The following is a 115,343-nucleotide window of genomic DNA, read 5'->3' as shown; positions in this document are numbered from 1 at the left end:
AAGCTTTTGAGTCGATAGCCAAAATTATTGAACCTATCGGTTTTAAAGCTTTTGATAATTACTATCCTGTAAATTTTAAGAGAGGTGAAAGCCACAAATTAGATGATACAGCTTCACGCATGATTAATTTGCCTACTCTGTTAGGTGCTGCTTTAGAAGTTCTCGAAAAAGACGACTGCTATGATTTGACTCCCAAATATCTAGAAAGCTTTGAGGACAATGAGTTAAACAGCTTGCTCACTAAACACCTTGATATCAATTTAGATAATATTGCAAAAGGCAGAAAAGCCCTTAAATTGGTTTGTCAATTAAAAGAACTCAAGGCGATGATTCAGGCAAACCAGGAAGCTATGCGTCGGCTATATCCTAACGAAAGACTGTTGCTTGTTGTCTTTTACGAAGAACAATGTCAAACCGAAGTGAAACTGCTGCAAGCAATGATTCCAGTTCTGTGGGGTGGTGCGATCGAACTCATGGCTAATCGTTTGCCAGCAAACACTCACGGGCCGAGAGAGTCATTGCCCGGTGCAAATTTGAAAGCGAAAGAGCGATCGCAAAACCGCATAAAAGCCTGGGAGTCGATCGTCCAACAACTTGCTTTACGCAAACAGCGAACTTTTTGCCTGGTAATGGCACGGGAATGGTATCCAGACAAGAAACATGATGATTCGGTGAATAAACCCTCCTCCCGTCAAGCACTGGCTAAAATCGCTGGTTCTTGCGTGCAGTTTCTGCTACCGATTGAAAAAACTAAGGACAAAAATATTCTCAACCTCGATAATTTTTCCCATCGAGTGCAAGCGGCCCTAAAAGACTTACTTTGGGCTCATTCTGGCCGCATTGATGATGTCAAGGAAAAGGTTGACAAATGGCTAAAAGATACTCCTCAAGAAGCCAGACCAAAAGAAATTATTGGGATTACGATCGTCCGCAAACAGAAAGGTCGCGCTCGCGGCTCTATTGAGAAGACATTTTTACCAATTGCTATGCGTCTCAACGTGGAGACAGGCGAGTGCGAACTGTGCTGTGCTTATGATAGGAATAGTTTACAAATCAGTCCTTGGAGCAAGTTTTCTGATGCGATCGCCTTCATTTCCCAAATCTCCCCCGTGAAACTGGCTGACAAAGAAGATGTGCGTCGGAATCGTTTCATGGAATTTGTCAAGCAGATTATTTCCAATTCTGTAGAGGAGGGAAATCAACCATTAGTTACGATCGATTCTTCCAACTGCGTGAAACTTTGGTCTTGGCTTGCCGATTCTAAAATGAATGCAAATCAGATTAATTTTGAAACCCAGTCGGGAAGCCCCTTGCACGAACATATGGAGCAAGAATGGAAAGGCGCGCGGATAATTCGGATTCGCCAAGACCTCGCCCCTGGAATTATAGATAAAAAAGTCCGATATTTAACAGAAACTTCTCTGGAAGATACGCGGACAAAAAAAGAACTGACTTCAACCCTTGAAATTCCTTCAGCCTCTAGTGTAAAGGGATTATTTCGACTAAGTGCAACTAATCAAACGGGTTGTGTTGCTTATCTATCTGTAAGAAATGAAAAACCAGGTAAATTACGCGGTCAAAGTTGCTATCGCTCAACAAAAATTAACGTAGCTGCCAAGAAAGCTGAGGATTCTCAAGACAAACTTTTAAATAATGCTGATTTAAAAGTTGACGAAGCTGCAAATAAATCTGATGATTCCAAAGGCAAACTTTTAAATAAAGCTAAATTAAAAGTTGACAAAATCGCAAGAAAACCGCCGTTTTTGGGTCAGTGGACAACTCCCAATCCCCTTGAGATTGTTGTTACCTTGCGACAAGAAAATGACAAGCCCGATCGCCTTGCTGCACTGGTAGAATCTCTGCGCTATGGTTTCGGTCACTACAGCGACTGGTCGAGCTTACCGGCCACCCTGTTCTTCGAGCGTGTCGTGCGAGATTACATCAGCGAATTTGCAATTGAAGATGAAGAAAGGTCGGCGGAACCTGATAGGGAGGAATAATTCAGTCTAGGGGTTCTGTCCCGACTCGCTTGAGTTTTATGGCGTTGGAGTCGGTGATTAACGGGCTTAACTTCAGGCCAATCGCTTCTCATGTCAAAGGGGGAGAGAATTTTTGCGCCCTGGAGTGAAAGATGAAGAAAGCTGAGCAAATCTAAAATCTAAAATCTAAAATCTCAAATTCCCTGGGAGAGGCTGCACTGTATAATTAGTGAAGGCTGGATTTGCCGAAAATTGGTAAGTTTAGTAGGAATTTTTAAGCGGTAAGGGATCGATCGAACGAACGCAAATCACATGAATGAGGCTAAATCTATCAAAATTGCGGTGGTTGGGGATGTTCACGATCGCTGGGAAGCTGAAGACGGCGAGGCCCTGAAGCATCTGGGCGTTGATTTGGTGCTGTTTGTGGGGGATTTTGGCAATGAGTCGGTGGAGGTGGTGCGGGCGATCGCCCAATTGGACATTCCGAAAGCAGCGGTGTTTGGGAACCACGATGCTTGGTACACGGCGACAGAGTGGGGCCGCAGTCAGTGTCCTTACGATCGCACTCAAGAAAATTGGGTAAAACAGCAGTTAGATTTAATGGGAGAAGCTCACGTCGGTTACGGGAAACGGGATTTTCCCGAATTGGGCGTAACTGTGGTGGGAAGCCGCCCGTTTACTTGGGGGGGTTCGGAGTGGAAGTACGGGGATTTTTACTCGGAGTGGTTTGGGGTAGAAAGTTTTGAGGAGTCGGCGCGGCGCATTGCAGCGGCTGCGGCGGATGCCGATTGCGAAAATGTGATTTTTTTGGGTCACACGGGCCCGACGGGGTTAGGAGAGGCTCCTGAAGACCCCTGCGGGCGAGATTGGAAGCCACTGGGAGGGGATTGGGGCGACCCGGATTTTGCGGAGGCGATCGATCGAACTCGTACCACAGGAAAGCACATACCTCTGGTAACTTTTGGTCATATGCACCACAAACTGCGGCACACAAAGCACGAGTTGCGGAAGTCGCTGGAGGTGAGTGCAGAGGGTACGGTGTATTTGAATGCGGCCAGCGTACCGCGAATTGTGGAGAGAGAGTGCTCGAAATTGCGGAATTTCTCGATCGTCCTGCTGGAAAATGGAGCAGTGTCGGAAGTGTCCCTGGTATGGGTAGGCGAAGATTTCGCGGTAGAAAGAGAACAAATTCTTTATCGGCGCACTGAATCTGCAGCTATTTGTAGTTAGAGACATTTGCTGGTATGATAAAATTTATGCGCCGGGAGAGGTGGCAGAGTGGTCGAATGCGCCTGACTTGAAATCAGGTGAACCGCAAGGTTCCGTGGGTTCAAATCCCACCCTCTCCGTTTAACAATTCTCTTGTCCGTTAAGGGTTTCAGGTTGACTGCATAGCAAGAAAAACCATTTTCCGCTCAACTTTCGCGCCAATGGTTTTCTAATATGTCCAAAACCACCTCCATATCTGCCAAGTCCGCCCTCGACTTTTTACGCTGCGCTTTTAACTGATTGAGCAAGTCGGCCGGCTCTGGAAATTCTGCGACGGTCGGAGCCGAGTTTTTACTTTCTTCCCGATCGCGCTGCACTTCCTTGAGTTCTTGCTCCAGCATTTGCACCTTCAGTCCTAAGTCACCATTGCGCTCATGCAACTGGTTCAGTTCCTTATCCCATTCTGCAAGCTGCTTGTTGGCCGCTTTCAATTCCTGCCTGAGTGATTCATCTTTGCCATCACTCAGGCACTCAATTTTCCCAGCCGTTCCTCAATGGCGGCCATCCGCTCCATCACCGGGTCAAGGCGATCGGCTACAGCCTTGTCTACAGTGTCTACAATTTCTGTAGACACGACGCTATCATTACTTTGTGTAGACAAGTCTGTAGACACTGTAGACACTATAGGTGTAGACAAATTAGACAGCGCTGTAGACGTGCCTGAGACTTCCTTGAGAATGCGTTGTGCAGCTTGACTAAGCGACTCACTGTCTAGCTTCTGAGCTTCTATCCAGTTCAGAAAATGACCAGAAGCCCTGAATGATACGACTTGACTTTGACTCATTGTAGACACCTGTATACAGTATTTGTCTACACTAACTGATATCTGTCTACACTGTCAACATATTGTAGACAAAACTTGTAGACACGAAAATCCCCCAATTAAGGGGGATGGGATTCAGTCGTTAGTTGTCAGGCAGTGGGTAAGGATTCAGGTCACTGAACTCCTTGCTGGGCAAAGACTTTAGATATGGAGCTTGATACTAAATCAATCTCTATTCTCAATAAACCACGAAAAACTGTCACTTATCCTCGTTTATTGACAATTAACCACGAAAGACAAAAACCCTTAGTTTGCCCTAAAACCCTTGCCAGACAAGCGTTGGAGCCGCAAGTTTTTAGACCTGAATCCTTACCTTTAATCAAGAATACTATGCTAATATAGAGCAAGGAGGAAAACAGAATGTATGGATGCCAGCAAAATCTAATTAGTCCAGACAAAGAATTGAAAGCAGTCTTAGAATTCTTGTGTAGTGAAGCCTCAAAGTTAATTAATTGTGGAAATTATTATGCCAGACAACTATTCTTCAAAACTGGCAGGATACCGAGTAGAGCCAAGCTGCATAAAGTTTTAGAAACGGACAATCGAAACATTCATTATAAAGCTTTTTATTCAGATACCGCACAGCAGATACTGACTAGCGTTGCTGAATCTTTCCAATCCTATTTGGGCGGGCTTGCTGGAATCAAAGAAGGGACAGTGACGCAACATCCAAGACTTCCTGGATACAGACAAGGTGGATTAGCCCTTGTAACTTTTACAGGTAGATCAGTCAAATTAAAAGATGGAATGTTGCGATTTCCTTTAGGGAAGCAAGTTAAAGCTTGGTTTGGCATAGATGCGTTCTATCTGACGATGCCATCTAATAAGGAGCATTCTTCGATTCGAGAGTACAGGATTTTACCCAGAAACGGATGTTTTTATCTAGAATTGGTTTACCAAAAAGAAGCTGTTCAATCCGATGTCAACGTTGATTATGTATTGATGATCGACCACGGGATGGACAACTGGATAACTTGTGTCAGCAATATTGGAACTTCATTCATCGTAGACGGAAAGCATCTCAAGTCCATCAACCAAGGCTATAACAAACGAGTGGCAAGCTTGATGTCTGGAAAAGACAATGGATTCTGGTCGAAAAGACTGGAACGGCTGACCGAAAGCAGAAATAGAACAATGCGGGATGCAGTTAATAAAGCTGCTCGTAAGGTTATCGATCATTGTATATCATCCAAGATTGGTACAGTCATATTTGGATGGAACAAGCATCAGAAAGATTCGCTAAATCTGGGTACAAATACCAATCAAAAATTTGTTCAGATTCCCACGCGTAGGTTAAAAGATAGAATTGCTCAACTCGGCGAACAGTACGGAATTAAATTCGTCGAAACCGAAGAATCCTCTACTTCAAAAACTTCTTTTCTCGATGCTGACGAACTGCCTAAAATCGGCGAAAAATCCGAGTGGTGGAAAGCTTCGGGAACAAGAATTAAACGTGGATTATATCGGACAGCGAAGGGGTGGCTAATTAATGCAGATTGCAATGGTTGTGCAAATATTGGTCGTAAAGTAGCAACAATACTTGGACTCGATCTAAGTGGAGTTGGTAGAGGTGACTTTTCAGCACCTGTAAGACTTAAATTGTGGTCTTATGAATCCCCTCGCCTTTAGGCATGGGGAGATGTCAAGATAGGCGGGTGTACTTCATAAATGTGGAATCTCCTGTAAATGTAAATGGAAAGCAATAGCCATAGACCTCAAAAAATCAGGTCATCTTCTCAATCAGTGGCTGCATCAATCCTGTGGGATGAAACTGAAGATAAAAATACAATTTTTTGGGAAGAATGGCAGGCGCATCAAGATTATCTTTCCCATTGCTGTCTCAAGTGGATGAACTCAAACCCACTCGATGCCGAAGAAGTATTGAGTCAGGCAATGCTTAAAGCCTGGAATGAATGGCAAAACTATGGAATTCAAATTAAATGTCCTAAAGCTTGGTTAACTCAACTTCTCTATAACTTCTGCATAGATTTCCATCGAAAACGAAAACGAGAAACATTAATAATTGAAAACATAGACGAGATTAAACTGGAAGATTATCCCGCACTTTATTCTAACTTAGGATTTACTGAACCTAATCTTATAGACCTGGAATTGCCGGCATATATCTACCACAAAATTGACTCCTTGCCTCCCAGACTCCGCGATACTTTTGTCTTATACCACTACCAAAATAAATCTTATCAAGATATTGCCAAGCTCTTTCTATGCTCTGAAGAAAACGTCCGCAAATGCGTGACCAAAGCCGGACGTATTCTGCGAAGGCATTTAACCAAATATCTGGCCGGTGAAGATGATACTCCTCTAAATTCTTCCTCGCCCGCCTTAAAGTTGGTAATTCCTTTGCCAGAAAAGTCTCAACCCCAATGCAATTGGGAATCACTAATTCCCCCAAAAAGCCAGGATGAAGAAATTAGCTATCAAGTCACCGTACTATGTCTGGAAACTTTACCAAGAAATTGGGTCTAAAGCCCCGTCCTTATAGGACGGCTTTAATTACAGAGACTGTGAAGATTCGTTAAAGATACAGACTTGCAAATCAAAGTTTCTGTAATAGTGGTAGACTATTGAAATGATAGTATTAGAGTTTAAGTTGAAGGGCAAAGCGGAGCAGTATCGAATCATCGACAACATGATTCGGACGGCTCAATTTGTGCGAAACAAAACTCTTAGACATTGGATAGATAATCAAGGGATTAAGCTAGTAGACCTGTACAAACAATGCGCCGTTATGGCAAAAGAGTTTGAATGGGCAGGCAAGCTTAATTCGACGGCACGTCAGGCTTCCGCCGAACGTGCCATTTTTGCTATCCAGCGTTTCTTTGCTAACTGCAAAGCTAAGAAGCCAGGAAAAAAAGGATACCCGCAGTTCAAGAAACATACTCGCTCTGTTGAGTACAAGCAGTCCGGTTGGTCGCTTTCTAGTGACAAAAGATGCCTAACATTTAAAGATTGATTTGCTGCTGGGAGATTCAAGTTAATCGGTAGTCGGGATTTGCATTTTTATGCGCCTGATGAGATTAAACGAATTAGGATTGTGCGCCGTGCCGATGGCTACCACGCCCAATTCTGTATCAACGTGGAGCGGAAAGAGGAACTTGTTCCGACTGGTAAGGTTATTGGAATAGACGTGGGATTGAACCACTTTTATACTGATAGCGACGGCGAAACAGTTCCTAATCCTCGCTACCTCCGAAAGAGTGAAAAAGCTTTGAAGAGATTGCAGAAGCGAGTTTCTCGGAAAAAGAAAGGTTCCAAGAACCGGAAAAAGGCGATCAACAAGTTAGGAAGAAAACACCGGAAAGTCAGCAGGCAGCGTAAAGACTTCGCCATAAAGACGGCGTTGTGCGCGGTAAAATCTAACGATTTTGTAGCCTACGAAGACCTTCAGGTTCGGAATATGGTTAAAAACCACAAGCTCGCTAAATCAATCAGCGATGCAGCCTGGTCACTAACTTGATCATTATTTGGAATATTTCGGGAAAGTGTACAGCAAAACAGTCATTGCTGTTCCACCACAGTACACCTCTCAGAACTGTTCAAATTGCGGCAATCTAGTCAAGAAAACCCTGTCAACTCGAACCCATATTTGTGGTTGCGGTACGATATTGGATCGCGACCACAATGCTGCGTTGAACATTTTGGCGAAAGGGTTAAAGCAGGCAAAATTTAATTTAAATACGGCGGGGCACGCCGGAATTCACGCTGGGGGACAGACCGATCTCTACTCGCTGGTGGTGACATCAACAAGCAAATCGACTGGATGATCCAAGAATCCCCGCGCCTTCAAGGCCGGGGAGTGTCAACCCATCATTCCTACATCTCTACTACCCTTCCAGTCTGGAGATGAAAGTGCGTTGAGTCAGCCGTTGTTTATCCCGCATGTGGGGAAGTTGAGAAGATGTTGCAGCAGCCAAAAGGTAAGATGAGCAAGGGTTCTAGGGGTTGAGGGGAGATTTTTGGAGAGAAAATTTGCCTGTAACTCGAAAAATTCCCAAATTGGGGTGGGAAAACGTCTAACTAATAAATAAGCGTCAGATAAAACCGCTTAGAGTCCAGGCATTAGTTACATCTTTCTTAACAAAAAATGAGTACATCCCGCAAAATCCAGATCGCACTCGTGGCAAGTCTCCTGTGGTCATCTACATCAGTCAGCGGCTTTGCTGCTACCAACTCGATTACCTCTGAAAAGTTTCAGTCAGACACGGTAAAGCTTCCTGTGGAAAGTATTCCGTCTAGGCAGTTAAATTTAACACCAGATACTTATTTAATTGCTGGTCAGTTCAGGGATATGCTGAGTAAAGTACCTGGGGGATATGCCACGTTCAAATCATTTGACGAGATATGGAAGAATCCAGCAGACAGGAAGACAAGATTATTTGATTACTGCAACACTCAAAAAGTGTTATCAGTTAAGCTATGTTTTAGAATGCTAACAATTTGGGCAGACGATACAGGGGAATCTGCCAACCGTAAGGACTCCGAGGAGCTAGACAAGATATTTGATGAAGCCAGAAAAATGTAAAGGTAAAATAATCCATAATGCGTGAGAGTGAAATCTCTTTGACTTTGGGGACATTACCAACTTAGTGCTGCTCCATTTCAGTGTTCAAAAAATTGAAGAAAAAGCGATCTTGCCCACTCGACGAAGGGCGCGATCGCTTTTTTTCGGAGTGCGTAGGCAACGCCCGTTGTAGATATCGCTTTTCGTTTAAGCTGTTGTGCATTTAAATTGTATGTTGAGGGCGGGCTTTCCGGCCCAACCCCTACTCCCCACAAGAAGGAAAATTTATTGCCCCATGCAATTTAAATGCGTATTAGCTTACGAGAGAGCCATTGATTGACGCGATCGCATTGATTTTCCTTGCTAACAATTAATCTTTTATAGCTTGTTTAGTTTGAGTAACTAAGACATAATCGGATTAACGTAAATTATTTTATTTCCCCTTATCTATAGCCAGTCTAAATTATGTCTGGATACTTTGCCACATCATTGGTGCAGTTCTGCCAATCTTCTGGGCTAGAGATGAATGTTCACTTTTTCTTAGAAGAAAAGCCAATTAGACAAGATCAGAAATTGAACACTTTAAGTAAGTATGTTCAGAAATATCCCCAAGGATGGAAAAAAAGGTTAGAACTAGCTAATTTGCTTTACCAGATGGGAGACTGGCAACAAGCGGTTGTCGAATATCATCAAGTGATTGAGCGACAAGCGCAATTAATGGGTGTGCGGCTGCAACTAGGGAAACTATTGCAGCTAATGAAACGAGAAAAAGAGGCAATAGAAGTCTATGAAAAAGCCTTGTCGTGTTACGAAAACGAAGCGACTCAGCATCATATCAAGGGATTGATTGCAGTTTGTCGGGGTGAGAGTGACAAAGCAATTATTGCCTTTAATTTAGCAACTCATTTAGAACCTGAAAAAGTCGTTCACCGGCTCGCTTTGATACAGGTGTATCAGCAGATAGAAAATCATCTTGGCGTGATCAGTGCTGTGGAGCCAATTTTGGCAATCAACCCAGATGATGTTGTGGCGTTGATTTACAGCCAAGATGCGAATCTGGCGGTGGGGGATATGAGCGCCGCAACAGAGCTGTTGAGCGAGCTTATAGCTCTATTTCCGAATGATTTTAGGGTACTGCAACGACAAATTGAGCAACGTCTTCAGATGAGATTAGTTTCTGGTGAAGAGGGGAAACTGACGAAAAAGATGATTACCTCTTTACTGCTACAAACTCCTCATGGGGCTGAGGCTCACAATTCTCTGGGCTATTATCACATCTTCCGAGGCGATTGGCGGCAAGGTGTGGAGGTGTTAGCAGAGTTTACCGCCCAACACCCCAATCATCCTTATGGTTGGTATTACTATGGCAGGTGCTTATACGACACGGGAGACTATCAAAAAGCAGCACAGATGATGGCGAATGCTTATCAACTGTATCCCGATAATTGTGCAATTTATCAGGTCTTGTGTGAAATTTTACCGGCTGCCAAACGCTGGGAAGAATTGCGTTTTGTGGTAGAACAGATGCTGAAACGATTTCCTGAACGTTGGAGTGTTTGGGCGACTGCGGGGCGGGTGTTGGTGGAACACTTCAAAGAGATTGAACGAGGATGTAGTGTTTCTGAGCAGGGCACAAAACTTCAGCCGCAGTTAGTTGATGCTTGGTTTCGTCATGGGCGGGTGTTGGCTTTGGCTCTTAAACATCAAGAAGCGGTGGAGGCGTTGGAGAAAGGATGGAAGTTGTTACCAGCGGGAATTTCTCTGCAATTCGTACCGACGGCGCTGTGGCTGGCGGAGAGTTACCAGGTGCTGGGGGATGTTGGGGCTAGTCAGCGCTGGTGGAAAGTTGCCGGTGAGGGATGTCAGGAATTGAGAGCGTTTAACCCGGCTATGGCTGACTACTGGTTAGGGAGAGCCTTGGTGGGGTTGAAGGATCGGTTGGGGGCGATACAGGCTTATGAAAGTGCTTTGAGTCAGCAGTTGTTGTATCCAGCGCGTGGGGAGGTTGAGAAGAGTTTGCTGCGCTTGAAGGGTAAGAAGGGGAAGGGTTCTAGGGGTTGAGGGGGGATTTTTGGGGGAGAAAATTTCCTCGTAACTAGAAAAATGACTAAATTGGGATCGGGAAACGTCTAATAAATGAGGATGAACAGGAAAATTACCTTTAAATTCTGCCATCGATGCGCAGCAAGGGTTTCAAATTTCCAGTTGTCAACATACGCAGTAAACCTACGGAGCAAGAACTAATTATGTCTCGGATTATACAATGCAATACCGATGTATTAAGAATCAAGCCTAGCGAAGCTGTTAGCTGGTACGCTACTGCTCAAAGTGAGAAGTCGCATACAATCAAGCTGGAAGACGAGGATGGTCATGTATATATAGATACTGAAATCCAGAGTATAGATTTATCTAAGTCTGTGACTGGTTCTTTTATTACTCCTCCTAAATCCAATGGGAAGGTGCAAAAATATACCTTAACCTTTGGTAACTGTATTTCGTACATAACAGATAGCGCAAACCTTGATGATGATGAAGCAACCACTTTAGTATCAACATTCCAGTACGCATGCGAAGATTCTGCTACAGATCCAAATGATCCAAATTATGATTACAATGACCTATTCTTTGCGATAACTTTTTATACACGAAAAGGTTAAGAACTGAAAAGATCGATACCTGCGGCGGGTAAGGACAGTTTGATCGCACTTCTCTTATAGGGTGCGATCGCTCTCTTCGTAACGCACCTTCTCAATTGTCAGTGCAATGTCTACGATGCCGTAAGCTGGAGGGCGATCACAGAAGATGATGGGATTGAGTGAGATCGCAAAAGCGTAGCATCCCCCAGGTAAACCCAAGGGCGTAGCTGATAGGTTGGGCGGCGCGTGGGGAAGTCGAGAAAATTTTGCAGCAGCCCAAAAGCAATCTGGGAAAGGGTTAGAGGGGTTGAGTGTGGGTTTTGGGAGAGAAAATTTGCCTGTAACTCGAAAAATTCCCAAATTGCGGTGGGAAAACGTCTAAAAGATGTGGGAAGAAAAAACCACTAATCAACCTAAATTTCAACAAACGAGGTATTGTCGTATGAGCATTGTCAAAAAACTACCAGCAGTTTTAATGGCTGCTGTTGGCATCTCTTTTAGTTTCGCCAGTACAGCCTTAGCACAAAAAATTTTATTAGGAGAGAAGACTCTCGGTCTTCAAGAGGATGTCGATTTTAAGCCACAAAATAGGAGCAATATGACGATTTGCTTCCAGACAACTGATAACTTACCGGGTTCCCTAATATTGATTTATATGGCAAGTTCCAACTCAAGTGACATAAAAATGGAAAGATTAAAGGCTACCCCCACGGAACAATGTATATCCAGAAGCGTGTATATAATTCCGGCAAGAGTAAGCAATATAGGAAGGGATGATATACCTGGGTTTAGTCGATCTGTTCGTGTACGTGCGACGCAGGGATAAAGAATTACGTCAGGAAGCGCACATCTAAAGGCATAGGCTTGAAAAAGCAATGTATCATAGTATTTGCGATCGGGTCTGACCCGATCGCAAATACTATCCTAACTCGGTGTATCGCTAATGAACTTAAGAGACTGTTGGCGAATTCACATAGGGTTTCACCCCTCACCTCTAAAACCAGCACTCGCGGTGTTTCTCACATAGATGTAGTAGGTTGGGTAGAGCGTCAGCGAAACCCAACACATTATTTTAAAAGAGTTGGGTTTCGCTCGCGCTCTACCCAACCTACACTATCTACATTTTACCTATGAGGGGTATTACCCTTTTTTAATTCGCCAACAGTCTCTGAACTTAATTGAAGCTATTATTGCAGTTCCTGACCATCGACATCCAAGAGGTATTAAGTAGGTAGGCGCAAAGAAACCTCGCTAGGTAACGGAATGTAAATCTGCCAGAACCATTGCGATTGCTTCGTTTCACTTCGTTTCATGCAGCTATGACATACTTATTTATTTTCCTACTCATCTACTTAATTGCTAATTGCTGATGCCGATAAGATTGTTTTTCGGAGATGCCCAATGCCCCATGCCCCATGACTAATGACTATTGACTAATGACAGATTTTCTTCGGATTTTGTCAAAAAATTGCGAGCTTGCATAATCCCATAAAGGTTAACATCTGTTTCTAACAAACAAGCATGACCGCTGTTAGCAAGCAGCACCATTTCAGCATTGGGAATTACCTTGACTAAAAGCTTCGCTTCTGCTAAAGAAGGCAGCAGCCGATCGGCACCGCTAGCAATTACTAACGTCGGCTGTTTGATACCGCGCAACTGATTTTCGTCAACATTAAACGATCGCACTAACGCCAATCTCCACACAGACGTGTTTTGCGGTACTGCTTGCATCGCTTCTAGCAAAGCGCGGCGATCGTCGCGCCCAATCTTTCCTAATGATGCTAATATCGGCAATAAACCGATTACCGACAGCGGATAAAGGTTGGCCGGCAGCCACTGAGTCAGATACGAGCCCCACTGCACCCAAGGCTGCTGTCGAAACGAAGAAGCTGGATTGACTAAAATTAATCGATCGCACAATTGAGGAGCTTCTAACACAACTTTCATCGCTAAACAGCCCCCAAATGACTCGCCGCACAGATAAACCGGCCGCTTCGGCTTTCCGGCTTGCTTTTCTGCTTCAATTAAGGCAATTGTTTCGCTAACAAGTACCTCCCAACTAGCCATGTCGTCAGCCGGTATAGTTAAGCAACGAATGTCGAAATGATTGGCTAATTTAGGAATTTGGGAGCGCAGCAGCAAACCGCCCCCGTCCATACCGGGCAGAAATACAAATAAAGGGCGATCGGGTTTCGGGGGTTTGGGGGTTAGGAAACGAACCTTGTTGTTAGCATTTGCCATGATTCAAGTCAATCGATTTTAGATTTTAGATTTTAGATTTTAGATTGGAAAGCTGACACCAGCCAATAGTTAACAGTCAACAGTCAACAGTCAACAAACTTACAAACAACCTCGTTGGAGTAATTCGGCAATTTCCCCCTGACAGTGGTTGGTGAGTTCAGCAACAACTGCTTTGGCTTTTTTGCCTTGATATTGCTGCTGTCTCTCGACAGTAATCCAATAAGGCCGGCCGATTAAAACATTAACTCGCTGATAAATTATCACAGGATGCCACCCTGATCGATCGAACAGCGGTTCCGAAGGATCGAACAAACTCAACAACTTCAGCGGTACACCCGATCGTATTGACTGTTCCTCAAAGGAACTAATCGCCACCGGCAAAACTGCCAAATCCCGCACCGGCGCCCGCAAAGCCAAATGAGCAAATCCCCGCTGAAACTTCCCCACAGTATTCGGGCCAGTCAGCTTCACCATCGGTTCTGCACCCTCTGGAAACACCCCCACCATCTCCCCGCCTTGCAGTAGCGCTGTTGCTTGAGAGAAAAAATGCTGCTGTCGGTGTTCCGGTGCTTCCAAGGGGAAAGCGCCGAAAGTCGTGACCACTTCCCTCATCACCGGAACTTGACCCATGTAATGATGACAAGCAAAGCGGATCGATCGACCCAAAGCCGCCGTCAGCAGCACAGGATCTAAGAAACTGCGGTGATTGCTCACCACCAGAACCGGACTCTCTTGGGGAATCCGGTCTTCGCGGTACATAAACATCTGCGTTCCCAAACCAGCCAGGAAACAGCGCGAAATCAGCAATTTGCTCTCTGAAGACATGGGCGAAAAGACAGGTGCGACGCTATAAAGGTTGATTCCATTTCCACGCAGCTTAACATTTCTTTACCAAGTCGGGGCTCCCTCAAAAAGTAGACTTTCCCCTTGTGCCTTTGTTTCGTAAGCTGTTGGACATTTAAACTGTGAACTAAAATTTGATAAAGTTCTTGTGGGGAGTAGGGGTTGGGCTTATAGCCCGCACAAAAAATACGATTTAGATTCAGAACAGCTTAGTCCTGGACGCAGGGGTTGCCAGAAACCGGGTTTTTTGCGAAAAGACGCGTTACAGCCCGCCAAAACAGTAAAAAACCCGGTTTCTTTGTCGGAGTGCGTAAGTCTTGTTTCGGCCAAATTTCCCAGTCAGAAACAAAAATTCATAAAGTGTTGTTGCAAACTTCTATAAAAATGTTTAAAACAGCCCTAAAACCAGGTTGCGGCAGCTAAACTTAGAAATTTACAGTGGCCATTGACACACTGTCAAAGTATTTTTGGACAAGTCGTAATAGCAATCTCGCGAGGCATCAAATGAATAACATCCAAAACTATCGCCTTAAATGTACGCTCACCTTTGGCGACATTTACGGTCAAATCATTGTTTGGCTGATAGTCATCTTCCTAAGTCTAGCGTCGGCACTCGCCTTGTGGAGTAGCGCCCGCCAAATCTTCGCCTTGGCTACCGTCGGCTTGATTTTAGTGCTGTCTCTGCCCTTCTTGCTGTTTGCTTTCGTTACAACTCTGCTAAATAACATTGAAGTGCTTGCTGTAGAACCCGGTACGGAAACTCAACCTTCTGCAACGGGAAATCAGTCCAATCAGCAGCCTGTCGAAAGCGCCGGCTAGTCCAATGTGAAATTTTAACTTTTGATTTCCCATTCAAATCAAAAGTTAAAAAACTTCCTGCTCTTTTGGTGGGAAGTTTTTTTTTGCGTCACCATAAGTTGAGCAGAACACTCAAAATAATTCAAAAAGATGCTAGAACACGACGTAATCATTGTAGGCGGCGGTTTAGCAGGTTGCCGCGCCGCAGTAGAAATTGCCCGGACTGACCCCAGTTTAAAGGTAGCTGTCGTCGCTAAAACTCACCCGATTCGATCGCACTCCGTCGCAGCCCAAGGTGGGATGGCCTCCAGCCTCCAAAATGTCGATCCCGAAGACAGTTGGAAAGCCCACGCCTTCGACACAGTAAAAGGTTCCGACTATTTAGCCGACCAAGACGCGGTAGAAATCCTCACCCGCGAAGCGCCCGGTGTAGTCATAGATTTAGAACACATGGGAGTCCTCTTCTCCCGCCTCCCAGACGGCCGAATTGCCCAGCGCGCTTTCGGCGGACATTCCCACCGCCGCACCTGCTACGCCGCCGACAAAACCGGTCACGCCATCCTCCACGAATTAGTCAACAATCTGCGCCGCTGCGGAGTTCACATCTATCAGGAGTGGTATGTCACGCGCCTGATTTTGGAAGAAGGCCAAGCCAAGGGGGTAGTTATGTACCGCCTTCTAGACGGTCAAATTGAGGTCGTGCGCGCTAAGGCGGTGATGTTTGCTACGGGCGGTTACGGCCGAGTTTACAATACCACGTCGAACGATTATGCCTCGACGGGAGACGGTTTGGCGATGACTGCTATGGCGGGATTGCCGCTGGAAGATATGGAATTCGTGCAGTTTCACCCGACTGGTTTGTATCCGGTGGGAGTGTTGATTTCCGAGGCTGTGCGGGGCGAAGGCGCTTATTTGATTAATTCAGAGGGCGATCGATTTATGGCCAATTATGCCCCGTCGCGGATGGAATTAGCGCCCAGAGACATCACCTCGCGGTCAATTTCCATAGAAATTCGCGCCGGCCGAGGGATTAATGTTGATGGTAGTGCCGGCGGCCCCTTTATCTACCTCGATTTGCGGCACATGGGGCGCGAAAAAATTATGAGCAAAATTCCTTTTGCTTGGGAAGAAGCCCACCGTTTGTTAGGAATTGATGCCGTAAATCAGCCGATGCCCGTGCGCCCTACGGTTCACTATTCAATGGGGGGAATTCCTACTAATGTTAGCGGGCAAGTTCGCAGCAGTCCTGACAGTTTAGTAGACGGTTTCTTTGCCGCCGGCGAAGCAGCTTGCGTCTCGGTTCACGGCGCCAACCGTTTGGGCAGCAACTCGCTTTTAGAATGCGTCGTTTATGGCAAAGTTACTGGCGCAACCATAGCACAATTTGTACAAAATCGCAAGTTGCCTGCTGTAGACGAACAGCGTTATATTACGGAAGCAAAAGAGCAAATTCAGGCACTTGTAGAGCGTCCCGGAAAATACCGAATCAATCAAGTGCGGCAGCAGTATCAAGATACTATGACTGAGTATTGTGGTGTATTTCGTAGCGCCGAATTGATGCAGGAAGGTTTAAAGAAATTGGCGGATTTAGAGCGACAATATGAGGAGGTTTACTTAGACGATAAAGGCAAGTTGTGGAATACGGAAATTGTGGAAGCTTTGGAGTTGCGGAGTTTGATAATTGTTGGGAAAATGATTTTAACTTCTGCTTTGAACCGACAGGAAAGTCGGGGAGCTCATTCGCGGGAAGATTTTACTGAGCGCGATGATGGGAATTTCTTGAAGCATACGCTAGCCTATTATTCCCCTGCGGGGATTGATTTAGCTTATATGCCGGTGGCGATTACGATGTTTGAGCCGCAGGAGAGGAAGTATTAATTTCTGATTAGCCGTAACCCCCTAATTCAAGGGGGGTATTTTTTTTGATTACGCTAAAATAATGGCGTTTATAAAATATCAGCAAGGAATAAAAAGAGGGCCACTGACTCCAGCCATATTATCCAAATATCCCGTAGCTTGCACAAAAAACTACTATGTGTAATAATTAAAGGTTAAGGGTTAAATTTAATACTCCAGTTGTCAACTACCGATTTTCAGCATAACCCGCGCCGGAAAACTTGTAATCTGCTTTTAGAGGAAAAAATGAGTAAGTGGACAAGAACCTTTACTTTTAAAGGTAAAGAGTTATATTACAACCGGATAAAATTTAATAACCCGACAGAAAGAGCCGTAGAAATTTCCATTGCCTTTGACTTTATTGCTAATCTAAAGAATCCTCAGAAAATTCTTGAAATTGGCAACGTACTCTCCCACTACGAAAACTCATTGAGCGAAAATATTGGGATCAGATCGAGACGAATTGTAGATAAATTTGAAGTCGATCTAGGTGTAGAAAATCAAGATTTGATGAACTTGCCCTCAGCGGAAAAATATGACGCAATAGTATCAATTTCTAGTGTAGAGCACGTAGGGCAAAGAGACGATCCTTCAGGAGGCTATGGGGAACAGATAGAGAACCGCGATCTAGAAGGCCCCCTAAAGGCGATCGCTAAAATTTACGATCTACTGGCTATTGATGGAAAAGCCTTGATTACCGTTCCTTTTGGAAAACTTACAGATGCAGAATGGTATATTCAATTTAGCCAAGAATATTTAGATGTTTTAGGAAAAAAATATGGTATTCCGAAAGATGCTATATCCGCCAACTACTTAAAGCTGATAGATAGGGAAACGGTAGAGGAAAAGCACTATATGCTTTGGAAACAAGTAAATGCTTTAGAACTTAGGGATAGTGAATACGGATGGCCTTGGTCACAAGCTAATGCAATTGCCGTCATAGAACTTACCAAAGTCTCAAGCGAATTTAATCTCAACTTAAACCTAGAACCAACCGATTTGTATTACAATATGACTTACGAACAACGGAGAGAGTTTGAAAATTGCAAAGCCCAACTTCATCAGATTCAGAGAGAGTTGGCGCAGTCGCAGTCGCAACTCTATCAAACTCAGGCAGAGTTAGAACAATCCTTGACGGAACTAAATCAAAGTCAGAAAGAGTTAGAAGTAGTTCAAAGTCAAAGTTATCCTATTCAAGGAGAATTGGAACTGGCGCAGGCTCAACTATTTAAAACTCAGGAAGAGTGCGCTCAATTTCAGTCCCAACTATATCAAGCTCAGGAAGAGTTGGAAAAAGTCCATCCCCAACTACATCAAACTAGAAGTGAGTTGGAAATATCCGAGTCAAAACTGTACAAAACTCAGGGAGAGTTGGAATTAACCGAAGCTCAACTATATCAAACTCAGGAAGATCGCGATCGATTTGAGTCGCAAATGTATCAGGCTCAGGAAGATTGCGAATTAATACAAATTCAACTGCATCAAATTCAGGGAGAATTAGAACTCTTCCAAGCCCAATATCATCAAACTCAGCAAGAATTGGAACTATCCCAATCCGCACACTATCAAACTCAGCAAGAATTGGAACAGTCGCAGTCGCAACTCCACTCGACTCGGCAAGAATTGGAATTATCCCAAGCCGAACACCATCAAACTCGGACAAAATTGGAACAGTCACAGTCTCAACTGCACTCGACTCGGCAAGAATTGGAATTATCCCAAGCCGAACACTATCAAGCTCAGCAAGAATTGGAACAGTCGCAGTCGCAACTCCACTCGACTCGGCAAGAATTGAAATTATCCCAAGCCGAACACTATCGAACTCGGAAAGAATTGGAACAGTCGCAGTCGCAACTCTACTCGACTCGGAAAGAATTGGAACAGTCGCAGTCACAACTGCACAAAACGGCGGGGGAATTAGAGAGATGGCGTTTTCAGGAAAATGCCGTCAAAAATCCAGATGAAAATAATCCAGTGCAGTACGGAGTTCTAGTATGGGAAGCCTGGTATGCTTATCGCAACCACGATAGGGCTGGGATGTCTCATTCTCTACAGAAATCTTTGAATTTTACGCCTTTCTCACCGACAGAAACTATTGTGAACTGGTTGGAAAATTTTGGTCGCTTTTCCTTAGAAAAAGGCGAGTATCTCGATACGAACTCCCTGAGCAATTCCCCCGAATGGAAAGAATTGATGAGGCGTGTCCTTGCGGTTAAAACTAGGGTAGGGCGGATCTAGGCTCAGGTGACGGGAACACTAGGCTTAAGCGAGAGTCTAGTGTTTAAAATAGCCACCGGGAAGCTCAGCGCACACACCAATTCTCCTTGAGAGCATCGTCTGTTGGTAGCTCGGCCCTTAAAACTGTTCAGGAATAGCGTCGCCAAAGTGAAATCTGCTCCGGTTTGGGTGAAAAAAGTCCGTTCATCTTTTTTAACGCAAGTTTGTAGATGCGCCATCGCGAACATCACCTGGTATAGTTACAAAAATGGGGATTCTCCCGTGTTGTATACTGGCAAGCCCGTCAGAGTTGGAAATTACACCATTTAGTTCAAAGATGCTGACAAAGAACACAGAAAAATATCTTGATTTTGAAACTTGTAAAGAGGTACTTGCTAAGGTTCGAGAGCAGAACCGTAAGATAGTGCTCTGTCATGGGGTGTTTGACCTGCTTCACCCCGGTCACATTGCCCACTTGCAAGAAGCTAAAGCTTTGGGAGAGGTATTGGTAGTTTCAATTACTGCAGCTCATTACGTCAACCGAGGCCCTGGCAGACCAGTTTTTTCCGACGATTTGCGACTTTATTCGATTGCTTCTTTAGCTTGCGTAGACTACGTGCTATTGGCTCCTGTGGCTACAGCTTTAGATGTACTCGATCGAGTTCAGCCAAATTTTTACTGCAAAGGTCACGAATATGCTGACCACAGTCAAGATGTTACTAAAAATATTGACCGGGAAGCCGATCGAGTCAAAGCTTACGGCGGAGAAATTCGCTATACAGGCGAGATTGTTTTTAGCTCAACAAAGCTGCTCAATAACTATACCGATGTGTTGCCACCGCATATCAAAAGCTATGCTATCCAATTAAGCCAGCAATACCCTTTTGAGGCAATTCGCAAGGGCGTTGATGCGATGCAAAAGCTCAAAGTCTTAGTGTTGGGCGATGTCATTATTGATGAATTTGTTCACTGTACAGTGCAGGGTTTGACTTCAAAAGGCAGAGTTATTTCGACTCGCTTTTTGAAAAAAGAGCAGCATTTAGGAGGTTCTTTGGCTATTGCCCGCCACATTGCGAGTTTTGTAGACTCTGTAACTGTGGCTGGTGTTGTAGGGAATGAGCCAGACATTCACAGCTTAATTTTGAATAACATAAATGGCAGTATTAGGCTAGATTTACAATATGAAAATGGTGCCGCCACCGTTACCAAACGCCGTTACATTGAGCGGCAGGGAATGAGGGATAATTACACCAAGCTGTTTTCTATTAATGAGCTGCAAGAAGAAGGACCAGATCCCAATCAGCGGCAAAATTTATTAGATCGTTTGCGAAAAACGATTCGGGATTATGACATGGTGGTGGTTGCAGATTACGGACATGGCTTGCTGGATTCTGAACTCATGGATGTGGTTCAAAATGAAGCTCCTTTTTTGGCGCTGAACTGCCAAACAAATAGTGCAAATTACGGCTATAACTTAATTACTAAGTACCGTCGAGCTGATGTTTTTTGCTTGGATGAACAAGAACTGCGTTTAGCTTTTTCTAGCCGTTACGGAGACCACAATTATCTGCTTAAAGGTTTGTTCAAACATCTAGATGCTCAGCAAGGATGGCTCACTCTAGGTTCTGCGGGAGCGTTGGGAATCAATGCTAAAGGAGAAGAAGATTTGAGTCCAGCAATGACGTTGGCGGTCAAGGATACAATTGGGGCGGGCGATGCGTTTTTTGCTCTGGCTAGCTTGAGTGCGAAGTTGGAATTACCGATCGCAGTTGGTTCGCTGCTGGGGAATTTGGCTGGGGCGATTTCAGCGAATACTCTTGGCAATGCTGAACCAGTAGAAAAAGCTCGGTTGTTGAAATTTGCTACTACAGTGTTAAAGGTATAGAGATGCCATCTTTAAGCAAGCCTCAAGCAATTTTGTGCGATCGCGATGGCACTCTAATTCAAGATAGCCATTTCCTCAGCCACCCCGACCAAATTGAGTGGATTCCGGGAGTGCTCGAAGCGCTAAAATTCCTGAATACTCAGGACATCTCAGTATTGGTGCTGACTAATCAATCGGGAGTAGCTAGGGGTTATTTCCCAGTGGAGGCAGTGGAGGCAGTTAACGATCAAATGCGACGGGATGCTGAAGTGGCTTCAGGGGCGATCGCCGATTTTTATTACTGTCCCCATCACCCGAAAGGTCAAGTTATCCAGTATAGTTACGTTTGTGAGTGTCGCAAGCCGTCGCATGGGTTATTTCTCCAAGCGATCGCCGACCACTGTTTAGACCCGACGCGGTGCTGGGCGATCGGGGATAGACTCAGGGATTTAGAGCCTGGTTTGCAGTTAGGGATGAAAGCCTTTCTGGTTAAAACTGGCTATGGAATACAGGAACAGCAAGATTTGTCTAAATCTCCGTTTTACGCTCAAATAACGGTAATTTCGTCAATGGCAGAAATTAGTGATTTTATCCAAAAAAGGAAGAATTTTACGCTGTCAAAAATGTTAAATGTAACACCTTTAGTGGGATGATTAATATATTAGACATGGGTAAAAATAAAGTTTAGGGAAGGCAAGACGCCTACCCCATAACAGTTTTTATAGAGGTCTATTAACCCAAGTCAAAATAATTGAGAAATGTAGGGTGAATCAAATGCAACAAGTTTTAGTCACAGGTGGAGCCGGTTATGTGGGGGCTGTTCTAGTTCCTAAACTACTTCAAGCGGGATATCGAGTTAAGGTTGTTGATTTGTACATTTATGGAGCAGATGTTCTATCCGCAGTCAAAGACCATCCGGGGTTAGAAGAGATTAAGGGAGATATTCGCGATCGCCCACTGCTAGAAAAAATTCTACCCGGATGTGATGCTGTTATCCATTTAGCTTGTATTTCCAACGATCCCAGTTTTGAATTAGATCCCGCCCTCGGTAAGTCGATTAACTACGATGCTTTTGTTGACTTAGTAGATGTTGCCAAAGATAGCGGTGTCAAGCGGTTTATCTATGCTTCTTCTTCAAGCGTGTACGGCATTAAAGAAACCGAAAATGTTAACGAAGAACTCCCATTGCAACCGTTAACTGATTATTCCAAGTATAAAGCAATGTGCGAGGATGTGTTGCTGGCCAAGCGGGAACCGGGGTTTGTTACCTTAATTCTGCGGCCGGCGACGGTGTGCGGTTACTCACCCAGACTGAGGCTGGATTTAACAGTAAATATCCTCACTAACCACGCGGTTAATAATGGTAAGATTACCGTGTTTGGTGGCGAACAAAAGCGACCAAATATTCACATCGAGGATATGACAGACCTTTATATCAAGTCGCTCCAGTTGCCTGATGAGGCGATCGACGGCAAGATTTTCAATGCGGGTTATGAAAATCATACGGTGATGCAAATTGCTCAAATGGTGCGAAATGTGGTAGGTAAACAGGTAGAGATTGTCAGCACGCCGACCAATGACAACCGCTCTTATCACATTTCATCGGAGAAGATTAAGAAGGAACTTGGGTTTGTGCCACAGCATACGATTGAAGATGCTGTGCAGGATTTGGTGAAGGCGTTTAAGGCTAATTTGATTCCTAATCCGATGACAGATAGCCTTTATTACAATATTAAGACGATGCAAGGATTGAGTTTAAAATAAAGATGAATATTCCAGAGCTTGAAGCCACTGCCCGAAAAATTCGGGGCAAAATTGTAGAACTGTCCCACAAAGCTCGCACTGCCCATTTAGGTTCTTCCCTATCCTGTGCTGATATTCTAGTAGCAGCTTACTGGGGAAGTTTGAAAATAGATCCCAAGGATGCAGAAAATCCAGATCGCGATCGCTTTATTCTCAGTAAAGGACACGCAGCAACAACGCTTTACGCCACCCTCGCAGAAGCCGGATTTTTCCCGCAAGATTTACTCGATAGCTATGCCCAAGAGGGTAGCAACTTGCCAGAACACCCTAGCGTGAAATGCGTGCCTGGGGTAGAAGTAGCAACGGGTTCTCTGGGACACGGATTGTCCGTAGGCATAGGAATGGCACTGGCCAGTCGCATTCAGAAACGTTCTTACCGCGTTTTCGTCACCATGAGCGATGGCGAATGCAATGAAGGTTCTGTTTGGGAAGCAGCGATGTTTGCTCCTGCTCAAAAACTAGATAATTTAGTTGCCATCATTGATTACAATAAGTGGCAAGCTACGGGCCGCAGCAACGAAGTTATGGCTCTTCATCCTTTAAAACAAAAATGGGAAGCTTTCGGATGGAGTACCTATGAATTAGACGGTCACGACATGAAAGCATTGGTCGATACCTTGCGTAACGTGCCAGATGGTAGCGGGAAACCCGTTGCTATTGTTGCCCATACTGTGAAAGGAAAAGGCGTTTCTTTTATGGAAGATGACAACAATTGGCATTACCGCGTTCCCACTGCTGAAGAAGTTGAAAAAGCTAAAGTGGAACTCCAACTTGTATGAGAAATGAATTTGCGGCGGAACTGAGCGAAATCGCGGCGGAAGACGATCGGGTTGTCTTGTTATCTGGCGATATTGGCAATCGGCTTTTTGATAAATATAAAGCTCGCTTTCCCGAACGGTTTTATAACTGTGGAGTTGCCGAAGCGAACATGATGAGCGTGGCGGCTGGTATGGCAATGTGCGGACTTCGACCCATTACTTACACGATTACGCCGTTTACAACTACTCGCTGTTTTGAACAAATTAGGGTTGATGTTTGTTATCACAATGTTCCAGTGATTGTTGTGGGAGTTGGCGCGGGTTTGTCCTATGCCGGGAACGGGGCAACTCATCATTCTTGTGAAGATATTGCTTTACTGCGAATGCTGCCAAACATGACTGTGATCTGTGCGGGTGACGCTTGGGAAGTACGCGCGGCTATGCGAGCTTGTTTGCAACAGAATGGCCCAGCTTATATTCGCATGGGCAAGAAAGGTGAGCCGCTTGTTCATCAGGGGATGCCTGATTTTGAAATTGGCAAAGGAATCGTGATGCGGCCCGGAAGTGACGTTTGCTTGCTGAGTACCGGCAATATGCTGCCGAATGTGTTACAAGCCGCAGATGAGCTCTTCAAACAGGGAGTTTCCGCCCAAGTTGTAAGCTTCCACACGGTTAAGCCTTTAGATGAGGAATTGTTATCGCAGGCGTTCTCACAGTTTGGTGTGGTGGCAACTATTGAAGAACACAGTATCATGGGCGGACTCGGAGGGGCTGTGGCTGAGTGGTTGAGCGATCGCGACCATCAAAAAGCTCGCCTGCTGCGAATCGGTGTTGCTGACAAGTTCTTGCACGCAGCGGGAGAACAAGAGTATGCCCGCGAATATTTTGGCCTCACTCCAGAAGCGATCGCACACAAAACCTTCCAGATGTATCGGGCGATCGTGCCTCAGCAGGTGAAACCATAAAAACAAAGGATCGAAAGATATGGACTTCTTGGCAAAAATAGAAACAGACTTAAGTGCTGCTTTCATTCAAAATGGCTATATAATAGATTCCTGCGAAAATCTATCTGCCCTGGAGCGAATCCGAAACAAAACAGTAGATTTAGCAACTAATTTTTTGGGAGTGCCATATCCGACAGATCCTGGAGTATTTTTAGATGAAATTGCCTCTCTAGTACCAGTCAAAAAACTCAACTCTTTCCGCCTTCATATCATATCAGGTTTAATGGCAGAATCTTGGTTTCGGGAAGCATATTTCTCCTGCGCTCGTTCCCTCGTAGAAACCATTGTAGGCAACGAACTGGTGATGCAGCGCAATATAGGTTTAAGCATTCAACTTCCCGGCGACAACAGTTCTTTATTACCACTGCATTCTGATAGTTGGGGTTCGGAATGTTCGCCATTTGAAGTAGTATTGTGGATTCCCTTAGTAGATTGCTATCGCACAAAGAGTATGTTTATTTTACCACCTGATGTTGATGCTAAATGGCGGGAAAGAGTACAGGAATTTGCCGGGGCAGGAACAGAAAGTCTTTATCAGGCGATCGAGCCTGAACTTGAATGGTTAGAAGTTCCCTACGGTAAGGTACTTCTATTTACTCCTACGATCGTCCACGGCAATCGAATTAACCAAGAATCTACAACTAGATGGTCTATGAATATTCGATTTAAAGGTTTATTTACACCTTACTCTGATAAACGTCTGGGGGAATATTTCGCCCCGATCGCCGTGCGTGCCGCCTCTAAAATAGGGATGAAATTTACAATGCCTGGGGGGTTTGATGAGTGAAGAATTGAGTCAAAAATTAGGGTATCGCGGTTACATTACTAGCCGTCCAGTCAGGGGAGTGAATTACCCGCACCGCGTGCAAAACTTGGTGGTTCGCGACTACGCAACACGGCATAATTTAGATTATAAACTCAGTGCAACTGAATATGCGATGCCCGGATGTTATATGATGTTGTACGATGTTTTGGCAGAATTGCCACAACTAGAGGGTATTATACTATTTAGCCTGTTTATGTTGCCCCAGAAAACTAAGTCGCGATTGGAAATATACGATCGCATTTTAGATGCTGGATGCGAGTTACACGCAGGTTTGGAAGAAATGGTACTGCAAGATCGCAGCGATATCGAAAATTTTGAAACAATGATGCAGGTTGTTTTAACTTTACCTCATACACCAATGGGCGGTTATTATCAAAAGTCAGAAGACCCAAAACTAAACAACTTTTTTCAACAAGCTATGAGTGTGGAGTGAGTAATGTTAATTGGAGTTGATTTTGACAACACGATCGTCTGTTATGACGGCTTGTTCCACCGAGTGGCCCTCGAACAAGGCTTAATTCCCCCAGAAGTTCCTGTCAGTAAAGGTCAAGTGCGGGATTATTTGCGCCAGTGCGGGAAGGAAGATGCTTGGACTCAAATGCAGGGTTACGTTTATGGCGATCGCATGAAAGAAGCTGACCCGTTTCCGGGCGTACTGGAATTTTTTACCCGTTGCGTTCGGGATCGAGTCAATGTCTGCATTGTCAGCCACAAGACGCGCTACCCTTATCTGGGTCCCAAATACGATTTGCACGAAGCTGCACAGGGATGGTTGAAAAGTCAAGGGTTTTACGATCGCGATCGCATTGGTTTGTCCTTAGACCAAGTGTTCTTTGAATTTACTAAGCAGGAAAAGCTAGAACGGATTGCCAAGCAGCAGTGTACTCATTTTATTGATGACTTGCCGGAATTTTTGGGAGAGTCAGGGTTTCCGGTAGGAGTCCAACGCATCCTCTTTGACCCCCAAAATCACCATCTCACCGGACATCCCTTTCGTCACGCTTCCTCTTGGTCGGAAATAGAGGCTTTGATTTTATGATGACTGAAGTTGTTTCCCTGAGTTTAGAAGACCTTCAGCAAGCGGCCGGTGATTTAGTATCTGCCGCGGGGTGGGTTGGGGAGGTGGAACTTCATCCTCTGACAGGTGGCGGGAATAACCGAGTTTTCCGCGTGGATGCAAAGGGTTCAAGCTTTTTGTTGAAGGTTTATTTTCAACATCCAGGCGATCGCAGAGACCGCTTGGGTACTGAATTTGCATTTTCGCAGTTTGCTTGGGACAATGGGGTGCGGGCTTTACCTCAACCGTTGGCGTGCGATCGCCAAAAAGGTTTAGGTTTATATGAGTTTGTCCGCGGACGGCGACTAGAACCGCAGGAAGTTACTGCTGAAACGGTTGAGCAAGCACTTAATTTCTATCGGCAAATAAACTGTTATAAGCAACTGACTGAGGCTCAAAATCTACCCAAGGCATCGGAAACTTGTTTTACCCTTGAGGAACATCTGCAATGCGTGGAACGTCGTCTTGTCAGGTTGCAAACAGTCGAAGCATCTTCCGAGAGCGATCGCTCTGCTGTTGAATTTATCCACAACGAGTTGTTTGAATTGTGGAAACGAGTGCGATCGCGGGTAATCGAACAAGCGAATCAGTGGAGTCTACAGTTAGAAGCAGAAATCGCACTTTTAGATCGGTGTTTGTCTCCATCGGATTTTGGGTTTCACAACGCTATTTTGAGCGATTCCGGGCAATTGCGCTTTCTCGATTTTGAGTATGCAGGGTGGGACGATCCGGGTAAAATGGTTTCTGACTTTTTTTGCCAACCGGCGGTTCCTGTTTCTCTAGATTACTACTCCAAGTTTGTTGAAGCGGTTGTTTCTGAGTTGTCAGAACCCGAACAACACCGACAGCGGATGGCGATTTTATTGCCTGTTTATCGAGTCAAGTGGTGTTGTATTCTGCTTAATGACTTTTTGCCAGTCGGTAGCCAAAGGCGAAGTTTTGCTGGGCAAGTTGCCGATCGGGAAGTACACAAAGCTGTACAATTGCAAAAGGCGCGTCGCGCTCTCCAATACCTGAAGGAAAACAGGGAATTTTAAATGGCTTATATTGACTTCCTCTCAGCAGTTCACAAAAAAACTCAGCGCGATTATTTGGGGCGCGTGAATGAATTCCCGAAGGCTGAGGCGGCTAAGCTTGCTAAAAAATTTGATTATGATTATTGGGACGGCGATCGCAAAGTTGGCTACGGCGGTTATAAATATGATGGTCGCTGGCGGGCTGTTGCAGATGCGATCGCTCAACACTATAATTTAAAACCGGGCGATCGGATTTTAGATGTCGGGTGTGGCAAAGCGTTTTTACTGTACGACTTCACGCAAGCTGTACCGGGAGTCGAAGTAACCGGTATCGATATTTCCGAATACGGGATTGCTCACGCTAAGGAAGAAGTGCGCCCGTTTTTGAAAGCGTGCAGCGCGACAGAACTTCCGTTTGCAGACAACAGCTTTGATTTAGTGATTTCTATAAATACTTTACACAATTTGTATTGTTTTGAGCTAGACAGAGCTCTGCGGGAAATAGAGCGGGTCAGCAAGGGGAACAAATATATTGTGGTAGAGTCTTATAGGAACGAATCCGAAAAAGCTAATCTACTATATTGGCAGCTTACGTGCGAAAGTTTCTATACCCCCCAAGAGTGGGATTGGTGGTTTAAGCATTGCGGCTATAGTGGCGATCACTCTTTTATCTACTTTGAGTAGATTTGAAAATTACATTGTAAAACGGCAAAAATATAAATACAATTATAAGGGGGAGACATGAATCAACGTAAAATAGCTGTTTTGGGGAGCAATTCTTTTTCGGGAAGCGATTTCGTTGACTTACTTCTGGAAGACGACCAAAACGAAGTTATAGGTATAAGTCGTTCTCCAGAGAAAGGGCCACTTTTTCTCCCCTATCTGCGTCATACAAACCCTCGGTTTCAGTTTCATCAACTGGATTTTAACCGAGATATGGCAAAGATTTTGCAGGCGATTGACGATTTTTCACCGGAATATATTGTCAATTTTGCTGCTCAAAGTGAGGTGGCTCCTAGTTGGACAAATCCTGACCACTGGTTCCAAACGAATACAGTAGCATTGGCTCAACTAATTAATCACTTGAAAGACAAAAAATACCTGGGTCGCTATGTTCACATTTCTTCTCCAGAAGTGTATGGAACTTGTGAAGGGAATGTGCTAGAATCGGCGCCGATGAATCCTTCGACACCCTACGCCGCCTCTAAAGCTGCTGCGGATTTACTTTTATCCACTTACTATAAAAATTTTCAGTTTCCTTTGGTTACAGTTCGTGCTACCAATGTGTATGGAGCTTACCAGCAGCTATTCAAAATTATTCCGCGATCGGCAATTTACCTGAAGCTGGGTAAAACGATTCAGTTGCACGGCGGCGGGCACGCTGTCAAGTCTTATATCCATATTCGCGATGTTTCTAGGGGAGAATTAGCGGTGATGGAAAAAGGGCAGGTGGGGGAAATTTATCATGTGTCGCCCGATAGGGGGTATGCTGTGCGGGAAGTAGTGCAAACTATTTGCGAAGCGATGAACCGCTCGTTTGCTGAGTCAACGGAGACTGTTGCCGAACGATTAGGACAGGATGCTGCCTATGTGATAGATTCAACCAAGGCTCGTACTGAACTGGGATGGAAGTCAGAGATTTCTTTAAAGGATGGAATTGCGGGTGTGATAAAATGGGTGGACGAATTTTGGGATGAGATTGAAAAGCAGTCTTTAGAATATATTCATAAACCTTAGTATCAAATCACGGTACGATTAACAACGGTTCAGGAAAGCCGGAGACAAGCAATGACTGTAAGCTATTTTGACGCGGCAAACAAACTAAAGCAGGAAGGGAGATTGGAAGAGGCGATCGCGTCTTATCGCTCTGCTATTGAGGAAAACCCCAATTTTTATTGGTCTTACCCAAATTTGGGAGATGTTTTGCTTAAGGTTTCTCGATGGGAAGAAGCAGTCAATGCTTACAGTCGGGCGATCGAACTTAACCCGAGTTCGTCGGCTTGGATCTATTACAATCAAGGGGAAGCTCTAACTAAATTGGGGCGGTTGGATGAGGCGATCGTTTGTTATCAAAGGGCGATCGAGCTTGCTCCTGATGAAGTTGAGATTCAGTATAGTTTGGGAGAGGTGTTGAGGCAGAGAACTCAGCGAGATTTGGCTCTGGCGATCGGGATGTATCAGCGGGCGATCGAGTTAAATCCTGAGTCGGTGGCAGCTTATCAGAACTTACTGCAACTTCAACCTGATAACTGGGAAGTTTTGTGGAAGTTAGGTGAGGTTTTACTTAAAGTTGGGCAAAGAGAAGAAGCAATCGCCACATATCAGCGTGTGATTGAATTAAATCCAGGTGCGATCGTTGCTTACAAAAGTCTGGTGCAACTTCAACCGGATAATTGGGAACTGTGGTGGAAGTTAGGTGAGGTTTTACTTAAAGTTGGGCAAAGAGAAGAAGCAATCGCCACATATCAGCGTGTGATTGAATTAAATCCAGGTGCGATTGTTGCTTACAAAAGTCTGGTGCAACTTCAACCGGATAATTGGGAACTGTGGTGGAAGTTAGGAAATATTTTGGCGGAGCGGGAAGGGGAGCAAGAAGAAGCAATACTAGCCTACAAACAGAGCATTCAGCTAAATGCCGAAGCTCTACAAGCTTACCAAAGCTTGTTAAAAATTCAACCGGATAATTGGGAAGCTTGGTGGCAGTTAGGCAATCTCCATGCTAAGCAGGGACAACAGGAGTCTGCTAAATTTGCTTACCAGAATGTCCTTCAAATAAATCCCGAATTTGTACAGGTTTACCAAAGCTTTCTCGAACTTCAGCCGGATAATTGGGAAATGTGGTGGAAATTAGGAAATATTTTGGCGGAGCAAGCAGGACAGCAAGAAGAAGCAATACTAGCCTACAAACAGAGCATTCAGCTAAATGCCGAAGCTCTACAAGCTTACCAAAGCTTGTTAAAAATTCAACCGGATAATTGGGAAGCTTGGTGGCAGTTAGGCAATCTCCATGCTAAGCAGGGACAACAGGAGTCTGCTAAATTTGCTTACCAGAACGTCCTTAAAAGAAATCCCGAATTTGTACAGGTTTACCAAAGCTTTCTCGAGTTTCAGCCGGATAATTGGGAACTGTGGTGGAAGTTAGGAAATATTTTGGCTAAGAAGGAAGGACAGCAAGAAGAAGCAATACTAGCCTACCAGCAAGCGATCAAGTCAAACAATAATTCAGCGGAAGTCTACCAAAGCTTGCTACTACTTCAACCGGATAACTGGGAAAGTTGGTGGAATCTAGCAAACATTTTAAGCGAAAAAAAGCAATGGTTGGAAGCTATAGAGGCTTATCATCGCGTAATTATATTTAAGCCGGATTTTTATCAGTCTTACAAGCGTTTAGGGGAAATTTTGACAAAGCAGGGTCAAATTTTAGAGGCTATTCAAATTTACCAACAAGCAATAAGTATTAATCCTAGTTGGGCAGAGGTTTACTACAACTTGGGAAATCTCTTCATACAGCATGGAGAATCTGAGAAGGCAATTCAAAGTTACGAAAAAGCTTTAGAAATTAAACCCGATTGGGTGGAAGTGCTGTCTCACCTATCAGAGGAACTCCGACGTAAGGGATATCTGGATAAAGCAGTTAGTTGTTGTGAGCGGTTTGTTGAAATTAGCCCTAATTCTGAGGCGGCTTATTTTCAACTGGGTAATGCGTTATTAGTAAATGGAAAGCAAAATGAGGCATTCCGCAGTTATTATAAATCCAATAAAATTAAATTTTCTACAATTAAATCTCAAGGTAAAAAACCAGGTATCATGCTAATTACAGTACCTAAATCAGGGAGTGTTTACATTTACGTTTCTCTCAGTTCTGGGTTGGATATACGTTTCATTAGAGTGTCTTCTAGTACCTTTCCTGAAGATGTTATTAATACTGAGCATTTAGATGAATTAGGTTCAGGAATGACAATTTCTCACGAGCATTTTCCGGCGAGCGAAGTAAATTTGTTTTTTCTTAGTCAAACATTGGATCGATTAATAGTTAACGTTCGAGAACCGCGTCAAGCTTTGCTGTCATTCGTACACCACATGATAAGGTTAAAAGATTTGTATCCGAATTGGCTTTCAAGAACTCCATCTCTTTACTCAGAAGATTATTTTTCTTTATCAATGGCAGATCAAATAAGTTGGCAAATTGAAAAAGGTTTTATGCCTCAGTCAATAAAGTGGATAGAGGGATGGTTAGATGCTGAAGAAAATTCATCATTTTATCCAAAAATACTCTTTACAACCTATGAAGAGTTGGCAGCAAATCAAGATGCCTTTTTTGAAAAAATATTAAATTTTTATGAAATAGAAAGGTCAAATTTTAAATTTCCTAATCCACCCGAGTTCAAACCTGGAACTCATTACAGGAAGGGAAGTATAGATGAATGGCGACAAGTTTTTTCTCCTGAACAAACTGAGAAAGCTTTCCAAATGATTCCCAAGCGATTAATAGACAGATTTGGGTGGTCAGAAAGGTAACGGAAAATATCTTGTTATTTGAAGAAATTAAAGTAGGGTTTCAAATGAACAATAATCTATTACAAAAAGCTAACAAATTCAAACAAGAAGGCAAAATAGAAGAAGCTATCGATAGTTATCGCATAGCTATAGAGCATAACCCAAATTTTTATTGGAGCCATCACAACTTAGGGGAAGCTTTAGCATCTATGTGTCTTTGGGATGAAGCAGTAGCTTCCTATAAGAGGGCGATAGAACTTAACCCTAATTCTGCCCATTCTTACTACAAATTGGGCGAATGTTTAGCCCAAATAGGTCAAATGAAAGAAGTGATTGCTTCCTACAGTCGCGCCATTGAATTAAATCCAAATCTTTATGCTTTTTACAATAAGCTGGGAGAAACATTTCACCAGTTGGCAATTGAAACAACTCCCGAATATTTTCCGGAATGCTTATTGTTATATCAACAGCTAGAAGCTCTCTTACCTAAATCTTCTTACACTTATGTTTCTCTCACTCAAATTTATGCCATCAAGGATGAGGAATTTTTACAAGGAACAGGCAAACTCAACGACGAAGATTTCTTGGAAAAAGCCTATGACAGCTATCTGAGACGCGAACCAGATGAGGCTGGTAAAGCTCACTACTTACAGTCCTTACGCGAAGGTTTGACTCGTCAGGAAATTGTGACGGCATTCCGGCAATCACCGGAATTTACGTCATTGCTAGTCTTTTTAATCACCTCAGTTTACCTGCAAGAAGCGATCGCAGCCTACCGCCGTACAATTGAACTCAATCCCAGCTTTCAGCAAGCCCATAAGAGTTTGGGAGAAGCACTGACTCGGTGGGGGAAAGCACTGGCACAGCGAGGTCAGTTAGATGAAGCCATTGACAGCTATCAGCAAGCTGTTAGTATTTGCCATCACAATCTCGCAGAGGTTCATTACAACAAAGGAAGTGCCCTTTTACAACAAGGTCACTGGGATGAAGCTATTGAGAGTTACCAAGAGGCGATCGCGCTTCAACCTGACTGGGTAGATGCACACCTCGCTTTAGGAAATGCCTGGTTAAATCAGAAGCAGCTAGCAAAAGCAATTGACAGCTACAAAAGGGCGATCGAACTTCGACCTGAATCGGTAGAGGCACATAATAGCTTGGGAAATGCCTGGTCAAATCAAAATCAGCTAGCAGAAGCAATTGACAGCTACAAAAGGGCGATCGCGCTTCAACCGGAGGCTGCATACGCATACTTTGCCGTTGCACTAGCATTAGGCAAACAGGACAAGCTACAGGAAGCAATAGAAAACTACAAAAAAGCGATCGAACTTCAACCAAATTGGATATGGCCTTATTACCATTTGGGTACTGTACTAGACGAACTTAATCTTCAAGATGAAGCTATTGCTTGCTGGGAAAAGATGATCTCCCTTGACCCAAACAATCTAGATATATACCAATCTCTTGCGTTTCATTGTTATAAACAGGGGAAGCAAGATGAATGGATAAAGTGGATTAAAATATCTTCTCAGGTACAAACTGAGTTGGCTAAAAAAGAGCAATTAGATAAGTTGGGAATCCGGTTTTTAAAACACGACTGGACAACCGCGATAGGTCACACAGCTCTCCTAGATTACTATATTAAATTAGGCCTTCTTGGCTGGCGCTTGCCCCACCGCATAATTGTCTTGGCAACTCCACAACAACTCGCTAACTCTTCTTATTTTAACTACTGGCGCTCTCACATCGAAGTTGTTTCTGATAAAGACAAAATCAACAGTTTCTCTCATAAAGCTAGATTATTGGAAGATAAACCTACGGGCTTGACAATTCTCTCTAATGGAGAAATGCTTTCTTATGGGGAGATCGCCACAGCCGTACAAAAACAATGGGAAACAGAGGGTAAGCCTCCATTGCTTGCTCTGTCAGACTCAGACCATGAAGAGGGCTGGCATTGTTTAGAGTCATTAGGAGTTCCTAAAGGTGCTTGGTTTGTTAGCCTCCACGTCCGAACAGATGGTTTTCACGGCCACGAAACTTCATCTTTATTACAAGTCCGCAGTGCAAATATTGATACCTATTTACTAGCAATTGAGTCCATTGTAGCACAGGGGGGCTGGGTAATTCGCATGGGTGACTCAACTATGAAGCCATTACCACCTATGTCACAGGTAATTGACTATGTACACACCGATCAAAAAAGTGATAGGATGGATGTTTTTTTATGCGCTGCCTGTCGTTTCTTTATAGGTACAAGTTCAGGACTGAGTTTTGTTCCTCCAACCTTTGGAGTTCCCTGCGTTCTGACCAACTGGGCTCCAATGGGAGTTACTTCTTTCTACAGTCAAGATATTTTTATTCCCAAACTATACTGGTCTGAACTAGAGCAGCGATATCTGACTTTTAAGGAGTTTATGTCTGCTCCTGTGAGCGGTCTTTATCACATTGAAAAATTGAATCGCTTAGGTATTCATGCATTAGATAACACTCCTGATGAAATTAGACAAGTAGTTTTAGAAATATTGCAACGCTGCGATGGAGAGCTAACATATTCAGAAGAAGATGAGTTATTGCAGGAGCAATTTAGAAGAGTATCGAGGAATAGTACAAGCTATGGTAATAGCCGTATAGGTCGTGATTTTTTACAAAAATATGCTGATCTGTTGCCATCTAGAAATGATGGGAAAGATGACAGAAAATTCTCTAGGAATATTTTTATTTTCGACAAAGGCTTAGGGCAAGTAAACGAAAAAACTGAAGATTTTGCAGTTAAGGGACTTCCGGTAAGGTATAAACAAGTACCTACTATTGATGAAGCATCCTTGAATTTGGATAGTACAGAGAAGCTTAGTAAAGTTGCATCAGCACTGACTAGAAATCACCAGCAACCGATAGTAATTGATACAAAACTAGGGGAGGCAAATTACTACTTAGGAAATACACTGAAACAACAGGGGCGGCTATCTGAGGCAAAAGAGAGTTATCAAAAGGCGATTACTCTTCATCCAAACCTAGCAGAAGCATACTACGAATTGGGAAATATACTGGCAGAACAGGGGCAGCTTATTGAAGCACTTGAAAGGCATAAAACAGCCATTACTCTTAGCCCAGAATTAGTACGGACTGACTCTCAACTTCTAGAGCTAGTTTATAAATTACAGTATCAGGGCGAGGAACTTGCAGCAAAAGGAAAGTTTGAGGAAGGATTTAGTCAAGTGTACAGGGCGCTAGCCTTTCAAATGCAACTCGCTGAAGCCAAACAATTGACAAAACTAGGAATTCGATTTATCCAATTTGATTGGGCTGGAAGTATAGGTCATATAGCTTTAATAGATATATATTTAAAAATGGAAAAATTGGGATGGCGGCCTGCTACCCGTACAATTATGTTGGCTACTCCTCAGCAGGTGATTAATCCATGTTATCTAAGTTATTGGAACCGCTACATCACGCTCATCTCTGAGCCTTTAACAGTTGAAAGTCTATCCCCATTAGCAAGACAACTGCGAGAACACACCGGTTTTTATTGCTGCAAAGGGGAATGGATGTATCATGGTCAGGCAGGAGGATTAGTCCAAAAACAATGGGAACTCGAAAACCGTCCTCCTTTGCTCAGCTTATCTGCTTCCGACTATGAACGAGGATGGCACTGTTTACAAAAATTAGGCGTACCAAAAGATGCCTGGTTTGTGAGTTTGCACGTTAGAGAAATTAGAGAAAAGGGCTATGCCCCAACTCGCACAGCAGATATTAACGCATACTTGCCCGCAATCAACTCCATTGTAGAGCATGGTGGTTGGGTTATACGGATAGGCGATCCCAATATGCCACCTCTGCAACCAATGGAGAGAGTGATTGACTACGCTCACAGTGAGGTAAAAAGTGACTGGATGGATGTCTTTCTTTTATCCCAGAATCGTTTCTTTTTGGGAATGCCTTCTGGCCCCTATTTCGTTGCTTCGACTTTTGGGGTTAACTGTGTTCTGACTAATTGGAGCCAGCTAATTTTTAGACCTTGGTATGGTAAGAGTATCTTTATCCCGAAGTTGTTCTGGTACGAAGATGAAAAACGTTATCTAACCTTTGCAGAGGTAATTAGTCAGGTAGGATACATTGACCAGACCACCATTCTTAAGTCAATGCGTATCAATCCAGTAGATAACACCCCTGAAGAAATTAAAGAAATAGTGGTGGAAATGCTTGAGCGTGTAGATGGTCAAATAAAGTACACAACGAAAGATGAAAATCTGCAACATCAATTCAACCAAATAGCGGAGCTTCATAAAAGTTATGGTGCGGGGAGAGTGGGACGTGATTTCTTACAAAGAAATGCCCACCTCCTTAACATAAAAGGAGGGAATCAAATTGATGAAAAATAAATTAATAATTATTGGTAAAAATAGCTATATCGGTGGATACCTTACTAAATACATGGAGACTAATAGTAATGATGTTATATCACTGTCTTCTAAAAATTGTAATTTTTTAGAGGAAGGTTCTGTAGAAAGGTTTTTTAATAATCTGAGCAACAAATTTTATTATAGTATTATATTTTTAGCCACTATCAACCGTTTAGTTGACAATTCCTTGAGTTCTTATATGCAAAATCTCACACTTGCAAAAAATTTAATTAAGGCTTGTAAACTTGCCAATATCCAATCTCTTATTTACTTCAGTTCGGTTGATGTTTATGGTAGAGAACCACAACTACCAATCACTGAAAAATCCCAAATACAGCCAGACACATGGTATGGTTTAGCTAAATATTCATCTGAATGGATGCTAACGTCTTCAGGAGAAATCCCATGCCCAGTCACAATTCTGCGAATTCCAGGTATTTATGGCTCAGATCCCAATGACAGAAGCGTTATTAATAAAATAGCATCATCTATTAAAACTGAACAGCGAGTTTATATAAAAGGTAGTGGCAAAAGTCTTCGTGATTATGTTTACCTGGAAGACTTGTCTAAATTGATAAAATTATTAATCCCTTTGAAATACAACGGCATAATTAATGTAGCAACGGGACATAGCTGTGCAATAATAAAAATTGCTAATTTAGTTGGTATGATCGCCCAGATAGAGTTTGAAACAGTTTACGAATCAGCAGAAGCAGAAAGAGAATTTGACTTAATGTTCGATACTCAGAAGCTGACCAGCCTCGTACCGAATTTTCGTTTCACTCCTCTAGAGGAGGGAATACGCTCTTACTTTCAAGAATCTACCCAACATTCAACAGGAGAATTAAAATGAAGAGAATTTACGAAGACACTCGCATCCAACCCATACTTCAAGAACCCTGGGTAAAGCTGGCTAATGGCTCTGACTTAGAAAATTGGAGCCGTCAGGACGAAATTGCTTACAATCAAGCCAACCGTCAAACTCAAAAGCTAGCTTTTTTTATGCAAGCTTTTGATTTTTTGACAGACAACAAAATTGAAGGCGACTATCACGAATACGGCTGCCATCGGGTCAGAACTTTTAGAATGGCTTTAACAGAAGCCCGCAGACACAACTTAGAATCAATGAATTTTTTGGCCTTCGACAGTTTCGAGGGACTCCCAGAAGTCGAATCGCAGCCCAGTCACCAAGTTTGGCAACAAGGCGCTCTCAAGACAGCCGAAGCAGAATTTTGGCATTTAATCAAAGAACATGACATTTATGTAGACCGCTGTCAAACCATCAAAGGATTTTATAAAGACAGCCTCAATAAAAAGCTACAACAAAGCTTTTTATCACAGTCTCATAAAATTGCTTTAGCTTGTATAGACTGTGATTTATACGAGTCTGCTGTTCCAGTTTTTGAGTTCATTGAACCCTTGTTGCAAGAAGGTAGCTTGTTGTATATTGATGACTTATTTACTGGTTACAAGGGTTCCCCCGCTAAGGGAGTTGCCAAAGCTTTCACAAAGTTTCAGAAAAAAAGTCGATTTAGTTTTGCTCCCCACATTCAAGTAGGATGGTGGGGTAGGTCTTTCATAGCTTATTTGGAAGATTGACCATTAAAGCTACAGACGAATTACCTGGCGTAGAAACATAAAAAAATAGTCAAATAAGAGGACAAAATGGTTAAAACAGCAACAATTATTGGCGGTGGTTTTGCGGGTTGTACTTGGGCACATATACTAGCTAATAAAGGATGGCAAGTTACATTAATTGAATCTACATCCCGGATAGGTGGTGGATGTCAAACCTTATATTATGGAGGGCATCCTTACACTTTCGGCCCGCGCCACTTGTTCACATCCCAGGAATCTGTATTCAACTTTTTACACGAACGAGTGCCGCAACGACGGCTCAATCATTACCTGTTGACCTATGTGGAAGGGGACGGTCAATTTTACTCTTACCCACTTCATGCCGATGACATCCCCCTGATGCCAGACAAAGAGAAAATTGACCAAGAGTTGCGGGAGAGACCAGATCCCAGCACCGCCCGCAACTTTGAGGAATATTGGATTTACTCAGTTGGTGCAACACTGTATGACAAATTTGTTAAAAACTACTCCAAAAAAATGTGGCAGATCGAGTCTAATACGGCACTGACTGACTTCAAATTTGATGGCAAAGGCGTAAAGTTGCGGACAGGCACGAAAGAAGTTCGCCCGGAATTCTTCATCTCTTATCCCATATCCTTGCGCGCTTGGGACGACTACTTTGACATCTGTGTAAATACTCCAGGGGTAACAGTTTGGATGAATTGCCAGATTGAAGCTTTTGACGTACAAAAAGCAGCCGTAAAAGTTAAGGGGGACTGGATTAAGTCAGATGTGTTGGTAAGTTCTCTTTCGCCAGATATTCTGTTTGATTTCGAGTATGGTGAGCTGGAGTATATTGGGCGCGACTTTATTAAACTGGTGCTGCCAGTTGAACAAGTCATCCCTGACCCCACTTTTTTCTTGCACTATGCCAACGATGAAGTTTTTACTCGCGTGGTTGAATACAAGAAACTCACGGGCTATAAATCGGATACTACTCTGTTAGGAATAGAAATCCCTTCCTTTAGCAACAAACTTTACCCCTATCCGATTAAAGAACAGCAGGAACTTGCCGATCGCTATCGTAAAGAAATGCCAGAAAACGTTTTTTCCGTGGGTAGGATGGGGAATTACCGCTATTACGATATTGGCATGATTGTTGATGAAGCATTGCGCTTTAGCGCAGATTTGTAAATATTTTGTAGACTCTTACCTAGATGGATATTTATTAAGTATGGATTCCTTGAGTGTTGAGCAATATGATTCGGCAGAACAAGAGGCAATCTCTGAATTACCCAATGTAGTTATCGAAGCGTTCCAGCCAGTAGCTTTTCACCAGGTAGGCTACCCAACGCGGATTCGTCGTGAATCTGAGTTGGTTAAGTACATAGAAGTCTTGCATTATAATAGGTTTGAGAAGGATTACTCCACTCTTCTGGAAGGTCTAACAGAAAAAGAGTTTAGCTTGTTGCGACACCTAACCAGCTTAGTATCTGTATTCAGTGAATCTCAGTTTGGACGAAAGGTTCTTGCTAGGTCAAGCCTGTTAAGGATGATAAATATTCTTCGTCACATCAAGTATATTTGGGGCGACGCGCGCCCAAGAGTATTCGAGATTGGGCCTGGTAATGGCTACTTGGGTGCTATGCTGATGCTAGAAGGCTATCCTTATGCAGCTACGGATATATCTCAAGCTTTCTATCTCTACCAAAATCACCTATGGAATTTTATTTCTAACAGTATTAACAATAATTTGGTTGAAGCAGTGTACCCTCAAAAAGAACAGCTATTCGATAATTTATTGTTGCCAGGGAATGTTATACACATTCCTTGGTGGGAGTATGTAAGATTAAAAGATCAAAAATTGCCATATTTTGATATTGTAACCTGTAATCATGCCTTGTGTGAAATGCAGTACCGTAGCTTGCGATTCAACTTAATTATTGCGAAAAGAATGCTTAGAGAAGAATACTTATCAGAATCGCTTTTATTTAAAGCTTTTCCGAAAGCATTTGTATTTGAAGGTTCAGGTGCTCAATTGATTCATAAGTTGACAAATGTTATTAATCTTTTTTTAAGTTTGGGCTATGTCATGTTATATAATGATGAATTTATAACTATCCTAGTTAAGGGGGACAATGAATGTTTATCTAATTCTGTTTATCAAAAAATAGTTGAAGGTAGACAGCACCATCAAGACTCAACAAAAGTGAACATTGATGATGTTAATAGTTTTTACACGGAATTAATAGGTAGTGAAGAGCACCTAAGTCCCGATGAACTTTTTTTTAAATTTGTCCAAGGCACAGAATAAATAAGGCTCAATTCATGGATAGACTTAACACACTGCCCCGACCGTATCGTGACCAAGAGTTGTACAAAGCAAACCTAGAATCTGGATTTAACCATTATCCAGAACGTCACACCAATTATCTTAAGTATCAGTCTGCTCAAAGAGGCGAGATACTAGACTATCTACCCGTCATGCTCGATATCGAAAATGTCAGTCGCTGCAACTACCACTGTACAATGTGTCAAGTCAGCGATTGGGAAGGTTACAAACGAGCCGATGATATGTCTTTTGAGGACTACAAAGCTCTCATTGATAGTCAATATGGATTGATTGAAATCAAATTGCAAGGAATGGGCGAACCCCTGCTGGGCAAATGCTACTTTGAAATGATTGAGTATGCCAGAGCCAAACATATTTGGGTAAGGTCAACAACTAATGCTTCTATCCTGCATTTCCAAGACAATTATAAGCGACTAATAGATACAGATATCTGTGAATTACAGGTTTCTGTTGATGGAACCACCAAGGAGACTTACGAAAAAATACGCCGAGGGGGTCGTTTTGAAAAAGTTGTAGAAAATTGCCGCCTGCTGAATGAATACGGCCGCGATACTAACCGCAAGCGCACTCGAATGTGGACAGTAATTCAGCAAGATAATTTTTCTGAATTGGAACAGTTTCCCGCCTTAGCTGCTGACTTAGGTTTTGAACGTTTAACCCTGTCCCTTGACGTGAATGATTGGGGACAAGATCAGTGGCGAGAGGTTAACGACAAAGTTGATGTTCACAGACAGTTTGATTTGTCAATGGCAGAACGCTTGATTGCTCTTGGCAAAGAACACAACGTCGAAGTTACATTCTGGTTCATCGACCAAAAATACGATATAACCGACCCCAAAAAACTCTGCCCCTGGCCGTTCGATCGCCTTTATATCTCCTCAGATATGAAAATAGTTCCTTGCTGTATGGTTGCCAACCCTGAAGTTTGCGAACTCGGGGATGCACGCAAGTTAACCCAGGAGTGGAATAGCGAACAAATGATTGACTTTAGACGCTCTCATTTACAGGGAAATATCCCGAAGATATGTAAAGCTTGCTACAATAGCTGTTCAAATTAGGTGTTTTTATGAAACCGAATCAAAGCACGACAATAGTGGTTGATGTGGGTGGTCGTTATGGGATGCACCCGTCTTGGTCAGCCTTTGCAGGAGAATTACTTTACCTCACCTTTGAACCCGATGCGGAAGAAGCAGAACGCCTGAGACAGCGTAATTCTAGACCGGGTTTTGAAGTGGTGGAGCTGGCGCTAGCCAAAGCAGAAGGAGAAAGAGATTTTTATCTTACTAAACACAGGGGATATTGCTCTTTTTATCCGCCAAATCTTGATTCGGAATGGTTCAAACGATACAGACCAGGTGAAGGAGAAATAGAATCTGTCATTCGTGTTAAAACTTCATCTCTCGATAGTTTGACAAGCGATCGCAAAATAGATATTGACTTTCTAAAGATAGATACAGAAGGTTCTGAATTAGAAATTTTAGAGGGAGCAAAAAGGCAGATTTCATCTAACGTACTTGGGATGCGGGTAGAAGTTTTATTTGACGAAATATACAAGCATGTTCCTCTGTTTCCTGAAATTTTCAATCACCTACAAGCACGGGATTTCTTTTTACTAAATCTTGATTACTTCGGTCGGGGAGTTCCTCGCCATGCTTTGTTTCGCAATCCCAATCCCTTAGTACCCGATAACGATCGTTACGGAGCTTTGATCGGTACAGATGGTGTGTGGCTGAGGAAGTACGATTGGGTTTGCGATCGCTACAAAGGGGAAAGCTTAGAATTTGCCACCCTCAAATATGCTTACTTTTGTATGTTGAACAACGCACCCGATGTGGCACTCGATACCTTGATGAGCTTTGTGGCTACTAACAACTTCAGTCCCTCAACTGTTGCATCTAAAATTTACTGTTCCTTGAGGCGAATCTGTGCAGAATATTTGGGACGATATCGGGTTAATCCAGAAGACGTCCAGTGGGAAATGGCTTGCTCAATGCTCGATAAAATCTTTGGTTTGGAACTGGAAGCGGGGAACAAGTATTGGGAATTGATCCAAAGCTTGTAAAAAATAGGTTGATTGCATAATTCAACAAAGTAAAATATGTCAAGATTTACGGAGAAAGCCATTGACTAATTCTAAACACTGCTTGGTAACAGGTGCCGCCGGCTTTATCGGCAGCCACCTGTGCGATCGCCTCCTGTCCCTCGGCCACAGTGTCACCGGTCTCGATAGCCTGATAGTAGGTCGCCTCGCCAACCTAGAACAAGCCAAAACTCATAACAAATTTACCTTCATCGAGCAAGACGCAGCCACCATCATCCCCTCCACCCTAGAAGGAATTGACTGGGTATTTCATCTAGCAGGGCTGGCAGACTTAGTACCGTCGATCGAAAACCCCAGCCAATACTACCACTCCAACGTTCAAGGCACTTTTAGCCTGCTAGACGCTTGCCGCCACGCTCAAATCCAGCGCTTCGTCTACACCGCATCCTCCACCTGCTACGGCATCCCAGACCAATATCCCACACCTGAAACCTATCCCTGTTCTCCCGAACACCCCTACGGTTTGACTAAGTATTTAGGCGAGCAAATGGTTATGCACTGGGCAAAAGTGTACAAACTCCCCGCTATCTCCCTGCGGCTGTTTAACGTCTATGGGCCGCGTTCCAGAACAACAGGAGCCTACGGTGCCGTCTTCGGCGTCTTTTTAGCTCAAAAATTAGCAGGTAAACCCTTCACCCTTGTCGGAGATGGCACTCAAACCAGAGACTTCACCTTCGTCAGCGATGTCGTAGAAGCCTTTGTCACCGCGGCAGCATCGGATGTAACGGGTGAAATTATCAACATTGGCTCCGGCAATCCTCAAAGTGTCCTCACCCTCGTGGAACTATTAGGCGGCCCCATCGTCCACATCCCAAAACGCCCCGGAGAGCCAGACTGCACTTGGGGAGACATCACCAAAGCTAAAACTCTCTTGGGGTGGGAGCCAAAAGTTCCTTTCCCCGAAGGAGTGTCTCAGATGTTGGCAAACATCAGCCTGTGGCAAGAAGCACCAGTCTGGACGCCTGATTCCATTCAGGAAGCCACAAAAGCATGGTTTGAGTATTTGGGAAAAACCTAAATTTATGCTTCAAAACACCGCCGATAGAGTTAATCTTCTAGTTGCAAAAGCATTCCTTTACCAAGGATCTCGCCTGTTACTGCAACTGCGAGACAATATACCTGAAATCATAGCCCCCAATCATTGGGGACTGTTCGGCGGTACTGTTGATGAAGGGGAAACTCCAGCCCAAGCTATGAAGCGAGAAATCGAAGAAGAACTTTGCTGGATACCGCCCGAACCCAAATACCTGCTGACATGGGAAGCACCCGATCGACCTTCCACCACTTATATTTTTAGTATTCCCTTGACAGTACCGACTAGCCAACTAACCTTAACAGAGGGGCAAGCCTTCCAACTATTTACATTTGAGGAATTGACTCAAGTGCTGTTAGTCCCTAAAATTCCTCGCATGCTGCCGCAAGTTGTGGAGGCGATCGCCTCTGATGAACTTTCCGCAGCTTGGCAAGAATTCAGGACTAAAAATTTAACATGGGGCATTTCTCATTAAATAAAACCAAAACTGAAAAATAAATGCAAACTCTTCCCTCAGAGCTTCCCTTTGCCACCGATTACTTCCGCCAACTTGCAAATTTAAGCGAAAACTTTGAAGCGACTGACAAAAAATCTCAGCCTCTTTCCTTTGCCGAAGCAATTATTCGAGCCGCAGCTTTGGTATCTCAACAAAGCCAACAGCAAAAAAAAGTAATTTTTATTGGCAATGGCGGCAGTGCGGCGGTAGCCAGTCACCAGGCAATAGATTACTGGCGAAATGGAGGATTTCCGGCAATGGCTTTCAATGATGGAGCTCTCCTTACCTGCATCAGCAACGATTTCGGCTACGAACAAGTTTTTAGCAAACCCATTGCCACCTTTGCCCAAGCGGGAGATATCGTATTTGCGATTAGCAGTTCTGGACAATCAGGTAACATCTTAGCAGGGGCCCGTCAAGCAGCTCAAATGGGCTGCTATGTCATCACCCTTTCAGCTTTTAAGCCAGATAATCCCCTGCGTCAATTAGGAGACATTAACTTTTTCGTCCCGACAATGGCCTATGGATTTGCAGAAATTACCCATCTGTGCATCTGTCATTGTATTCTAGATGGATTGATGAAAGGCTCATTGCTAGAAACAGAAGTTAATAATCCGCTAATTGATGAGAGCAAGCTATTTTCAGGCAGCCAACCAACTTAAACAGGAAGGGAAATTAGAAGAGGCGATCGCGTCTTACCACCAAGCGATTGAGCTAAACCCCAACTTTTATTTGTCTCACCACAACTTAGGGGAAACATTAGCTAAACTCGATCGCTGGGAGGAAGCAGTTACTTGTTACGATCGCGCTATTCAACTCAACCCTAATTCGGTTTGGTGTTATTACAATTTAGGGGAAGCCTTAGCAAAACTCTGCCGGTGGGATGAAGCGATCGCCTCCTACCGTCACGCCATTCAGCTTTCCCCTGATTTTTATAGATTTTACATTAATTTAGGCGAAGTCCTCTGCAAACAGGGTCGTCGCCCCGAAGCCGCCACCTTCTATTGTCAAGCTGCGGAGTCCTTGGTCAAACAGCAGCGGTGGGATGAAGCCGAAAATTTTTACAGTCAGGCTATTAAGCTCAATCCATCAGTTAACGATGACTACGGCAATTTAGCAGAAACCCTGACCAAACAGCGGCAGCTTGAAGCTGCGATCGCCAAAACCCGCAAAGCCATTAACCAGACTCCAGAAAGTGCTGAACTTCACTGCCGATCGGGGAAACTCTTAACACAGCAAAACAGGCGAATAGAGGCAATTGAAAGCTATAAAAAAGCGATCGCCCTCAATTTTGACTTAGAAGAAGCACATATCAACCTCGTCAACTTACTGATAGAGCAAGCGGAAATAGATGAGGCTAAGCAAAAACAAAACACACTATCTTTAGAGGAAGAGGCACTTTTTAACCTCGGAAATTTACTAATACAGCAAGGGAAATTAGAAGCAGCAATTGAAATTTACAAAAGAGCAATTACCCTTAAACAAAATTGGACAGAAGCTTATCTCAAACTAGCAGAAGCTCATATGAAAATGAGCTGGAAATTTTACGATGTCGGTAAATTACACGAATCTATCAGCTCTACTGAACGTGCGATGGACGTATATAACTCTCAGCTTGAAAAGCATCCCCTCGGCAATTTGGGTATTCGCTTCATAACGCCGGAATATTTCACAAACTGGCCCTGGTTAGGTGCGATCGGACACCTAGCTCTCAATATAGATATTTATATTAAGATGGGTATTCTCGGCTGGCGACCTAAATACCACACAATTCTTTTAGCGCCTCCCGAACAAGTCATCAATCCCTGTTTGCTCAACTACTGGCGGCGCTATCTCCACATTATCACCGACGCTTCTCTGATTAAGCGCTTGCTGCCATTAGCAAAGACTATGCGGTGTTTGGAATATACTCTGTACCATATCAAACAGCCCAGCGGAGAGATGGTAGATCTAGGTTACGCCTTCTCAACAGTTCAAAAACAGTGGCAAACAGAGGGAAACCCGCCACTGCTGACGTTATCGCCATCAGATTATGAGAGAGGATGGAACTGTTTGCAAGACCTCGGAGTGCCTAAAAATGCCTGGTTTGTGTGTCTCCACGTTCGAGAAGATGGCTTCCGACGAGAAGGAACGATCAGTTACCGGAGTGCTGATATTAATACTTACTTATTAGCGATCGAGTCGATTGTAGCTCGCGGCGGCTGGGTCATCCGCATGGGCGACCCTACCATGAAACCGCTACCACCGATGAAACAGGCGATCGACTACGCTCACACTGACGCAAAAAGCGATTGGATGGATGTTTTTCTGTGCACTTCCTGTCGTTTCTTTTTGGGAAGCGCTTCAGGTCTCGCCTGTGTTCCCTTGGTATTTGGCGTTCCCAGCGCTATTACCAACACTTGGCCAGTCTCCGGGCGTCCTCCGTCGAATCATGATTTATTCATCCCCAAACTAGCTTGGTCAGAAGTTGAAAAGCGCTATCTCACTTTTGAAGAAGCACTAGCGCCTCGTTTCTTTTTCAACCTCAATAGCCAACTCCTATACTCATGGGGTATTAAAGTGGTGGATAATACGCCAGAGGAGATTAATGACTTGGTACTGGAAATGCTCGATCGACTAGAAGGAAAATGTCAGTACACAGCAGAGGACGAAGTTTTACAACAGCAGTTCAACTCTCTGCCAACACCTTATGGGCCGAGTGCTTTTAATAGTCGGATTGGACGCTCTTTTTTGCATAATTATCATTTTTCCAAACGGAAACCCTTCGCTTAAAGCAGTCATAATTCGATCCGAAGTCTTGCCTCATTGGTAATTGGTAATTGCTGAGGAGTTTTGAGTTTTAAGATTGGTTCGTGACTCTCACTGCGTAGCCGCATGAGTGAATTTTAAACTTTTTAACTCAAAACTCAAAACTCAAAACTTAAAACTTTCCTTAAGGTTTTGGTAGCGCACCTTCAGGACTAGGAGAAGCAGCCGGTTCGGGAGTCGTCGTAGCCGCAGGAGAAGGCGAAGGAGTGCCACTAGCTAACTGATTAATTTGGTCTTTATAGTTAGGAGGAGCTAACTCAGTAGCTCGATCGAACAGCGTTTTTGCCTCATCTGTTTTGCCCTGTTCCTTCAGCACGATCGCCTTTCCTAAAGTCGGGCGAAAATCTTTGGGATTAGCCTTAGCAGATTCGTCATAAATTGCGATCGCCTCCTCGTAGCGCTTCTGCACAGCATAAACCTGTCCCAAAATCAACTGCACTGAAGTTACATCCACACTTTCCGGTTTCGCCAGATTTGCAGCCGGAGCAGCTTTCAACGTATCTTGCAGCAGTCCGATCGCAGCTTCCGGCCGCTGCTGCACCAGCAGCAAATTCACCAACCCCTGCAAAGCCTTAATTTCCCCAGGCCTAGACGCTAAAATTGACCTGTAAGCCTGAGCAGCCCCTTCGCGATCGCCCGTGCGTTCCTTAGCCTGAGCCAGCAAAATCCCGTATTCAGTAGTCTCTGGATTCAGCGAAGCCAACTTTTCCAAAGGAGCGATCGCATCCTTAATGTCGCCGACTCCTTGCCCGATCAACTCCAGTCGCACCTGCAACAATCCCCGCAAAGCCGTTACGTTGTCAGGTTCCCGCTGCAAAACCAATTCGTATCCCCTAGCCTGAGCTTGCAGCAACTCTGATTGCTTCTCCCCAGACTGCGCCGTTTGAGTAGGTGTTGGAGTTGACGTACTTTGGGCTTGGCTGGCCTTGAGAATACTGTCCAAAATGGGAACGAGAGAAAATCCCAAAAAAGCGATGAGCGACAGCACCACCACCACAGTAATCAACCCACGACGCTTATTTGCTTTTTCCATAATTCAACTATCCCAGCTTAAAATCTACTATTTTCTAAGAATTAACGCATCGCCCAGGGGCATCTGCCATTTAACTAGATCCATGCAACCATAAAAGTTCTTAACTTCAAAGTCCGAACGGACAAAGCAGCCTTTTACTTGCAGCTAATATGGTAACAGACCCACAACTCCATGCTAGCTAAACAATTTTGGACACTGGGACCTGCAGCCCCAAGGACTGCGGTGTCTGTCCAATTTAGTCTGGTCAAGCTAAAAATTACCGAAAATATGGCGGATCAGGCCGTTAGGTAATTGGATTAAGTAAAATAGGCAAGCTGAATATCCTAAATGCTATTAGCCAGCAACTCCAGCTCAGCGCGATCGGCGATCGATCGGTCAGCAACTGCCAAAGTCCTTGCTCGCAAGGATTGTAGCAGCCAGCGAACCGATCGGCACACGTAGCGTTGAAAGTTGGCGTTGACGGGTCACAACCAGACCTCCGGGCGCAAGCCCGCCTGTCAGGTGCTAGTAGTTTTTAAAGCAGTTTCTTCAGTTTATTCCTAATTTCCCTTAAGGGATGTGTCTCCGCTGCAAGGAGTTTTTATGAACCCCTCTCCCAACCGGTCTTCCAAATCGTCCAAATCTACTTCAACTCGCAAGGCTCAGCCGAGCGAACTGGCCGTCAATCCGCCTAAAGATACAGATTCCATTCCTGAGACACCAGACGAAAGTTCGGTGCCTTCGGCGTTGGCTGCGCCTGTTGACCAAAATCAACCGGCAACGCCAGCAGACGCCCCAGCGTCCAAGGATAGGCTGCAACGACCACGCTACAGTTCTGCCCCCGACAAGGACAAAACAAAGCCACAAGACCAGCCCAGCAATGCTCCTGCCCCCCCGGCGTCTGCAGCGTCTTCGACACCTGTCAGCGATACTCCAGCCCCAGCAGTCGCACCGCCGGCAAACGCCGAGCCGGCCGCTAACGAAAGTCAGGCCGCTGAGGACATACCCTCCGTCATGCGCCAACATCCCATTCCCCCCCCCAGCGAACCCAGACAGTACCGAGCTGTTGGTTTGGTGCGGGGCCGCTACACGCCATCAGAAGAGCAATTCACCCGGGGTATGCTGATAGCTGCCGACGGAACTGCCATCGACGCAGTTTTGCTGGGTAGAGTTATGAGTTTAGTCAAAAATCACCTGGAGCTGGAACAAGAACACCTGTGGGTGGTCTATCCCCGCACCAGGCAAGAAGACGGCAAATTGCACGCCCAGATTATGGGGGTTTGGGAGCCGGAAACGCTCAAGAAATCTCCCGAACCGTCCTCTGATGAGGAAGAAAATCAGGAAGCAGCGGAGATTGAGGCTAGCGGCGAAGCATCGACCGCATCTTTGCCTTCCTCGGAACCTGATGTTGAAGATGGCTATTTTTCGATTAGAGGTGAGGTGATTTATCAATCCCAAGACGAAGAAAAGTATGTCATCGTCAAAATCAAGCAAGCTCCCCGCAAGAATGACGACAAGATGAAGTTTTTTAAGTTGAAACTCAAGGGAGATTTAGCAACAAAAGCGATCGGGTTTTTTTGGGATTTCCACGTCAAATTGAAAGCTGAGAGTCTGATGATTGAGCAGGCTAATAATATTGGTGCCCTGCCGATTAAAAAGCGGAAATTCCCCCCCGGCAGCAAGCCGCCCGGTGGCTTCAAAGGAGGAGGGAAGCGTCCGTTTACTCCTAAGCCGAAGGGTGACGGTGCTCCTGTAGGGCGTCCTACCATCAAGTCCGCAGCAGCACCACCGCCTGTCCCCAAGGAACCTCTTCCTAAGCCGGTTAAGAAGCCTAAGCCGATCGAGGAATGAACCAATTTTAGATTTTAGATTTTAGATTTTAGATTAGTCTGTCCAAGACTAATTTACAACCGCTAAATCGCCAATCTAAAATCCTTTATTCGAGCCGGACTTGTGCACCCCACAAATCTTGCGGGAGAAATACTCTGTCAGTGGGTAGGGGAGCAACTGGGGCCGTGAGGGTAAATTGACCCGCTTCAATTTGCTGCTTCAATTCCAATGCTACTTGCCGGGAGAGAAACATACTCGCAAGGGGGGCGGCCCGCACTGGTTTGCCCTCGATGAGGATGCGGCCAGTCTTTAATTGAGCATAGCTAACTAAACCGAAGGTGGGACGAACGCGCCGGGGGATAGAGAAATCTACCACCGGCGCTACTATTTTTTTGTCTGATACTGCACAGTGGGCGACGACTGTTTCGTTTAAGACTGGAAACGGAATGCCGACTCCCAGCATCAGGGATGGGCCGTAGTTTTTGAAGTAGCAGCCGCGCACCCATTTGGAGTTCATCTGTTTGGCGTCGCCGATGAGTGCGAGGGTGGCAGCGGGGCCGATGGGGGTGCGGTTGGGCTGGCGTTTTTGCAGCGGGAAGTGCTGGGTTCCTTCCCAGGTGATGTAGCCCTGAGCGCCTCCTAGGAAGATGCGGGTGCCGATGCCGATGATTTCGAGGTCGGGGTCGTTGAGCAGGGGAGACATGGCTCCAAGGTTCGAGTAGACGGCGTTGCCGAGGTTTGGTTGCAGGGGGCCGAGGTAGGTGAACAGCGGGCGATCGCCTCCATTGACGCCAACAATAAAGTTTTGATATGCGTTGCGGGGATTGAATAAATAAAACTGGTTGATTGTATCGCGGGTAATCGTGGTTTCAAAGGAGGCGCGGGGGTAGCAGTCTGTTACTTGCCCCAAAGCCCGCAACTGCACGGGTTTGCCGGCTATTAAGTCTTCGATGACGTGTCCGCCTCCCCGTTCGCCGGATTCTTCGCCGTCTTCGGCTACTTGGGTGGCTCCCAGGTAGAGGTCTACTGCGCCGAAGCCGGAGTAGGCTAAAACGCCGTCTAGCCAGCACTGGCGGATTTTTATCGGCGGGTCAGTATGGCCGAGGTTGATGATTGCACCGGAGGATTCCATCGGCTCGAAGGTGCCGGTGGTAATCACATCGACTTCTTTGGCTGCTTGGGTAATGCTGGTTTCTTGAACTCTTGTTTTGAGTTCTTCGATTGTCCAGACTGTGGCTTTGCCCTGGCTGATTTTATCGTTGATTTCGTCGATCGATCTCATATATTTTAGATTTTAGATTTTGGATTTTAGATTTTGAATTGATTGATTTTGGAGTAATTTGGATTTGGGATTGATGGAATGTCGATCGAGCTGGTTGTTTGAGATAAAATCAATATATTATAACTGAGATGTTGCACCATTCTCAACAAGCCTTTTATGAACAGGCTTTTCGGCCTGTTCCACAATAAAATTCACTTTTCGTGGAACAGGCATCTTGCCTGTTCTTGATAATGATGCAAGATGTAAATTATAACGGATACAATAACAATATCATAAATCAAATAAAGGGCGATCGCCATGACTCAAGCGATATTAAAACCAGTCACCTTCGATGAATTTATTGACTGGTATCCTGAAAATTCTGAAAACCGTTACGAACTGCACAATGGAGCTATTGTTGAGATGCCTAAAGCAACCGGAGAACATTCAGAAGTAGCGGGCTTCCTTGTCGCTGAACTCAACTTTGAAATCCGACGACTAGGACTTCCTTACTTCGTTCCCAAAGAATGCGTTGTCGCCACCAATTATGATACAAGTTTCACAAAAAAATAATGTCACTGCAGGCAAGCTCCAAACCCATATCCAGTAACTCATGGCTAATCTAAAATCTAAAATCTAAAATCTAAAATGGTATGAGCTATCTGGTTACGAACCGGATGCGATCGTTTTGGACAGGCAAGGGATGGACAGCGAACCGAGATGGAAAAAGGAATCTATCATTACGATGGGTAGTTCTGTCCGGCTAATTGTCGAAGTTGTCAGTACCAATTGGCGGGATGATTATGGCTACAAATTGGTGGATTACGAAGCTTTGGGCATTTCTGAATACTGGATTGCGGACTATTTGGGACTTGGCGGGCGACGCTATATTGGCAATCCTAAACAACCTACTTTTTCTGTTTAGGAATGAGAATTAAATAACTTCCACAAAATTGTGGGACGGGCGGGACGCCCATCCCACAATAACAATTAAAATTGTAAGTTATTTAATTCGCGATCCTTACCAGTTGGTTGACGGTGACTATCAAGTCAATCGATTTGAGATTTGAGATTTGAGATTTGAGATTAAAGAATTGACTTGCGCGAGATAAATGCTCTTTCTTGAGGATTTTCGATTTGAGATGCTTTCGATTGATTCCACGGATAAATGGGGGGGCTTGTACCCTCAATAAATTCTTGGTCAATCGATTTTAGATTTTAGATTTTAGATTTTAGATTAAAGAATTGACTTGCGCGAGATAAATGCGGGGGGCAAGTTTCATCGGATACAGGTTTTTTATTTCTGGACGAATGAACCCGGGGGCTTGTATCCTGGATGCTTTCGGTCATTATGAATTTTAACTATTGATTTTCAGGAGCCTCATTGTCAGAATGATCGGGGATGTTGGGTTTCTGTTCTGGTAAATATTTTTCTGGCAGGGTTTCGCTGACTCCTATAGATTCATGTTTTTCATTGATAGCAGAATCGATTGCTGCTAAGGTTTTAGGACTGGCACTCCATTGGTTGAGAATATCTTTAATTAGGGCTTCCCTAATCCAAACTTGAGCTACAACGGTGAGGGGGAGGGCTAGTAATAAGCCTAAAAATCCAAAGAAGGTGGCGAAGAATACTTGAGCTATTAATGTTACTGCTGGCAGCAGTGATACTTGCTGTGCCATGACGTAGGGGGTGAGGACGTTACTTTCAAACTGTTGAATTAGAAAGTAAAGGATGAAGACAAAACCGGATTGCAAGGGAGAATCTAAAAGTGCGATCGTCATTGGGGGGATGACGCTCAGAGTGGGGCCTATATTGGGAATTAGGTTAAGAAATCCTGCTACTACAGCGTGAGCTAGCGGTAGGGGAACTTGCAAGACTGACAGACCAATTAAGCTCAAAAAAGCAATCACACTCATGCTAATGAGAGCGCCGATGACCCATCGACCGAGAGCTATTTCGCATTCATCTAAGATGCCATCGACTCGTCGCCGATAAAAAGAGGGAAATAGTTGGATGAATGCTTTGCGGTAAGATAGAGGTTCTGCTAATGTCATCAATGTCAAAACTATGACGAGCAAAAAGCTGAGGATAACGCCTAATGTGTTGCCTACAAAGGCTCCTGCACCGCCGACGAGTTGGTTGAATAAAGGTTGCAGTTGTTGCATGATGTCGTTAACATCAAGATTTGGCAGTCGCTGACCAAATTGCCCTGAAAAGCGACCCTCAAGTTGATCTATCCACTGATTTAATCTTTCTATTCCTTGAGGGGCTCTTTGGGTAAGTTGTTGAAACTGTTGGGTAAAGGGCGGTACAATTATCAGGAATAAGCCTACGAATACGAGGATTAGGAAGCTAACTGATAAGAGTACGGCGATCGATCTTTTGAGTCCGAATTTTTGTAAGTAGCGTGCTAGTCTGTTTAAGGCTGTGGCTAAGACTACGGCGGCAAACAGCAGCAGTAGGGCCTGCCTGATTTGCCACAGGATGTAACAAGATGCGATGAGGGCTAATAAGCCCATCCACTGTCCTAGCTTCATTAGATTTTAGATGTTAGATTTTAGATTTTAGATTGAGGAATAGGGTATGGGGAATTACTGCTTGCTAATTGCTCTGCAGCCCAGAAGCGATAAATCGCCTCTATACAAGATACAGCAGATGGGCGCGATCGCATCTTTAATCAGATACCCCTACTCGGACATCAGTACAAGCAGCCTCCTCAATTCCCTTTTGCGAACACCTGCTGCGCTGTCAGCTTCAATTCTGGGAAAGTTGGGGACTCAATACCCTCGCCGCCTCTGAACAGTTTGACTTGGTATTCCCCGTTAATTAGTTGGTAAACCGAAAAAGTGGGTTGTTTGGGGTTGCCAATAAACCGTCTGCCGCCCAATCCTAGATAGTCTATAATCCAATATTCTTGAATACCCATTGACTCATATGCCTCAAGCTTTAGGGCATAATCATCACCCCAATTAGTGCTAGTTACCTCGACGATTAGGGGGACTGATGAACCCATTGTGATAATTGATGATTTTTCCCATCGTGGCTCGTTTCCAATGGTTTGTTCGTTAAGTACAATTATATCTGGCTCATATCCAGATTCCTCGCGCATGGGTTTGATGACGCATTCTTTGGGGATGAAGTAGGGTAGGTTTAAGCGTTCTATTTCGAGAAATAACCAGCCGCTGGTAAAACCGGCCACTTTAGAATGTTTGCCTGTTGCTTTTGGCATTTCAACAATTTCTCCATTGTGTAGTTCGTAGCGGTGTTCGGAATTCTCAGGATACCAGTCAATGAATTCATCGAATGTTACTAATTCAGGTATAATTTGAATCATGGTGAGTGCCTCAACTTTGGTTTTGATAAGCTGTACGGGGAATTAAGATTTTGGCTAAAACATAGTCTTTAGACCTAGTGTAGATCGATCGCACTTTTTGATTCCGTCTCTACTGCTGCTGTTGGCGCGATCGCCAGCCGAGGATGGCGGCTAGGATGATACTGGGGGTAAACACGGCGATTAGGGCGTTGAGGTCGGTAGAGGGTATGGATAAGCTAGGGCCTGCGTACTTGATGGCTAGGGAAAGGGCGGCGGAAAGGGTGAATACTTTGAGGATGGGGCTGATGTTGGTGTTCATGGAGGTGGTAGTTGGTTGTATAATTAAGGATTGAGACTATTATCGCAAGTATTGTGTTGCGGCTGCGATCGCGCCTTAGAGTTTTTAACAGGAAAGAGGCGATGAATGTTGTTTTAAACCCAGAACTTGATTGAGGTTCGCATGATGACACAGACACTTTTACAGCCACAAGACCAACGGTTCATTCACTCCGGGATTAGCTGGCAACAGTTCAAGCTAATTGAACAGGGGTTTTCTGACTCCCCTGGCATCAGGTTGTTTTATTACAAAGGAGAGGTAGAAATCTTGGCAGTTTCCCCAGAACATGAATTTTTTAGTCGGACAATTTGTACGCTGCTGGCTATCTACTGCGCCGAAAATGAAATTGAGTTTTCACCGACGGGAAGTTTTACCCAAGAAAAGGAAGGGGTAGTGTCTGCACAAGCTGATGAATCTTACTTTATTGGCCGACGCATAACCCCAAATTCTCCCCCAGATTTATGTATCGAAGTTATATTCACTAGCGGTAATGTCAAAAAATTGCAGCGCTATCGAGTATTGGGAGTTTCTGAAGTCTGGTTCTGGGAGGATGGTGTATTGGCTATGTATCGCTTGGGTTCTGAGGATTATGAAAAAATTTATTTAAGTGTTGTTTTGCCAGATTTAGATATTAACTTATTGTGTCGCTGCTTGCTGATGGCTTCGAGTGTGGAAGCGATGAGGGAGTTTAGGAGAGGCATTTCTGGTTAGGGCGATCGCACCTATTTTTTTTATGCTTAACTTGATTTGAGTAGGTTGGGGTGATCGCCAGCCGAGGATAGCAGCTAGGATGATACTGGGGGTAAAGACGGCGATTAGGGCGTTGAGGTCGGTAGAGGGTATGGATAAGCTAGGCCCTGCATATTTGATGGCCAGGGAAAGGGCGGCGGAAAGGGTGAATACTTTGAGGATGGGGCTGATGTTGGTGTTCATGGAGCTGGTAGTGGGTTGTATAATTAGGCATTGAGATTATTATCGCAAGTTTGTGCTAAGCCCGGAAGTAATAGAAGATTAGGAGAGGGGCCCGATTGAGAGCAAAGTACCAAACCTTTGTTTTTTTGCCAGGGCGCCGATTTTAACTAAACTTACAATTAAATTACATCCCGTTAAAACACGATCTATGACCTACACCACAGCCAAATTACTTAGCTTTGAGGAGTTTATCGCCCAATATGGGGATAATACACGCTATGAACTAATTGACGGAGAACTCAGAGACAGGTCACCTACTGGCCCTCACGAAGCTGTTGCCGGGAGTATTGCGGGTAAAATTTATGTCGAAATCTTTCGGGATAACTTCAACTGGTTGGTGCCTAAAAATTGTCTAATCAAACCACTCTATGCTGAAGCTACAGCGCTGCGTCCTGACGTAGTTGTTTTAGATAAATCAGAACTCGGTCAAGAACCCCTTTGGCAAAAAGAACCAGTTATTTGTAACGGTAGTACAATGAAGCTTGTTGCTGAAGTGGTCAGCACTAATTGGCAAGATGATTATGCCAGAAAAGTGGAAGAATACGCTTTCTTGAATATCCCAGAATATTGGATTGTGGACTTTCGGGGCTTAGGTGGTTGGCAATTTATCGGCAACCCAAAGCAACCGACTTTCACAGTCTGCCAGTTAGTTAATGGTGCATACCAGCAGCAACAATATCGCTTGGGAGATACTATTTCTTCTTACCTGTTTCCCAATTTACAACTGAGACTCGACGACATTATGCCGACTTGAAAGTCTGGTAAGCTGTCGCCGCGAACTTAAATTGTATATTCGGGCGTTGCTCAAAGCCACCCAACAAGAGTTGGATTGTTTTTTGACATATAATAATTTAAATGCAGAACAGCTTATCGAGGGATCGCACCTTGGGCAAAAAAGGCAATCTAAACTTATCACAGAAATAACGTTAACAGTATTTAATGCTTTATGAATGTTGCTTGAAACCCAGAACTTGATTGAGGTTCGCATGATGACACAGACACTCTTACAGCCAGTAGACCAACGGTTCATTCAGTCCGGGATTAGCTGGGAACAGTTCAAGCTAATTGAACAGGGGTTTTCTGACTCCCCAGGGACGAGGTTGTTTTATTACAAAGGAGAGGTAGAAATATTGGCAGTTTCCCCAGAACACGAATTTTTTAGTCGGACAATTTGTACGCTGCTGTCTATCTACTGCGCCGAAAATGAAATTGAGTTTTCACCTACGGGAAGTTTTACCCAAGAAAAGGAAGGGGTAGTGTCTGCACAAGCTGATGAATCTTACTTTATTGGCCGACGCATAACCCCAAATTCTCCCCCTGATTTATGTATCGAAGTAGTGTTCACTAGCGGTACTGTCAAAAAATTGCAGCGCTATCGAGTATTGGGAGTTGCTGAAGTCTGGTTCTGGGAGGATGGTGTATTGGCTATGTATCGCTTGGGTTCTGAGGGTTATGAAAAAATTTCTTCAAGTGTGGTTTTGCCAGATTTAGATATTAATTTACTGTGTCGCTGCTTGCTGATGGCTTCGAGTGTGGAAGCGATGAGGGAGTTTAGGAGGGGAATTTCTGGTTAGGGCGGGGGTTTCAGACTATTATGGCAAGTATGTGTTGCGGCCCGGCGGGCGATCGGCTATTTTCTGAGATACTAAGGTAATTTGCCAGCGTTGAGTGTAATTGAACATGGATCACCAAAATTTAGAGTTAATAGAAAACATTCGCCAGCAATTTAACAATACTCCTTATCCCAGAATTCCGCTGGAACAATCTCCAAAAGACAACAGTGAATTGCTCTATCTTCATAATCTTGTAACTGCTTACTACTTCAGAAATAGAAAAGTTATTAATACAGAAGGTAAAGTTATCCTCGATGCGGGATGCGGCACCGGTTATAAATCCTTGGTTTTAGCTATAGCCAATCCTGGAGCAAAAATAGTAGGCATAGATTTATCCGAAGAATCTGTGAAACTAGCTGAGCAACGTTTACAGTATCATGGGGTTGCTAATGCAGAGTTTTATGCTTTGAAGATAGAAGATTTGCCAAGTTTAGGGTTACAATTTGACTATATCAATGCTGACGAAGTTCTGTATCTCTTGCCCGACGCTGTTGCTGGATTGCAAGCAATGAAATCGGTTCTGTCTCCAGAGGGAATTATCCGCACAAACCTTCACAGTTCAAATGGTAGAGCCGGAGTATTTCGCGCTCAAGCTGCTTTCAAAGCAATGGGATTAATGAATGGATGTCCAGGAGAATTGGAGGTGGAAATAGTCCGGGAAACAATGGAAGCATTACAAGATAAAGTAGGGCTTAAGGCATTAACCTGGAATTCCGATCGCGTGAAGGATGAGGGATGGATTATGGTTAACTATTTATTCGTGGGTGATAAAGGTTTTACTATTCCTGAAGTGTTTGCAATGTTGAGAGGTGCTGATTTAGAGTTTATCAGTATGGTGGATTGGCGTCGGTGGGAGTTGATGGATTTGTTCAAAGATCCAGATGATTTACCTCCGTTTTGGGCGATGAGTCTCCCAGAAACTTCTATGGAAGAGCGACTGTATTTATTTGACTTGTTACATCCCGTGCACCGTTTGTTTGATTTCTGGTGCGGCAATCCCGCGAGAACTCAGGCTTTTGTGCCCGTTGCGGAATGGACCCAGGCTCAATGGCGCGAAGCACGGGTACACCTGCACCCTCAACTGAGGACTTCTCAGGTGAGAGAAGACTTGAGTAATTGCATTGACAGCCAGACGCCGTTTGAAATTAGCCCTTATATTATTGTGCCAACTCTAGCGCCGGTGGCGATCGAGAGTACAATGGCGGCTTGTTTGCTACCTCTTTGGCATGGGCCGCAGTCTGTGGTGTCCCTAGTAGAACAGTGGCTCCAAATCGCCTCGCAGATCGGTGTTAACCTAGAGTCTGTTAGTGATGAGACTGCCTTTGAGGAAGTCAAGGAACTGTTGATTAGGCTGGAAGTCTTTCTGTATGTGCTTTTGGAGCCTTAGAGCCAGGATTTGAAAAAAAAAATGGTCAGGGGTGATATTAAAGCGCCGATAACTGGGTAAGTTACATATAAGAGTTAGAAATCGAGCATCCCACCCCTCAAGGAGAAACAAATTATGAAGACTGAATTTAAAGCCAAGTTCCTGCAACACATCAACAAAAGAAGACAGGATCAAGGTTTCACCCTGATTGAACTGCTGGTTGTTATCATCATCATCGGTATTCTTTCGGCTATTGCTTTGCCTTCCTTCCTGAGCCAAGCAAACAAAGCGAAGCAGTCAGAAGCTAAACAGTATGTCAGTTCAATTAACAAGGGTCAGCAAGCATACTTCGCAGAAAATACCAAATTTGCAGACCAGATTACGAATTTGGGTATTGGGCTGAAAACTCAAACCAGCAACTATACATACGCCCTAGGAGTGCCAGCAGGCGGAGCTACCTCTGGTGCAACCCCGGCTACTGGCAGTCCTCTGAAATCTTATGCTGGGGCTGTGGGATTAGTTACAGCCGGAGAAGCAAAAACCACGCAGAGCATACTTTGTGAGGGGGCTGCCGGAGCAGCTCCGACGGGCATGGTTGGACCTGATGGTTCTGCGGCGCCTACCTGCGGCACCATGACAGAAGTTACTAAGTAAGTGTTAAAATCAACAAGCTAGGCTTGTTGAGAAACAAGAAAAAGCGGGTGGTGTCGCGTGTGCTGCCCGCTTTATTGCGTCCAATCAAATTCTTGTATGAATTTGCCCTATGATTTCTAATGATTTATTAGCTCTTGCTCCTGATTGGCAGCAGCAAGCACACCAATGTTTACTTCAAGGAAATTACATTAAGGCGGCATTGCTTTATGAACAAGCGATTGTAGCAGAACCCAGTGTTAAGTCTCACTACTGGCACTTGGGATTGATGTTGCTGTTGCAAGAACAAGAAGCGGAAGCTCAGACCACTTGGCTGTTGGGAATGGCCGAGGGAGAGCCAGAAGAAATAGATTTCTGGACAGAAGAATTGATAGAGGTTCTGCACGCCGAAGCCGATCGGCGCAGGTGGGAAGTGGGCGATTATGCAGTAGCTTGGGCAATTCGGCAGCACATACGGGAAATCAATCCTAACGATGTTAATAACCTCCTGCATTTGATTGGACTGTCCACTTTGCAAAGAGCCTACACAGGAGAGCAACTAAAAGATTTAGGCGTGTTAGAGCTTCTGAAGTCTGAATCGAATGTCGCAGTAGATTCTGAACTATTACTACAAGTATTGAGCAATGTTTTAACTCAGGCTCCTTTCGACCCCTTATCCTATGAATTAACAGAAGCCTGTCTATTTTATGTCAAAGAATCCAGAGATTTGATGGAGGTTTTGATTCCGTTTATTTATAAAATAGCTTACTCGGCTAAGCACTATCAACTGGCAATACGCTTCACGGAGCTAGGGTTGCGTTTAGAGCCTCTCCATCCCGAATTACTGCGATCCTTGTCTGCTTTTTATCAAGACAATAGTGAATTTAGTAAGGGAATAGAGTCTGCTAAACTTTGTTATTCAGTCATGGAAACTTTGGCTGATAAAATTTATGCAAATATGTTGATCATGCGGTCATTGATGAGTGCAGGGGGGTATTGGGAAGAATTTTGTTCAGCATTAGAGTTGCAGAAGTCATTGTTAGCATCGTTGCTTGAAGAACAACCGCATTCCTTGGACTCAAGTGCCACAATTCGCTTATTTGCGGCGTTATTTTTCTTTCCATATTTTCAGGATAAAGCCCAGGAAAATGCACAAATTCGCATTCAATTAGCTCAATTGTGTCAATTAAATATTGAAAATTATGCCAAAGAAAAGGTAGAAGAATGTCGCCAATGGCGGGGGCGGATTTTGAAAGCAGATGCTCCTACTAAACGTTTGAAGATTGGATATATTTCCCATTGTTTCCGCAGTCATTCTGTGGGTTGGTTAGCACGGTGGGTTTTTCAGTACCATGACCGGGAACATTTTGAAATCAACGCTTATATGATTGGCGCAGAAATGAGCCAGGGCCAGTTACATGAATGGTACATTAGCAAAGCTGACAAAGCTTATAAATTAGGATTAGACGGTCAAGAAGCGGCTCAGAAAATTTATGAGGATGAGATTGACATTTTGGTCGATCTCGATAGCATTACACTTACTACTTCCTGCGAAACGATGGCGATTAAGCCAGCACCAGTACAAGTAGGTTGGCTAGGTTGGGATGCGTCGAGTGTGCCAACTATTGATTACTATCTTGCCGATCCTTATGTTTTACCTGAGTCTGCTCAGGAATACTACACGGAAAAAATTTGGCGCTTACCTCAAACTTACATAGCAGTAGATGGTTTTGAGGTGGGGGTACCAACTCTCCGGCGAGATGAATTAGGTATCTCTGAGGATGCAGTTATATATCTCAGCACTCAGAGAGGGTATAAATATAACCCGAATACTGCACGGCTGCAAATGCAAATTATCAAATCTGTACCGAATAGCTACTTTTTAATTAAAGGCTTGGCGGATCAAGAATCACTGAAAAACTTCTTTATCCAAGTTGCAGAATCTGAGGGGGTGTCGGGCGATCGCCTGCAATTTTTACCCTTAGCTCCTTCTGAGCAAATTCACCGCGCTAATTTAGGGATTGCTGACGTGGTACTCGATACTTACCCCTACAACGGAGCCACAACCACTATGGAAACGCTGTGGATTGGCGTTCCTTTAGTGACGCGAGTGGGGGAGCAGTTTGCTGCGCGCAACAGCTACACGATGATGATGAATGCTGGTATTTCCGAAGGGATTGCTTGGACGGATGAAGAGTATGTAGAATGGGGAATTCGCTTAGGAAAAGATGCGGCTCTGCGACAGCAAATATCTTGGAAACTGCGGCAGTCACGACAAACCGCTCCGCTGTGGAATGGCAAGCAATTTACGCGAGAGATGGAGAAAGCATACGAGCAGATGTGGCAGATATATCTGGACAAAAGTCATTGAGGGTGCTGCTCCGAGTGAGTAGTTTGTGCAGCGAGTTGCTGGACAAATTCCCTCGATTCATCAGTAACTCTCCTTCATAAAACGGTCTAGTTCTAATGAGGGAATGTTTTCCGCTGTTGCGTGATCCATTGCCTTTATATTCTCATTCTCCAATACAATTCGACCGTGAAGTCGAGGGATCAAAGCTGACCACTGAATTTCGCTCAACTGTCCAATCAGTGAAATTTCGGGACCGTCGGAAACATCTAAATCTTCTTCCATTAAAAGATTCATCGCCACGCCTGATAAAGCGAGATTAGCATCTTCGTCAGCAATATTGCTGTTGTCTACTAAGAGAGTCATCTTACTTTTATCTCGATGAGTTGCGATCGCCCTTACCACTCGTTCCAATTCTAAACCAAGAGACTCTTCTGGCTGCGACCAATCTGGAAAAACAATTAGGTTAATTTCTCTCAATTTCATCGACAGCGACAAGGCTACTGACCCGCCTTCATTTTCCTGGCATTTCTCCATTTGCGGAGTGTAGGAGCCGAGCATTTCCAGAAAACGCAAAGCTGTAGGAACAGGAGCGTAATTTTCAATAGCCCACTGCCGACCTTCTATAGAGATTTTCTCTAAAATTCCTGGGTCATCAGCAATCCGATCGACAGTATCTTGCATATTGTCTAGATCGATTCCTATATAGTGTCGCCAGTTTTCGGGCATTACTGGCAGTTTAACTCCATACTTATCAAAATCTACGTGAAAGGTTACGCACCCAGCCGCCAATGACTCCCAAAAACGCCAACTGTCCCACCATTCTACGATTGGTTCTCCTGTGAAATAGCTGGAGGTAACAACACCCCCAAAGCACGCACAAGCCACAGATTCCTTCAAACGCTGGTAGTAACTCGGATAGTGGCGTTGACCTGTTTGCTTCCACTGCAAGTAATGGTAACTGTCTGAGGGAGATTTCTCAAAATCCTCAGTGATATCATCCGGCGGTATAATATGTTGAATCAATGGCAAGAATTGTTCGCAAACAATCTGCCTTATGGGATTGTCTAATATCATCACTCCACTGTCAACCCATAAATAACCCTGGCGAACTTTCATCACAGTGTTAGTATACCTCAATCGCCGATGGTCGTTGCGGAAGTTGACAAGTAAGCGTCTTTTTTTGTTCTGAAATTTTTCAATTTCGCTAGTCTCTCGAAGGATGCGGTTAGAAAGCCCAAAAACCCACGTTAAACAGTTTGAAGGCTCTATAGATTTGCTGTTGCAGTGAGTTCTAAATCTAAAATCGAAGTTCTCTAACTCGGTATTCCAGATGGTAAAACCATCCATGTCATCTAGATAGACCGTGACATATTTGCGTTCGGATTGAAATAATTCTTCAGGAAAAGATATCGAGTTTATCATCCATCTGAAGTCCAAAATCACAATTGAGCAATCGCGATGACTCACACTTGGGTCATAACAGAAAAGATATTCTTCTGTGCCGGGCGCAATCTTCCAATGATTGATGTTTGAATAAAAGGGTATTCCCAGCTCTTTAAAGCCTTCCGCTAAACATATGCTTAAAGGTGAATAGACTCCTTCACAGCAATAGAAAAATATAGGTCTGTCCAAAGTTGGTTTGAGAGGGAGTGGGGATTTTGACATATCACTGTTCATAGTAATCATAGTTATACAATTATTGCGTAGCCTTTATCTCTAAACAGTCCAGTAGATAAGATGGGATTTCCTCATATCCTGCGGCTGCGATCGCCTGTATATTCTCATTCTCCAATACAATTCGACCGTAAATTCGAGCCTTCAAAGCTGACCACTGGATTTCGCTCAATTGTCCAATGAGTAAAATTTCTGGTCCATCCGAAACATCTAAATCTTGTGTCATCAACAGATTGAGCGCCACGCTGGATAAAGCAAGATTAGCCTCTTCGTCAGAAATATTGCTGCTGTCTACCAGCAGAGTGATCTTATTCTTGTCTGGATGAATTGCGATCGCCTTTACAACACTTTCTAATTCTAAACTTAAAGACTCTTCCGGTGCTGACCAATCTGGGAAAATAATCACATTTATCTCGCTTAAACTAAAATTTATAGTCGTATTATTTTCCTGTAAGTTGCTATTTTCCGTGGAACCTTTTTCAGTATTTATCTGCTGCAAAGAACCCGTTATAGCGTCAGAATGGTGACTATTAACTCCCCATTCCCTGCTTTGCCTAAAAATACTTTCTCCGTTAAAGTAATCTTTAATATATTTTTTAGTTCGCCACCCCTGAAAGTGAATCATATTAAACTTAATTGCTCGATTCAATTCAAGATGTTTACAAAAAGGCTGATCTTCAACAAAATAAATGTTCTTCCTTCCCTCTCGCATTTCAAACCCTTCAGATAGATTAATATTGTGATCGTTTTTTGAATTATTAGTAATGTTTGAGGTTTCACATATACTAAAAGTTTCTCGGTTAGCAAAGAAATTAAAAGCCGACATATCAGAGACATTAGGAAACTTTTCTTGGATGGGTTGATATATCAAAGGGTCTTTGTACATTTCCAATAGGAAACTACAAAAACTTTCTAAAACATTTAGATTGTTAATAAAAGTAAAATGGGGACTTTGCATCTGAGACAAATTGAGGTCACAATTGGCAAAATTTTTCTGTTCTTCTGTGACGTTAGCGTATAACAAAACGTCTGAATCTATGTGTAGACATTGGTGTATATTTCTAGATTGCATTAATTTTTTAAGAACAAACCATCTTTGAAAGCAAAATAGTTCCCATTTTATACCGTTTATACTACGATGTTGATAATAACTGTTAAATTCTTCAAACTCATTAGCATAATCCCAAAAGTTTTCATAATCAAAAAAACTATAATGTTTATCTATACAGTCTCCCAACCAAATAACAGGTGATTCTGGATTAGTTTTTTTAGCTTGAGCCAAACAATACAAAATATAATCACTGTTTCCTACATGCAGTACAATAATAGGTAAACCCATCACTTTGCTTCCTTATTATTTTGATATTTTTATTGAGTTTAGTAGCAAAATGACTAAAACTCAAAACTATTTATTTCGTGGAGGGGAACGATCGGAGTTTTTGCCGATCTATTTTCCATGTATTTGTTGAAAGCAAGAATAGACTCTGTATTCTCATTTTCTAAGCTAATCTTAGCACTAATGTAACGAATAAAAGCTCTCCACTGAATTTCGCTCAAACTTCCAATCAGTGAAATTTCGGGACCGTCAGAAACATCTAAGTCTTCTTCCATTAAAAGATTCATCGCCACGCTTGATAAAGCCAGATTAGCATCTTCGTCAGAAATATTGCTCGTGTCTACTAAGAGAGTCATCTTACTTTTGTCTGGATGAGTTGCGATCGCCGTTACCACTCGTTCCAACTCTAAACCAAGAGACTCTTCTGGCTGCGACCAATCTGGAAAAACAATTAGATTAATCTCTTTCAAGTTTAAACGCACTAGAGTTTCGTCAATCAGCGCTGAACTAACCGTTTTCGCCATTTTTGACCAAGAGAAGTTTTTAGCTTGTTCCAACCCAGCCGCAATTAATGAGTTGCGAACCTTCGGTTTTTGAATATCGCAAAGTGCATCTGTTAACCCCTCAACATCCTCATCATTCACATATAAAGCTGCTTCTCCGGCCACTTCAGGAATCGAGGCATTAGGACAAGTGATAACGGGACAACCGCAGGAAATAGCTTCTAGCACAGGTAAACCAAATCCTTCATACTTGGATGGATAAACCAATGCAACAGCACCAGAATAAGCTAATCTCAACTCCTCGTCATTTAGCTGAAGCTTATGAACTACAGTACCTAAAGTGTAATTTCTCAATTCTCCTTCTAATACAACTCCACTCCCCGTACATACTATTTCAAAGCCTTGTTTGCTGGCAAGTTGAGCAAAAGCTTTGAAGAACAAGATACTATTTTTATAATCTGCAGCCCCACCTACTGAAATAAAGTAGGGTTTTGAGATCCCATACTTATTTTTAAAATCATTAATATCTTCTTGACTAGCCGGTGAAAAAAGACTTTGAACTCCACAATGAGCTACAGTTACAGGCTTAGAGGCAATTTCTGGAAAAAACTTTGCTAAGTCACTGGCTGTGTTTTCTGAAATAGCAATATAAGCAGAAGCATGGCGGATAGCATGATGTTTCTCCTTCCACATTGATTCATTCAAATTTGCTCCCAGCACTTCGGGAATCATGTCATAGGCCATGAATACAGAGGGAGTGGATAAAGGTGTTGTGTAGTAAGTGGATATAAATAAGTCTCCACCATTTTCATCACATACTTGCTGTAACATTTCCCGGTCAGCATCAGTTTTACTGTAGTCATAAGCAGGCACGGTGCAATACCTAATTCCCGCAATTTTTGGCGAGGTTCCCACCCGATCCAATACTATTATATGCTTGGCCCAACCATTTTCCGCCCATTCTTCTAGCAGCGACCTCCAAACGCGGGCAATTCCTGTTCTGTACATTTGAAAGAATACACCGTCAACCAGTATTGTTAACCCGCTTTGCGAGTCGCCGTCCTCTTCTATTTCCGCAGGCTGTATCTTTGCTTCTTGTTGAAGATGAGTAATTTTGCTAACAGCTTTTAAGAAGTCATTCTGTAAAAGCGAGGCTTTATTAACCGCTGCTAATCCTCCTTTTGCCAATTGTTGAAATACATCGTCAGGTAATTCTTTTTCTGTTAGTAAATGCAAAGATGAACCATTAGAGTAGAAATTGAGATTAAACTTGGCAGCAAGGATTGAAAGAGATTTAGCTGTGTAGAGAGAAACGTGCTGACCTTCGTGAAGCACATAGTACCACCACTCATCAGGTTTAGGATGGCTTTCTGGCAGCAATTCTGTACTAAATAAAATATTTCTGGAATTTTTTAACAATTTTTCCAGCTCATATATGGGGTGAACCAGATGCTCAAATACTTCAAATGCCGTCACTAATTCAAATTGGTTATTTGCGGCTGCGTCAATCTCAAATCCTTGAGCAAATATATTTTGACAAAACTTGTCTAGCCAGTAAAAGTCAAATCCCGCGTCTCTCATCAGCCTGACAAATAGACCATAGCCACCGCCGTAGTCCAGAAATCTTGCTTGATGATTAAAGAAGTTAAATAATAAATTTTGGGTTATTTGTGAAAATGACAAATTTCTGAATGCTAAGCCTACATCACTGCTTGCTATTGGCTGAGAATAAGCTTCGTCTAGCCAGTATGGTTCTTCGGTTTGAACAAATCCGCAGTTTGAACATTGAAAATAATCAACATCATATTTACCCATAACTTTACCCTGGGCAAAATGATGTGAATCTGATTCGCAAACTTTGCATTTCATCGGTATAGCGTTGAGTAACTTCGGAATTTTAGGCAGTAAATCTTGATAATTCCATTCTTGTAAACTTAGCTGCGTGATGTCGGGTATATAGTAATGAGGCATCCCATCTCTAGGATTATCCTTCATATATTTTTGAACTTTTTCTTGTCTTTGAGATTCACTGTTAACTAACAAATCTAAGTGATATATACCTAGTTCCAGAGAAGTTATTATAACTCGCTGTTTTAGCCCATGAATCACCCAATGAATTTGTCCAGTGTAAAAAATATCTTTGTTATATCTATAAAGGCGACATTGCCAATCGGGAAAATGAGGATCGCTATTAACGTAATATTTTTTACTGAATGGACTAATCCACTTTCTGGTAATCAAAAAGTGATCGGTATCTAACTGAGTACCATTAGCTTTTACATAACGTAAAAACTCCAGAGTTTTCCGGTCAATAAATTCATCTGCATCGATAATAAAAACCCAATCAGTCTTAACTTCTTTTAAAGACACGTTCCGCTGGTCAGAAAAATTGCCTGTCCAAGCTGAGTTTATAACTTTGGCTCCATAACGCAAGGCAATTTCGCAGGTGGAGTCGGTACTGCCACCGTCAACAACTATTAGCTCGTCATAAACACCATCAAGAGATTCGAGGGCAATCTCCAAAGTTTTCTCAGCGTTTTGAACAATCATGCAAACCGAAAGACTTTGCATGGGCGCCCCTGAAAACTCACTGCTGACTTGAACAGGCTTGTGATTATAAACCTGATTTTTGGTTTGAGGGAGAGAAGGATTATGGTCATTTTTAAATTGAGTTTTGCGTTGTTCACTGAGGCTTGTTATTGATTTTTCGGAAATATTTTCTTTTTTCTTATTTTCGGGTTTCTCCAGCACTGCAAGAAGACCGTTGTTAGCAAATTGAGTTCGGCCCGGATAAAGCTTTTCTAAAGTTTGTTGAGTATTGTTTTCGATTGTGATTAAACCAATAGGTTCTAGCCGCTTTACTAGGAATGAACTTTGGTTGATAAATTCCACATAATCTTCAGTAAAAAACCGATTAATGTGGGGAGAGTTGTACACATAATGTGTGATAGCATCTGCTGTTTCCTTATCTGTATGCTGATACAAGTAACGGCATAGTTCTGGGGGTCTCATCAGTAAATGTCCCCACGGTGGAATCGGAGAATTCTGAAAGTTGAAAGTTTTTCCCTGGTTAGGTTCAGTTATGGGGGGTAAGTGATGGCCGTCATGAGCTGACCAAATTGGTGTAAATATAGAAAATAGCTGACCTCCGGGCTTCAGAGCCAAAAACATTTTTTCTAAAGCTAAAGGAAATTTATGGATGTGTTCAAAAGCAGCGATTGAGAAAATTAAATCGTATTTTTGGTAGTACGGGGGAGGTAATTCTTCGATGTAGCCCGCAAAAAAGTTATAATTACTCAGCTCTCTCTCGGTAAAACTAAAAGCAGAATAGTCTACTTTGCCAAGCTTAGAGCCTTCAGCAGCACTGGCAACTCTATCTAGGTAAACTTCAAAATCTGGGGCTTCTAGGGCAGACCACGATTTAACATTTAGATAATCTAGTACAAACTCTTTAGGTAAGCTTCCTCCTACTTCGAGAACATCCTTACCTTCAAATCCAATAATTTGTTGACACGAGTAAGCAAAGGGAACGTGATAGCTGAGGTTGAACTTTGCTTGACACTCTGAGATATTAGATTCAGTTAATTTTTGGGTCATCTATTAACATCCGTTGGTACCTTAAATTTTAACTATTAGCTTTATTTTTTCCCTTCCATTTGCTGTCGCGCTTGCCCCAACAGCGCCTTATAATCCGATCGTCCGGGATTTAGCTTCACCAACTTCTCCAAAGGCTCGATCGCCCCCACCTTATTATTCATCTGCAACCGCACATTTGCCAACCCCTCCAGAGCCGTCTGATTCTGCGGTTCGCGCTGCAACACCGTCTCATATCCCCGTTCCTGCGCCGCCAGCAAAGATTCCTGAGAAACTACTACCGGAGCAGATTTTTGCTGGTGCTGACTGCTCAAACCGCTGCCGAACAGACTCACCATACCAAAAATTGCCGAACCACCAAAGCCAACCATTGATACTAACGCAAAAATCTGCTTAATTCGATCGCTCCGATGAACCCGACTATCACTAGATTTTTTCTGTGTACTTTCCATTGCTAACTCTTGGCGTCGCTGTTTTTCAGGCACTCAAGAAGCGCCTATATCTAGATTGCCCAAGTTCGATCGCAAAACGATCGCCCTTCGCCATTTAAAATTTTCGCTGAAACCTAGAAACCATATTAAATGATATTTGTCAAGCAAATTCAATCAATTGTCGGGTTCAGTCCAGGACGCACGGGTGGTCAGAAACCGGGTTTTTTTACGAGAATACTTCACTGCGATCTGCAGATTCGGTAAAAAACCCGGTTTCTAGGCGTCGGAGTGCGTAAGCCCTGAATTATCCTATAATTTTACAAAGACGCGCCCGGACGCAGTACCGCAAATACTTCGTCCAGACGACTTCTCCAATGTTGTCAACCCAACACAGGGAGCAATACAATTATGCCAAATAATCCAAACTGGTTGCGTTACGATCCAGACGAAGACAAATCTCGACACGCAGCAGCCGACGAAGCTTGTTGCTATGAGATGCAAAGAAAATATGGTTGGAAACTACTTGACATAGAGGAAATTGATACAAACGGTCTAGAAGTTGATTGTGTTTTTCGAGGCCAAACAGAATTTCCCAAATCATTCTACGACACAGAAAGAGAGGACGACGATGCATAAATACATTATTTTCCGAGCCGAACCGAGAACTCCTGGGTGGAAAGATAGAAAACTACAGCACACTCAATCATTGACTCGCATTTTGGCAGAACACTTTGACTCTTCTGATGGTCCAATTCCTGAAGTTGGCTATCGCCCCCCAGAATTTGTTCGTGTGGAAGCAGAACACGATCCAACTCGGCACGGTTACAGCACTCATTACCGCACAGGTGATTGGGAAGTTGCGCGGGTTGAGACTTATACTCCCGATATTCCGATCGGTGAATTTGATATGGTAGTAATCTGCTATTGCCAATATTCCCCTATTGATGCTCCCCTCAAACCCATGCCAGAACGTCAAGTTTCTGTCGATTCCTTTAGAGGTGATAAGGAAGCTTATCAACGTTGGTTAGAGTCTCAAAAAGGCAAAGAATACACTGAAGTTTAGGAGTTCCAGCTCTTATAGGGACACGGCCCAGGGTAACTACGGAGAGCGATCGGGGTGTACTTCATCAACAACGTTGGATCGTTGCTAGATACCCGACTTTTTTAAGAAGTCGGGGATATGTATTATCTATTTTTGACTACAAATCCCCATCGATCGCTCTTTTGAATTCCTTAATTGCCTCAACATGACTCGGCATATTAACACACCTGACGAGTAAACCAATATCGAGTTCTGGGAGCAATTGGGAACTCGGAATTTCTTCGTATCCTTGCTGTCTGAGAGCATACAGAGACAGTCGGCTGTTTTCCCAAAACCAGACTTCAGGGATTTGCAGCCGTTTGTAAGCCTCTAGCTTATCAATTCCACCGCTAGTGACGACTACTTCGATCGCTAAATCGGGACGTTCTCTATCAGCACCCAATTCGTAAGACTTGTCTGCTTCACACTTCACCAGTCGCGATTCATTTTCTAATGTCAGAGACTCCGTAGGGGTGAAATCAATTCCTGCCGCCATCATGTAAGTTTCTACCAACGCACCGATACGTCCTTTGGCTGTTTCGTGTTTTCTTCCAGGCATTTTCTGAATCTCCAGTATCCCATCTAAAAATGACAGCCGCACCCCTGGAATATCCAGCATCGGTTCTAAGGTTTTGAATTGTTCCCAAGTTAACCCTGGAAATAGCAACGGCCGATCTAATTTCTCTTCTAATGTTGTTGCAGTCATGGCGCTCCTTAATTCCCAATCGAAAATCGCAAATCTAAACTAAAATCCATCGCTCTGGCTCCTTGATTCCCAATTATTCAATCGAAAATCTAAAATCTAAAATCTAAAATCGATCGACCTCCCATACCTTCAAATGCCATCAGGATCGATACCCTGACGAATCAAGTATGCCATTAGTCGATCGGCTCTCTGGCGTTCCTCTTCGGCCCTCTGGCGTTCCTGTTCCACCCGTTCCGCACCCCACAGCAGCAAATTGCCATTCTCATCCCACCAGCGCAACCAATAACCCGTCCTCTGAGATTTTTCACCTTCCCAAACCCCCAGAAATAAACCCATTGATTCTATCCAGAATCGCTGATTAGCATCCGGTTCTTGCAATTCGTATTCTCCCGAAGTCGAGAGTCTGTACACTTCCAACACTCCCGATTTTGCTTCAAAAATTACATAAATCGGCACTTGCAAAATTCGCTCATAAAACCGCCATTTTCCGTAATAATATGTCGGTTTATTTGAATATTCACTACCGTCAGTATCCGATAAAAATTCCATCACTACAGCAGGTACTTCTCCCTCAGCATTGGGCGTATAACTGCGGCGAACCTCTCCTGGTTCTGCTGGCAATACCGAGGGAACATACACCCAATCTGGTGCTTTTACTACTGTTTTGTCATTGACTTTGGCACACAGTCCAAAATTGGAAGCTATTAGCATTGAAGCTAGGATAAATCCTGCGAGATCCAAGGCTTCTCGGAGGGCCGCGGCTAAAAGTGGTTGGTCGATGTTTTCGACAGGATCGTCGGGTAATTTAAAGTCGTCTGGCAATTTTTCCCAAGTTACAGTATACTGGCTTTTGGTTACGTCCGGTTTCGATAATGTTTGCGTCATTTATTTTCCTGGTTGCGATAGAAAGAGTTTTTTGTTAATAGGATTTGGACAATAACTTTAATGCCGGCTGCGAAAGCCGCACCTTAGTAACTAAAGCAACTCGCGAATCTTGCAATAATTGCGGTTATTCAATGATACCCTGTTTTAAGGAGTATTTTCGGGAGCCACTGGTTCTGCTGATCTTGCAGTTTGAGAAGGTATAACAGGCAATTTGGGCTGTTTTTGCAAGCTGGGAAATCCCGGCTCTACTGATTGATTTCTGGCAGTTTTACTCGCATTTACTTTCTCAGAAAGGGGAGCTAATGTTTGAGTCACTTTAACTTGCTGTCGCAGTTGTTCTGTCGAACCCAATAAGCCTCCCAATCCGTTGAATAACCTGCGAATATTGTTGCGGAAAGCCGGATCTCCCGTCAAATCATCCACGTCGGAAGTAATTTTCTGCACGTTCTGAAATGTAGCTCGTGCAGAATCTAGGGTTTGCTGCAATAATAGCAAAGTGGCGGGATTGTTTACCTGGCTGGATAAATCTCGCAAGTTACTAGAAGCTTGGGCCGCATTCGCTGATAAAACTTCTAAATTGTTCAGCAATTGTCCTTGGTTGATTCGATTTATTGTCGGACTCAAACTGCTGACAGCTACCCGCAGTTCCTGACTGCTTTGATTGATGTTATTCAGAGTAGAGACTAAACTGCCGCGGTTGGTTGCTACTAAAGAATTGACTTGGTTGGCTGTTAATGTAATTTGATTGGCTGCTTGAGTTACTGCATTAGCAGAATTTATCGCAGCGGCAGATACGGCTTTTGTGGAAGTGTCCGCAGTAGCTGCTACTTTAGAAACATCAGCGGCGGCGGCTGATATTTCCGTCTTGAGCGATTGATTTAAGGTGCTAGCTTCTCCCTTTAATGATTGATTTAAACTGCTAGCTTCCCCCTTTAATGATTGATTTAAACTTGCTATTTCGGTTTTGACAGATTGATTTAAACTCCCAAGGTCTCCCCTTACAGATTGATTTAAAGTTTTTATTTCCGCTTGGGCAGTTTGAGTTAAGCTTGATAAATCTTGAGTGAGTTTAGCTGCACCTTTAGCTGTGTTTGCTGTATTTTCTGCAAGAGATTTAATATTGTTGAACAGCGCGGGGTCAGTGTAGAAATTAGCTAGGCGGACTGTGGATTTAATTAGTTCATCGATAGTGACTCCAGCTTGACCTTTTAAGCGCGAATTTTGACAGATAATCTCTGGGGGACAGTCGGCACTAACGGGATTGGCGGTAACTAATGATTCTGGCAAAATCGAGTTGGGGGTAATGTCGATCGACGATTCGCCAATTAAACCCGATTTATTCGCTTCGATCGTAACATCCCTGGGAATCACTAAAGTTCCGGGGGCAATCTCCAGCGTCACGTCTACGCCGTTGGAACCCGGTTGGAGGGCGGTAATTTTACCGACTGCAACCCCGCGATACCTGATGGGCGTACCTATTTGCATTCCTTGGGCGCTGGCAAATTCTACGGCGAATTTGTAGCTGCGGTTCCCTACCTGCACGCCCCGCAGCCAGAGCACTAAGCCGCCAAATAAACCGATTCCTACTAAAATTAAGAACCCGACAGAACCTTCTCTTACAGTTCGCGATCGCATATTACCTCCTTAGTCATTGGTCATTGGTTATTAGTCATTCATCATCGGTCATTTCAATCTAAAATCTAAAATCTAAAATCTAAAATTGGCTGACTATCCAAGCGCTTGAATTGGCCCAGTAACACTGCCGCTAAAAAATTGTCGGATAAGTAAATTATCTGTCGATGCAATGTCATTGACAGTTCCCTCCCACTGCACTTTGCCTCGATAGAGAAACACGATGCGATCGGCAGTGCGGCGGATGGTACTGTCTTGGTGAGTGACGATCGCATAAGTGCTGCAAACACCTTGGGCCGCCTGCAAGTCCCTGATTAAATCTTCAATTACCGTCGAAGCGATCGGATCTAAACCCGCCGTCGGTTCGTCGTACAGCAAAACCTCTGGATTATCCCTGTCATTATCAGGATTCGCCATGATAGCGCGGGCAAAACTTACCCGCTTCCTCATTCCCCCAGACAACTGCGCCGGATAGCGTTCGCCAATTCGCGGCAAACCCACCATCTCCAACTTTTCCTCCACCAATTCCCGAATGCGGCGGCGCGGCAGCTTAGAATGCTGGTAAAGTAAAAAACCGACATTCTCCTCCACCGTCAGCGAATCAAACAAAGCCGCTTGCTGAAACACCATCCCAATTCCGATCGGATCTGCCACGTCGTCCACCCATCCGACTCTGCGCTGTCCCTGAACAAAAACCTCACCGGCATCCGGGGCCAACAAACCCGCAATTATCCGCAGAATCGTAGATTTCCCCGTCCCGGAAGGGCCAATAATTGCCAGGGCCTCTCCCCGATAAATCCTCAGATCCACTCGATCGAGGATCGGGTTCTGGCCGAAGGACTTACTTACCCCCTTGAGTTCGATTAGTGGCTCAGCCATAGGATGTTATCAATAAGTTGTCAGTCATCAGTCATCAGTCTAGCTAATGACTCATGACTCATGACTAATCACTAATTACTTAAATTGACTGCCAGAATCAAAACTCTCTTGTATTGTAAATTTGTCAGATCGAGCTGTTCCAATACCCTTAAGACTAATTAACCATGTCAATTAGTTCACTTCCTAAAGCCCTCCGCGTCTTGGCTAAAGCCAAGCAGGTTTTTGCCCAATCCAGAAATCCTTACCCCCCTTCTTTGCGGAACGGGCGAGTTCACCAGTGGTTTAAGTGGTTAGCCCCCGGACTGTTAGTGAAACGGTGGCTGCTGATTAGTGCCAGCGGCGTGGTACTTGCCACTTTGGGTTTAGCGATTTGGACTGGGATGACTCCCATTTTCTTCTTATTGCAATTATTGAGAAATTTTTTGGCGTGGATTGCGGAAGTTGTTCCTAATTACGTGTCGGGCCCGATCATCATTGCTGGCGGGATTTTATTAATTCTGTGGGGACAAACTCGCAGTTTGAACTCTATTACCCAAGTGCTGATGCCCGAAGGCAACGAGGAACTGGTCGATCGACTCCTCAACCACCGTCGCTTGCACCGCGGCCCGAAAATTGTGGCAATTGGGGGCGGTACGGGCCTTTCCAATTTGCTCAGGGGATTGAAGGATTACAGCGCCAAAATCACTGCTATTGTCACGGTGGCGGATGATGGCGGGTCTTCCGGGCGGCTGCGGCGGGAAATTGGGGTATTGCCGCCGGGAGACATTCGCAATTGTTTGGCTGCTTTGGCAGATGAGGAAAAGTTATTGACTGAGTTATTTCAATATCGCTTTCGGGCTGGTGACGGTTTGGTGGGTCACAGTTTTGGGAATTTGTTTTTGACAGCGATGAGCGATATTGCTGGAGATTTGGAACAGGCGATCGCCGCGAGTTCTAAAGTTTTAGCAGTTAGGGGAGAGGTGCTGCCGGCTACTCTGAGCGACGTTTCTTTGTGGGCAGAACTGGCGGACGGCCGCAGGATTGAGGGGGAGTCCAGCATTACAAAAGCTAACGGAAAAATCATCAAAATTGGCTGCACTCCTGCTAATCCTCCGGCGTTGCCCAAGGTCGCCCAAGCACTTCGGGAAGCGGATTTTATTATTATTGGGCCGGGGAGTCTTTATACGAGTGTTATTCCGAATTTGTTGGTGCCGGAAATTGCTGATGCGATCGCCAATAGCGAAGTTCCCCGCATTTATGTGTGCAATATTATGACTCAGCCGGGGGAAACTGACGGATACAGTGTTGCAGACCACATTCGGGCGATCGACCGCGCTTGCGGTCGGCCGCTGTTCGATGCTGTAGTAGTTCAAGGAAAAGTCCCTTCTGCAAAGGCTTTGATTCGCTATTCTCAGGAGGATTCTTATCCGGTTGTGCTCGATCGAGAAGCCGTGACGCAATTGGGGCGGCGAGTTGTCATCGCCAATGTCATGGATGAAGATCAAAATACGGGTTTAATTCGCCACAATTCTCAAAGGTTGGCGGGAATGTTGCTGCGTTGGTACGGCCGCGCCCAGAACATTTAAGCTGTTGAGTGTTGACAGTGGACAGTTGACTAATTTTATTGGTTATTGGTTATTAGCAGCCGCAAGCGAGTAACAAATAACAAATGATTAAGGACTAATGACTAATTATTGAAATGAAAACTTTGCTTCCAGATTCTGAGGCTACGCGCAAGTTTGGTGTTGCGTTAGGTCGATCGCTCCCCGCCGGCACTGTAATCTTATTACAAGGAGATTTAGGTGCGGGCAAAACTACCTTGGTTCAAGGCATCGCTGAAGGTTTAGGAATCTCAGACTCGATCGAGAGTCCTACTTTCACCCTGATTAACGAGTATTTTGGAGGACGAATTCCGCTGTATCATCTAGATTTGTATCGACTAGAACCCGACGAAGTGGAGGCTTTGCACTTAGAAAGTTATTGGGACGGGTTAGAAATGGATTTGGGAATTGTGGCGATCGAATGGGCGGAAAGATTGCAGTACAAACCCGAAAATTATTTGCAAATTTCTTTAAGTTATCTAGATAACGGGCGGCAAATTGAAGTAATTGGTAATGGCGACTTATTGGATTGGCAATTGGAAATTTGAGAAAAGGCGATCGAACTTACGGCGTCGGACGGTTGACTCGAATCAATTTCCCCCTCAAAGTTTCCTCACCAGCAATAGCATCATTGATGCGTGTTGCCAACATTTCTACATTCCGATTTTTTGTGCAGACAATAATACCTGCATGGTTTGACTTTCGGTTGTGCAGCCCGATAAAATCAAACCGATTTAATGTCAAAATAGCTCGATCGTTAGTAATAGCAAATTCTAGGACTTCAGGATCGGGAATGCCCAGATTTGCTTTTCCTGCTTCCTGAACAGTAAGCACATTGTGACCAAAAGCCCGCAGCAATTCCACAACTGGCAAAGGAAATTGTTCGTCTGCATACAATAGTGCCATAAGTTATGCTTCCTCATTTTTGCTGATTGCTTCTTCAATTTCCTCTATATGTGAATCAGCATAAGTCCAAACATTGACCAAATCAGCAGCACTTAGATGGGGATAAAATTGTAGAAGTTCGGAATCGCTTGAACCTTCATTGCGAAAACCAACAAGCAGCCACACTGGAATCCGAGTTTTGGCAATACAAGCATCACCGCCACAAACTCCGGGAGTCTTCGTGATTCCCGGCCAGCTATTGCTTAAACTTTGGGTTAACAGCCGTATTGCTTCAGATTTCTCGATCGGAGTTAAGGCAAGAAGTTGTGTTTCTAGTTCTTGGAGCATAGGTAATATCGCCTCGATCGTAAGGGAATATACTTTTATAAGTTTAGCAAAAATTTGGGGTTCAGTCCTGATTGCACTACCAACCAGATAATTATTGACAAATTTTTTGGACTTATCTCGATAACGGGTGGCAAATTCAAGAGATGCGGACTGGCGAGTTATTGGATTGGGAATTGGAAAATTGAGAAAAGGCGATTCCCTACGGGATAGCTACGCTCGCGCGTACTTACTGCGGCGGGCGGTTGACTCGAATCAATTTACCTCTCAAAGTTTCTTCACCAGCAATAGCATCATTGATGCGTGTTGCCAACCTTTCTAAATTTTTATCGTCTGTACAGACGATAATACCAGCATGATTTGGTTGTTGAGCGTGCAAGCGAATGAAATGCCGACGATTTTGCGTCATAACCGCCCGATCGTTATTCACAGCAAAGGCTAATACTTCGGGGTCATCATCTCCGGCATTTCCTGCCTCTTGAATAGTCAGGGCATCGTGACCGAAATTTCGCAGCAATGCCACAACAGGAAACGGGAACTGTTCATCTGCATAGAGACGTGCCATAAATTATACTTCCTGCATCATTGCTGCTGCTTCTTCTCGGAGTGCTGTTTCAATTTCTTCGGAGTTAGCCTCAGCATAAGTCCAGACATTTACTAAGTTGGCAGCATTCAACTGGGGATAAAATTGTAGAAGTTCAGCATCACTTGAACCTTGACGGCGCAAACTCACGAACAGCCAAACGGGAAGTCTAGTTTTGGCAATGCAAGCATCGCCGCCACACACATCGGGAGTTTTGGTAATTCCTGGCCAGCTATTGTTTAAACTTTGGGTTAAAAGCCGGATGGCTTCAGCTTTCTCAGTAGGAGTTAAGGCCAGGAGTTGTGTTTCTAGTTCTTGGAGAAGCATGGGTAAAATCGCCTTGGCGAGCGGGAATACCCAATTATAACATTTGATTTAAATTCATGCTTACTCAGCGTCAAATGTCAATGCTTCTCCCCTCACATTTGTATCCAATTTACCATTCTCAAAAACAACTTTTCCTCCAACAACAGTCACAACTGGCCATCCAGTTAAATTCCATCCTTCAAAGGAACTCCAGCCGCACTTGCTCGCCATCTCTGCGCCCACCACCGGGCGGTATTTCTCCAAATCAACTAAGACTAAATCTGCATCAAAACCCGGTGCAATTTGCCCTTTGTTCGGAATCTTATAAGCCTTAGCAACTGCCGCCGACATCCAATTAGCAACTTGTGCCACTGTACATCTTCCCTCTACTGCTTGCGTCAGCATCAAAGGCAAAGAAGTTTCGACACCGGGCATTCCAGACGGCGTATTCGGATAATCTTGAGCTTTTTCTGCTAAGGTATGTGGCGCATGGTCTGTGGCGATAAAATCAATTACGCCGTCGAGTAAAGCTTGCCAAAGTATTTCGTTATCGCGGGGCTCGCGCAAAGGCGGATTCATTTGAGCTAAACTGCCAATTTTTTGATAGGCGCTGGTATTTAACAACAAATGCTGCGGCGTTACTTCTGCCGTTACCCAACTCGGTTTTTCCTGGCGCAAAAACTCAGCTTCATCCCCCGTTGAAAGGTGCAGAATATGCAGTCGGCGCTGATATTTATTAGAAAGTTTTACTGCTAGTTGAGTTGCCAATAAAGCTGCTTGATTGTCTTGAATTTGCGAGTGAACTGCAATATCGGTAATACCAGCAAATTCTTGACGACGCTGGTTGATTCTAGCTTGGTCTTCTGCGTGTACCGCAATTAGTCGATCGCCCTTCGCAAAAATTACCTCTAAATTTGCTGCATCATCCATCAATAAGTCCCCGTGCATCGAACCCATAAACACCTTAATTCCCGGAGTCGGATTGGCATCCAACAAATCGGGTAAAATCTCAGGAGTAGCCCCAATAAAAAAGCCGTAATTGACCAAACACTTCTCGGCAGCGCGACTTAGTTTATCATCTAAGGCAGCTTGGGTTGTGGTCAAAGGTCGCGTATTCGGCATTTCCAGAAACGATGTCACGCCGCCTTTAGCGCAAGCACAGCTAGCGGTAAATAAGTCTTCCTTGTGTTCTAAACCCGGTTCGCGGAAGTGTACCTGGGGATCAATTACTCCGGGTAACAGAGTTAAGCCTTTGGCATCTATTTCTCGATCGCCCGATTCGACAATTTCAGCAGCCACTTGGACAATTTTGCCATCGCATATTTGTACATCTCCTACCAAAAACTCACCATTGGGCAAAAGAATGCGAGCGCGACGGATTAACAAACTTGATTGGGCAGTCATAAGATATCCTTAATTCAGTAAACAGCGTGCTAGCATGGAAGCATTATTAAGTTTATAATTCGTATCCAGCTCAGTCACTACAATACCCTATGACTCGTCTAGACAAGTCAGCCGACGAAAAACCTCCGCAAGAAACCGAAAATCCTTGGATCGAAGGAATTAAGACGATCGGCTTAGCAGCATTTTTGGCCTTTGGTATCCGCACCCTGGTTGCCGAAGCACGCTACATTCCCACCGGCTCGATGCTCCCAACCCTACAAATTAACGATCGATTAATTATAGATAAGGTAAGCTATCGATTCCAAGAGCCCCAGCGAGGAGATATTATCGTATTTATGCCTCCTGACCAGGCTAGTTTGTGCACGGGACAGCCACCACCGATCAAAGATGCCTATATCAAGCGAGTGATCGGACTTCCAGGGGACACTGTGGAAGTCAGAGAGGGAAAAGTTTTTATTAACAAGCAGCCGCTACAGGAAAAATATATTGAAGAAATTCCACAGTATCCCTACGGGCCTGTAGTTGTAGCTCCAAATTCTTACTTGGTGCTCGGCGACAACCGCAACGCAAGCTGTGACAGTCATTACTGGGGCTTTGTACCCAAGCAAAATATCATCGGTAGGGCAATTGTGCGTTTTTGGCCACTCAACCGCACAGGTTCGATCGACCCCACGCCCCTTTATCCCGCTAAAAATTAGCTAGATCCCCGACAACTTCTGCGAAGTGGGGGCTCTAAACTGACTGATATGATGTCCGGTCGATCACCCGAAATTAGGTAGGGGCGGGTTCACCAACCATAATCGTCAATAATTGACAATCTCAAAAACCCGCCCCGGTCGGGATATTATGGTTAATCGATCGGACATGATATGACTGGATCAAATCTAAAATCTAAAATCTAAAATCTAAAATCGCCTGACGTTTCGCGATCGAGAACTTTCACAACTTTGTTATACATATCCTCAGCTTCTTGCTGCGAATTGCCAATACTCGTCACTCCCAATTTACCAAACTCCGACAAACAACCCATTAAATGAAACACACTCCCCGTCTCAGTACCGCTGTCAAAGTGCAGTTGATTGTCAGCAATAATATCCATCAAATCGTTCGGTAATAATCCCCGATAGCGCTCTTTTTTTAAATTGTCCGAAGCGACATAATATTTGGGACGGCCCTGCAGGCTGTAAAATAATCCTGTAGAACGTTCGTACCGACCGTTTGTTAACAGCTTCAAAGCCATAAACGGATGAGTTGTGCCTCCTTTCCGCAAGTTAATTTCTATTGCTTGCATATCCCATTTGCCGTCTGATTGGCGCACCGCGAGAAAATCTACTCCAAATCTCTCTAAAGCACCTTTTTCGGCTAAATTTTTCCCGACTTTCCATCCCAATTCCTGCAACGCTATTCGATAAGATGCGTCCGCCGGAAATTGGCAACCCAAGAAAATTTGACCGTCTGGGCCTCCTAAAATTTGGTCGTGGGTTGAGAGAATTTCTACTTCCCCACTGGGGACAATTCTGCCTTGAACGCTGGGCGAGAACTTTTCTTCTCCTTCGATAAATGCTTCGGCAATAGCCCCTAATTCGGGAATGCGGCTGCTAAAATTTTCCCAGGTTTCGCCCGTTGCTTGAAAGCGCAAATTATGGAAGCTATCGCCAATTGCCTTCGCTCTTTCTGTAGATGTTTTACCTGCGAGGGACTTCAGATCTAAAATTGCATTCCCTTCCCCCGAAAAACCTTCATTTAACTTAATTACGATCCGTTGCAAATGCGGCTGCCTTGCCCACAAATCCGCCGCAGCTTCCGCTAAATCTTCCGCATTCCACACCAACTCGGAACCGTCAGGATAAGGCACGCCACATTCTTTAAAAATTTGCCTGCTACCGCTTTTGGTTCCCCAGTATAACAGATCCGGATCGCTAGCCAACAAAGGAATCCCCAATTGAACAGATAACTCCCGTTCTAAGGGCGTCGAGTTATAACAAACCATATAGGATTTTGTCGGCCGCACTGCTTGACGAATGCGCTCCATCAAGCGGGGGCGCTCTAAAATTTTCTGGGTGAGGGATTTGGCAGAAGCATCGTAAGCACTGAACAGCAAAAGCCGATCGCGCGCGTGAGAAAATGGAATTCCCGGCAGCAATTGCAGGTAATAATCCACAATCATCGGGTGCAAGGGTTCCGAGGTAATGTAAATTAAGCGCGTGCGGGGATTTCGCAGGCGAATCAATGAAAATAAATGCCGCTCTTCGTAATGGTAAGCACCCTCAACTTTCTGCATTTCTTGCTGATCTAAGCTGACAGAAGGAATGATAATAATGTCACAATCTCCGCCGTCGAATTCTTCGACTGCTCGCCAACGTTCCCGTAATTCTGTCTGAAGATCGCGAAACTTCTGCGCGGATTCGGAAGATGAATTATTTAACTCTTGCATTGCTTTTTATCCTAACTCTTCAAATAATTATTGCTGATGATGTCAAGTGTGTCAGCCCAAATACCTGAGACAACTCAGACAGTTTTTTTCTGACGCACCTTACGGGGAATATTGACAAAAATGCCCAAATAGTGATTTAAGGTGCGTCAGTCGAAATATTTGAGGCAATTCAAACAGTTTTTTCTGCCCCCGCCCAAAAACCGATACCGTGCCACGTACTCCTATCGTGAATCTCCAAAAATTTTAGACCAAAGTTTAATCTCCCAGATTCATCTGTGGAATAAATCTAAAATCTAAAATCTAAAATCTAAAATCTAAAATCCACTGACGTACCCTACTGGGGACGATCGTCCATTTCTGTCAATCTGCTTTAAGAAGCTCGCCGCGCTCGAAAAAGTCTGGCATATTCCAATATCGGCTCTAACCGCCGTTGATTTCGCTTAAATGCCGAGATCGATTTTTCCGAAGGGCGGAACACTAGGGGAGCCGAATATTTGTTCAGCATCTCGATTTCCGGCGACTGGCTCATCAGCATCAGCCGCACGTCTTTGTCGAGCAAATAACTCAGAGAAAGCAAATCTCCCATGTTAGTAAAATCGTTGCCGCGATCGCTAATTACAATTGTATCTTTAATCGATCGATTAGCTATCGCCTCTTTGTTAATAATTTTCGCAACTTCAGCATTAAAATAGCTCAAGTCTTTGCTCCACCAAGTATCAGAAAAAGCGCTGACTGTACAGGATGCTATACTTGCTGTAAAAACCAGGGCTAAAATGACTTGCCAAAACCGCTGCTGAATTTTCACGTTACTGGCGAGCAAGTAAGCAACTGCTAGCTGCACTCCCGGAAAGCAGGAAATCAGATAACGGCTGACGGCCGAACGTTTGCCGCCTAGGATTAGATCCGGTAATGCCAGTATCAAAAAAGGTACAAAAATTGATGTTACAATAAACAGCCAAGTTGAACTGCTAGTGCGGCGGCAGATTGTGTAAAGGGCTGCCACAATTAACAGCAAAAATGGCAATCTCAGCAGATAAGTCCAACTATTATCAAACCCGAAGTCGAAGTCAAAAAATAAGGCTGTAAAGCTGAGTATCCACAATTTGACAAGATACAGCCAACCCGGAGATACTCGCGTCCAATCTGTCGTAACTGATGCTCGTTCCAGGTTGGTGGCCAGCACGTAAATCCAGGGGATATACAATATTAAAGCTGCTGTTACTGCTAAAAAAAATTGGGAATTAGTTACATGACCTCGCAATTTTGTTTTTTTGACAAACAGCCAGTAAGAAATTATAAAAACTCCGTGTCCGATGAGTGTTAAACTGAAGAATGGGTGAGTGTAGAAACCAAGGGCGATCGCCAGCGAGTAAAATACCCAATTTTTCCAACCCCGCAACCGCACTGCTCTCAGCAGCAGCCAACTGCTGCCAATAACTATGGCTGTTAGCAAACTGTACTGCCTTGCTGTCTGAGCAAACAATATGTCAAAGGGTGATAAAGCCAAAAGTGCTGTTGCTAATAACGCCGCCAAATTCGAGGCGAAAAGTTCCTGAGCTAAAGCGTACATCAAAGGCAGCGACAGCAAACTCAATATTGCTGGCAAACTGCGCGATGCTGTTAGAGAACTGCCAAATTCCTGCATCCACCAACGAGCCATGAGAAAGTATAAAGGCGGATGCTGCGGGTCTTCTAGTGCTAAAGAACGAATCGTGTCTGCTTCTGTACTTCCCGGTTTAATCCGCTGATATTTTTGCAATTGTGGTGCAGGAAAAATGCGGTTTTGGAATAGTTCATCGTCGATTTCTTGGCGGGTGAAACCAGCGGCGCGGATTGATGTGTAAGCTTCGTCGTGCCAGTACAGTTTGCGATCGATCTCAAAAAACCGAAATCCGATACCTAGTAAAATGCCGATCGCCAATAAGTTAATCAACCAGCCGGAATTTTTGCTATTGACAGATGTGTCTTGATGTGTTGTAGATGCCATGCTTGTCCTAATTGTGGCGATTACTTGTTACCAGGAAGAGCCTGGTAACACAGATCCGGAGGCTCTGCCTCCAATTTTAATGTCAGCTTTTCGAGGCAGAGCCTCGCTTACATCGGTTCCCAGACAGAGCCTGGGAACCAGTTAAATATCTTCTACATCTTGGGCATTCTGAAGGCGGGAGCAGGCTGAACCACCCCAAAATCAAGAATCTTCAACCAAATGCTCCCAGAACCTCCAGACCCCAAAAATAACTGCTAACATACGTGTTGTACAGTTAATCAACAAGCTCCGCAAGGGGTCTACCCGCGTACCGCAAATGGCAAAAAGCAAAGATGCGTCAAAAACTTCCACTGAAAACTCAGAAAAGCAAAAAGCTCTAACTTCCGTACTCTCCCAAATCGAGCGCAGCTTTGGCAAAGGGGCGATCGTCCGATTGGGAGACTCCACTCGCATGAGGGTAGAAACCATTCCCACCGGAGCCCTGACACTGGACATTGCTTTGGGCGGCGGTTTGCCAAAAGGTCGAGTTATTGAAATTTACGGCCCGGAAAGTTCCGGTAAAACAACTCTAGCTCTCCACGCGATCGCCGAAGTCCAAAAATCCGGCGGTATCGCAGCCTTCGTCGATGCCGAACACGCCCTCGATCCCACCTACGCCTCAGCTTTAGGCGTCGATATTGAAAATCTCTTAGTTTCCCAGCCGGATACCGGCGAAATGGCCCTAGAAATAGTCGATCAACTCGTCCGTTCCGTCGCCGTCGATATCGTAGTAATTGACTCCGTAGCCGCCCTCGTCCCCCGCGCCGAAATCGAAGGCGACATGGGCGACTCCCACATGGGTTTGCAAGCGCGCTTGATGAGCCAAGCTTTGCGGAAAATCACCGGCAACATCGGCAAATCCGGCTGTACCGTCATTTTCCTCAACCAATTGCGGCAGAAAATCGGCGTAACTTACGGCAACCCCGAAACCACAACCGGCGGTAACGCACTCAAATTCTACGCCAGCGTGCGGCTTGACATTCGCCGCATTCAAAGCTTGAAAAAAGGTACAGAAGAATACGGCAACCGCACGAAAGTTAAAGTTGCTAAAAATAAAGTTGCTCCGCCTTTCCGTATTGCCGAATTTGACATTGTATTTGGCAAAGGCATTTCTACTTTAGGCTGTCTGACTGACTTGGCCGACGAAATGGGAGTAATTCTGAAAAAAGGTTCTTGGTATAGCTACAACGGAGAGAACATAGCTCAAGGACGAGACAAAGTGATCCAGCACATGGAGAAAAACATCGATTTCAAAAATGAAATTGAGGAGCTAGTTAAAAAGAAACTTGAGACTGGTGCTCTGGTTTCTGCTAATTCTGTCGCTCCTATTGAGGTAGATGATGTAGATGATGTAGATGATGTAGATGATGTAGATGATGTAGATGATGTAGAAGTTTTGGACGAAGAAATCTAAGTTTTTTAGTCCTCAATTATTACTCGTTTACTGGTTGTTTACTCGTTTTACTCGTTACTTTCGCAAAGAACGAAAGTAACGCTCAACAGCGACAAGCGAGCCTCGAATTTAATTTTCGCTCGGCTTCGGCTCGCTTGTCGCTTAAATGGGTTAAGAGTAGGACTTGCAGGTACAGCCAGTAAACCAGTACACCAGTAAACCAGTAACACAGCGAAAGGAAGCAGTAGTGGAAGATACGGACTATACCATCATCACTAGACGGGATGCGGAGGATGCCGTGGTGATGTCGCTAGAGTTCTTTAATAGTTTGCTGGAAACAGTTCATTTACTCAAATCTCCCGCCAATGCTGCCCATTTGGAGCGTTCTATTGCTCAGTTTAAGCAGGGGAAAGTGGTAGAGCGAAATTTGTTGGATGACTAGAAAGTTAGTATGGACGGATGAGGCTTGGGGCGATTATTTATATTGGCAAGGGCAAGATAAGAAAACGTTAAAACGAATTAACAAGCTAATTGAGGCAACAATCCGATTGCCGTTTGAGGGGATCGGAAAGCCAGAACCACTGAGGGAGAATCTGGCGGGAGCATCTCATATTTGTAAAAATACTTCTTTGGGCTCCTGGCTCCTGACTCCTGACTCCTAACTCCAATTTCTAGCTAGGCTACTTTCATTGAGATGCTCCCTATTTACGAACACTTATTCAGGCATAGAAACTGGCTGAACGTATTGAGAATTAGCGCGCACATAACAGCCTTGTCTTGTCAGCAACCAGGGTTGACCGTTCGCCATCGTAATCGCATTTGCTCCCCTGAGTTCAGCAGCAACTGTATCTCTATCCGCGCGGTAAACTTGTTGAATTGCTCCGTTTGCGTTCTTGCGGCAGTTGAGTTGTCCATCTCGCGACGTGACTCGCCAAGTAGGCCAAGTTACAAGACCATTTGTTGGACTCGACCAAGTATTAGCATTGCTAGAAGTATAGTCGCCACTTGCATTAGGACGCGGTAAAGCTTCGACTAAATTTACTTTAAATGTCTGGCCAATAGAAGGACAATTTTCTCCTGCTTTCACCTTCCAAGTAACTTCGGCTCCCAATTGGCTGCTTCTTCCAACTTGACGCCTGATAATGGCAATATCTCCAGAACAAACAATTTTTCGGCCAGGGCCTGTCGCAGTGTCTTTGAAAGTCCCATTGTAATAGTAAGAGCCTGCTGCTCCTTGGGAACGGGTAATTTGAATATTGCCCAAAAATTCCCGATTGCCTACTTTGGTTAAGTAAAAACCGCTGCGATTGTTTCCTTTTTCTGACAAGTTTAAAGTAGTTTTACCGTTAGGATTAATATAAGTGGTAGCGCTAGCAGCAGCGCACCAAATCAATGACACAACTCCTGTGGATAACAAAATGGAAAGTTTTTTCATAGTAACACCTTGTATGAATCTCTACTTTATTTGTAGCTGTTGGTGAACATATTTGACCAGTCGCTCAAATGAGTGACACTCATTTGAGCGGCATTCTAACGACATACGGGCCATCCCCCATGATTACCACTACAAATTGGGCAACCACGGGGGATTGGCACTACTGCGTAATTCCTAAACATCAACTCTGCATAACTTCACCTTACTTCAGCTTGCTTCAGCTCTCTTCACTTGTATGCACCTGCATCACCATGCCTGCAAGCTTCCACTTCTGACTCATTGCAGGTTCTAATAATTAGCAGCAGAATAAATTTATATACGTAAGTAAGGGAGTTCCAATCACCGCTAAATACTGTAGATTTTACGGGTACTTCCCGGTGAGTCAAGTTGGGATTCCAAACACTAGGGCGATGTTTACAGATAGCAGATTTCACATCTAAGAAGGTTTGTAAAGAAATGTAAAAGCTCCTGAAAGCCAATTGCTGTGACAGAAAGTACGGTTTCTAAGCTGAGTAGGTAAAAAAAGTCGTCTTGATTAAGCGCAAAAATGAACTTGACAAACACAAATTAATTTTCTCTAAAATTAAATCATTGTTGAAGGGAGAATAAATTATGGCTGACGGTCAATTAGGAGTTATATTAAAGATGGCTCAAACAATTAATCCTCAAATTGAGAGCGATCGACATTTTGAAATAGAATTGGCAAAATTGCGCCAACTGCCAGCAGGAACATTAGGGTGCTCAGTGGCGCGGTTTCTAGACAAACAAGGCTTTGAGCCGATCGCATCGGGAGACTGGATTGGTGCGAAACCACGACGTGTGGCACGTTCTGACTGGTCTTTCAGCTTCAACAGAAGATGAATTGGTACTTCAAGCGTTTACTCGCGCTCAAGTATTTCGTCCTTCTTGTGCGATTTTAGTGTTAGTTGGACCCATCGGCGGGTTAAGTTGCGCGATCGGACAAATTATCAAAGGCTTAAAACACGGAAAATTAGCCACTCGGTTAATTAATTGGGACGTTGCATCTGATTGGGAAACACCTTTATCTGAAGTTCGAGAAAAACTCGAAATTCTACCCTTAATTGATTAGATTTTAACTCGTTACCTGATTGCAAAAGTATGCAAAGCAAAAGTTACAAACCGGAAATTAGCCTGAGCCCACGCGAAAGAGCGATCGCGCAATTAGTAGCCCAAGGCCTGCCAAACAAATGTATTGCCAAAAATTTAAATATCAGTCACTGGACGGTTGCTACTTACGTGAGGCGGATTTTTATCAAACTCGGTGTTTGTTCCAGAACTGCAATGATTGCACTGCTGATCCAAGAAAATTTGCTCTGGGACTAATAAATAAGTAGGGTGCGTCAGATATTAAGAACGGGCCGGAGAGCCCGTTCTTATTTGCAAGCGTTAATTTTTTTCTATGCCAAAGCCACAGAAGAAGAAGAATGTCTCAGAAAACTCAGCAATTCTCGATTCACCGTTTGCGGCGCTTCCTGCTGAATCCAGTGACCGCAGTGAGGAACTAATTTCAACTTAAACGGAGCCGTAATTAATCTGTCTAAACCTTCTACAAGTTTGTGGCTCAAAAACGCATCTTCTTCTCCCCAAAGCACCAAAGTAGGCACTGTCACAGGTTCTAATTTCTGCCCCAAATTCCAAAGCCTCTGCGGGTGAAACATCTGGCGGTAATAATTGATAGCGGCGGCTAATACTCCCGGCTTTTCTAAAGCAGTCTGATAAATCTTAGTTTCCTCAGCGCTAAAAGAGCCTTTGCGAACAGCTTGTCCTTGGAAAACATTGTGAACAAAATCTTTCAAGTTTTGCCGGATCAACAATTCCGGAATGCCGGGAACCTGAAATGCCAAAACGTACCAACTGCGGCGGATTTGATCTAAATTGCTCGCCATTTCCTGCATGAATCGCTGCGGGTGCGGAGCGTTTAAAATTGCCAAGCGATTGAGTTGTTCGGGAAATTTTTGAGCTAAGTGCCACGCAATCGCCCCTCCCCAATCATGACCTACAACGTGAGCTTTTGTATAACCGAGGCTCGCAATCAAACCGCGAATATCGGCGCTTAGCGTATCCAAATCATAGCCGCTTTCCGGCTTGTCGGAATCGTTGTAGCCCCGCAAATCCGGCACTACCACCTTGAAATGACGCGCTAAAGCAGGGATTTGATGACGCCAAGAGTACCAAAACTCTGGAAACCCATGCAGGAGGAGAACGAGTTCGCCTTCTCCTTGAGAAACGCAGTGCAGGCGGATGTTATTGGTTTCCACAAAGATGTGTTGCTGTTCGGAATCTAAAGAATTCATAGTTGGAAAGTTAGACTTATTTTCGGGAAGTACAGAACCCGCCGACTGGTAGCAGGCTAAAACGTCCCAATGGTGTTAATTTTTCTACTTTTATTGTAGCTGCTTTTCGATCCCCGTCAGTGCAATCTAATGAAACTTAAAACTTGTAGGGTTTTGGGGTGTCCGGTGTTTTAGGTGTAACTACTGAGTTGAAGTTTCTCACCTTAAATGTATTGTTTTAACAGCGGCGCAGGCGATTCAATAATAGCACAATTTCGTCCGTTGCCGATCGCATTTTTGCAGTCGATAGGTCAGATTGATTGACGATAATGCTAAACACCAGGGGTTCGTAATTCGGAACTTCGATATATCCCGACAGCGCCGAAACTCCGCTCATAGTTCCGGTTTTTGCTTGCAAATTTACGCGGCTTGGTGTAACATTAAAGCGATTTTTCAAAGTGCCCTTCTCGCCAGGGATCGGCAGTGACTGGCGGTAAATAGATGCAGCAGGTGAATTGGCCATAAGTCTCAAAGTTTGCACCAAGGCTTCTGGAGTAATTAAATTGTGCCGAGACAAGCCGGAACCGTCGGCTAATCTGTAGCTGTTTGGATTTACTCCTAATTGAGTTAAAACTGTTTTTAACTCTTTCAAACCCATTTCACCTGTATCCTCTTGTGGAACAGGCATCTTGCCTGTGAGTGTTTGTGGCAGGGGCATCTTGTCTGTAACTTTCCCCAACAATCTCAATAAAACTTCTGCATAAAGATTGTTGCTTACTCGATTAGTTTCTCTCACCAATTCCGCCAGCGGTGGCGATTCAACAGTCGCTAATTCTTGATTTAAATTGCGAGAAGCCGATGCAACTAAAGCCTGTTTAACAGGAATTCCCTCAGCCGCCAGGGCTTGTTGAAAATACTGCAAAAAATTATTAGCGGGGTTGACAACTGCGACATAAGCTGATTCAGGTTCTGCACCAACTTTCAACTGTCCGCCCACTCGAATTATAGGTCGATCGAACTCCCGACCAATTTCAATAAACTCGGATTCGTTTTGGGCGACTGTTACTGAATTGTTCTGAAGTTGCCACTGATTTGCCAGCTTTGGTTCGGCAAAAGTAACTTTGAGAGGTTGCCCCAGAGCCTGCGGGGACAAGAGAAGGTCGATCGCGTTTTGATTGAAAATTAAACTGTTAATCGGCGCTCCGTAGCCAGCTTGCGCGTCTTCCCATTCCCAATTCGGATTGACTGCACTGCCTTGAAAATAGCTGTCATCGCCAATCAACTGGTTAACTTGACTGATTCCCCGCTGCTTCAACTGCTGCGCCAAAGATTTCAACTGAGCCTCAGCAATGCTCGGATCTCCCCTGCCGGCAACGTACAAACTTCCATTTTCGCCACTGTAAACCGATGTCTTAATCCGAAAGTCTGCACCGAGTTTCTGTAAAGCAGCGGCTGTAGTTAGCAGCTTGGCATTTGATGCTGGAATAAAATATTTTTGGGCGTCGCGGCTGTAGAGAGTAGTAGTAGAAGATAGAGGTTGAATCAAAATGCCCCAGCGCGATCGGCTAAATTCGGGACGGTTGGCGATCGCATCTACTTGTGCCCCCAAATCCCCAGGACAAATATCCCCAGCAACCGCCTGGGTTTGAGCAGCAACCGCCGACGGACGCCCCAGAATTAGGACGAACAAACTAAGCGCAATTCCTTGGATTTTCAAAGTGCCAGTTCCTTAATAATAACTATTAAAATTAGATGCGCCAGAGCTTGGAAGTTTCACCGAATCAAGTCAATATTAATAATAATAACGCGCATGAATTCTCGGATTGAACAGCGCCTCTACAGGTTTTCCCTCTTTGAGGTGCTCTTCCACAATCAAGGGTACATCACTAGGTTTAACTCGACAATACCAAATTTCGTCCGGGGTAACTCGTACAGTCGGGCCAGTGGTGCACTGTCCCTGACAGCTAGTAGCCTCAACTTTCACCCCTGCAACTTGTTGAGCTTCAAAAGCAGCTAGCACTGCTGCTGAACCATTTTTCAGGCAAGATTGATACTGGCAAACCAATACACAGCGCGCTTCTGGTTGGGAGTCTGGTTCTGTGGCTGGAGATTCTGGCATTGGTAAGGATTTATCCGCTCTTTAAGATATCTTAACAATCTTGTCAGACCGATCGCTCGCCGGAGTCCGGCAAAGGGCAGAATTTTATAGTGCGATCGAAAAAAACAGCAAAATTCTGGCATTCAAGCTTTTTCCTTCCTTCTACTTTCTAACGAATCCCTTCAGCAGAGCTGCCTTTCTTCAGTCTGTGCCGCCCTTTCCCTATATGATCGATTTAGAGCAACAACTCAATCAACCCCTAATCATGCCAAAAACAGTAGCCGATGTAATGAGCCGCGACCCGATTTTGGCGCGACCCGAAATGCCCTTGAACGAAGCGATTAAAATTTTAGCCGATCGACGCATTAGCGGTCTTCCCGTCGTAGATGAGAATGACTTGTTGGTAGGAGTCATCTCCGAAACCGACTTGATGTGGCGGGAAACCGGCGTAACTCCGCCCGCTTATATCATGGTGCTCGACAGCGTGATTTATTTGGAAAATCCATCTCGTTACGAGCGAGAACTCCACAAGGCTTTAGGACAAACAGTAGGAGAAGCGATGAGTAAAGAACCCGTTACCATCGGGCCAGATCAATCTGTCCAAGAAGCTGCCAAACTGATGCACGATCGCAGTATCCACCGATTGCCGGTGGTCGATACTGCGGGCAAAGTAATCGGCATCCTCACTAGGGGAGATATTATCCGATCGATGGCTGCGGAGTCTTAAATTAGCTGTTGCAGTTCCAGGACTGTATCAGAAAATGAGTCGTGAAGCGAAGCTATCCCGTAGGGAATCGCTCCTTAAATCTCGCTCGCTTTTGGCAATTACCAATTACCAAATCTAAAATCTAAAATCTAAAATCTAAAATCGAATGAGCATTACCCCTGAGTCTGTCGAACAATTGCTGAATTCCGAGGATTTTGGCGAAAGACTGCGAGCAGTCAACCAACTGCGACAACTAGAACCCGCGATCGCCTATAAACTAATTCAAATTGCGATCGGCGATAATAACGTCCGGGTTCGCTACGCAGCAGTCAGCCAATTATCAACCCTCGGTACCCAGAATCTGCCAAACGCTTTAGAGGTACTGCTCCACAGCCTGAACAACGACCCCGAACCCGACGTGCAAGCAGCAGCAGCCGATGCTTTGGGCGCATTGAAATTAACCGATGCTTTAGAAGATTTGCAGCAAGTTTATAGCAGTACCTCTGAATGGCTGGTGCAAATGAGCATCGTTGCTGCTTTGGGAGAAATGGGAGATCCGAAAGCCTTTCCGATGTTAGAAAATGCCCTAACTTCTGAAAACGAATTGATCCAAACCATTGCGATCAGCGCATTAGGTGAATTGGGAGATAAACGCGCGCTGCCGCTGCTGCTTCCCTACGCTTCCAATGCTGATTGGCAGATCCGTTACAGAGTAGCTCAAGCTCTGGGGCGGTTGGGCGGTAAGGAAGCAGAGGCGGCTTTGGAAATTCTCGCCAAAGATGAGGTTGAGCAAGTTGCTCAGGAGGCTAAAGCCGGACAAGAAAATAGTTTGAAATCTTGAGATTGCTTTTGTGATCCGGAACAACCCTGCGCGGTTGTGAATTTTGAATTAATTTAGAATTTTTTGTCAAGATTCTACTAAAAACTCTGTTCGCGATCGCACACATAATTCAGAAACCCGGTTTCTTGCTATATTTGTCGTTCCTCTCTTCTGCAAAAATCGTAGAAACCGGGTTTCTAGTCAGCCATCCAGCACGCTGGGTGCGTAGCGCAAACCTTACTAATCAGGAAAAATCTAAAATCTAAAATCTAAAATCTAAAATTGTATTGATGCCACGGGCGATCGCACATTCCTTTGAAACTCTCCTTAAATTCGAGCGTACTCTTCCATTTTCCAATCATAGCCAGCCTCTTGACATCCCCACTTTGATAACAGCTATAATCAAAATAGATAAAGCAGCGGCAGGAATTAATACAATTATTGAATTGTGTCCAGCCAGCTAGCGATCGGGGAAACTATCGTTAAGACGGTAAGCAATCTACCAGCAAAACCATGTCTTAAAACTCTCGATCATCCCCATGCTTGAACAACTACAAAATTCAGGTTCTCAGTCCTCGGACATTTTAACAGGAGAGCGATCTGCCTCTCAACTCGCACCAACTTCAACCAATCAAAACTTTATTTATAGAGTTTTAGAACTTACCAACATCGAACGCAGTAAATTAGGTTTGTCGCCACTAACCTTAAATACTCAGTTACTAAATGCTGCGGAAAATCACAGCCAAAACATGGCACTGCAAGACTTCTTTTCCCATACAGGCAAAGATGGTTCGTCATTCACCAGTCGTATTACTGTAACGGGCTATCAATTCTCAGCAGCAGCAGAAAACATCGCTGCGGGTTCTTCTACACCCGAACAAGTTGTATCATCTTGGATGAACAGCAGTGGCCACCGGGCTAACATTCTTAACCCCAATCTCAAAGAAATTGGGATTGGTTACTATTTCTTAGCCGACGATACAGGCACAGAAAATTTCAATCACTATTGGACGCAAGTTTTTGCGACTTCTCTTGACGGTAGTGTCAATCCCGCACCGACACCGACACCAACTCCCACACCAACTCCCACACCAAACACTATATCTATTACTTCGCCAATACCCAATGCTACAGGGGACGGCAGCCCGACGACAGCACCCAAAAATACAGCCAGCGGCGGCAATTATTTCCTATCAGATAGTGCCGATACTCAAATACCGACAAATGCTGCGGGATTGCCAATTTTTGCCCTTTCCGGCAAAGACAATCTCACGGGGGGAGAAGGTGCTGATAGCATTAATGGGATGCAAGGTGCGGATACAATTAATGGTGCCGGCGGCAATGACAGCTTATGGGGTGGCAAAGAATCCGATGTAATTGATGGCGGTGTTGGCGATGATTTTATCAGCGGCAACAACGATAACGATCGACTAATCGGATCTGACGGTAACGATACTATTCGCGGCGGAAAAGAAGATGATGTCTTGATTGGCGGTAACGGATCTGATTTGTTGGCGGGCGATCGCGGGCAAGATATGCTGACGGGCGGCGGCGGAAATGATACGTTTATCTTAGCAGGAGGTTTGTCTGCTGCGGCTACTTTAATTAGTGCAGATGTGATTACCGATTTTGGGGCTGGGGATAAAATTGGTTTGACTGACGGTATCGGATTTGCAAACTTGACTTTTGAAGCTGTGAGTTTGCAGTTGGATGGAGGTGCAAGCGTCGCTTCTTGGGCGATTAAGTCTGGCAGTAATTATTTGGGAATCGTGCAGGGTGTAAGTGAAAGTCAGCTTACATCTTCTGTTTTTGTCAACGCCTAAAAAACATCATCTCCAGATTCCCGACTCCTCTAAGAAGTCGGGAATCTAACAACAAGAGCGCTTTACGTTGAATTTTGAGAGGATAATCAGGGGGGCTGTTTAAAGAGATTGATTGTGATACTGATTATATCAAGTCTTGCTACAATCTGCATCATTCCTAAGAGGGGTAAGTATGAAAAAAGTAGCCGTGTTTGGCAACGCTGGAGGCGGTAAATCAACTCTAAGCAAGAGATTATCAGAAATCACTGGTTTGCCACTTTACCCCTTGGATAAGATTCAATATCAATCTGGGGGCGCTGAGGTTCCAAATGAAGAATATAAGCGTACCCATGAGAAAATTTTGGCTACTGACCGATGGATTATAGACGGCTTTGGTTGCATGGAAACCGTCTGGGTTCGACTCAACGAGGCAGATACTCTGGTTTTTGTCGATCTGCCCCTATACGTGCATTTCTGGTGGGTGACTAAACGGCTGATTACAGGTAAGTTTATACCGCCAGAAGGCTGGCCCCAAAAGAGTCCGATCTTGAAGAGTTCAATTAATAGTTACCGCGTTCTTTGGTTGTGTCACAAGTATTTGACTCCCAGATATCGCGAGTATGTCGATCGCGCCCCAAATACCAAAAGTGTTTATCACATCAGATCCACTGCAGAGATTTCACAATTTTTTGCATCGATATCGCAAATGACAGTTGACAGTTGACAGTTGGCAGTTGGCAGTTGTTAATGACTAATGACTGCTGACTGCTGACTGCTGACTAATGACCAATCGATGCTACTGCCGATCGCAAATTCCCTTGAAATTCTCCCAAAATGCGATCGCACTCTTCCTTCTCCAAATTAGTCCAGTGCATCATCAAAGCTAACTTAACAGACTTGCCACTTTTTTCGAGCAAAAAACCCGCTTCATCCCGGTTCAAATCAGTCAAATCTTGCAACATCCGCACAGCCCGATCGCGCAATTTCTTATTAGTAACCGCCACATCAACCATCCGATTGCCGTAAACCTTGCCCAGCTTCACCATTACCCCAGTGGAAATGATATTTAAAGCCATTTTTGTGACTGTACCGGCTTTCAAGCGCGTCGAACCAGCCACTACCTCCGGGCCAACCAACAACCGAATATCAACATCAGCCTCAAAATTCACTTGTTCGACGGGTACGCAGGCCATAAACACAGTTTTCGCCCCCCGCTGGCGTGCCGCCTGCAAAGCGCCCGCGACAAACGGCGTCGTACCCCCAGCCGTAATCCCGACAACTACATCTAAGTTGGTAATGTGACGGTGGGCGATCGCCTCAGCCCCATCCTCAGCCCGATCCTCCAAATCCTCCGAACTCCGCACCAAAGCCCCCGCACCCCCGGCAATTATGCCCTGTACGAGTTCTGGCGGCGTGCAGAAGGTGGGGGGACACTCGGCCGCATCCAGCACCCCCAAACGCCCGGAAGTACCCGCACCGACGTAAAACAGGCGGCCTCCTAGACGCAGAGACTCGGCTGCAATGTCGATCGCTCGGGCTAACTCTTCGCGGGCACGGGCGATCGCGCTTAAGGTTTGGGCGTCTTCCCGGTTGAACAAGTCCACTAATTCGATCGAACTGAGTTGGTCTAAATTCTCGCTGTTGGTATTCACCTGTTCAGTCAGCAGATGGCCCCGTTCTTCCAAATTCTTCATGTTTTTTTATTAGTCATTAGTCATTGGTCATTAGTCATTGGTCATTAGTCAACAGTCAACAGTCATTAGGTGTACACAATAGGGTACGCATTGCCGGCCCGCTGGTTAGCTTGGTGAAGTCGTGACTCAAAAGCTCGAAATTTGCGCTTGCGGGCGATCGGCTAAATCTACTTCCGACAGAGAGGCAATTACCCATTACCCATTACCAATAACTGCTGACTAATGACTAATGGCTATTACAAAAGTCCTTCGAGTCGGCGGCGAATAGAATCCAGTTCGTTTTGGGAAACCTCAGAATCCGGATCGGAATCGGGTTCGGACTCCGGCTGCCACTGAGTCTGTGTTACATTGTTTTCTGGCGGAATCTCCAGCGCCCCCGCCGGTATCAGTTCCCAATCATAATCAACACTGTTACAGAACTCCTTAATTTCCTCATCGTCGATCGCCTCGACAGTGGGCTCGGGGAAATCCTGAGCTTCCAACATCACGCCAAAGCGGGTGGCGTCGTCTTCTGACTCAAACATCAGAACTTTATTGCGATCGCCGAGTTGAATGGTATGAATTCCCTCGTTCTCGGTGCGGGCATTGAAGAGTAAGACGAACACTCGCATAAGTTTTAAAGACCTTCTTAACCACCGTTTTTTTATCTTAGGAGCGATCGGGCGATTTTAGATTTTAGATTTTAGATTTTAGATTTTAGATTTTAGATTTGACCCCCGATCTTGCACGCGCGGGGATCGAGAGGATTTAGGGGAGTTGGAGGACTTGGTATTAGGTCTTGTTGCGTGTTTTGATTAAGTTTGGTAAAGGTTCTTGGACTCTGCCCCGCAGTGGGGGGCGTGAATCTTGAAATTCGATCCTGTGCGTTGGCGTAGCCCCCGTAGGGGCGGGCAACGCTAACGCCCCTACGGCACTTCCTACCTCACTTGTGAGTCTACCAAAGGCAGAAGCCACCCAGGCGGATCGCAGAAATTATACCTGTCTAAAATCGGCTGATTCCCTTAATTCCTGAATTCTCTGATTTCTGAGAAACACCCATGACTAACTCCGACGATAACAAAAATCAACTCGCACCCCGTCCCCACCGCCGCTGGTGGCGTCTGCTGCTGCTTAGCGGTACGGGATTGACCATTCTCGGCTTGGTTGGGGTTGCAGTAGCACAGGCGTGGGTGCGGGAAAAGTTAGCTCCTTTGGTGGAAACTGAAGTCAGTCAGTTGCTGAAGCGGCCTGTGCAACTCGGACGTTTGGAGAGATTTTCTCCGACAAGTTTGCGGTTTGGCCGATCGACTTTACCTGCAACTCCTACAGATCCCGATTACGCTTCTACAGAAGCAGTGGAAGTGCAATTTTCAATTTGGCCGCTGCTGTTCAACCGCACTCTCAAATTAGATATTACTTTAGTTAAACCCAACGCTTATATCGAACAGGATGCTACAGGCCGCTGGGTTAATCTTCCCACTGCCGAGCGGAAATCTCCGGGTTTATTTAAAACTGAACTTGAGGCAATTCGAGCTGAAAATGCCGCCGCAGTTTTGGTGCCGAGTCCCGCAGTTGGACAGAAAACTTCGGCTCCGATTTCTGTAAGCTTGAAAAATGGCAGTGCTCTATTTCGCGACCAAAATCAGCGCATTCTCTACGAACTAAACGGTCAGTTTACTAATAGCGATAATTTTATAGTAAAAGCAGATTCTCTGTTACCTGCTGCTCAAACTAACCTACAGTTGCAAGGTCAAAATTTGCCTTTGCCCGACCTCGATCGCTTGCTGAAATTTCCCGGTATTTATTTACAAAAAGGTCTGGCTAACGGCAATTTGACCGTGCAATTGCGAGACAATAAAGTATCGGGAATTACCGGAACGGCTAGTTTTGGAGGAGTGCAAGCGAGTATTTCTCCCTTAAAACAAATTATACAAAATAGCAGCGGTCAGTTGCGGTTTCAGGAAACTAATTTGATAGTCGATAATCTGGTGGCTAATTACGGTTTAATTCCGCTGAGAATAGCAGGAACAGTTGCCACTGGAACTAATTTTAATCTCCAACAAGCTAGCTTCAATCTGACAACGAACGTGCAACCAGTCGCTTTGGCAAGTGTTGTCAGTGCGGTGGAAACAGAGTTAGGGAAGAAAGTAGTATTACCCGTGGCTGTGGCGGGGGAAGTGAAGGCGGATGCCAAGCTGACTGGAACAGTTGCAATGCCGGTGCTGACAGGTACGATCGCCTCGACCAAACCCGCTACAGTCGATCGACTGCAATTAAACAATATTAGCACTAATTTCAAATTGGAACGCGGGAGAATGGCTCAAACCCCAACTCCCAATTCTCAATCTTCTATTCCCCCGTTTTCCTCTTTAGCTTTGACTTTGAGCGATATGTTGGTAGTGCCGGCGGCGGGTGGTAAAATTGGCGGGAAAGGTGAAGTCGATATCAGGTTGGGAAGTGAGAATTCGCGATCGGGTTTAGTGTTTGACTTCCAAGCTGAAAACGTGCCGGCAGATAATCTCGCCCAAATTTACGCTCTCCCGATTCCTGCTACTGTTACAATTGGTAATGTCTCCGCAAAAGCTCAAATTTTCGGCCCGTTAGATAACATTCAAGCTAGAGTTCAATGGCAAGCACCGCAAGGGACTTTCCCCGCAGCGGGCTCCATTCGAGCCGGAGGAAATTCGGCGGATTTGCAAAATACGGTTGTGAAAATTGGCGACGCTTCTGTTAATGTGGATGCTGCGCTAAAAGACCGTCAATGGCAAGCTTTGATCGAGGGCAATGGCGTGGATATCAACAGTTTGCAGCAAGTCCTGCCAGACCTTAATTTGCCTCCTGAACGGGTTGGTTTGTTCAGCGGAACCGCCGAAGCTGCGGGAACTCTGGACGATTTGAGTTTAAATGCGATCGCTGCGATGGGCAAAGGAAGGTTGAATATTGCTGACAGTATTGTTGATGTTGATGCCGAACTAGAATCGGGAAGGTGGCAAGTTTTTGGCAACACTGAAAAAGTTGCTGTCAATCAATTAATTGATATTGGCTTGCCGTTTTTAGCACGGGAAACGACCGCAAATCTAGACAATCTAAAATCCAAAGTCGAAAATCTAAAATCGTTAGGCGGGCAGCTAGCAGGTGAATTTCAAATCGCGGGCAATGTTGACAATTTGACTGCCGGCGGAATCAATGTTAATGCCAACGGTAGACTCAATTTTGCCGACAGCAATGTCAATTTAAACGGAGAATTGGTAGCGGGAAACTGGCAAGCAACAGCAGAAACAGATCGCACTTCCATCAGCCGCTTGGTAGATTTAGGATTGCCGATTTTAGATGTGGCTTCAGCATTCAATCCCGAAAATCAGCAATCGGCCAATCTCAACAATCTAAAATCCAAAATCCAAAATCTAAAATCGATTGACGGACTGCTATCGAGTCAATTTACAGCATCGGGAACTCTTGACAATTTGACTGCTAGCAGCATCAATGCCAGCGGCAGCGGTAGACTCAATCTTGCCGACAGTGATGTTAATTTTAAAGGAGAATTGGCAGAGGGAAATTGGCAGGGAACAGCAGAAACCGATCGCACTTCCATCAGCCGCTTGGTAGATTTAGGATTGCCGCTGTTAGATGTTGGCTTAGCTTTCACTGCTGACAATCCCCAAACAGTCGCCAACCTCAACAATCTAAAATCCAAAATCCAAAATCTAAAATCGATTGACGGACAAATATCGAATCAAATTCAAGCCAGCGGCAATCTTGATAATTCAACCGCCGCCGATATTTCTGTCAACAGCAGCGGCCAACTCAATATTGCCGACGGTACTCTTGCTTTTAGAGGTAAATTAGAAGACAGACGCTGGCAAGCTTTCGCCGATGCCGATCGAGTTATTCTCAGCCGCTTAGCACTAGATTTGGGAATACCTATTTTAGATGTAGCTTCAGCATTTAATCCCGGAAGTCAGCAAACTGCCAACATCAACAATCTAAAATCCAAAATCCAAAATCTAAAATCGATTGACGGCAGAGTTAACGGCGAATTCCAAGCAGCGGGTAGTTTGGATAACTTGACAGCGAAGGGAATTAGTGCTAGTGGAGAAGGAGTGATTGTGGTCGATCGACTCGGGGCGATCGATACTACGGCAAAATTAGAAAACGGCAACTTGCAAGCATTGCTGGAAACCAACGGAATTGCCGTCAGTAATTTAGAACAAACCCTCAAACAAACAGGTTTGCTGACAGCGGATTTACCGCCAGAAATTGACGGAACCCTCGACGGCCAAGTCCGCATTTTGGGAACAGTAGATAATCTAACCGCCAACGGCATCACCGCCAACGGCGACGGACAAATTCGACTCGCCAACGGCGGAGGAATTGTCAATGCTAAAGGCAGCGCCGCGTCGGGGAATTGGCGCGCGTCAATCGAGGGCGAGCAAATTGCTCTAAGTCGCTTCCAGCAAGCCTTTGAGTCGCAGCGACAAAGCTTGCAAACCGGAGGTGTAGTCTCCGGTGCCCAAAATCTCCCCCAGCTTGCAGGACTGTTTAACGGCAATATCAATTTATCCGGGCCGATTGGGGCGGGCACGGGGGCACCGCCCCTACAAAATGTTCGCGCTGGCGGCAGTTTCCGCATCTCGGAATTGCCGTTTTTGAACCAACCTTTTGAGGCAGTATTTAATTGGGACGGCCAACGGGTGGAAATAGAGAACGCCACAACTCCCGGTTTAACAGCAAACGGCTTTGTTAACGTCGAACTCGAAGGTAAAGGAGGGCCCTCAATTTCCAACTTAGATTTGGATGTCAGACTCGCCAACTTTAATCTGGAAGCCTTGCCGGCAGAACAACTAGCATTTTTGAGACCAATTGGTCTCAAAAATCCTTCAGAGAATAATCTTCCCCTGCGCGGCAATGTAGATTTTACCGGCAGCCTCACCGGAACTCTGGCAGCCCTCAGCTTAGTTGGCGACGTGGAAGTGCGAAATTTAGCAGTAAATCAAATCGCTTTTGATCCGGTACTGGCGGGGACTGTGAATGCGGATGCTGGGAAAAGTGTAGATTTGCGTTTGGCCGGCGTCAGCGACAAAATTGAAGTAGCTTTAAATGAATCTTTTCTGCCGACATCTTTCTTAATTCAACGCGGGGAATCTGTGGCTAGGGGCCAAACCGAGGGAGAAACTTTGCGAGTTAATTTAAGCGATTTTCCCCTCGCTGCTTTGAATCTATCACCGGGGAAAGAGGCGGGTTTGGGGCCGATAACTGGTACGGTTTCGGGACAAGTAAATGTGCCCGGTTGGAAGATGCCGTTAAATCCGGCGACTTTGCAAGCAAATGGACAAATTGCGATCGCCCAACCGGCGATCGGCTACATTAAAGGTGACAGTTTCCAAGCCGAATTCAGCTACGAAGGAGGCAGCGCCACTCTCACAAACGGCATATTCCGCCAAGGCAGCGGTCAATACTTAATTTCCGGCAATGTTCAAACAGGCGCAAACCCGCAATTTGCCGGAAAAGTTAACGTCCAGCAAGGCAATTTGCAGCAGGTTTTAACCGCTTTGCAATATTTCAATTTAGGCGACTTAGCTAGAGGCTTAAAACCTCCGGTTTACGGTGACAGTGGCGACGTGCAAACTGTGGCAGTGGGAGAACCAGAATCCCCGCTAATCGAACAGTTGCGCCGTTTGGCAGAAATTGAAATACTTTTGCAGCAGCAACAAGCAGTGGAAGCATCAGAAAAATTGCCTCCCTTATCCCAATTGCAAGGCACTTTTGGGGCGGAAATTGCTGTCGCCGGTTCTTTGCAAACTGGTGTGCAAGCTCAATTTAATGTGAAAGGTGATAACTGGCAGTGGGGAGAATATGTCGCTGAAACGTTCAGCCTTGAAGGTAGTTTTCAGGACGGAATCTTAACTGTTTTGCCTCTGGAAATTCGATCGGGCAAAAGTGCGATCGGCTTTTCGGGACAACTCGGGCAAAAAGCTCAATCCGGGCAGTTGCGCGTAGAAAATGTGCCCGTCGAAGAGTTAGCAAAACTGGTGGAATTGCCTTTTGTGGATGTCACGGGAAATTTGAATTTGCGGGCGAATTTGGCTGGCAGTTTGGAAAACCCGCAAGCCACCGGAGAATTGAGTTTGGTTGAGGGTACGCTAAACGGAGAACCGATTAAACAAGCCGACGGCAGTTTCAGTTACAGCAATGCCCGCCTGAATTTTGGTGGCAGCGCTTTGGTAACTCAAACCGAACCGATTGAAGTGCAGGGAAGTTTGCCTTTTGAGTTGCCGTTTGCAGCCGTGAAGGCTGACAGCAATCAAATCGATTTGAGGGCGAATTTGCAAAATGAAGGTTTGGCAATTATTAATGTATTGACTCCGCAAGTTGCGTGGGTCAGCGGCAAGGGACAGGTGCAAATTCGCGTGGGAGGGACGCTGGAAGACCCTGTAGCGCAAGGAATTGCAAATTTTGAAAATGCAACCGTCCGCGCGCAAGCCTTCCCAGAACCGCTGACAGGGCTGACTGGGACGGTGCGCTTTGAGGGCGATCGTATTCGGGTAGAAGGAATTCGGGGACAGTTGAGTCAGGGAGAAGTGGTCGCCGCTGGCGTGATTCCGCTGTCTGTGCCCTTTGCTGAGGGCGATGTCGATGCGGATAATCCCCTGGCTGTGAATCTCGACAAGTTGGCAGTGAACCTCAGAGGATTGTACAGCGGCGGCGTTGTTGGTCAAGTGCAGGCAAGGGGCACGGCTAGGCGTCCGCAGTTGAGCGGTAATATTGAACTGTACGACGGTGAAGTATTTCTTCGGAGTCCCGGCGGCGGCACAACTCAGTTAGCTTCTTCCTCTTCTGCTTCCGATTCGGATTCTGATTCGACATCTTCTGCTTCTCCTGCGACTGAGGTTTCTGATTCCCCTTCTGCTGCGACTTCCCCTTCCCCTTCCCCTTCCTTTGAAGTTGGATTAAACGATTTGCGGCTGAATTTGGGCCGGGGAATTCGGGTAACAAGTGCGCCGATATTGAGTTTTCAGGCGACTGGGGGTTTGACGGTGAATGGAACTTTAGATGACCTTCGCCCGGAGGGTACGATTCGGTTGACTTCCGGGTCGGTAAATTTGTTTACAACGCAATTTAGACTCGATCGAGGATACCCGCAGACTGCGACCTTTGTACCAACACAAGGACTCGATCCGACGCTGGATGTGAGATTAGCAACTTCGGTGCAGGAAGTAACGCGGTTCCGCATTCCCGGCACATCTGTAGCCTCTGAAATAGCAGACGAACCGACAACTTTCGGCAATGTGCGGAGTGTCCGAGTTCAAGCGTTAGTGCAGGGAAGGGCTTCTCAGTTGGGGGAAAATCTTGAGTTAAGGAGTTCTCCGAGTCGATCGGAAATAGAAATTGTAGCGCTATTGGGAGGCAGTTTCGTGCAGACCTTGGGACAGGGAGACAGTACACTGGCGATCGCAAATTTAGCCGGTGCGGGTTTATTGAACAACCTTCAATCTGCGATTACCAACGCCACAGGATTGAGCGAATTTCGCTTATTTCCCACTCGAATTAGAGGCAACGAAGCACAAAGTGCTAGTTCCAGTTCAGGTGCGGGTTCTCTCGGTTTAGGTTTAGAAGTTGGGTTTGACATCACGCGCAATATTTCAGCATCAATCATTCGAGTTTTGTCAGCAAATCAACCGACAGAATTTACTGTGCGCTATCGATTGAGCGATAAACTTTTACTCAGAAGTTCCAGTAATTTTCAAGGAGACAACCGCGTCACCGCTGAATATGAATTGAGGTTTTAGGCATCAGCCAACAGCCAACAGCCAACAGTTACCAATCTCTCAATAATTTGCTATAATAGTAACAGCAGCAAATTGGTACTGCCAACCCCACACACAAGGTTATAGGAGTTAAGTCAAATGGCAAACAAACTCCAAGTTAATACACAGTCGATCGGCTACAGCGACTTTTACTGGAACCGCTTTAGTCCGAGAGTTGCGACTATCAGCAGCGTCCGCAACGCCAATCATTGGGACGGCGGATTTCTCACTTATATTGCATTTCCCACAAAAGTAGAAGCTACAGCAGCAATGAAACATTTGCTATTGAATCAAAAAGCTGCTGATGTCGATATGCGGAAAGCCAAGCGAATGAAAGCAAAAGGCATTCGGTGGGAACTCAAAATTCGGGGTTTAGCTTTTAATGAAGTGCTGAAGCTAGCAACAATGGATATAACTGGAAAGCTAGTTATGTCACCTGCAACTACTACTGAAGCCACAGGCTGATAAAAGCATTCAGATAACAGGTTGGGTTGAGACAACAAAACCCAACCCTTCCAATATTAGCCAATATCCATCTTCCTCTCTTTTCTCCTCCTCTGCGTCCTCTGCGCCCTCTGCGGTAAAAAAAATCCTCTAAAATATATGCGTTTCATCAGCCCCAAAACAGACTTTGCATTCAAAAAAATATTCGCTTCTTCCGAACATCCAGAAATTTTAATCAGCTTCCTAAATGCAATGCTGTATAACGGAGAACCAACAATCCAAGAAATAGAAATCATTGACCCTTATTCAGCCGGCAGCGTTACAGGATTGAAAGACACTTACCTGGATGTCAAAGCCAAGATTACCGGCAACAAAACCGTGATTGTGGAAATGCAGGTACTCAACGTCGCCGCCTTTGAAAAACGGGTAGTCTACAATGCAGCCAAAACCTATTCTACTCAACTAAAAGCTGGAGAAGGTTATTTAAAATTCAATCCGGTCATTGCTTTAACCATTACCGACTTTATCTTATTTGAAAACACCGAAAAACTAATCTCTAACTTTGAATTCACAGAAACCGAAGAAAAATTCGTCTATCCCAACTGCGAGTTAAAGTTAGTGTTTGTAGAGTTACCGAAATTCAAAAAAGAATTGAATGAACTCGAAACTCTGCCGGAAAAATGGCTCTACTTTATGAAAAACGCGCCCTCTTTGGAAGCAGTACCAGAGACATTGGGGTCTATTGAAGAGATTAATACCGCGCTGGGAATTGCCAACCGAGCAAATTTGACACTAGACGAATTGAATGATGTAGACAAGCGAGAAATGTTTATCCAAGACCAAATCGGGTCTGTGATGAAAGGGATAGAAATTGGTATACAACAGGGGATTGAACAGGGAATACAACAGGGAATCGAACAGGGAATTGAACAGGGGATAGAACAAGGAATCGAAAGGGGTAAAATTGAGGGGGAGATAGGATTAATTATGCGTCAGATCGTGCGGCGGGTGGGTGATATTACACAGGAAGTTCAAACTCGCATCCAGGGGTTATCTGGGGAACAGTTAGAGGATTTGGGAGAGGCTTTGTTGGATTTTAGGAGTCAAGAGGATTTGATTGCGTGGTTGGATTCGGCGGGATGAACTGAGGAGTTAAACAGAGACTGAGGGATTTTTAACGTGGAGTTGGTATAATTCCCAATCTCTGCATTCATTTAAACTTTAGTATCTGCGGGAACTTCCCTCTGTACCAGCATCCAACCTAACAGCGCTAAAATAAGACCGAGACCGAGAAATCCTAAATCCCAAGCTAACTCGTTGATACCGGGTTTGACGTGGTGGATTCCCAAAATTTGATGGTCAACAATGCCTTCAACAAAGTCAAACAATCCAGCACCAATTAATATTGAACCAAAAAAAGTTTGAGTTGACAAAGGAACATCTTTGCGCTTCACAGCACTCCACAAACAGCAGATTCCCGCCACTGTTACCAACCAATCCGCAGCGTGAAACAATCCATCTCCGAGGGTATTTAATTCTAAACCGGCAACGGTAGCATCGGTTTTAACGCTGCTAAACATATGGTGCCACTGGAGGAGTTGGTGCAGCACAATGCCGTCAAAAAAGCCGGATTGACCGATACCGAGGAGAATTCCTGCGATAATTAGAGGTCGGCGGTTGTTAACAGCGGTGGTTGGTGCGTTTGTGCGATCGTCCAATGGAAAACCTCAGATTATTTAACTGCTGAGCCTGGGTCGGTGAAGGGATTTGCCAGTACATTTTTTAGTTTTGCTGGGGAGGAGGGGCGATCGCATCATCCGCGAGAGAGATTTCTGGATACTCTTGATGCTTAATGCCAACTACAAATCTAGTTTATAATTTGATTAACTATTCATCAACAGTCATATTCTCAAACAAAATAGGTTGAATTCGCCTCAAAACTTCCTCAATTATATCTGAGCGACATTCACTAAGAAAACTTGCTTGCCTTGCGCGATAATCTAAAGAACGGAGTTGATCCGTCATAATTACACCTGTTATCGGTTCACCTTCGGGAATGGGAACATAAAACGGATTTTTGCGTTGTGTGTTGCTAATGGGACAGACGAACACAAACCCCATTTTTCGGTTAAATTTAGTTTGACTCACCACCAGTGCAGGCCTAGTCCCCATTTGTTCGTGTCCTGCTTGAGGATCAAAATTGAGGCGAATAAAATGACCTCGTTCGGGGATATAGTTTACCAAACTTCCTCTCCTTCTGGTTTTCCCCAAGAGACTTCTTCGCTAGATTCTATTTCGCCTGCCAATAATTCATCTAGGGTATACTTTGATATTTTATTATTTACAGGCTCTATGACCAGTTTCCCATTTTCTATGCTGCAAATTACTGAATCTTCGGCTTTAAGGTTGAGAAACTTTACTATGTAGTCTGGTATTGGCAAAGCCAAGGAATTACCTAATTTGCTGATGTGTATTTTGGCGGTCATACATTTGCGATGTTAACACTCAGGTTTATTTATTGTAACACAATATTGGGCGGGGCGGGTTTATTGAGATTGCTGTTTATAAACATAGATGTTGGTGAACCCGCCCCTACACAACCTTTGTCTATGCAAATACTGCTTCTACGGCTTTCGGCAATGCGATGGGTACGAAATATGCGACTGGATACAAATAATCTTCGCCGGATTCGTCAATAACTCGGATAAATTGATGTTCCGCAGCGCGATTATCCGGTATTATTCGATAGATTTTTCGCACTTCCAAGGATGCTTGATAGTCTTGATTGTTAATGCAAACTACAAATTGTGTTTCTAAGTTAAACTTCAACATATTTGCATAAAGTAGTCGGTTCAGAAGCAGTTGCCTCTGTCAACAAAATCGTCCCCTCAGTTGTCAATTCCCATCTATCACGAGGCGAACCTGTTTCTACATATCGCTGAACCAAGCCATCAGCAGCCAGTTTTTTTAAGACAACCATCATGTCAGGTTCTCGCGGTACATCTCGACGGGAAAGTGCATTCGCGAGTTCGTACCAACTCCACTTTCCTTGACCTTTAGCTACTAATTCCAGCAGCACTAATTCAAGCTGGGTTAATTGAGTTAGGTTTTTCATTCTTTTTATTGTATAACTTATCTAACTCGAAAAGATTGCCCCATCGCTTGAAATTCTTGAGTCTCTTCTCGCTGCAATTGCTGTCTAATTTTGGCAAATTTCCTAACTGTTTCCACAGAGTACAACCGTTCTCCACAGCTTAGGCAAACTTCAGCGGATACTTTTAAGATAGCAGTATGCTTGCCGCCCCGTAAAAGTTTATCGACTTCTTTGATAACTATTTCACCGCCGCAAATTGGGCATTTTTCTACAGATAGCATTGTTAATCTCTCCTTTGTATCCAATTAATCCATCGATTTGCATCTGGACGATAAACTGTGATTAGGATGGCTAGTTTATTACTAGGGACATAAGACCAAACACTGTGAATAGGATCGCCTCTAAAGCTTTCACCATAGATTAAGTATCGGGGATAGGGTTTTTCTTTGGGATAATTTTCTATGATTTCACCATAAAGGACGGAAAAGTAGATTTCATCAAATGAGAGATTATCATCCTCTGCTTCTTCATCAGCATGGTCTGTAATTCGCACCCTATTTTCTAATATTGCTTCTCTGATATCGTTGAGATTCATTCGTTGAAAGATAAGTTTGCCGGGAGGGAGAGTGGGATGCAGAAAATCCAGAAATTTTAGCGGTGGCTGAAAAATTTGTTTTTGCTAACTGTTATAACCCGCAAGTGGCGGGGCAGATACTACAAGAAACTACGCGAAAGCCAAAAGAAAGCGAGGACTCCCAGTGCCAGGTATCGGAAACGTAGAAGAGGCGAGGTTTCGTGGTTCAAGCTTTGGTTATTATAATCTTCACGAAACTCTGTAACCCTTAGATGTTACACTCTACAAGTCTCGACGCGAGAGAAGAGAGATTCCCTCCTCCACACACACCCCCCCCACACACTCCCAACCCACCCAATCTCGCCCCCACTGGGAGGTGCCCCCTATGTGCTTTGGTGTTGAATTTTAATTCGTTGTAGTACAACCATTTGTTATTCACACGCCAACCTATTCGATCGCCAAAAGCGTCCCAAATTTCCCGATCGTATTCTCTGCTTCCTCCCAGACTTTGATAGATGCGTTTCTGCACCGAAAAGCCGAAACGTCCGTTACTGTATTTTACCCAAAGTTGGTCAATAGTTCGTAAGTCTTCACAGGGGAATCGATCGATATCTTCAGCCCTCAGCCAGCCATCCCCCGCTCTCCCCGCTACTTCCAGCATTTTTATTGCCGTTTCCCCATCCGCCTCTTGCCATTTTCCGCTAGCCAACAGCCGATCGAGGTTGCGATAATTGACTCCTTTTGCTGAAATCAAATTTATACGTTGTGGCTGTGGCTGCGGGCTAGGAATATTTTGTTTGGGGCGCCAAAGGGTTCCTATCCATTGTAGAATTGGTGGCGGTGGCTGCGGGCTAGGAATCGTTGGTGAAACACCCCCTCTTTGTCCCCAATTGCCAATGGTGGCTTGTGGAAGCATAGCCAACCATTTTTCCACCGACTGAGGGCGCTTTGTCGCATCCATTTCCATCCCTTTCATAATTGCCTGATGCACCGCATCGCTAATATTAGGATTAATCTGAAACGGCGGCTTTAAAGGATGATTTAAAGCCCTCATAAATGCAGCAGTTGGTGGTGTTTTCGTTAGCAGATAGTATAGCGTTGCCGCCAGAGCATAAACATCTGTGTACTCAGCAAATCTGCCCATTTCCCCGTACTGTTCGGGAGGCGCAAAACCATGTGTTAACCCAAAAGTCATTTGTTGAGTGCGATCTGGAATAAAACCCCGCGCTAAACCAAAATCAATCAAAACTGCATCTTGATTGTCACGCACCATAATGTTTTGTGGCTTGATATCCCTATGGAGTAAACCTTTTTCGTGAACTACTATTACGGCTTCTCCTGCTTGGCAGATGTAGTTTAAAGCTTCAGTTTCTGACAAAATACCGCGCCTTTCCACCCATTTCCACAAATCTTCTCCTGCCACATATTCCATCGCAATGCAAGGCAAATTACCATGATCGAAATAGTTGTCTATTTGCACAATATTGGGATGCCTGCACACAGATAGCTTTACCGCCTCATCCCGGAATCTGTCCCGATACCGGGCAAAATTTGGATCTCTCAATAATTCATCTTTCAGCGTTTTGATGACAACCCGCTGCCTGTTTTGCGCCTTCTGCGCTAGGTACGTGACCCCAAAGCCGCCCTCACCTAACTTGCCTTCAATGATATACCGATCGCCATTTAACCCCTGCCCCGGTGTCCAAACCATTCTCCTCACCGCCAACCAATATTAATTTTTATCTCGGCCTAGCCTGTATTTTAACTGTATTTTTTACTGTAGTTTAGTTCCACCAGCCCAACTTCAGTTCGCCTTCCCGGTGATGGTTGGCTTTTAGTTCGATCGCCCTTTTGCGACATAATTCGATCGACAAATTCGCAGCAATCTCATTAAGAATCATAAATCGTAAAACCTGTTTGTCCAAACAGACCCTTTCTATGGCAACCTGAAAAACAGCAGACACATTTTTATAGACCTTAGTAACAAAACTCTAGCAACCAGTTATGCAAACTCTGCCGAACCCCACTAAAACCCCCACCACCGAACCAACCTTCGACACCACCATCAAACGCCGCAAAACCCGACCCGTCAAAGTCGGTAGCGTCACCATCGGCGGCGGCTACCCCGTCGTCGTACAGTCGATGATTAACGAAGACACCCTCGACATCGACGGTTCAGTCGCCGGAATTCGGCGCTTGCACGAGATTGGCTGCGAAATCGTCCGCGTCACCGTGCCCAGCATGGCCCACGCCAAAGCTTTAGCCGAAATCAAGCAAAAACTGCACGCCACCTACCAACCCGTGCCCCTCGTCGCCGATGTCCACCACAACGGCATGAAAATTGCCCTCGAAGTGGCGAAACACGTAGACAAAGTGAGAATTAATCCCGGACTCTACGTGTTCGAGAAGCCGAAAGCCGACAGAACCGAATACACCGACGCCGAATTTGCGGAAATTGGCGAAAAAATCCGCGAAACCCTGGAACCTCTGGTGATTTCCCTGCGCGACCAAGGCAAAGCTTTGCGAATCGGCGTTAATCACGGTTCCCTCGCCGAACGGATGCTGTTTACTTACGGCGACACGCCCGAAGGGATGGTAGAATCGGCCCTGGAATTCATCAAAATTTGCGAATCCCTCGACTTCCGAAATATCGTAATTTCCCTGAAAGCCTCCCGCGCGCCGGTGATGGTTGCTGCTTACCGCTTGATGGTGCACCGGATGGACGAACTCGGCATGGATTACCCGCTGCATTTGGGCGTCACGGAAGCAGGAGACGGCGAATACGGCCGCATCAAATCCACCGCAGGCCTGGCACCGCTGCTAACTGACGGTATCGGCGACACCATCCGCGTCTCGCTGACAGAGGCCCCAGAAAAGGAGATTCCCGTCTGCTACAGCATTCTGCAAGCCTTGGGACTGCGGAAAACGATGGTTGAGTATGTCGCTTGTCCTTCCTGCGGTCGCACTTTGTTTAATTTAGAGGAAGTGTTACACCAAGTGAGAGAGGCGACGAAGCATCTCACGGGTTTGGATATAGCAGTAATGGGCTGTATTGTCAATGGCCCGGGAGAAATGGCTGATGCGGATTACGGCTACGTCGGGAAGCAACCGGGTTATATTTCGCTGTACCGGGGTCGGGAAGAAATTAAGAAAGTCCCAGAAGACCGAGGCGTGGCAGAATTGATTGATTTGATTAAATCGGACGATCGCTGGGTCGATCCTTAGCCGATTCTTTCTCTGTTGCTAGAGTTCGACAGTCCGACAGTCCGACAGTCCGACAGTCCGACAGTTCGACAGTCCGACAGTCCGACAGTCCGACAGTCCGACAGTCCGACAGTCCGACAGGGGTTGAAACCCCTGTCTCATAGCTGAAGTCGGTTTAAACCGACTGAAGAGCACCTTTATCAGAAGCTGCAGGGCCTGTTCCACAAAGAGTGAGTGTTCTTGGGGGGTGGGCACGCGAGCCCGCCCTGAATAGAAGTCGGCAAAGTGGAAAATATATGTACGCCAAACGCGAGCGGGCCTTGCCTGTGTTAGATTGAGCGTAATTATTCTGAACTCTTTTCGTCCCGCGCGTCAGACAAATGGTTATAACAAAACGAGGGCTTGTTCTAAGTGCAGCAGCGGTGGTACTCACTGCTGTAACTCTTGCGAACACTGGTTGCAGTTCTAAATCTCTGGCTTCTTTTCGGGGAAGCCCTAAAGAGTTGGTTGATGAAGTTTGGCAGATTATTGACAAAAGTTATGTTGATGGCACTTTTAACCAGGTTGACTGGAAAGCGGTGCGAAATGATTATTTGAACCGGACTTATACCAGCGACGACGAAGCTTACAAAGCAATTCGGGAAATGTTGAAGAAGCTGGATGATCCTTATACGCGGTTTATGGACCCTCAAGAGTTCAGAAATATGCAGGTTGAAACTTCTGGGGAACTGACAGGAGTTGGGATTCAGTTGACTCAAGATGAGGAAACTAAGAAGTTGGTGGTGATTTCGCCGATCGAAGATACCCCTGCTTTTAGTGCTGGTATTCTGGCAAAAGATATCATTACTAAGATTGACGGCAAGAGCACAGAAGGCATGGATACGAATCAAGCAGTAAGTTTGATTCGCGGTCAGGTGAATACTGAGGTGACGCTGACTATTTTGCGGGGAAACAAGGAATTAGACTTTAAACTGAAACGCGCTAAAATTGAAATTCATCCAGTGCGGAAGTCGGTGCAGAAAACTCCCATCGGAGAAGTCGGCTATATTCGCTTAAATCAGTTCAGTGCGAATGCTGCATCGGAAATGCGATCGGCAATTAAGGATTTGGAACAGAAAAAGGTGACGGGCTATATTTTAGACTTGCGTTCCAATCCCGGCGGGTTGCTGTACGGAAGTATTGAAATTGCTCGGATGTGGCTCAAAGAAGGTACGATCGTCTCGACGGTCGATCGAGTCGGTGAGGCTGATAAACAAACGGCAAATAAGGGAGCGATCACAGACAAACCGTTAGTTATACTGGTAGACGGCGGTTCAGCAAGTGCTAGCGAGATTCTATCCGGTGCTTTGCAAGACAACAAACGCGCGGTTTTGGTGGGAACAAAGACCTTTGGTAAAGGTTTAGTTCAGTCAGTACGCGGCGTGGGAAATGGTGCCGGTTTGGCGGTGACAATTGCCAAGTATTTTACTCCCAACGGCACTGATATCAACAAGGCCGGGATTGAACCGGATTTTAAGGTAGAACTCACCGAGGCTCAAAAACAGGAATTGAGGCGCGATCGCGATAAAATTGCTACGACTGCCGATCCGCAATATGCGAAAGCTATGGAAGTTTTGACAAAGCAAGTTACTGGTAAAACAGGGAACAATAAGGCGGAGGCGAAACCGAATGCTGCGCCAGCTAAGCCGAATGCGGCGCAAGCAAAACCGAGTGCGGCACCGGCTAAATCCAAGTAGTTTTTAGTCACAAAAACTTCAGTAAAGAAGGACTAAAGTCCTCACTACGAACCAGCTTTGTAGTGAGGAATTTAGTCCTTCTTATCTTCAATCTTCAATCTTCAATCTAAAATCTAAAATCTAAAATCTAAAATTAGGTTGGTTGGCATTTGCCGGCGCGAATTAAACCGATGCGGCGGGCGATGGCATCTTCGGGCGAATCGTAAGGGCCCCACTTTTCAATAATACTGGGGTTTTGTTCTTCGAGTTGCGCGATCCTCTGCGAGGGTTCCGCCAACGGCAAAATCTCGCAATTACCCGCAGGACGTTTGACAATATAAAATTTTGGTGTTTCTGTCATAGCTAAATTCGTCAAATAAAAGCTGGATACTAACTAGGCAATTGGCTCATTATAAGCTGAGGCGCATCTACATTTGACAATCAAATTCGAGCAAATTCTTGTGGGGAGTAGGGGCCCTAGCGTCCCGCCCGCCCAAAAATACAATTTAGATGCGTAACAGCTTATCAAATAACGAAACGGCAATGCAGTGTCCCAAGCGTGTTTTAGCATTAAACCCGCCTTCCATTAGTGGCTGAAACCCCCGCCGGAATAAGGATTTAACCGCCTGGAACTAATAAGAATTAAAAAAAACTAACACTTTGGGAAGATGCCACCAAATTTATCTATGATAAAAATATAGACATTTGTCTCAACACTGCATTAAACCCTTTCAGAACTACCCAAATATTCTAATCTATACCAAAAAAAACCATGCAATTTTTGCCCAAAACAATCCCCGAAATTCAACCAGAAATCCTACCAGTTAACGAATCACCGCCTGAACTTGTTACTTTCGATGTCGGCGGGATGAAATGTGCCGGCTGCGCGAAAGCTGTGGAACGCCAACTCATGCAGTATTCAGGCGTCATTTCCGCTTGCGTTAACTTGGCCGTAGAAGTCGCGACGGTTGAGTGTCAACCGGGGGCTGTCGATGCAGAAGCTTTAGCGAAAAAGTTGACTGATAATGGATTTCCCTCTCAGTCTCGTTGTGGTGAAAATCAGCGGGAAGCAGAAGCGGCAACAATTGAACGACGGCGACAAGAAATTAGACAGCAAATCAAGCAATTGACGATCGCCCTTATCCTAATTATTCTATCCGGTTTAGGTCACGTACTCGGCACAAAAGCCCCAATTCTCAGCAATATTTGGTTTCACTGGGGACTCGCCACCCTAGCTTTGCTGCTACCGGGCCGCCCGATTATCGTTGATGGGTGCCGCAGTTTGTGGCGAAATGCACCCAACATGAATACTTTGGTAGCTTTAGGCGCTGTTACAGCTTACACCGCTAGCAACGCGGCGCTGCTGTTTCCACGGATGGGATGGGAGTGCTTTTTTGATGAACCGGTGATGCTGCTGGGCTTTATTTTGTTGGGCAAAACTCTCGAACAGCAAGCCAGACGGCGCGCTGCATCAGCTTTGCAAGCTTTAATGGCATTGCAACCGGCAAAAGCCCGCTTAGTTGATTTTAAACTTTCGAGTTTAGATTTGCGATCGGAAGAATTGCCTTTAAACTCGACATCAGAGGTCTACAATCCACAATACATTGAAATTCCAGCCGATCGCGTCCGAGTCGGAGAATGGCTGCAAGTTTTGCCAGGGGAAAAAATACCGGTAGATGGTGAAGTCTGCGAAGGCAAAACAACCATAGATGAGTCGATGCTGACTGGCGAATCAATGCCGGTTTTGAAGCAACCAGGAGATACAGTTGTCGCCGGAACTATCAATAAATCCGGGGCAGTTGTGATGCGGGCAACTCGCACCGGTAAGGAAACAACTGTAGCTCAAATGGTGGCTTTGGTGCAGGCAGCCCAAACTCGCAAAGCGCCGATTCAAAATTTAGCTGATACTGTCGCGGGATATTTTGTGTATGGGGTGATGGGGATATCGGTTTTAACTTTCCTATTTTGGTATTTTGCGGGCACTCATATTTGGCCTTCTGTGCTTTTAGGACACGGGGCAATGGATATTATGGGACACGGGGCAATGAATATGGGAAATGAATTGCCAATTATCCATTATCAATCGCCTTTGCTGTTAAGTTTGAAATTGGCGATCGCAGTTTTAGTTATTGCTTGTCCTTGCGCTTTGGGATTGGCTACCCCAACTGCAATTTTAGTCGGTTCTGGCATCGGGGCGGAGCGCGGGCTTTTAATTCGCGGTGGTGATGTTTTAGAACGGGTGCATCAATTAGATACGGTGGTTTTTGATAAGACTGGCACTCTGACAACCGGAAATCTCACACTCACAGATTATTTGCCGATTTTCCAGAATTCGGAGTGGGATTTGAACTCGGATATTAATGTTGGAAACAGGCAAGATGTTTGTTCCACAATTGATGGGGTTTCTGGCAACAGGCAAGATGCCTGTTCCACAATTGATGGGGTTTCTGGCAACAGGCAAGATGCCTGTTCCACAATTGATGGGGTTTCTGGCAACAGGCA

At 44.7% G+C, this 115,343-nt stretch carries 104 protein-coding genes, 1 tRNA gene and 2 pseudogenes (1 of these 107 cut by a window edge); 66 read left to right on the top strand and 41 right to left on the bottom strand.

Going from position 1 to position 115,343, the window contains the following annotated elements:
- From QUB51_RS13055 to QUB51_RS13045, 3 genes are all read left to right on the top strand, one after another.
- On the top strand, positions 1 to 2,000 hold the 3' portion of the coding sequence (locus QUB51_RS13055; RefSeq protein WP_333261708.1) for an RNaseH domain-containing protein. It extends 1,231 nt beyond the left edge of the window; only the last 2,000 of its 3,231 coding nucleotides appear in the window; its start codon lies off the left edge, out of view; it ends in the stop codon at positions 1,998 to 2,000.
- A 291-nt stretch (positions 2,001 to 2,291) separates the two neighbouring features.
- Complete coding sequence (locus QUB51_RS13050) at positions 2,292 to 3,209, top strand: TIGR04168 family protein (protein ID WP_333056275.1); 918 nt, start codon at positions 2,292 to 2,294, stop codon at positions 3,207 to 3,209.
- 34 nt (positions 3,210 to 3,243) lie between these two features.
- Positions 3,244 to 3,328, top strand: a tRNA-Ser gene (locus tag QUB51_RS13045).
- A 66-nt stretch (positions 3,329 to 3,394) separates the two neighbouring features.
- Here QUB51_RS13045 and QUB51_RS13040 read toward each other — a convergent pair.
- Both QUB51_RS13040 and QUB51_RS13035 read right to left on the bottom strand, forming a co-directional pair.
- Entirely contained in the window at positions 3,395 to 3,679 is a 285-nt protein-coding gene (locus QUB51_RS13040; RefSeq protein WP_333056274.1) for a flagellar alpha dynein, read from the bottom strand.
- A 32-nt stretch (positions 3,680 to 3,711) separates the two neighbouring features.
- The gene (locus QUB51_RS13035) at positions 3,712 to 4,032 is read right to left on the bottom strand and encodes a hypothetical protein (protein ID WP_333056273.1); all 321 of its coding nucleotides are present in this window, start codon (positions 4,030 to 4,032) and stop codon (positions 3,712 to 3,714) included.
- 399 nt (positions 4,033 to 4,431) lie between these two features.
- Here QUB51_RS13035 and QUB51_RS13030 point away from each other — a divergent pair, with 399 nt between their 5' ends.
- From QUB51_RS13030 to QUB51_RS12995, 6 genes and pseudogenes are all read left to right on the top strand, one after another.
- Positions 4,432 to 5,700, top strand: a complete 1,269-nt coding sequence (locus QUB51_RS13030) for a transposase (RefSeq protein ID WP_333056272.1) — start codon at positions 4,432 to 4,434, stop codon at positions 5,698 to 5,700.
- Positions 5,701 to 5,763: 63 nt separating this feature from the next.
- The gene (locus QUB51_RS13025; protein ID WP_333240724.1) at positions 5,764 to 6,558 is read left to right on the top strand and encodes a sigma-70 family RNA polymerase sigma factor; all 795 of its coding nucleotides are present in this window, start codon (positions 5,764 to 5,766) and stop codon (positions 6,556 to 6,558) included.
- 103 nt (positions 6,559 to 6,661) lie between these two features.
- Positions 6,662 to 7,856, top strand: a pseudogene (locus QUB51_RS30400) (RNA-guided endonuclease InsQ/TnpB family protein).
- Positions 7,857 to 8,176: 320 nt separating this feature from the next.
- Positions 8,177 to 8,614 (top strand): hypothetical protein, encoded by a 438-nt coding sequence (locus QUB51_RS13005; RefSeq protein WP_333056266.1) that lies wholly within the window; start codon positions 8,177 to 8,179, stop codon positions 8,612 to 8,614.
- A gap of 444 nt (positions 8,615 to 9,058) precedes the next feature.
- On the top strand, positions 9,059 to 10,654 hold the full coding sequence (locus tag QUB51_RS13000; protein WP_333261705.1) for a tetratricopeptide repeat protein: 1,596 nt from the start codon (positions 9,059 to 9,061) through the stop codon (positions 10,652 to 10,654).
- A gap of 185 nt (positions 10,655 to 10,839) precedes the next feature.
- Entirely contained in the window at positions 10,840 to 11,250 is a 411-nt protein-coding gene (locus tag QUB51_RS12995) for a hypothetical protein (RefSeq protein ID WP_333056264.1), read from the top strand.
- 54 nt (positions 11,251 to 11,304) lie between these two features.
- Here the strand turns inward: QUB51_RS12995 and QUB51_RS12990 are convergent, their stop codons facing one another.
- A complete protein-coding gene (locus QUB51_RS12990; RefSeq protein WP_333056263.1) occupies positions 11,305 to 11,589 on the bottom strand; it encodes a hypothetical protein in 285 nt (94 codons plus the stop codon).
- A 25-nt stretch (positions 11,590 to 11,614) separates the two neighbouring features.
- Here QUB51_RS12990 and QUB51_RS12985 point away from each other — a divergent pair, with 25 nt between their 5' ends.
- On the top strand, positions 11,615 to 12,055 hold the full coding sequence (locus QUB51_RS12985) for a hypothetical protein (protein ID WP_333261702.1): 441 nt from the start codon (positions 11,615 to 11,617) through the stop codon (positions 12,053 to 12,055).
- Positions 12,056 to 12,648: 593 nt separating this feature from the next.
- Here the strand turns inward: QUB51_RS12985 and QUB51_RS12980 are convergent.
- Both QUB51_RS12980 and QUB51_RS12975 read right to left on the bottom strand, forming a co-directional pair.
- The gene (locus tag QUB51_RS12980; protein ID WP_333261697.1) at positions 12,649 to 13,470 is read right to left on the bottom strand and encodes an alpha/beta hydrolase; all 822 of its coding nucleotides are present in this window, start codon (positions 13,468 to 13,470) and stop codon (positions 12,649 to 12,651) included.
- A 99-nt stretch (positions 13,471 to 13,569) separates the two neighbouring features.
- On the bottom strand, positions 13,570 to 14,295 hold the full coding sequence (locus QUB51_RS12975; RefSeq protein ID WP_333056260.1) for a lysophospholipid acyltransferase family protein: 726 nt from the start codon (positions 14,293 to 14,295) through the stop codon (positions 13,570 to 13,572).
- 522 nt (positions 14,296 to 14,817) lie between these two features.
- On the opposite strand from QUB51_RS12975, the gene QUB51_RS12970 reads away from it, so the two are divergent.
- From QUB51_RS12970 to QUB51_RS12845, 26 genes are all read left to right on the top strand, one after another.
- Positions 14,818 to 15,132, top strand: a complete 315-nt coding sequence (locus tag QUB51_RS12970; RefSeq protein WP_333056259.1) for a hypothetical protein — start codon at positions 14,818 to 14,820, stop codon at positions 15,130 to 15,132.
- A gap of 129 nt (positions 15,133 to 15,261) precedes the next feature.
- Complete coding sequence (locus QUB51_RS12965) at positions 15,262 to 16,989, top strand: succinate dehydrogenase/fumarate reductase flavoprotein subunit (protein ID WP_333261694.1); 1,728 nt, start codon at positions 15,262 to 15,264, stop codon at positions 16,987 to 16,989.
- A gap of 264 nt (positions 16,990 to 17,253) precedes the next feature.
- Positions 17,254 to 19,245 (top strand): hypothetical protein, encoded by a 1,992-nt coding sequence (locus QUB51_RS12960; protein ID WP_333261691.1) that lies wholly within the window; start codon positions 17,254 to 17,256, stop codon positions 19,243 to 19,245.
- 316 nt (positions 19,246 to 19,561) lie between these two features.
- Positions 19,562 to 21,109 (top strand): PfkB family carbohydrate kinase, encoded by a 1,548-nt coding sequence (locus QUB51_RS12955; protein WP_333261687.1) that lies wholly within the window; start codon positions 19,562 to 19,564, stop codon positions 21,107 to 21,109.
- Between the two features lie 2 nt (positions 21,110 to 21,111).
- Positions 21,112 to 21,741, top strand: a complete 630-nt coding sequence (locus tag QUB51_RS12950; RefSeq protein ID WP_333261684.1) for an HAD family hydrolase — start codon at positions 21,112 to 21,114, stop codon at positions 21,739 to 21,741.
- A gap of 121 nt (positions 21,742 to 21,862) precedes the next feature.
- Entirely contained in the window at positions 21,863 to 22,852 is a 990-nt protein-coding gene (locus QUB51_RS12945; protein ID WP_333261681.1) for an SDR family oxidoreductase, read from the top strand.
- Positions 22,853 to 22,854: 2 nt separating this feature from the next.
- On the top strand, positions 22,855 to 23,670 hold the full coding sequence (locus QUB51_RS12940) for a transketolase (RefSeq protein WP_333261677.1): 816 nt from the start codon (positions 22,855 to 22,857) through the stop codon (positions 23,668 to 23,670).
- The gene (locus QUB51_RS12935) at positions 23,667 to 24,614 is read left to right on the top strand and encodes a transketolase C-terminal domain-containing protein (RefSeq protein ID WP_333261674.1); all 948 of its coding nucleotides are present in this window, start codon (positions 23,667 to 23,669) and stop codon (positions 24,612 to 24,614) included. The genes QUB51_RS12940 and QUB51_RS12935 overlap by 4 nt, the downstream gene beginning before the upstream one ends.
- 19 nt (positions 24,615 to 24,633) lie before the next feature.
- Entirely contained in the window at positions 24,634 to 25,440 is an 807-nt protein-coding gene (locus QUB51_RS12930; RefSeq protein WP_333261669.1) for a sporadic carbohydrate cluster 2OG-Fe(II) oxygenase, read from the top strand.
- Positions 25,433 to 25,912, top strand: a complete 480-nt coding sequence (locus QUB51_RS12925; protein ID WP_333261666.1) for an LIC12192 family sporadic carbohydrate cluster protein — start codon at positions 25,433 to 25,435, stop codon at positions 25,910 to 25,912. Before QUB51_RS12930 ends, QUB51_RS12925 begins: the two co-directional genes overlap by 8 nt.
- 3 nt (positions 25,913 to 25,915) lie before the next feature.
- Complete coding sequence (locus tag QUB51_RS12920) at positions 25,916 to 26,518, top strand: hypothetical protein (protein ID WP_333261663.1); 603 nt, start codon at positions 25,916 to 25,918, stop codon at positions 26,516 to 26,518.
- Positions 26,515 to 27,573 carry an aminoglycoside phosphotransferase family protein gene (locus QUB51_RS12915; RefSeq protein ID WP_333261660.1) on the top strand — a complete coding sequence of 353 codons (1,059 nt, stop codon included), beginning with the start codon at positions 26,515 to 26,517 and terminating at the stop codon, positions 27,571 to 27,573. Before QUB51_RS12920 ends, QUB51_RS12915 begins: the two co-directional genes overlap by 4 nt.
- Complete coding sequence (locus tag QUB51_RS12910; protein ID WP_333261657.1) at positions 27,574 to 28,236, top strand: class I SAM-dependent methyltransferase; 663 nt, start codon at positions 27,574 to 27,576, stop codon at positions 28,234 to 28,236.
- 57 nt (positions 28,237 to 28,293) lie between these two features.
- Positions 28,294 to 29,289, top strand: a complete 996-nt coding sequence (locus QUB51_RS12905; protein ID WP_333261654.1) for a GDP-mannose 4,6-dehydratase — start codon at positions 28,294 to 28,296, stop codon at positions 29,287 to 29,289.
- 51 nt (positions 29,290 to 29,340) lie between these two features.
- Positions 29,341 to 32,070, top strand: coding sequence for a tetratricopeptide repeat protein (locus tag QUB51_RS12900; RefSeq protein WP_333261651.1), 2,730 nt, complete (start codon positions 29,341 to 29,343; stop codon positions 32,068 to 32,070).
- Between the two features lie 11 nt (positions 32,071 to 32,081).
- Positions 32,082 to 36,425 (top strand): TIGR04372 family glycosyltransferase, encoded by a 4,344-nt coding sequence (locus tag QUB51_RS12895; RefSeq protein WP_333261648.1) that lies wholly within the window; start codon positions 32,082 to 32,084, stop codon positions 36,423 to 36,425.
- Positions 36,415 to 37,299: an SDR family oxidoreductase gene (locus tag QUB51_RS12890; RefSeq protein WP_333261645.1), complete on the top strand. Its 885-nt coding sequence runs from the start codon at positions 36,415 to 36,417 to the stop codon at positions 37,297 to 37,299. The genes QUB51_RS12895 and QUB51_RS12890 overlap by 11 nt, the downstream gene beginning before the upstream one ends.
- Positions 37,296 to 38,045, top strand: coding sequence for a TylF/MycF/NovP-related O-methyltransferase (locus tag QUB51_RS12885; RefSeq protein ID WP_333261641.1), 750 nt, complete (start codon positions 37,296 to 37,298; stop codon positions 38,043 to 38,045). Before QUB51_RS12890 ends, QUB51_RS12885 begins: the two co-directional genes overlap by 4 nt.
- 66 nt (positions 38,046 to 38,111) lie before the next feature.
- Complete coding sequence (locus tag QUB51_RS12880; RefSeq protein WP_333261638.1) at positions 38,112 to 39,218, top strand: FAD-dependent oxidoreductase; 1,107 nt, start codon at positions 38,112 to 38,114, stop codon at positions 39,216 to 39,218.
- A complete protein-coding gene (locus tag QUB51_RS12875; RefSeq protein ID WP_333261635.1) occupies positions 39,187 to 40,338 on the top strand; it encodes a hypothetical protein in 1,152 nt (383 codons plus the stop codon). Before QUB51_RS12880 ends, QUB51_RS12875 begins: the two co-directional genes overlap by 32 nt.
- Before the next feature lie 14 nt (positions 40,339 to 40,352).
- Complete coding sequence (locus QUB51_RS12870) at positions 40,353 to 41,435, top strand: radical SAM/SPASM domain-containing protein (protein WP_333261632.1); 1,083 nt, start codon at positions 40,353 to 40,355, stop codon at positions 41,433 to 41,435.
- An 8-nt stretch (positions 41,436 to 41,443) separates the two neighbouring features.
- On the top strand, positions 41,444 to 42,439 hold the full coding sequence (locus tag QUB51_RS12865; protein ID WP_333261628.1) for an FkbM family methyltransferase: 996 nt from the start codon (positions 41,444 to 41,446) through the stop codon (positions 42,437 to 42,439).
- A 61-nt stretch (positions 42,440 to 42,500) separates the two neighbouring features.
- Positions 42,501 to 43,496 carry an SDR family oxidoreductase gene (locus QUB51_RS12860; RefSeq protein WP_333261624.1) on the top strand — a complete coding sequence of 332 codons (996 nt, stop codon included), beginning with the start codon at positions 42,501 to 42,503 and terminating at the stop codon, positions 43,494 to 43,496.
- Positions 43,497 to 43,500: 4 nt separating this feature from the next.
- Complete coding sequence (locus QUB51_RS12855; protein ID WP_333261621.1) at positions 43,501 to 43,986, top strand: NUDIX domain-containing protein; 486 nt, start codon at positions 43,501 to 43,503, stop codon at positions 43,984 to 43,986.
- A 23-nt stretch (positions 43,987 to 44,009) separates the two neighbouring features.
- Positions 44,010 to 44,669 carry an SIS domain-containing protein gene (locus QUB51_RS12850; protein ID WP_333261618.1) on the top strand — a complete coding sequence of 220 codons (660 nt, stop codon included), beginning with the start codon at positions 44,010 to 44,012 and terminating at the stop codon, positions 44,667 to 44,669.
- Positions 44,632 to 46,779: a TIGR04372 family glycosyltransferase gene (locus QUB51_RS12845; RefSeq protein WP_333261614.1), complete on the top strand. Its 2,148-nt coding sequence runs from the start codon at positions 44,632 to 44,634 to the stop codon at positions 46,777 to 46,779. The genes QUB51_RS12850 and QUB51_RS12845 overlap by 38 nt, the downstream gene beginning before the upstream one ends.
- 160 nt (positions 46,780 to 46,939) lie before the next feature.
- Here QUB51_RS12845 and QUB51_RS12840 read toward each other — a convergent pair whose 3' ends face one another.
- Positions 46,940 to 47,848 (bottom strand): tetratricopeptide repeat protein, encoded by a 909-nt coding sequence (locus QUB51_RS12840; protein ID WP_333261611.1) that lies wholly within the window; start codon positions 47,846 to 47,848, stop codon positions 46,940 to 46,942.
- A gap of 582 nt (positions 47,849 to 48,430) precedes the next feature.
- Here QUB51_RS12840 and QUB51_RS12835 point away from each other — a divergent pair.
- Positions 48,431 to 49,678 carry a hypothetical protein gene (locus QUB51_RS12835; RefSeq protein WP_333261608.1) on the top strand — a complete coding sequence of 416 codons (1,248 nt, stop codon included), beginning with the start codon at positions 48,431 to 48,433 and terminating at the stop codon, positions 49,676 to 49,678.
- An 85-nt stretch (positions 49,679 to 49,763) separates the two neighbouring features.
- On the opposite strand, the gene QUB51_RS12830 is transcribed toward QUB51_RS12835, so the two are convergent.
- Positions 49,764 to 50,939, bottom strand: coding sequence for a homocysteine biosynthesis protein (locus QUB51_RS12830; protein WP_333210414.1), 1,176 nt, complete (start codon positions 50,937 to 50,939; stop codon positions 49,764 to 49,766).
- Positions 50,940 to 51,236: 297 nt separating this feature from the next.
- On the opposite strand from QUB51_RS12830, the gene QUB51_RS12825 reads away from it, so the two are divergent.
- Together QUB51_RS12825 and QUB51_RS12820 are read left to right on the top strand one after the other, a co-directional pair.
- Positions 51,237 to 51,491 carry a Uma2 family endonuclease gene (locus QUB51_RS12825; protein ID WP_445243069.1) on the top strand — a complete coding sequence of 85 codons (255 nt, stop codon included), beginning with the start codon at positions 51,237 to 51,239 and terminating at the stop codon, positions 51,489 to 51,491.
- Between the two features lie 88 nt (positions 51,492 to 51,579).
- Positions 51,580 to 51,843 (top strand): annotated as a pseudogene (locus tag QUB51_RS12820) (Uma2 family endonuclease); the annotation flags it as partial.
- Between the two features lie 437 nt (positions 51,844 to 52,280).
- Here QUB51_RS12820 and QUB51_RS12815 read toward each other — a convergent pair.
- The 3 genes from QUB51_RS12815 to QUB51_RS12805 form a co-directional block, all read right to left on the bottom strand.
- Positions 52,281 to 53,456, bottom strand: coding sequence for an AI-2E family transporter (locus tag QUB51_RS12815; RefSeq protein ID WP_333056248.1), 1,176 nt, complete (start codon positions 53,454 to 53,456; stop codon positions 52,281 to 52,283).
- Between the two features lie 179 nt (positions 53,457 to 53,635).
- The gene (locus QUB51_RS12810; RefSeq protein ID WP_333056247.1) at positions 53,636 to 54,253 is read right to left on the bottom strand and encodes a Uma2 family endonuclease; all 618 of its coding nucleotides are present in this window, start codon (positions 54,251 to 54,253) and stop codon (positions 53,636 to 53,638) included.
- Between the two features lie 109 nt (positions 54,254 to 54,362).
- Complete coding sequence (locus QUB51_RS12805; protein ID WP_332984302.1) at positions 54,363 to 54,551, bottom strand: hypothetical protein; 189 nt, start codon at positions 54,549 to 54,551, stop codon at positions 54,363 to 54,365.
- 141 nt (positions 54,552 to 54,692) lie between these two features.
- Here QUB51_RS12805 and QUB51_RS12800 point away from each other — a divergent pair, with 141 nt between their 5' ends.
- From QUB51_RS12800 to QUB51_RS12775, 6 genes are all read left to right on the top strand, one after another.
- Entirely contained in the window at positions 54,693 to 55,280 is a 588-nt protein-coding gene (locus tag QUB51_RS12800; RefSeq protein WP_333210421.1) for a Uma2 family endonuclease, read from the top strand.
- Between the two features lie 409 nt (positions 55,281 to 55,689).
- Positions 55,690 to 56,295 (top strand): Uma2 family endonuclease, encoded by a 606-nt coding sequence (locus tag QUB51_RS12795; RefSeq protein ID WP_333144582.1) that lies wholly within the window; start codon positions 55,690 to 55,692, stop codon positions 56,293 to 56,295.
- Between the two features lie 196 nt (positions 56,296 to 56,491).
- Positions 56,492 to 57,115 carry a Uma2 family endonuclease gene (locus QUB51_RS12790; protein ID WP_333303886.1) on the top strand — a complete coding sequence of 208 codons (624 nt, stop codon included), beginning with the start codon at positions 56,492 to 56,494 and terminating at the stop codon, positions 57,113 to 57,115.
- 106 nt (positions 57,116 to 57,221) lie between these two features.
- The gene (locus tag QUB51_RS12785; RefSeq protein ID WP_333261600.1) at positions 57,222 to 58,541 is read left to right on the top strand and encodes a methyltransferase domain-containing protein; all 1,320 of its coding nucleotides are present in this window, start codon (positions 57,222 to 57,224) and stop codon (positions 58,539 to 58,541) included.
- A 114-nt stretch (positions 58,542 to 58,655) separates the two neighbouring features.
- Positions 58,656 to 59,174, top strand: a complete 519-nt coding sequence (locus QUB51_RS12780) for a type IV pilin-like G/H family protein (protein WP_333261597.1) — start codon at positions 58,656 to 58,658, stop codon at positions 59,172 to 59,174.
- Between the two features lie 109 nt (positions 59,175 to 59,283).
- Positions 59,284 to 61,521, top strand: coding sequence for an O-linked N-acetylglucosamine transferase family protein (locus QUB51_RS12775; protein ID WP_333261592.1), 2,238 nt, complete (start codon positions 59,284 to 59,286; stop codon positions 61,519 to 61,521).
- 60 nt (positions 61,522 to 61,581) lie between these two features.
- On the opposite strand, the gene QUB51_RS12770 is transcribed toward QUB51_RS12775, so the two are convergent.
- The 4 genes from QUB51_RS12770 to QUB51_RS12755 all read right to left on the bottom strand — a co-directional run bounded on the left by QUB51_RS12770 (position 61,582) and on the right by QUB51_RS12755 (position 69,092).
- A complete protein-coding gene (locus QUB51_RS12770; protein ID WP_333261589.1) occupies positions 61,582 to 62,922 on the bottom strand; it encodes a hypothetical protein in 1,341 nt (446 codons plus the stop codon).
- Positions 62,923 to 63,196: 274 nt separating this feature from the next.
- On the bottom strand, positions 63,197 to 64,513 hold the full coding sequence (locus tag QUB51_RS12765; RefSeq protein WP_333261584.1) for a hypothetical protein: 1,317 nt from the start codon (positions 64,511 to 64,513) through the stop codon (positions 63,197 to 63,199).
- A 53-nt stretch (positions 64,514 to 64,566) separates the two neighbouring features.
- Entirely contained in the window at positions 64,567 to 68,610 is a 4,044-nt protein-coding gene (locus QUB51_RS12760; protein ID WP_333261580.1) for a methyltransferase domain-containing protein, read from the bottom strand.
- Between the two features lie 41 nt (positions 68,611 to 68,651).
- A complete protein-coding gene (locus QUB51_RS12755) occupies positions 68,652 to 69,092 on the bottom strand; it encodes a tetratricopeptide repeat protein (protein ID WP_333261577.1) in 441 nt (146 codons plus the stop codon).
- A gap of 354 nt (positions 69,093 to 69,446) precedes the next feature.
- On the opposite strand from QUB51_RS12755, the gene QUB51_RS12750 reads away from it, so the two are divergent.
- Positions 69,447 to 69,674: a hypothetical protein gene (locus QUB51_RS12750; protein ID WP_333056238.1), complete on the top strand. Its 228-nt coding sequence runs from the start codon at positions 69,447 to 69,449 to the stop codon at positions 69,672 to 69,674.
- Positions 69,667 to 70,101: a hypothetical protein gene (locus tag QUB51_RS12745; RefSeq protein WP_333261574.1), complete on the top strand. Its 435-nt coding sequence runs from the start codon at positions 69,667 to 69,669 to the stop codon at positions 70,099 to 70,101. The genes QUB51_RS12750 and QUB51_RS12745 overlap by 8 nt, the downstream gene beginning before the upstream one ends.
- Before the next feature lie 136 nt (positions 70,102 to 70,237).
- Here QUB51_RS12745 and QUB51_RS12740 read toward each other — a convergent pair whose 3' ends face one another.
- From QUB51_RS12740 to QUB51_RS12725, 4 genes are all read right to left on the bottom strand, one after another.
- A complete protein-coding gene (locus QUB51_RS12740) occupies positions 70,238 to 70,825 on the bottom strand; it encodes a Uma2 family endonuclease (RefSeq protein ID WP_333261570.1) in 588 nt (195 codons plus the stop codon).
- Positions 70,826 to 70,954: 129 nt separating this feature from the next.
- The gene (locus QUB51_RS12735; RefSeq protein ID WP_333261567.1) at positions 70,955 to 71,710 is read right to left on the bottom strand and encodes a Uma2 family endonuclease; all 756 of its coding nucleotides are present in this window, start codon (positions 71,708 to 71,710) and stop codon (positions 70,955 to 70,957) included.
- A 144-nt stretch (positions 71,711 to 71,854) separates the two neighbouring features.
- On the bottom strand, positions 71,855 to 73,345 hold the full coding sequence (locus tag QUB51_RS12730) for an MlaD family protein (protein WP_333056234.1): 1,491 nt from the start codon (positions 73,343 to 73,345) through the stop codon (positions 71,855 to 71,857).
- 93 nt (positions 73,346 to 73,438) lie between these two features.
- Positions 73,439 to 74,221, bottom strand: a complete 783-nt coding sequence (locus QUB51_RS12725) for an ATP-binding cassette domain-containing protein (protein ID WP_333066584.1) — start codon at positions 74,219 to 74,221, stop codon at positions 73,439 to 73,441.
- Positions 74,222 to 74,385: 164 nt separating this feature from the next.
- Between QUB51_RS12725 and QUB51_RS12720 the strand changes: the two genes are divergently transcribed.
- A complete protein-coding gene (locus QUB51_RS12720; RefSeq protein ID WP_333056231.1) occupies positions 74,386 to 75,786 on the top strand; it encodes a gluconeogenesis factor YvcK family protein in 1,401 nt (466 codons plus the stop codon).
- Between the two features lie 113 nt (positions 75,787 to 75,899).
- On the top strand, positions 75,900 to 76,349 hold the full coding sequence (tsaE, locus tag QUB51_RS12715) for a tRNA (adenosine(37)-N6)-threonylcarbamoyltransferase complex ATPase subunit type 1 TsaE (RefSeq protein WP_333056230.1): 450 nt from the start codon (positions 75,900 to 75,902) through the stop codon (positions 76,347 to 76,349).
- Between the two features lie 16 nt (positions 76,350 to 76,365).
- On the opposite strand, the gene QUB51_RS12710 is transcribed toward tsaE, so the two are convergent.
- The 5 genes from QUB51_RS12710 to QUB51_RS12690 form a co-directional block, all read right to left on the bottom strand.
- Positions 76,366 to 76,707, bottom strand: a complete 342-nt coding sequence (locus QUB51_RS12710; RefSeq protein ID WP_333056229.1) for a DUF5615 family PIN-like protein — start codon at positions 76,705 to 76,707, stop codon at positions 76,366 to 76,368.
- A 3-nt stretch (positions 76,708 to 76,710) separates the two neighbouring features.
- Positions 76,711 to 77,034, bottom strand: coding sequence for a DUF433 domain-containing protein (locus QUB51_RS12705; RefSeq protein WP_333056228.1), 324 nt, complete (start codon positions 77,032 to 77,034; stop codon positions 76,711 to 76,713).
- A 226-nt stretch (positions 77,035 to 77,260) separates the two neighbouring features.
- Positions 77,261 to 77,596, bottom strand: coding sequence for a DUF5615 family PIN-like protein (locus QUB51_RS12700; RefSeq protein ID WP_333261563.1), 336 nt, complete (start codon positions 77,594 to 77,596; stop codon positions 77,261 to 77,263).
- A 3-nt stretch (positions 77,597 to 77,599) separates the two neighbouring features.
- Entirely contained in the window at positions 77,600 to 77,941 is a 342-nt protein-coding gene (locus tag QUB51_RS12695) for a DUF433 domain-containing protein (RefSeq protein WP_015174644.1), read from the bottom strand.
- Between the two features lie 60 nt (positions 77,942 to 78,001).
- On the bottom strand, positions 78,002 to 79,324 hold the full coding sequence (locus QUB51_RS12690; protein WP_333056226.1) for a dihydroorotase: 1,323 nt from the start codon (positions 79,322 to 79,324) through the stop codon (positions 78,002 to 78,004).
- A gap of 89 nt (positions 79,325 to 79,413) precedes the next feature.
- Between QUB51_RS12690 and lepB the strand changes: the two genes are divergently transcribed.
- Positions 79,414 to 80,022 carry a signal peptidase I gene (lepB, locus tag QUB51_RS12685; protein ID WP_333233125.1) on the top strand — a complete coding sequence of 203 codons (609 nt, stop codon included), beginning with the start codon at positions 79,414 to 79,416 and terminating at the stop codon, positions 80,020 to 80,022.
- A gap of 200 nt (positions 80,023 to 80,222) precedes the next feature.
- Here lepB and QUB51_RS12680 read toward each other — a convergent pair whose 3' ends face one another.
- Positions 80,223 to 81,758 (bottom strand): peptide ligase PGM1-related protein, encoded by a 1,536-nt coding sequence (locus QUB51_RS12680; protein WP_333210447.1) that lies wholly within the window; start codon positions 81,756 to 81,758, stop codon positions 80,223 to 80,225.
- 370 nt (positions 81,759 to 82,128) lie between these two features.
- Positions 82,129 to 83,745: a glycosyltransferase family 39 protein gene (locus QUB51_RS12675; RefSeq protein WP_333261560.1), complete on the bottom strand. Its 1,617-nt coding sequence runs from the start codon at positions 83,743 to 83,745 to the stop codon at positions 82,129 to 82,131.
- Between the two features lie 316 nt (positions 83,746 to 84,061).
- On the opposite strand from QUB51_RS12675, the gene recA reads away from it, so the two are divergent.
- The 3 genes from recA to QUB51_RS12660 all read left to right on the top strand — a co-directional run bounded on the left by recA (position 84,062) and on the right by QUB51_RS12660 (position 85,839).
- A complete protein-coding gene (gene recA / locus QUB51_RS12670) occupies positions 84,062 to 85,198 on the top strand; it encodes a recombinase RecA (RefSeq protein WP_333056221.1) in 1,137 nt (378 codons plus the stop codon).
- Between the two features lie 163 nt (positions 85,199 to 85,361).
- Positions 85,362 to 85,619: a type II toxin-antitoxin system Phd/YefM family antitoxin gene (locus QUB51_RS12665; protein WP_333056220.1), complete on the top strand. Its 258-nt coding sequence runs from the start codon at positions 85,362 to 85,364 to the stop codon at positions 85,617 to 85,619.
- Positions 85,612 to 85,839, top strand: a complete 228-nt coding sequence (locus QUB51_RS12660; protein ID WP_333056218.1) for a Txe/YoeB family addiction module toxin — start codon at positions 85,612 to 85,614, stop codon at positions 85,837 to 85,839. The genes QUB51_RS12665 and QUB51_RS12660 overlap by 8 nt, the downstream gene beginning before the upstream one ends.
- Before the next feature lie 53 nt (positions 85,840 to 85,892).
- On the opposite strand, the gene QUB51_RS12655 is transcribed toward QUB51_RS12660, so the two are convergent.
- Entirely contained in the window at positions 85,893 to 86,612 is a 720-nt protein-coding gene (locus QUB51_RS12655) for a hypothetical protein (RefSeq protein WP_333056217.1), read from the bottom strand.
- 612 nt (positions 86,613 to 87,224) lie between these two features.
- Here QUB51_RS12655 and QUB51_RS12650 point away from each other — a divergent pair.
- The 3 genes from QUB51_RS12650 to QUB51_RS12640 are packed head-to-tail and all read left to right on the top strand — an operon-like array spanning position 87,225 to position 87,956.
- Positions 87,225 to 87,473, top strand: coding sequence for a hypothetical protein (locus tag QUB51_RS12650; protein WP_333056216.1), 249 nt, complete (start codon positions 87,225 to 87,227; stop codon positions 87,471 to 87,473).
- Positions 87,430 to 87,702 carry a Coq4 family protein gene (locus QUB51_RS12645; RefSeq protein WP_333261556.1) on the top strand — a complete coding sequence of 91 codons (273 nt, stop codon included), beginning with the start codon at positions 87,430 to 87,432 and terminating at the stop codon, positions 87,700 to 87,702. The genes QUB51_RS12650 and QUB51_RS12645 overlap by 44 nt, the downstream gene beginning before the upstream one ends.
- Before the next feature lie 29 nt (positions 87,703 to 87,731).
- Positions 87,732 to 87,956, top strand: coding sequence for a helix-turn-helix transcriptional regulator (locus tag QUB51_RS12640; protein WP_333036912.1), 225 nt, complete (start codon positions 87,732 to 87,734; stop codon positions 87,954 to 87,956).
- 74 nt (positions 87,957 to 88,030) lie between these two features.
- Here the strand turns inward: QUB51_RS12640 and QUB51_RS12635 are convergent, their stop codons facing one another.
- The 3 genes from QUB51_RS12635 to QUB51_RS12625 all read right to left on the bottom strand — a co-directional run bounded on the left by QUB51_RS12635 (position 88,031) and on the right by QUB51_RS12625 (position 91,025).
- Positions 88,031 to 88,927 (bottom strand): alpha/beta hydrolase, encoded by an 897-nt coding sequence (locus QUB51_RS12635; protein WP_333233118.1) that lies wholly within the window; start codon positions 88,925 to 88,927, stop codon positions 88,031 to 88,033.
- 217 nt (positions 88,928 to 89,144) lie between these two features.
- Entirely contained in the window at positions 89,145 to 90,617 is a 1,473-nt protein-coding gene (dacB, locus tag QUB51_RS12630) for a D-alanyl-D-alanine carboxypeptidase/D-alanyl-D-alanine endopeptidase (RefSeq protein ID WP_445299448.1), read from the bottom strand.
- 81 nt (positions 90,618 to 90,698) lie between these two features.
- A complete protein-coding gene (locus QUB51_RS12625; RefSeq protein WP_333056212.1) occupies positions 90,699 to 91,025 on the bottom strand; it encodes a (2Fe-2S) ferredoxin domain-containing protein in 327 nt (108 codons plus the stop codon).
- Positions 91,026 to 91,269: 244 nt separating this feature from the next.
- Between QUB51_RS12625 and QUB51_RS12620 the strand changes: the two genes are divergently transcribed.
- The 4 genes from QUB51_RS12620 (at position 91,270) to QUB51_RS12605 (ending at position 95,056) form a co-directional block, all read left to right on the top strand.
- The gene (locus tag QUB51_RS12620; RefSeq protein ID WP_333056285.1) at positions 91,270 to 91,731 is read left to right on the top strand and encodes a CBS domain-containing protein; all 462 of its coding nucleotides are present in this window, start codon (positions 91,270 to 91,272) and stop codon (positions 91,729 to 91,731) included.
- Between the two features lie 145 nt (positions 91,732 to 91,876).
- Complete coding sequence (gene nblB / locus QUB51_RS12615; RefSeq protein WP_333056210.1) at positions 91,877 to 92,551, top strand: phycobilisome degradation protein NblB; 675 nt, start codon at positions 91,877 to 91,879, stop codon at positions 92,549 to 92,551.
- Positions 92,552 to 93,069: 518 nt separating this feature from the next.
- Positions 93,070 to 94,353, top strand: a complete 1,284-nt coding sequence (locus tag QUB51_RS12610) for a CAP domain-containing protein (RefSeq protein WP_333261550.1) — start codon at positions 93,070 to 93,072, stop codon at positions 94,351 to 94,353.
- A 172-nt stretch (positions 94,354 to 94,525) separates the two neighbouring features.
- Positions 94,526 to 95,056, top strand: a complete 531-nt coding sequence (locus tag QUB51_RS12605; RefSeq protein WP_333056208.1) for an adenylate kinase — start codon at positions 94,526 to 94,528, stop codon at positions 95,054 to 95,056.
- A 55-nt stretch (positions 95,057 to 95,111) separates the two neighbouring features.
- On the opposite strand, the gene murQ is transcribed toward QUB51_RS12605, so the two are convergent.
- Together murQ and QUB51_RS12595 are read right to left on the bottom strand one after the other, a co-directional pair.
- Complete coding sequence (gene murQ, locus QUB51_RS12600; RefSeq protein ID WP_333233111.1) at positions 95,112 to 96,026, bottom strand: N-acetylmuramic acid 6-phosphate etherase; 915 nt, start codon at positions 96,024 to 96,026, stop codon at positions 95,112 to 95,114.
- 236 nt (positions 96,027 to 96,262) lie between these two features.
- A complete protein-coding gene (locus QUB51_RS12595) occupies positions 96,263 to 96,637 on the bottom strand; it encodes a DUF3110 domain-containing protein (RefSeq protein WP_333056206.1) in 375 nt (124 codons plus the stop codon).
- 426 nt (positions 96,638 to 97,063) lie between these two features.
- On the opposite strand from QUB51_RS12595, the gene QUB51_RS12590 reads away from it, so the two are divergent.
- The 3 genes from QUB51_RS12590 (at position 97,064) to QUB51_RS12580 (ending at position 105,397) form a co-directional block, all read left to right on the top strand.
- A complete protein-coding gene (locus QUB51_RS12590; RefSeq protein ID WP_333261546.1) occupies positions 97,064 to 103,792 on the top strand; it encodes a translocation/assembly module TamB domain-containing protein in 6,729 nt (2,242 codons plus the stop codon).
- Between the two features lie 117 nt (positions 103,793 to 103,909).
- Positions 103,910 to 104,275: a hypothetical protein gene (locus tag QUB51_RS12585; protein WP_333261543.1), complete on the top strand. Its 366-nt coding sequence runs from the start codon at positions 103,910 to 103,912 to the stop codon at positions 104,273 to 104,275.
- Between the two features lie 138 nt (positions 104,276 to 104,413).
- Positions 104,414 to 105,397 (top strand): Rpn family recombination-promoting nuclease/putative transposase, encoded by a 984-nt coding sequence (locus tag QUB51_RS12580; RefSeq protein WP_333261540.1) that lies wholly within the window; start codon positions 104,414 to 104,416, stop codon positions 105,395 to 105,397.
- A gap of 71 nt (positions 105,398 to 105,468) precedes the next feature.
- On the opposite strand, the gene QUB51_RS12575 is transcribed toward QUB51_RS12580, so the two are convergent.
- The 8 genes from QUB51_RS12575 to QUB51_RS12540 form a co-directional block, all read right to left on the bottom strand.
- Positions 105,469 to 105,972, bottom strand: a complete 504-nt coding sequence (locus QUB51_RS12575) for a DUF2243 domain-containing protein (RefSeq protein ID WP_333233104.1) — start codon at positions 105,970 to 105,972, stop codon at positions 105,469 to 105,471.
- A 169-nt stretch (positions 105,973 to 106,141) separates the two neighbouring features.
- Positions 106,142 to 106,498 carry a type II toxin-antitoxin system PemK/MazF family toxin gene (locus QUB51_RS12570; protein WP_333233102.1) on the bottom strand — a complete coding sequence of 119 codons (357 nt, stop codon included), beginning with the start codon at positions 106,496 to 106,498 and terminating at the stop codon, positions 106,142 to 106,144.
- The gene (locus QUB51_RS12565) at positions 106,492 to 106,740 is read right to left on the bottom strand and encodes an AbrB/MazE/SpoVT family DNA-binding domain-containing protein (protein ID WP_015174616.1); all 249 of its coding nucleotides are present in this window, start codon (positions 106,738 to 106,740) and stop codon (positions 106,492 to 106,494) included. Before QUB51_RS12565 ends, QUB51_RS12570 begins: the two co-directional genes overlap by 7 nt.
- Positions 106,741 to 106,861: 121 nt before the next feature.
- Positions 106,862 to 107,086: a hypothetical protein gene (locus QUB51_RS12560; RefSeq protein WP_333233100.1), complete on the bottom strand. Its 225-nt coding sequence runs from the start codon at positions 107,084 to 107,086 to the stop codon at positions 106,862 to 106,864.
- Positions 107,073 to 107,369, bottom strand: a complete 297-nt coding sequence (locus tag QUB51_RS12555) for a hypothetical protein (RefSeq protein ID WP_333233098.1) — start codon at positions 107,367 to 107,369, stop codon at positions 107,073 to 107,075. The genes QUB51_RS12560 and QUB51_RS12555 overlap by 14 nt, the downstream gene beginning before the upstream one ends.
- Positions 107,370 to 107,386: 17 nt before the next feature.
- Positions 107,387 to 107,629 (bottom strand): YgiT-type zinc finger protein, encoded by a 243-nt coding sequence (locus QUB51_RS12550; protein ID WP_333233096.1) that lies wholly within the window; start codon positions 107,627 to 107,629, stop codon positions 107,387 to 107,389.
- Positions 107,630 to 107,631: 2 nt separating this feature from the next.
- A complete protein-coding gene (locus tag QUB51_RS12545) occupies positions 107,632 to 107,943 on the bottom strand; it encodes a DUF4258 domain-containing protein (protein WP_333233094.1) in 312 nt (103 codons plus the stop codon).
- A gap of 247 nt (positions 107,944 to 108,190) precedes the next feature.
- Positions 108,191 to 109,633, bottom strand: coding sequence for a serine/threonine-protein kinase (locus QUB51_RS12540; RefSeq protein ID WP_333233092.1), 1,443 nt, complete (start codon positions 109,631 to 109,633; stop codon positions 108,191 to 108,193).
- A 293-nt stretch (positions 109,634 to 109,926) separates the two neighbouring features.
- Between QUB51_RS12540 and ispG the strand changes: the two genes are divergently transcribed.
- Entirely contained in the window at positions 109,927 to 111,147 is a 1,221-nt protein-coding gene (ispG, locus tag QUB51_RS12535; RefSeq protein ID WP_333233090.1) for a (E)-4-hydroxy-3-methylbut-2-enyl-diphosphate synthase, read from the top strand.
- A gap of 18 nt (positions 111,148 to 111,165) precedes the next feature.
- Here the strand turns inward: ispG and QUB51_RS12530 are convergent, their stop codons facing one another.
- Complete coding sequence (locus tag QUB51_RS12530) at positions 111,166 to 111,288, bottom strand: hypothetical protein (protein WP_333210473.1); 123 nt, start codon at positions 111,286 to 111,288, stop codon at positions 111,166 to 111,168.
- 218 nt (positions 111,289 to 111,506) lie between these two features.
- On the opposite strand from QUB51_RS12530, the gene ctpC reads away from it, so the two are divergent.
- Complete coding sequence (gene ctpC, locus QUB51_RS12525) at positions 111,507 to 112,862, top strand: carboxyl-terminal processing protease CtpC (RefSeq protein WP_333053137.1); 1,356 nt, start codon at positions 111,507 to 111,509, stop codon at positions 112,860 to 112,862.
- A 133-nt stretch (positions 112,863 to 112,995) separates the two neighbouring features.
- Here the strand turns inward: ctpC and QUB51_RS12520 are convergent, their stop codons facing one another.
- A complete protein-coding gene (locus QUB51_RS12520; protein ID WP_333053135.1) occupies positions 112,996 to 113,202 on the bottom strand; it encodes a DDE transposase family protein in 207 nt (68 codons plus the stop codon).
- 411 nt (positions 113,203 to 113,613) lie between these two features.
- On the opposite strand from QUB51_RS12520, the gene QUB51_RS12515 reads away from it, so the two are divergent.
- Positions 113,614 to 115,343, top strand: a 1,730-nt coding sequence (locus QUB51_RS12515) for a cation-translocating P-type ATPase (RefSeq protein WP_333261536.1), incomplete at its 3' end; no start/stop codon positions are given.

Source organism: Microcoleus sp. AT8-A3, assembly GCF_036705675.1.
GTDB lineage: Bacteria > Cyanobacteriota > Cyanobacteriia > Cyanobacteriales > Microcoleaceae > Microcoleus.
This window is presented reverse-complemented; position numbering and strand designations above follow the sequence as displayed.

What these genes read in the sequence shown, in the direction of transcription:
- QUB51_RS12730 (WP_333056234.1), bottom strand. Translation starts at nt 73,345, where the DNA reads ATGCGATCGCGAACTGTAAGAGAAGGTTCTGTCGGGTTCTTAATTTTA.
- QUB51_RS13030 (WP_333056272.1), top strand. Translation starts at nt 4,432, where the DNA reads ATGTATGGATGCCAGCAAAATCTAATTAGTCCAGACAAAGAATTGAAA.
- QUB51_RS12905 (WP_333261654.1), top strand. Translation starts at nt 28,294, where the DNA reads ATGAATCAACGTAAAATAGCTGTTTTGGGGAGCAATTCTTTTTCGGGA.
- QUB51_RS12530 (WP_333210473.1), bottom strand. Translation starts at nt 111,288, where the DNA reads ATGAGACAGGGGTTTCAACCCCTGTCGGACTGTCGGACTGTCGGACTG.
- QUB51_RS12650 (WP_333056216.1), top strand. Translation starts at nt 87,225, where the DNA reads ATGGCTGACGGTCAATTAGGAGTTATATTAAAGATGGCTCAAACAATT.
- QUB51_RS12885 (WP_333261641.1), top strand. Translation starts at nt 37,296, where the DNA reads ATGAAGAGAATTTACGAAGACACTCGCATCCAACCCATACTTCAAGAA.
- QUB51_RS12935 (WP_333261674.1), top strand. Translation starts at nt 23,667, where the DNA reads ATGAGAAATGAATTTGCGGCGGAACTGAGCGAAATCGCGGCGGAAGAC.
- QUB51_RS12955 (WP_333261687.1), top strand. Translation starts at nt 19,562, where the DNA reads ATGCTGACAAAGAACACAGAAAAATATCTTGATTTTGAAACTTGTAAA.
- QUB51_RS12880 (WP_333261638.1), top strand. Translation starts at nt 38,112, where the DNA reads ATGGTTAAAACAGCAACAATTATTGGCGGTGGTTTTGCGGGTTGTACT.
- QUB51_RS12545 (WP_333233094.1), bottom strand. Translation starts at nt 107,943, where the DNA reads ATGAATCTCAACGATATCAGAGAAGCAATATTAGAAAATAGGGTGCGA.
- QUB51_RS12815 (WP_333056248.1), bottom strand. Translation starts at nt 53,456, where the DNA reads ATGAAGCTAGGACAGTGGATGGGCTTATTAGCCCTCATCGCATCTTGT.
- QUB51_RS12910 (WP_333261657.1), top strand. Translation starts at nt 27,574, where the DNA reads ATGGCTTATATTGACTTCCTCTCAGCAGTTCACAAAAAAACTCAGCGC.
- QUB51_RS12960 (WP_333261691.1), top strand. Translation starts at nt 17,254, where the DNA reads ATGAGTAAGTGGACAAGAACCTTTACTTTTAAAGGTAAAGAGTTATAT.
- QUB51_RS12775 (WP_333261592.1), top strand. Translation starts at nt 59,284, where the DNA reads ATGATTTCTAATGATTTATTAGCTCTTGCTCCTGATTGGCAGCAGCAA.
- QUB51_RS12770 (WP_333261589.1), bottom strand. Translation starts at nt 62,922, where the DNA reads ATGATAAACTCGATATCTTTTCCTGAAGAATTATTTCAATCCGAACGC.
- QUB51_RS12605 (WP_333056208.1), top strand. Translation starts at nt 94,526, where the DNA reads ATGAAAAAAGTAGCCGTGTTTGGCAACGCTGGAGGCGGTAAATCAACT.
- QUB51_RS12930 (WP_333261669.1), top strand. Translation starts at nt 24,634, where the DNA reads ATGGACTTCTTGGCAAAAATAGAAACAGACTTAAGTGCTGCTTTCATT.
- QUB51_RS12765 (WP_333261584.1), bottom strand. Translation starts at nt 64,513, where the DNA reads ATGGGTTTACCTATTATTGTACTGCATGTAGGAAACAGTGATTATATT.
- QUB51_RS12900 (WP_333261651.1), top strand. Translation starts at nt 29,341, where the DNA reads ATGACTGTAAGCTATTTTGACGCGGCAAACAAACTAAAGCAGGAAGGG.
- QUB51_RS12520 (WP_333053135.1), bottom strand. Translation starts at nt 113,202, where the DNA reads ATGACAGAAACACCAAAATTTTATATTGTCAAACGTCCTGCGGGTAAT.
- QUB51_RS12975 (WP_333056260.1), bottom strand. Translation starts at nt 14,295, where the DNA reads ATGTCTTCAGAGAGCAAATTGCTGATTTCGCGCTGTTTCCTGGCTGGT.
- QUB51_RS12925 (WP_333261666.1), top strand. Translation starts at nt 25,433, where the DNA reads ATGAGTGAAGAATTGAGTCAAAAATTAGGGTATCGCGGTTACATTACT.
- QUB51_RS12830 (WP_333210414.1), bottom strand. Translation starts at nt 50,939, where the DNA reads ATGAGATCGATCGACGAAATCAACGATAAAATCAGCCAGGGCAAAGCC.
- QUB51_RS12805 (WP_332984302.1), bottom strand. Translation starts at nt 54,551, where the DNA reads ATGAACACCAACATCAGCCCCATCCTCAAAGTATTCACCCTTTCCGCC.
- QUB51_RS12945 (WP_333261681.1), top strand. Translation starts at nt 21,863, where the DNA reads ATGCAACAAGTTTTAGTCACAGGTGGAGCCGGTTATGTGGGGGCTGTT.
- QUB51_RS12745 (WP_333261574.1), top strand. Translation starts at nt 69,667, where the DNA reads ATGCATAAATACATTATTTTCCGAGCCGAACCGAGAACTCCTGGGTGG.
- QUB51_RS12700 (WP_333261563.1), bottom strand. Translation starts at nt 77,596, where the DNA reads ATGGCACGTCTCTATGCAGATGAACAGTTCCCGTTTCCTGTTGTGGCA.
- tsaE (WP_333056230.1), top strand. Translation starts at nt 75,900, where the DNA reads ATGAAAACTTTGCTTCCAGATTCTGAGGCTACGCGCAAGTTTGGTGTT.
- QUB51_RS12735 (WP_333261567.1), bottom strand. Translation starts at nt 71,710, where the DNA reads ATGACGCAAACATTATCGAAACCGGACGTAACCAAAAGCCAGTATACT.
- QUB51_RS12675 (WP_333261560.1), bottom strand. Translation starts at nt 83,745, where the DNA reads ATGGCATCTACAACACATCAAGACACATCTGTCAATAGCAAAAATTCC.
- QUB51_RS12825 (WP_445243069.1), top strand. Translation starts at nt 51,237, where the DNA reads ATGACTCAAGCGATATTAAAACCAGTCACCTTCGATGAATTTATTGAC.
- QUB51_RS13000 (WP_333261705.1), top strand. Translation starts at nt 9,059, where the DNA reads ATGTCTGGATACTTTGCCACATCATTGGTGCAGTTCTGCCAATCTTCT.
- QUB51_RS12710 (WP_333056229.1), bottom strand. Translation starts at nt 76,707, where the DNA reads ATGGCACTATTGTATGCAGACGAACAATTTCCTTTGCCAGTTGTGGAA.
- QUB51_RS12760 (WP_333261580.1), bottom strand. Translation starts at nt 68,610, where the DNA reads ATGACCCAAAAATTAACTGAATCTAATATCTCAGAGTGTCAAGCAAAG.
- QUB51_RS13025 (WP_333240724.1), top strand. Translation starts at nt 5,764, where the DNA reads ATGGAAAGCAATAGCCATAGACCTCAAAAAATCAGGTCATCTTCTCAA.
- ctpC (WP_333053137.1), top strand. Translation starts at nt 111,507, where the DNA reads ATGGTTATAACAAAACGAGGGCTTGTTCTAAGTGCAGCAGCGGTGGTA.
- QUB51_RS12540 (WP_333233092.1), bottom strand. Translation starts at nt 109,633, where the DNA reads ATGGTTTGGACACCGGGGCAGGGGTTAAATGGCGATCGGTATATCATT.
- QUB51_RS12750 (WP_333056238.1), top strand. Translation starts at nt 69,447, where the DNA reads ATGCCAAATAATCCAAACTGGTTGCGTTACGATCCAGACGAAGACAAA.
- QUB51_RS12660 (WP_333056218.1), top strand. Translation starts at nt 85,612, where the DNA reads ATGACTAGAAAGTTAGTATGGACGGATGAGGCTTGGGGCGATTATTTA.
- nblB (WP_333056210.1), top strand. Translation starts at nt 91,877, where the DNA reads ATGAGCATTACCCCTGAGTCTGTCGAACAATTGCTGAATTCCGAGGAT.
- QUB51_RS12625 (WP_333056212.1), bottom strand. Translation starts at nt 91,025, where the DNA reads ATGCCAGAATCTCCAGCCACAGAACCAGACTCCCAACCAGAAGCGCGC.
- QUB51_RS12740 (WP_333261570.1), bottom strand. Translation starts at nt 70,825, where the DNA reads ATGACTGCAACAACATTAGAAGAGAAATTAGATCGGCCGTTGCTATTT.
- QUB51_RS12585 (WP_333261543.1), top strand. Translation starts at nt 103,910, where the DNA reads ATGGCAAACAAACTCCAAGTTAATACACAGTCGATCGGCTACAGCGAC.
- QUB51_RS13050 (WP_333056275.1), top strand. Translation starts at nt 2,292, where the DNA reads ATGAATGAGGCTAAATCTATCAAAATTGCGGTGGTTGGGGATGTTCAC.
- QUB51_RS12595 (WP_333056206.1), bottom strand. Translation starts at nt 96,637, where the DNA reads ATGCGAGTGTTCGTCTTACTCTTCAATGCCCGCACCGAGAACGAGGGA.
- QUB51_RS12985 (WP_333261702.1), top strand. Translation starts at nt 11,615, where the DNA reads ATGTGGGAAGAAAAAACCACTAATCAACCTAAATTTCAACAAACGAGG.
- QUB51_RS12920 (WP_333261663.1), top strand. Translation starts at nt 25,916, where the DNA reads ATGTTAATTGGAGTTGATTTTGACAACACGATCGTCTGTTATGACGGC.
- QUB51_RS12810 (WP_333056247.1), bottom strand. Translation starts at nt 54,253, where the DNA reads ATGATTCAAATTATACCTGAATTAGTAACATTCGATGAATTCATTGAC.
- QUB51_RS12970 (WP_333056259.1), top strand. Translation starts at nt 14,818, where the DNA reads ATGAATAACATCCAAAACTATCGCCTTAAATGTACGCTCACCTTTGGC.
- QUB51_RS12915 (WP_333261660.1), top strand. Translation starts at nt 26,515, where the DNA reads ATGATGACTGAAGTTGTTTCCCTGAGTTTAGAAGACCTTCAGCAAGCG.
- QUB51_RS12690 (WP_333056226.1), bottom strand. Translation starts at nt 79,324, where the DNA reads ATGACTGCCCAATCAAGTTTGTTAATCCGTCGCGCTCGCATTCTTTTG.
- QUB51_RS12835 (WP_333261608.1), top strand. Translation starts at nt 48,431, where the DNA reads ATGAACCCCTCTCCCAACCGGTCTTCCAAATCGTCCAAATCTACTTCA.
- QUB51_RS12695 (WP_015174644.1), bottom strand. Translation starts at nt 77,941, where the DNA reads ATGCTTCTCCAAGAACTAGAAACACAACTCCTGGCCTTAACTCCTACT.
- QUB51_RS12550 (WP_333233096.1), bottom strand. Translation starts at nt 107,629, where the DNA reads ATGCTATCTGTAGAAAAATGCCCAATTTGCGGCGGTGAAATAGTTATC.
- ispG (WP_333233090.1), top strand. Translation starts at nt 109,927, where the DNA reads ATGCAAACTCTGCCGAACCCCACTAAAACCCCCACCACCGAACCAACC.
- QUB51_RS12785 (WP_333261600.1), top strand. Translation starts at nt 57,222, where the DNA reads ATGGATCACCAAAATTTAGAGTTAATAGAAAACATTCGCCAGCAATTT.
- QUB51_RS13035 (WP_333056273.1), bottom strand. Translation starts at nt 4,032, where the DNA reads ATGAGTCAAAGTCAAGTCGTATCATTCAGGGCTTCTGGTCATTTTCTG.
- QUB51_RS12845 (WP_333261614.1), top strand. Translation starts at nt 44,632, where the DNA reads ATGAGAGCAAGCTATTTTCAGGCAGCCAACCAACTTAAACAGGAAGGG.
- lepB (WP_333233125.1), top strand. Translation starts at nt 79,414, where the DNA reads ATGACTCGTCTAGACAAGTCAGCCGACGAAAAACCTCCGCAAGAAACC.
- QUB51_RS12580 (WP_333261540.1), top strand. Translation starts at nt 104,414, where the DNA reads ATGCGTTTCATCAGCCCCAAAACAGACTTTGCATTCAAAAAAATATTC.
- QUB51_RS12980 (WP_333261697.1), bottom strand. Translation starts at nt 13,470, where the DNA reads ATGGCAAATGCTAACAACAAGGTTCGTTTCCTAACCCCCAAACCCCCG.
- QUB51_RS12800 (WP_333210421.1), top strand. Translation starts at nt 54,693, where the DNA reads ATGATGACACAGACACTTTTACAGCCACAAGACCAACGGTTCATTCAC.
- QUB51_RS12555 (WP_333233098.1), bottom strand. Translation starts at nt 107,369, where the DNA reads ATGAAAAACCTAACTCAATTAACCCAGCTTGAATTAGTGCTGCTGGAA.
- QUB51_RS12855 (WP_333261621.1), top strand. Translation starts at nt 43,501, where the DNA reads ATGCTTCAAAACACCGCCGATAGAGTTAATCTTCTAGTTGCAAAAGCA.
- murQ (WP_333233111.1), bottom strand. Translation starts at nt 96,026, where the DNA reads ATGAAGAATTTGGAAGAACGGGGCCATCTGCTGACTGAACAGGTGAAT.
- QUB51_RS12655 (WP_333056217.1), bottom strand. Translation starts at nt 86,612, where the DNA reads ATGAAAAAACTTTCCATTTTGTTATCCACAGGAGTTGTGTCATTGATT.
- QUB51_RS12725 (WP_333066584.1), bottom strand. Translation starts at nt 74,221, where the DNA reads ATGGCTGAGCCACTAATCGAACTCAAGGGGGTAAGTAAGTCCTTCGGC.
- QUB51_RS12995 (WP_333056264.1), top strand. Translation starts at nt 10,840, where the DNA reads ATGTCTCGGATTATACAATGCAATACCGATGTATTAAGAATCAAGCCT.
- QUB51_RS12680 (WP_333210447.1), bottom strand. Translation starts at nt 81,758, where the DNA reads ATGCAAGAGTTAAATAATTCATCTTCCGAATCCGCGCAGAAGTTTCGC.
- QUB51_RS12865 (WP_333261628.1), top strand. Translation starts at nt 41,444, where the DNA reads ATGAAACCGAATCAAAGCACGACAATAGTGGTTGATGTGGGTGGTCGT.
- QUB51_RS12850 (WP_333261618.1), top strand. Translation starts at nt 44,010, where the DNA reads ATGCAAACTCTTCCCTCAGAGCTTCCCTTTGCCACCGATTACTTCCGC.
- recA (WP_333056221.1), top strand. Translation starts at nt 84,062, where the DNA reads ATGGCAAAAAGCAAAGATGCGTCAAAAACTTCCACTGAAAACTCAGAA.
- QUB51_RS12635 (WP_333233118.1), bottom strand. Translation starts at nt 88,927, where the DNA reads ATGAATTCTTTAGATTCCGAACAGCAACACATCTTTGTGGAAACCAAT.
- QUB51_RS12790 (WP_333303886.1), top strand. Translation starts at nt 56,492, where the DNA reads ATGTTGCTTGAAACCCAGAACTTGATTGAGGTTCGCATGATGACACAG.
- QUB51_RS12870 (WP_333261632.1), top strand. Translation starts at nt 40,353, where the DNA reads ATGGATAGACTTAACACACTGCCCCGACCGTATCGTGACCAAGAGTTG.
- QUB51_RS12610 (WP_333261550.1), top strand. Translation starts at nt 93,070, where the DNA reads ATGCTTGAACAACTACAAAATTCAGGTTCTCAGTCCTCGGACATTTTA.
- QUB51_RS12950 (WP_333261684.1), top strand. Translation starts at nt 21,112, where the DNA reads ATGCCATCTTTAAGCAAGCCTCAAGCAATTTTGTGCGATCGCGATGGC.
- QUB51_RS12875 (WP_333261635.1), top strand. Translation starts at nt 39,187, where the DNA reads ATGAAGCATTGCGCTTTAGCGCAGATTTGTAAATATTTTGTAGACTCT.
- QUB51_RS12795 (WP_333144582.1), top strand. Translation starts at nt 55,690, where the DNA reads ATGACCTACACCACAGCCAAATTACTTAGCTTTGAGGAGTTTATCGCC.
- QUB51_RS13005 (WP_333056266.1), top strand. Translation starts at nt 8,177, where the DNA reads ATGAGTACATCCCGCAAAATCCAGATCGCACTCGTGGCAAGTCTCCTG.
- QUB51_RS12940 (WP_333261677.1), top strand. Translation starts at nt 22,855, where the DNA reads ATGAATATTCCAGAGCTTGAAGCCACTGCCCGAAAAATTCGGGGCAAA.
- QUB51_RS12890 (WP_333261645.1), top strand. Translation starts at nt 36,415, where the DNA reads ATGAAAAATAAATTAATAATTATTGGTAAAAATAGCTATATCGGTGGA.
- QUB51_RS12560 (WP_333233100.1), bottom strand. Translation starts at nt 107,086, where the DNA reads ATGTTGAAGTTTAACTTAGAAACACAATTTGTAGTTTGCATTAACAAT.
- QUB51_RS12780 (WP_333261597.1), top strand. Translation starts at nt 58,656, where the DNA reads ATGAAGACTGAATTTAAAGCCAAGTTCCTGCAACACATCAACAAAAGA.
- QUB51_RS12965 (WP_333261694.1), top strand. Translation starts at nt 15,262, where the DNA reads ATGCTAGAACACGACGTAATCATTGTAGGCGGCGGTTTAGCAGGTTGC.
- QUB51_RS12620 (WP_333056285.1), top strand. Translation starts at nt 91,270, where the DNA reads ATGCCAAAAACAGTAGCCGATGTAATGAGCCGCGACCCGATTTTGGCG.
- QUB51_RS12720 (WP_333056231.1), top strand. Translation starts at nt 74,386, where the DNA reads ATGTCAATTAGTTCACTTCCTAAAGCCCTCCGCGTCTTGGCTAAAGCC.
- QUB51_RS12840 (WP_333261611.1), bottom strand. Translation starts at nt 47,848, where the DNA reads ATGGAAAAAGCAAATAAGCGTCGTGGGTTGATTACTGTGGTGGTGGTG.
- QUB51_RS12705 (WP_333056228.1), bottom strand. Translation starts at nt 77,034, where the DNA reads ATGCTCCAAGAACTAGAAACACAACTTCTTGCCTTAACTCCGATCGAG.
- QUB51_RS12590 (WP_333261546.1), top strand. Translation starts at nt 97,064, where the DNA reads ATGACTAACTCCGACGATAACAAAAATCAACTCGCACCCCGTCCCCAC.
- QUB51_RS12565 (WP_015174616.1), bottom strand. Translation starts at nt 106,740, where the DNA reads ATGACCGCCAAAATACACATCAGCAAATTAGGTAATTCCTTGGCTTTG.
- QUB51_RS12640 (WP_333036912.1), top strand. Translation starts at nt 87,732, where the DNA reads ATGCAAAGCAAAAGTTACAAACCGGAAATTAGCCTGAGCCCACGCGAA.